86 protein-coding genes, 7 tRNA genes, 1 other RNA gene, 1 pseudogene and 2 CRISPR repeat arrays (1 of these 97 cut by a window edge) are annotated in these 115,343 nt (G+C 71.1%); of the genes and pseudogenes, 39 read left to right on the top strand and 56 right to left on the bottom strand.

Translation table 11 applies throughout. From position 1 onward, the window contains the following. A protein-coding gene (glxR, locus tag CFRA_RS01175) for a CRP-like cAMP-activated global transcriptional regulator GlxR (RefSeq protein ID WP_075663104.1) crosses the window boundary here: on the top strand, positions 1–328 show its 3' portion. 356 nt of this gene lie to the left of the window's left edge; the window shows 328 of its 684 coding nt (coding positions 357–684); its start codon lies beyond the left edge, outside the window; it ends in the stop codon at positions 326–328. 221 nt (positions 329–549) lie between these two features. Here glxR and CFRA_RS01170 read toward each other — a convergent pair whose 3' ends face one another. Genes CFRA_RS01170 through sp36 form a run of 3 tightly spaced genes read right to left on the bottom strand, consistent with a single transcriptional unit; the run spans position 550 to position 2,044 of the window. After that, a complete protein-coding gene (locus tag CFRA_RS01170; RefSeq protein ID WP_075663103.1) occupies positions 550–1,371 on the bottom strand; it encodes an MBL fold metallo-hydrolase in 822 nt (273 codons plus the stop codon). Between the two features lie 56 nt (positions 1,372–1,427). Next, complete coding sequence (locus CFRA_RS01165; RefSeq protein ID WP_075663102.1) at positions 1,428–1,886, bottom strand: RidA family protein; 459 nt, start codon at positions 1,884–1,886, stop codon at positions 1,428–1,430. Beyond that, positions 1,883–2,044: a Sp36 family protein gene (gene sp36, locus CFRA_RS11520; RefSeq protein WP_169842156.1), complete on the bottom strand. Its 162-nt coding sequence runs from the start codon at positions 2,042–2,044 to the stop codon at positions 1,883–1,885. The genes CFRA_RS01165 and sp36 overlap by 4 nt, the downstream gene beginning before the upstream one ends. A 173-nt stretch (positions 2,045–2,217) precedes the next feature. Here sp36 and CFRA_RS01160 point away from each other — a divergent pair, with 173 nt between their 5' ends. Continuing rightward, on the top strand, positions 2,218–3,390 hold the full coding sequence (locus CFRA_RS01160; protein WP_075663101.1) for a globin domain-containing protein: 1,173 nt from the start codon (positions 2,218–2,220) through the stop codon (positions 3,388–3,390). Positions 3,391–3,476: 86 nt separating this feature from the next. Here the strand turns inward: CFRA_RS01160 and CFRA_RS01155 are convergent, their stop codons facing one another. Then, positions 3,477–3,845 (bottom strand): WhiB family transcriptional regulator, encoded by a 369-nt coding sequence (locus tag CFRA_RS01155; protein WP_083666754.1) that lies wholly within the window; start codon positions 3,843–3,845, stop codon positions 3,477–3,479. Positions 3,846–3,981: 136 nt separating this feature from the next. Here CFRA_RS01155 and CFRA_RS01150 point away from each other — a divergent pair, with 136 nt between their 5' ends. After that, positions 3,982–6,237 (top strand): transglycosylase domain-containing protein, encoded by a 2,256-nt coding sequence (locus CFRA_RS01150; RefSeq protein ID WP_245797618.1) that lies wholly within the window; start codon positions 3,982–3,984, stop codon positions 6,235–6,237. A 166-nt stretch (positions 6,238–6,403) separates the two neighbouring features. On the opposite strand, the gene CFRA_RS01145 is transcribed toward CFRA_RS01150, so the two are convergent. Continuing rightward, the gene (locus tag CFRA_RS01145) at positions 6,404–6,871 is read right to left on the bottom strand and encodes a GatB/YqeY domain-containing protein (protein ID WP_075664781.1); all 468 of its coding nucleotides are present in this window, start codon (positions 6,869–6,871) and stop codon (positions 6,404–6,406) included. Positions 6,872–6,909: 38 nt separating this feature from the next. Here CFRA_RS01145 and CFRA_RS01140 point away from each other — a divergent pair, with 38 nt between their 5' ends. Continuing rightward, positions 6,910–7,830: a metallophosphoesterase gene (locus tag CFRA_RS01140; RefSeq protein ID WP_075663100.1), complete on the top strand. Its 921-nt coding sequence runs from the start codon at positions 6,910–6,912 to the stop codon at positions 7,828–7,830. A gap of 51 nt (positions 7,831–7,881) precedes the next feature. Beyond that, positions 7,882–7,958, top strand: a tRNA-Pro gene (locus CFRA_RS01135). Between the two features lie 76 nt (positions 7,959–8,034). Here CFRA_RS01135 and CFRA_RS01130 read toward each other — a convergent pair. Next, a complete protein-coding gene (locus tag CFRA_RS01130; protein WP_156887927.1) occupies positions 8,035–9,975 on the bottom strand; it encodes a hypothetical protein in 1,941 nt (646 codons plus the stop codon). A 166-nt stretch (positions 9,976–10,141) separates the two neighbouring features. On the opposite strand from CFRA_RS01130, the gene CFRA_RS01125 reads away from it, so the two are divergent. Genes CFRA_RS01125 through CFRA_RS01100 form a run of 6 tightly spaced genes read left to right on the top strand, consistent with a single transcriptional unit; the run spans position 10,142 to position 16,325 of the window. Next, positions 10,142–13,231 carry a DUF4040 family protein gene (locus tag CFRA_RS01125; RefSeq protein WP_075663098.1) on the top strand — a complete coding sequence of 1,030 codons (3,090 nt, stop codon included), beginning with the start codon at positions 10,142–10,144 and terminating at the stop codon, positions 13,229–13,231. A 3-nt stretch (positions 13,232–13,234) separates the two neighbouring features. After that, positions 13,235–13,705: a cation:proton antiporter subunit C gene (locus CFRA_RS01120; protein ID WP_075663097.1), complete on the top strand. Its 471-nt coding sequence runs from the start codon at positions 13,235–13,237 to the stop codon at positions 13,703–13,705. Then, the gene (locus tag CFRA_RS01115) at positions 13,702–15,234 is read left to right on the top strand and encodes a monovalent cation/H+ antiporter subunit D family protein (protein WP_075663096.1); all 1,533 of its coding nucleotides are present in this window, start codon (positions 13,702–13,704) and stop codon (positions 15,232–15,234) included. The genes CFRA_RS01120 and CFRA_RS01115 overlap by 4 nt, the downstream gene beginning before the upstream one ends. Positions 15,235–15,237: 3 nt before the next feature. After that, complete coding sequence (locus tag CFRA_RS01110; RefSeq protein WP_075663095.1) at positions 15,238–15,702, top strand: monovalent cation/H+ antiporter subunit E; 465 nt, start codon at positions 15,238–15,240, stop codon at positions 15,700–15,702. Continuing rightward, entirely contained in the window at positions 15,699–15,971 is a 273-nt protein-coding gene (locus CFRA_RS01105; protein ID WP_075663094.1) for a cation:proton antiporter, read from the top strand. Before CFRA_RS01110 ends, CFRA_RS01105 begins: the two co-directional genes overlap by 4 nt. Before the next feature lie 6 nt (positions 15,972–15,977). After that, complete coding sequence (locus CFRA_RS01100; protein ID WP_075663093.1) at positions 15,978–16,325, top strand: Na+/H+ antiporter subunit G; 348 nt, start codon at positions 15,978–15,980, stop codon at positions 16,323–16,325. Between the two features lie 184 nt (positions 16,326–16,509). Here the strand turns inward: CFRA_RS01100 and CFRA_RS01095 are convergent, their stop codons facing one another. Next, the gene (locus tag CFRA_RS01095) at positions 16,510–16,917 is read right to left on the bottom strand and encodes an Ohr family peroxiredoxin (RefSeq protein ID WP_075663092.1); all 408 of its coding nucleotides are present in this window, start codon (positions 16,915–16,917) and stop codon (positions 16,510–16,512) included. 230 nt (positions 16,918–17,147) lie between these two features. Continuing rightward, a complete protein-coding gene (locus CFRA_RS01090) occupies positions 17,148–18,653 on the bottom strand; it encodes a catalase (RefSeq protein ID WP_075664780.1) in 1,506 nt (501 codons plus the stop codon). 261 nt (positions 18,654–18,914) lie between these two features. Between CFRA_RS01090 and CFRA_RS01085 the strand changes: the two genes are divergently transcribed. Next, positions 18,915–19,469, top strand: a complete 555-nt coding sequence (locus CFRA_RS01085) for an RNA polymerase sigma factor (RefSeq protein WP_075663091.1) — start codon at positions 18,915–18,917, stop codon at positions 19,467–19,469. Positions 19,470–19,774: 305 nt separating this feature from the next. Then, positions 19,775–21,157, top strand: a complete 1,383-nt coding sequence (locus CFRA_RS01080) for a YkvI family membrane protein (RefSeq protein WP_211272332.1) — start codon at positions 19,775–19,777, stop codon at positions 21,155–21,157. 232 nt (positions 21,158–21,389) lie between these two features. Here the strand turns inward: CFRA_RS01080 and CFRA_RS01075 are convergent, their stop codons facing one another. Both CFRA_RS01075 and CFRA_RS01070 read right to left on the bottom strand, forming a co-directional pair. Beyond that, the gene (locus CFRA_RS01075) at positions 21,390–22,421 is read right to left on the bottom strand and encodes an aspartate-semialdehyde dehydrogenase (RefSeq protein WP_075663089.1); all 1,032 of its coding nucleotides are present in this window, start codon (positions 22,419–22,421) and stop codon (positions 21,390–21,392) included. A 58-nt stretch (positions 22,422–22,479) separates the two neighbouring features. Beyond that, positions 22,480–23,745 carry an aspartate kinase gene (locus tag CFRA_RS01070; RefSeq protein ID WP_075663088.1) on the bottom strand — a complete coding sequence of 422 codons (1,266 nt, stop codon included), beginning with the start codon at positions 23,743–23,745 and terminating at the stop codon, positions 22,480–22,482. A 219-nt stretch (positions 23,746–23,964) separates the two neighbouring features. Between CFRA_RS01070 and CFRA_RS01065 the strand changes: the two genes are divergently transcribed. Next, positions 23,965–24,831 (top strand): DMT family transporter, encoded by an 867-nt coding sequence (locus tag CFRA_RS01065; RefSeq protein ID WP_075663087.1) that lies wholly within the window; start codon positions 23,965–23,967, stop codon positions 24,829–24,831. Positions 24,832–24,966: 135 nt separating this feature from the next. Here the strand turns inward: CFRA_RS01065 and CFRA_RS01060 are convergent, their stop codons facing one another. From CFRA_RS01060 to CFRA_RS01050, 3 genes are read right to left on the bottom strand one after another with little or no spacing between them, the layout of a single operon-like run. Beyond that, on the bottom strand, positions 24,967–26,295 hold the full coding sequence (locus CFRA_RS01060) for a LamG-like jellyroll fold domain-containing protein (protein WP_075663086.1): 1,329 nt from the start codon (positions 26,293–26,295) through the stop codon (positions 24,967–24,969). Beyond that, a complete protein-coding gene (locus CFRA_RS01055; RefSeq protein WP_075663085.1) occupies positions 26,292–27,179 on the bottom strand; it encodes a S24/S26 family peptidase in 888 nt (295 codons plus the stop codon). The genes CFRA_RS01060 and CFRA_RS01055 overlap by 4 nt, the downstream gene beginning before the upstream one ends. Before the next feature lie 12 nt (positions 27,180–27,191). Continuing rightward, positions 27,192–27,812: a hypothetical protein gene (locus CFRA_RS01050; protein WP_075663084.1), complete on the bottom strand. Its 621-nt coding sequence runs from the start codon at positions 27,810–27,812 to the stop codon at positions 27,192–27,194. Between the two features lie 558 nt (positions 27,813–28,370). Between CFRA_RS01050 and leuA the strand changes: the two genes are divergently transcribed. The 5 genes from leuA (at position 28,371) to CFRA_RS01020 (ending at position 36,024) form a co-directional block, all read left to right on the top strand. Next, positions 28,371–30,191, top strand: a complete 1,821-nt coding sequence (gene leuA, locus CFRA_RS01045) for a 2-isopropylmalate synthase (RefSeq protein WP_075663083.1) — start codon at positions 28,371–28,373, stop codon at positions 30,189–30,191. 403 nt (positions 30,192–30,594) lie between these two features. Continuing rightward, a complete protein-coding gene (locus CFRA_RS01040; protein ID WP_075663082.1) occupies positions 30,595–31,350 on the top strand; it encodes a LamB/YcsF family protein in 756 nt (251 codons plus the stop codon). Further along, positions 31,347–33,446: a 5-oxoprolinase subunit B/C family protein gene (locus tag CFRA_RS01035; protein ID WP_075663081.1), complete on the top strand. Its 2,100-nt coding sequence runs from the start codon at positions 31,347–31,349 to the stop codon at positions 33,444–33,446. The genes CFRA_RS01040 and CFRA_RS01035 overlap by 4 nt, the downstream gene beginning before the upstream one ends. Next, the gene (locus tag CFRA_RS01030) at positions 33,443–35,257 is read left to right on the top strand and encodes an acetyl/propionyl/methylcrotonyl-CoA carboxylase subunit alpha (protein WP_075663080.1); all 1,815 of its coding nucleotides are present in this window, start codon (positions 33,443–33,445) and stop codon (positions 35,255–35,257) included. The genes CFRA_RS01035 and CFRA_RS01030 overlap by 4 nt, the downstream gene beginning before the upstream one ends. Beyond that, complete coding sequence (locus CFRA_RS01020; protein ID WP_245797616.1) at positions 35,254–36,024, top strand: GntR family transcriptional regulator; 771 nt, start codon at positions 35,254–35,256, stop codon at positions 36,022–36,024. The genes CFRA_RS01030 and CFRA_RS01020 overlap by 4 nt, the downstream gene beginning before the upstream one ends. Positions 36,025–36,672: 648 nt before the next feature. On the opposite strand, the gene CFRA_RS01015 is transcribed toward CFRA_RS01020, so the two are convergent. Beyond that, positions 36,673–37,491, bottom strand: a complete 819-nt coding sequence (locus CFRA_RS01015; protein WP_075663079.1) for a putative hydro-lyase — start codon at positions 37,489–37,491, stop codon at positions 36,673–36,675. Position 37,492: 1 nt separating this feature from the next. Then, positions 37,493–38,704 carry an NRAMP family divalent metal transporter gene (locus tag CFRA_RS01010; RefSeq protein ID WP_075664778.1) on the bottom strand — a complete coding sequence of 404 codons (1,212 nt, stop codon included), beginning with the start codon at positions 38,702–38,704 and terminating at the stop codon, positions 37,493–37,495. Positions 38,705–39,002: 298 nt separating this feature from the next. On the opposite strand from CFRA_RS01010, the gene CFRA_RS01005 reads away from it, so the two are divergent. The 4 genes and pseudogenes from CFRA_RS01005 to CFRA_RS00990 all read left to right on the top strand — a co-directional run bounded on the left by CFRA_RS01005 (position 39,003) and on the right by CFRA_RS00990 (position 44,855). Continuing rightward, a complete protein-coding gene (locus CFRA_RS01005) occupies positions 39,003–40,751 on the top strand; it encodes a hypothetical protein (protein ID WP_075663078.1) in 1,749 nt (582 codons plus the stop codon). 767 nt (positions 40,752–41,518) lie between these two features. Next, a pseudogene (locus CFRA_RS11790) lies at positions 41,519–42,493 on the top strand (exonuclease domain-containing protein); the annotation flags it as partial. Positions 42,494–42,618: 125 nt separating this feature from the next. Next, a complete protein-coding gene (locus CFRA_RS00995; RefSeq protein ID WP_083666749.1) occupies positions 42,619–44,079 on the top strand; it encodes a Mur ligase family protein in 1,461 nt (486 codons plus the stop codon). Beyond that, entirely contained in the window at positions 44,076–44,855 is a 780-nt protein-coding gene (locus tag CFRA_RS00990) for a type 1 glutamine amidotransferase (protein ID WP_075663076.1), read from the top strand. Before CFRA_RS00995 ends, CFRA_RS00990 begins: the two co-directional genes overlap by 4 nt. A 136-nt stretch (positions 44,856–44,991) precedes the next feature. On the opposite strand, the gene recR is transcribed toward CFRA_RS00990, so the two are convergent. From recR to ffs, 6 genes are all read right to left on the bottom strand, one after another. Beyond that, the gene (gene recR, locus CFRA_RS00985; RefSeq protein ID WP_075663075.1) at positions 44,992–45,648 is read right to left on the bottom strand and encodes a recombination mediator RecR; all 657 of its coding nucleotides are present in this window, start codon (positions 45,646–45,648) and stop codon (positions 44,992–44,994) included. A gap of 123 nt (positions 45,649–45,771) precedes the next feature. Next, on the bottom strand, positions 45,772–46,086 hold the full coding sequence (locus CFRA_RS00980; RefSeq protein WP_075664777.1) for a YbaB/EbfC family nucleoid-associated protein: 315 nt from the start codon (positions 46,084–46,086) through the stop codon (positions 45,772–45,774). Positions 46,087–46,241: 155 nt separating this feature from the next. Further along, complete coding sequence (locus CFRA_RS11785) at positions 46,242–49,721, bottom strand: DNA polymerase III subunit gamma and tau (RefSeq protein WP_075663074.1); 3,480 nt, start codon at positions 49,719–49,721, stop codon at positions 46,242–46,244. 9 nt (positions 49,722–49,730) lie between these two features. Beyond that, positions 49,731–50,351, bottom strand: a complete 621-nt coding sequence (locus CFRA_RS00970; protein ID WP_075663073.1) for a suppressor of fused domain protein — start codon at positions 50,349–50,351, stop codon at positions 49,731–49,733. 44 nt (positions 50,352–50,395) lie between these two features. Continuing rightward, positions 50,396–51,667, bottom strand: coding sequence for an aspartate aminotransferase type Ic (locus CFRA_RS00965; protein ID WP_075663072.1), 1,272 nt, complete (start codon positions 51,665–51,667; stop codon positions 50,396–50,398). A 347-nt stretch (positions 51,668–52,014) separates the two neighbouring features. Next, an RNA gene (gene ffs, locus CFRA_RS00960) (signal recognition particle sRNA small type) lies at positions 52,015–52,109 on the bottom strand. 124 nt (positions 52,110–52,233) lie between these two features. On the opposite strand from ffs, the gene CFRA_RS00955 reads away from it, so the two are divergent. Next, a tRNA-Ser gene (locus CFRA_RS00955) sits at positions 52,234–52,320 on the top strand. A gap of 401 nt (positions 52,321–52,721) precedes the next feature. On the opposite strand, the gene CFRA_RS00950 is transcribed toward CFRA_RS00955, so the two are convergent. Continuing rightward, the gene (locus CFRA_RS00950) at positions 52,722–53,402 is read right to left on the bottom strand and encodes a YczE/YyaS/YitT family protein (RefSeq protein ID WP_075663071.1); all 681 of its coding nucleotides are present in this window, start codon (positions 53,400–53,402) and stop codon (positions 52,722–52,724) included. A gap of 60 nt (positions 53,403–53,462) precedes the next feature. Beyond that, positions 53,463–54,149 carry a YczE/YyaS/YitT family protein gene (locus tag CFRA_RS00945; protein ID WP_075663070.1) on the bottom strand — a complete coding sequence of 229 codons (687 nt, stop codon included), beginning with the start codon at positions 54,147–54,149 and terminating at the stop codon, positions 53,463–53,465. Positions 54,150–54,287: 138 nt separating this feature from the next. Here CFRA_RS00945 and fmdA point away from each other — a divergent pair, with 138 nt between their 5' ends. Further along, positions 54,288–55,682: a formamidase gene (gene fmdA, locus CFRA_RS00940; RefSeq protein ID WP_075663069.1), complete on the top strand. Its 1,395-nt coding sequence runs from the start codon at positions 54,288–54,290 to the stop codon at positions 55,680–55,682. Here the strand turns inward: fmdA and gluQRS are convergent. Next, positions 55,679–56,626, bottom strand: coding sequence for a tRNA glutamyl-Q(34) synthetase GluQRS (gene gluQRS / locus CFRA_RS00935; RefSeq protein WP_075663068.1), 948 nt, complete (start codon positions 56,624–56,626; stop codon positions 55,679–55,681). The genes fmdA and gluQRS overlap by 4 nt on opposite strands. Positions 56,627–56,666: 40 nt before the next feature. Between gluQRS and CFRA_RS00930 the strand changes: the two genes are divergently transcribed. Further along, a complete protein-coding gene (locus CFRA_RS00930) occupies positions 56,667–57,437 on the top strand; it encodes a queuosine precursor transporter (RefSeq protein ID WP_083666747.1) in 771 nt (256 codons plus the stop codon). Between the two features lie 26 nt (positions 57,438–57,463). Continuing rightward, positions 57,464–59,138: direct repeats of the CRISPR family, unit length 28 nt; unit sequence GGCTCATCCCCGCTGGCGCGGGGAAGAC. Positions 59,139–59,230: 92 nt separating this feature from the next. Beyond that, positions 59,231–62,372: direct repeats of the CRISPR family, unit length 28 nt; unit sequence GGCTCATCCCCGCTGGCGCGGGGAAGAC. Positions 62,373–62,441: 69 nt separating this feature from the next. Here CFRA_RS00930 and cas2e read toward each other — a convergent pair. The 14 genes from cas2e to CFRA_RS00860 form a co-directional block, all read right to left on the bottom strand. Next, positions 62,442–62,795 (bottom strand): type I-E CRISPR-associated endoribonuclease Cas2e, encoded by a 354-nt coding sequence (gene cas2e, locus CFRA_RS00925; protein WP_075663066.1) that lies wholly within the window; start codon positions 62,793–62,795, stop codon positions 62,442–62,444. Then, complete coding sequence (gene cas1e, locus CFRA_RS00920) at positions 62,795–63,739, bottom strand: type I-E CRISPR-associated endonuclease Cas1e (protein ID WP_075663065.1); 945 nt, start codon at positions 63,737–63,739, stop codon at positions 62,795–62,797. The genes cas2e and cas1e overlap by 1 nt, the downstream gene beginning before the upstream one ends. 17 nt (positions 63,740–63,756) lie before the next feature. Next, on the bottom strand, positions 63,757–64,422 hold the full coding sequence (gene cas6e, locus CFRA_RS00915; protein WP_075663064.1) for a type I-E CRISPR-associated protein Cas6/Cse3/CasE: 666 nt from the start codon (positions 64,420–64,422) through the stop codon (positions 63,757–63,759). Beyond that, on the bottom strand, positions 64,419–65,117 hold the full coding sequence (cas5e, locus tag CFRA_RS00910) for a type I-E CRISPR-associated protein Cas5/CasD (RefSeq protein ID WP_075663063.1): 699 nt from the start codon (positions 65,115–65,117) through the stop codon (positions 64,419–64,421). The genes cas6e and cas5e overlap by 4 nt, the downstream gene beginning before the upstream one ends. Then, positions 65,114–66,277: a type I-E CRISPR-associated protein Cas7/Cse4/CasC gene (gene cas7e / locus CFRA_RS00905; RefSeq protein ID WP_075663062.1), complete on the bottom strand. Its 1,164-nt coding sequence runs from the start codon at positions 66,275–66,277 to the stop codon at positions 65,114–65,116. Before cas7e ends, cas5e begins: the two co-directional genes overlap by 4 nt. 87 nt (positions 66,278–66,364) lie before the next feature. Continuing rightward, entirely contained in the window at positions 66,365–67,009 is a 645-nt protein-coding gene (gene casB, locus CFRA_RS00900; RefSeq protein WP_342743161.1) for a type I-E CRISPR-associated protein Cse2/CasB, read from the bottom strand. Further along, a complete protein-coding gene (gene casA, locus CFRA_RS00895) occupies positions 67,006–68,673 on the bottom strand; it encodes a type I-E CRISPR-associated protein Cse1/CasA (protein WP_075663061.1) in 1,668 nt (555 codons plus the stop codon). Before casA ends, casB begins: the two co-directional genes overlap by 4 nt. Before the next feature lie 23 nt (positions 68,674–68,696). Beyond that, entirely contained in the window at positions 68,697–71,582 is a 2,886-nt protein-coding gene (locus CFRA_RS00890) for a CRISPR-associated helicase/endonuclease Cas3 (RefSeq protein WP_083666745.1), read from the bottom strand. A gap of 168 nt (positions 71,583–71,750) precedes the next feature. Then, positions 71,751–73,037 carry a tRNA guanosine(34) transglycosylase Tgt gene (gene tgt / locus CFRA_RS00885; RefSeq protein WP_075663060.1) on the bottom strand — a complete coding sequence of 429 codons (1,287 nt, stop codon included), beginning with the start codon at positions 73,035–73,037 and terminating at the stop codon, positions 71,751–71,753. A gap of 79 nt (positions 73,038–73,116) precedes the next feature. Next, positions 73,117–75,696 carry an MMPL family transporter gene (locus CFRA_RS00880; protein WP_075663059.1) on the bottom strand — a complete coding sequence of 860 codons (2,580 nt, stop codon included), beginning with the start codon at positions 75,694–75,696 and terminating at the stop codon, positions 73,117–73,119. Positions 75,697–76,054: 358 nt separating this feature from the next. Continuing rightward, positions 76,055–76,142 (bottom strand) — tRNA-Ser (locus tag CFRA_RS00875). 318 nt (positions 76,143–76,460) lie between these two features. Further along, on the bottom strand, positions 76,461–76,664 hold the full coding sequence (locus CFRA_RS00870) for a CsbD family protein (protein WP_075663058.1): 204 nt from the start codon (positions 76,662–76,664) through the stop codon (positions 76,461–76,463). Positions 76,665–76,868: 204 nt separating this feature from the next. Next, a complete protein-coding gene (locus tag CFRA_RS00865) occupies positions 76,869–77,297 on the bottom strand; it encodes a nucleoside deaminase (RefSeq protein WP_075663057.1) in 429 nt (142 codons plus the stop codon). Positions 77,298–77,512: 215 nt separating this feature from the next. Continuing rightward, entirely contained in the window at positions 77,513–78,046 is a 534-nt protein-coding gene (locus tag CFRA_RS00860; RefSeq protein ID WP_075663056.1) for a tRNA adenosine deaminase-associated protein, read from the bottom strand. A 37-nt stretch (positions 78,047–78,083) separates the two neighbouring features. Between CFRA_RS00860 and CFRA_RS00855 the strand changes: the two genes are divergently transcribed. Beyond that, entirely contained in the window at positions 78,084–79,205 is a 1,122-nt protein-coding gene (locus CFRA_RS00855; protein ID WP_075663055.1) for a prephenate dehydrogenase, read from the top strand. A 322-nt stretch (positions 79,206–79,527) separates the two neighbouring features. Here the strand turns inward: CFRA_RS00855 and CFRA_RS00850 are convergent. The 5 genes from CFRA_RS00850 to CFRA_RS00830 all read right to left on the bottom strand — a co-directional run bounded on the left by CFRA_RS00850 (position 79,528) and on the right by CFRA_RS00830 (position 83,628). Continuing rightward, positions 79,528–79,600: transfer RNA gene (locus CFRA_RS00850), tRNA-Arg, on the bottom strand. A gap of 345 nt (positions 79,601–79,945) precedes the next feature. Then, positions 79,946–81,529 carry an SLC13 family permease gene (locus CFRA_RS00845; protein WP_075663054.1) on the bottom strand — a complete coding sequence of 528 codons (1,584 nt, stop codon included), beginning with the start codon at positions 81,527–81,529 and terminating at the stop codon, positions 79,946–79,948. Positions 81,530–81,972: 443 nt separating this feature from the next. Beyond that, a complete protein-coding gene (gene mgtE / locus CFRA_RS00840) occupies positions 81,973–83,334 on the bottom strand; it encodes a magnesium transporter (protein ID WP_075663053.1) in 1,362 nt (453 codons plus the stop codon). A 126-nt stretch (positions 83,335–83,460) separates the two neighbouring features. Continuing rightward, positions 83,461–83,536, bottom strand: a tRNA-Arg gene (locus tag CFRA_RS00835). Position 83,537: 1 nt separating this feature from the next. Beyond that, positions 83,538–83,628, bottom strand: a tRNA-Ser gene (locus CFRA_RS00830). A 298-nt stretch (positions 83,629–83,926) separates the two neighbouring features. On the opposite strand from CFRA_RS00830, the gene CFRA_RS00825 reads away from it, so the two are divergent. Together CFRA_RS00825 and CFRA_RS00820 are read left to right on the top strand one after the other, a co-directional pair. Then, positions 83,927–84,964: a histidinol-phosphate transaminase gene (locus CFRA_RS00825; protein ID WP_075663052.1), complete on the top strand. Its 1,038-nt coding sequence runs from the start codon at positions 83,927–83,929 to the stop codon at positions 84,962–84,964. A 58-nt stretch (positions 84,965–85,022) separates the two neighbouring features. Next, positions 85,023–86,030, top strand: a complete 1,008-nt coding sequence (locus CFRA_RS00820; protein ID WP_075663051.1) for an MDR family oxidoreductase — start codon at positions 85,023–85,025, stop codon at positions 86,028–86,030. 223 nt (positions 86,031–86,253) lie between these two features. Here the strand turns inward: CFRA_RS00820 and CFRA_RS00815 are convergent. After that, positions 86,254–86,338, bottom strand: a tRNA-Ser gene (locus tag CFRA_RS00815). 248 nt (positions 86,339–86,586) lie between these two features. Here CFRA_RS00815 and CFRA_RS00810 point away from each other — a divergent pair. Continuing rightward, on the top strand, positions 86,587–87,564 hold the full coding sequence (locus CFRA_RS00810) for an NAD(P)H-quinone oxidoreductase (protein WP_075663050.1): 978 nt from the start codon (positions 86,587–86,589) through the stop codon (positions 87,562–87,564). Positions 87,565–87,929: 365 nt separating this feature from the next. Here CFRA_RS00810 and CFRA_RS00805 read toward each other — a convergent pair whose 3' ends face one another. The 4 genes from CFRA_RS00805 to CFRA_RS00790 form a co-directional block, all read right to left on the bottom strand. After that, positions 87,930–88,313: a hypothetical protein gene (locus tag CFRA_RS00805; protein WP_075663049.1), complete on the bottom strand. Its 384-nt coding sequence runs from the start codon at positions 88,311–88,313 to the stop codon at positions 87,930–87,932. 63 nt (positions 88,314–88,376) lie between these two features. Next, positions 88,377–88,976, bottom strand: coding sequence for a hypothetical protein (locus tag CFRA_RS00800; protein ID WP_075663048.1), 600 nt, complete (start codon positions 88,974–88,976; stop codon positions 88,377–88,379). A 386-nt stretch (positions 88,977–89,362) separates the two neighbouring features. Continuing rightward, entirely contained in the window at positions 89,363–89,698 is a 336-nt protein-coding gene (locus CFRA_RS00795) for a hypothetical protein (RefSeq protein WP_245797613.1), read from the bottom strand. 297 nt (positions 89,699–89,995) lie between these two features. Then, positions 89,996–91,285: an aminotransferase class V-fold PLP-dependent enzyme gene (locus tag CFRA_RS00790; protein WP_075663047.1), complete on the bottom strand. Its 1,290-nt coding sequence runs from the start codon at positions 91,283–91,285 to the stop codon at positions 89,996–89,998. A 323-nt stretch (positions 91,286–91,608) separates the two neighbouring features. On the opposite strand from CFRA_RS00790, the gene wzm reads away from it, so the two are divergent. The 3 genes from wzm to glfT1 all read left to right on the top strand — a co-directional run bounded on the left by wzm (position 91,609) and on the right by glfT1 (position 94,401). Then, positions 91,609–92,457 (top strand): galactan export ABC transporter permease subunit Wzm/RfbD, encoded by an 849-nt coding sequence (gene wzm, locus CFRA_RS00785; protein WP_083666743.1) that lies wholly within the window; start codon positions 91,609–91,611, stop codon positions 92,455–92,457. A gap of 18 nt (positions 92,458–92,475) precedes the next feature. After that, positions 92,476–93,387: a galactan export ABC transporter ATP-binding subunit Wzt/RfbE gene (wzt, locus tag CFRA_RS00780; protein WP_245797611.1), complete on the top strand. Its 912-nt coding sequence runs from the start codon at positions 92,476–92,478 to the stop codon at positions 93,385–93,387. 105 nt (positions 93,388–93,492) lie between these two features. After that, on the top strand, positions 93,493–94,401 hold the full coding sequence (gene glfT1 / locus CFRA_RS00775; RefSeq protein WP_075663045.1) for a galactofuranosyltransferase GlfT1: 909 nt from the start codon (positions 93,493–93,495) through the stop codon (positions 94,399–94,401). On the opposite strand, the gene CFRA_RS00770 is transcribed toward glfT1, so the two are convergent. The 4 genes from CFRA_RS00770 to CFRA_RS00755 form a co-directional block, all read right to left on the bottom strand. Continuing rightward, positions 94,398–94,943: a hypothetical protein gene (locus tag CFRA_RS00770; RefSeq protein ID WP_075663044.1), complete on the bottom strand. Its 546-nt coding sequence runs from the start codon at positions 94,941–94,943 to the stop codon at positions 94,398–94,400. The genes glfT1 and CFRA_RS00770 overlap by 4 nt on opposite strands. An 83-nt stretch (positions 94,944–95,026) precedes the next feature. Further along, positions 95,027–95,449 (bottom strand): GtrA family protein, encoded by a 423-nt coding sequence (locus CFRA_RS00765; protein ID WP_075664773.1) that lies wholly within the window; start codon positions 95,447–95,449, stop codon positions 95,027–95,029. 188 nt (positions 95,450–95,637) lie between these two features. Continuing rightward, positions 95,638–96,828, bottom strand: a complete 1,191-nt coding sequence (locus CFRA_RS00760; protein ID WP_075663043.1) for a hypothetical protein — start codon at positions 96,826–96,828, stop codon at positions 95,638–95,640. 228 nt (positions 96,829–97,056) lie between these two features. Continuing rightward, a complete protein-coding gene (locus tag CFRA_RS00755) occupies positions 97,057–97,671 on the bottom strand; it encodes a hypothetical protein (protein ID WP_075663042.1) in 615 nt (204 codons plus the stop codon). A 42-nt stretch (positions 97,672–97,713) separates the two neighbouring features. On the opposite strand from CFRA_RS00755, the gene CFRA_RS00750 reads away from it, so the two are divergent. The 5 genes from CFRA_RS00750 to CFRA_RS00730 all read left to right on the top strand — a co-directional run bounded on the left by CFRA_RS00750 (position 97,714) and on the right by CFRA_RS00730 (position 107,153). Further along, complete coding sequence (locus CFRA_RS00750) at positions 97,714–97,938, top strand: hypothetical protein (protein WP_075663041.1); 225 nt, start codon at positions 97,714–97,716, stop codon at positions 97,936–97,938. A gap of 440 nt (positions 97,939–98,378) precedes the next feature. Continuing rightward, on the top strand, positions 98,379–99,803 hold the full coding sequence (dprE1, locus tag CFRA_RS00745) for a decaprenylphosphoryl-beta-D-ribose oxidase (RefSeq protein ID WP_075663040.1): 1,425 nt from the start codon (positions 98,379–98,381) through the stop codon (positions 99,801–99,803). A gap of 67 nt (positions 99,804–99,870) precedes the next feature. Further along, the gene (dprE2, locus tag CFRA_RS00740) at positions 99,871–100,632 is read left to right on the top strand and encodes a decaprenylphospho-beta-D-erythro-pentofuranosid-2-ulose 2-reductase (protein WP_075663039.1); all 762 of its coding nucleotides are present in this window, start codon (positions 99,871–99,873) and stop codon (positions 100,630–100,632) included. Between the two features lie 665 nt (positions 100,633–101,297). Further along, a complete protein-coding gene (locus CFRA_RS00735; protein WP_083666741.1) occupies positions 101,298–103,457 on the top strand; it encodes a galactan 5-O-arabinofuranosyltransferase in 2,160 nt (719 codons plus the stop codon). A gap of 225 nt (positions 103,458–103,682) precedes the next feature. Then, the gene (locus CFRA_RS00730; RefSeq protein ID WP_245797609.1) at positions 103,683–107,153 is read left to right on the top strand and encodes an arabinosyltransferase domain-containing protein; all 3,471 of its coding nucleotides are present in this window, start codon (positions 103,683–103,685) and stop codon (positions 107,151–107,153) included. 59 nt (positions 107,154–107,212) lie between these two features. On the opposite strand, the gene CFRA_RS00725 is transcribed toward CFRA_RS00730, so the two are convergent. Both CFRA_RS00725 and CFRA_RS00720 read right to left on the bottom strand, forming a co-directional pair. Beyond that, positions 107,213–108,427, bottom strand: coding sequence for a PrsW family intramembrane metalloprotease (locus tag CFRA_RS00725; RefSeq protein ID WP_075663038.1), 1,215 nt, complete (start codon positions 108,425–108,427; stop codon positions 107,213–107,215). Beyond that, complete coding sequence (locus CFRA_RS00720; RefSeq protein ID WP_156887925.1) at positions 108,424–109,281, bottom strand: hypothetical protein; 858 nt, start codon at positions 109,279–109,281, stop codon at positions 108,424–108,426. Before CFRA_RS00720 ends, CFRA_RS00725 begins: the two co-directional genes overlap by 4 nt. A 49-nt stretch (positions 109,282–109,330) precedes the next feature. Here CFRA_RS00720 and CFRA_RS00715 point away from each other — a divergent pair, with 49 nt between their 5' ends. Next, positions 109,331–111,268, top strand: a complete 1,938-nt coding sequence (locus tag CFRA_RS00715) for a M13 family metallopeptidase (protein WP_075664770.1) — start codon at positions 109,331–109,333, stop codon at positions 111,266–111,268. A 222-nt stretch (positions 111,269–111,490) separates the two neighbouring features. Here CFRA_RS00715 and CFRA_RS00710 read toward each other — a convergent pair whose 3' ends face one another. Further along, complete coding sequence (locus CFRA_RS00710; RefSeq protein WP_075663036.1) at positions 111,491–113,629, bottom strand: acyl-CoA dehydrogenase family protein; 2,139 nt, start codon at positions 113,627–113,629, stop codon at positions 111,491–111,493. A gap of 234 nt (positions 113,630–113,863) precedes the next feature. Next, complete coding sequence (locus CFRA_RS00705; protein ID WP_075663035.1) at positions 113,864–115,162, bottom strand: acetyl-CoA C-acetyltransferase; 1,299 nt, start codon at positions 115,160–115,162, stop codon at positions 113,864–113,866. Positions 115,163–115,343: the final 181 nt, after the last annotated feature.

Here is a 115,343-nt window from a genome sequence, read left to right as displayed (position 1 = left end):
CCCGGAGATCGCCCAGCAGCTGCTGCGCGTGCTGGCTCGCCGCCTGCGCCGCACCAACGCCTCGCTCGCCGACCTCATCTTCACGGACGTCCCCGGCCGCGTGGCCAAGACGCTGCTGCAGCTCGCCAACCGCTTCGGCACCCAGGAGGGTGGCGCCCTGCGCGTCAACCACGACCTGACCCAGGAGGAGATCGCCCAGCTCGTCGGCGCCTCCCGCGAGACCGTGAACAAGGCGCTGGCCACCTTCGCCCACCGCGGCTGGATCCGCCTGGAGGGCAAGTCGGTGCTCATCGTCGACACCGAGCACCTCGCCCGCCGCGCGCGCTAGGCGCGGACAGTAAGAGAGCGGGCCCCGGATTCGTTCCGGGGCCCGCTCCTTTTACTTGCCGTTACTTGCCGACGTCGCGTCGGTCGCCGTCGGCGCCGCCGTGCCGCGCCGCCGGCGGCTACGCCATGCGGCGCGCCGGCCGCGGCTCGCGGTACTGGCGGCGGCCAGTCAGCGCCGTCACGCCGTGGGGGACGGCGCATCGGCGCCGCCGCGTGGCCGGACTAGACCTGCTCGGGATGGTCGTTCAGGTAGCGCAGGGCGACGCGGGTGGACTGCTCGGCGGCGCCGCGCAGCACGGGGTCGACGTCGTCGTACATGAGGTTGACCAGCTCGTCGATCTCGAGGTCGCGGCCGCGCTCCTTCCAGATCTCCCGGATCTGGTCGAGGCGGTAGTTGCGGCGGTCGATGTACTTGCGGGCGAACTGCGAGAGGTCCGGGTTGTCCGGGCCGTGGCCGGGCAGCAGCGCGACGTCCTTGCCGCGGCGCTCCAGCATCTCCAGCGTCTGCAGGTAGTCGCCGAGGTCGCCGTCGGTCTCGGAGATCATGGTGGTGTGGCGCCCGGCGATGGTGTCGCCGGTGATGATGCCCTCGAGCGTGGACTCGCCCGGCTCACCGGACCAGACGAAGAAGCAGGTGCAGTCCGCGGTGTGGCCGGGGGTGTGCACGACCTCGAGCCGCGGGGTGACACCGTCGACGGAGATGGTCTCACCGTCGGTCAGCGGGTCGGCGCCGTGGCAGTAGCGGGCGTCGAAGGCCCGCACGGGTGCCCCGGTCAGCTGCCGGAAGCGGTGCGCGCCGTCGGCGTGGTCCGGGTGGCGGTGGGTGAGAAGAATGAGGGCCACCTCGCCCGCCTTGGCGTGCAGGACATTGAGGTGGCCTTCATCCTCGGGGCCCGGATCGACGACGATCGCGCGCTCGTCACCTTCACGGCGCACGATCCACGAGTTGGTGCCCTCCAGCGCGGCGTAGCTGGGGTTGGTGCACAGGACGACGGCGGCGGAGTCGGTCACCGGCCGCAGCTGACTGTAGGCAGGATGCTGCATGTCCCCCAGCTTAGCGTGCCCGGACGGGCCTGGAAATTCGGGCGGACCTGGAATTATCAGTCGACCTCGACGATGAGCTCGATCTCGACCGGCGAGTCCAGCGGCAGCTCGGCGACGCCGACGGCGCTGCGAGCGTGCGCGCCCGCGTCACCGAAGATCTCGCCGATGACCTCGGAGGCGCCGTTGACCACGCCGGGCTGGCCGTGGAAGTCGGCGGCCGAGGAGACGAAGCCGACGATCTTGAGCACGCGGGTGACGTGGTCGACGCCGACGACGGAGTCGACGGCGGCCAGCGCGTTGAGCACCGCGGTGCGCGCGAGGTCGGCGGCCTGGTCGGCGTCGACCTCGGCGCCGACCTGGCCGGTGGCCGGCAGCTTGCCGTCGATGAAGGGCAGCTGGCCGGAGGTCCAGACCTGGTCCCCGACGCGCAGCGCGGGCACGTAGGCGGCCACGGGCGCGGCGACGGCCGGCAGCTCGATGCCGAGCTCCCTCAGACGCTCGGAGACGGTGCTCATGCGTCCTCCTTCGGACGCTTCAGGTAGGCGACGACGTTCTCCGGGTTCGGCCCGGGCATGACGGTGACGAGCTCCCAGCCGTCCTCGCCCCAGGTGTCGAGGATCTGCTTGGTCGCGTGGGTCAGAAGCGGCACGGTGGCGTATTCCCAAGTGGTCATGGCGACCACTGTACTTACCCCGGCCTCACCTTCGCCGCACCCGCCGCCGTGACCCCTCTGAACTGGGCGTACCGCGCGGACCCATCCCCCGATCTGCAATAACCACGGATACAGGCGTATCAATGGAGGCGGGTTTCCCGCCCACTTCACCGTCCCCGACCCGAGGAACAGTCATGCACGTCTCCGACCAACCGACCACCCGCGCCCACCTGACCCCGGAGCACGAGGAGATTGTCTCCGCCACGCTGCCGGCCGTCGGCGAGAACATCGGCACCATCGCCGAGACCTTCTACCACCGCATGTTCTCCGCGCACCCCGAGCTGCTGCGCGACACCTTCAACCGCGGCAACCAGCACTCCGGCGCGCAGCAGAAGGCGCTGGCGGCCTCCGTGGCCACCTTCGCGACGATGCTCGTCGACCCGGAGGCCCCGGACCCGGTCACGATGCTCTCGCGCATCGCGCACAAGCACGTCTCCGTGGGCATCGTCGAGGACCAGTACCCGATCGTGCGCAAGCACCTCTTCGACGCGATCCGCGAGGTCCTCGGCGCCGACACCTTCACCGCCGAGGTCGAGGAGGCCTGGGACGAGGTCTACTGGCTGATGGCCCGCGTGCTCATCGACCACGAGTCCGCCCTCTACTCCTCCGACGGCGTCACCCCCGGCGAGGTCTTCCGCGAGGTCACGGTCACCGGGGTCGAGAAGCTGAGCGAGACCGTCTCCGCCTTCGAGCTCTCCGGCGAGCTCAGCTCGCCGTTGCCGGGACAGTACACGTCGGTCGGTGTGGTGCTTGACGACGGCGCGCGCCAGTTGCGGCAGTACTCCATCATCGACGGCGACGCCGGGCACTACCGGATCGCCGTCGAGCGCGACGGCGAGGTCTCGCAGCACCTGCAGGACCACGTCGCCGTCGGCGACACCGTGCAGGCCACGCTGGCCGCCGGCGACCTGACCCTGGACGAGTCGACCGAGGCCCCGGTCGTGCTCATCTCCTCCGGCATCGGCTCCACCCCGATGGTCGGCATCCTCACCCACCTGGCGCGCACGGGTTCGGATCGGCAGGTGCTCGTCCTGCACGCGGACGACTCGCGCGAGACCCACGCGCAGTACGGCCAGACCCGCGCCGCTCTCGAGCAGCTCGGCCACGGCGAGCTGCGCACGTTCTACCGGGACGCCGGCGAGCGCATCGACGTCGCGGCGGAGGTGCCCGCCGGCGCGGACGTCTACCTGTGCGGCGGCACCGGTTTCCTGCAGTCGCTGCGGGCGGCCCTGGCGGAGCTCCAGGGCGAGGCGGCACCGGTGGCGGTGCACTTCGAGCTGTTCAGCCCGAACGACTGGCTGGCCTGAGTTTTCAGCCCTTCCAGGCGGCCCCGTTCCGGCCGGGGCCACCTGGCCAGGGGCTTCTCCGGCCGACCCCTTTCCGACCGGGCGGCTCAGATGCCGATGAGCTCCCCGCCGTTGGCGAGGTAGTCGGCCCAGTCGTCGATCTGCGGGTTCTTGCGCAGCAGGGCGCGGCGCTGACGCTCGGTCAGCCCGCCCCACACGCCGAACTCCACGCCGTTGTCCAGCGCGTCAGCCAGGCACATCTGCTGGACCGGGCAGCCGCGGCAGAAGGTCGCGGCCTTGCGCTGCTCGGCGCCCCGCACGAACAGGGTCTCGGGGTCGATGCCCCGGCACTTGGCACTGGTTACCCAGGTGCCACGGTCCTGCACGGCCTCGGCAGGCGTCTTCCCGCTCTCGGTGCCCAGGAACTCGTCCACGCCGAGTGCACGCTCACTCCGGGTCGGTGTTGCGGTGGTCATAGTCCCTCCTCTTTGAAGCGGAGTCGCTAACGTTTTTGTAAGTGTACTCACGCGAATGACCGTTTGTCGACTAGGTCACATAAATGGGGGCGACCACACCTACTTCTTTCCCGCCGCACCCCGTAATGTTGGGTCCGTGTCTACCTCACGTTCCCTGCTCACCCTCCTCGGCGGCGCCCTGCTCGCGGCCGTACTCGCGGCCGTGGCGCTCTCGCCGGCCGCGGGGGTCGCGGGCCTGGCCGCGGCCCGGACGAGCGAGACCATGGAATCCAACCTCGCCGACCTGACCGACGGCTCCGCGCCCGGGGTCACCACGGTCACCGACGTCGACGGCAACCCGATCGCCTGGATCTACGACCAGCGTCGTTACCAGGTGCCCGGCGACCGCATCGCACAGCCGATGAAGGACGCCATCGTCTCGATCGAGGACCGTCGCTTCTACGAGCACGAGGGTGTCGACCTGCAGGGCACCGTCCGCGCGATGGCCGCCAACTTCGTCTCCGGCGGGGTGGCGCAGGGCGCCTCGACGCTCAACCAGCAGTACGTGAAGAACCACCTGCTGCTCGTCGACGCCGACACCGACGAGGAACGCGCCGCGGCGACCGAGACCTCCATCCCCCGCAAGCTGCGTGAGATGCGCATGGCCTCGGACCTGGACAAGGTGCTCAGCAAGGACGAGGTGCTCACGCGCTACCTCAACCTGGTCTCCTTCGGCAACGGCGCCTACGGCGTCGAGGCCGCCGCCCGCACCTACTTCGACTCCACGGCCGCGGAGCTCACCGTCCCCCAGGCCGCGATGCTCGCCGGCATCGTGCAGTCCTCCTCCTGGCTGGACCCCTACACCAACCCCGACGCCGTGATCGAGCGCCGCAACACGGTGCTCGACTCGATGGTGGACTACGGCGCGCTCGACACTGATTCCGCCGAGTCCTTCAAGGCCGAGCCGCTCGGCGTGGTCGAGGAGCCGATCGGGCTGCCCAACGGCTGCATCAGCGCCGGGGACCGCGGCTTCATGTGCGACTACGCGCTGACCTACCTGGAGTCCAAGGGCATCTCGCACGAGATGCTCACCCACGGCAGCTACACGGTGCGCACCACGCTCGACCCGCAGGTCCAGGACGCCGCCCACGACGCGGTGACCTCGAACGTCGACCCGAAGCAGCCCGGTGTCGCCGAGGTGCTCAACGTCGTCGAGCCCGGGCGTGACTCCCGTCCGATCCGGGCGATGACCTCCTCGCGCGACTACGGCCTCGACCTCGACGCCGGCGAGACGATGCTGCCGCAGCCCTCGACGATGGTGGGCAACGGCGCCGGTTCCGTGTTCAAGATCTTCACCGCCGCCGTCGCCCTCGACAAGGGCATGGGCCTGGACACCGTGCTGCCGGTGCCGACCCGCTACGAGGCCACCGGCATGGGCTCCGGCGGCGCGGCCGGCTGCCCGCCGAACACCTACTGCGTGGAGAACGCGGGCAGCTACAAGTCCGCCCTGACGCTCAAGGACGCGCTGGCCCAGTCGCCGAACACCACCTTCGTGCAGCTCATCGACCGCGTCGGCGTGGAACCGGTGGTGGACCTGGCCGTCAAGCTGGGCCTGCGCAGCTACGCCACCCCGGGCAGCTGGGACGAGGAGAACTCGGTGGCCGACTACATGAAGAAGGCCAACCTGGGCTCCTTCACCCTGGGCCCGACCGCGGTCAACGCCCTGGAGCTGTCGAACACGGGCGCCTCGATCGCCTCGGGCGGGCGCTGGTGCGAGCCCAACCCGATCGACGCCCTGATCGACGAGGACGGCAACGAGGTCTACATCGAGCGCCCGGAGTGCGAGGACGTGCTCAACCAGGCCACGGCGAACGCCCTGATGGAGGGCATGTCCGAGGACCCGAAGTCCGGCACCGCCTCCGACGCCGCCTCGGCGGCCGGCTGGCGCGCGCCGGTGGCCTCGAAGACGGGCACCACCGAGTCGCACCAGTCCGCGGCCTTCATCGGCTTCAACTCCGGGCTGGCCGCCGCCCCCTACATCTACAACGACGGCACCTCGACGACCCCGCTGTGCTCGCACCCGGCCCAGCAGTGCGGCGGCGGCAACATGTACGGCGGCGACGAGCCGGCCGAGACGTGGTTCGCCATGGCCAACCGCGTGCCGGCGGCCGCCTCGGGCAACCTGGGCGGCGGCGCGAGCGACCGCTACCGCCGCGGCTCCGGACCGCTCGGCCAGTCACAGGCCCCGGCCCCGCAGCCCTCCGCCCCCTCGGGCGGGCAGAACGCGGCCCCGGCCTCCCCCGAGGCCCCGGACGGCGGCGCGCCCGCCGGCGGTGAGGAGGTCATCCCGGGCGTGCGCCAGGAGGACATCGACAACTTCACCAACGACCTGCGCGGCGCCTTCGGTCTCTGATCCGCCGCTCCCCCACGCCGAGGGCCCGGACACCCCACACGGGGTGCCCGGGCCCTGGTCGTTGTCCCCGGCGGCACACGGTGAGCTCAGCTCCGGCCACCGGCAGTGGGCTGTGTGCCCTGCACCGGCCGCCGGTCCCGCGAGCTCACGGCGGCGCGGGCGGCGCCTAGCCCTGCAGGCGGGCCTTGACGGCCTCGGAGAGGCGCTTGCCGTCGGCGCGGCCGGCGGCGTCGGCCTTGGCCTTCTTCATGACCTGGCCCATCTGCTTCATCGTGGGGGCCTCGCCGGTCTCCTCGGCGACGGCGGCCACCGCGGCGTCGACGAGCTCGCCCAGCTCGTCGTCGTCGAGCTGGGCGGGCTGGTAGGCCTCGAAGACCTCGGCCTCGGCCAGCTCGGAGTCGGCCAGCTCCTGGCGGCCGGCGTCGGCGTAGACCTCGGCGGACTCACGGCGCTTCTTGATCTCGCGGGCGACGACGGCGAGCACGTCGGCGTCAGTCAGCTCGTGCTTGCTGCCCTTGGTCTCCTCCTCCTGGAGGGCGGCGAGCAGCATACGCAGGGCCGCGGTGCGCGGCTTGTCCTTGGCCTTCATGGAGTCCTTGAGGTCGGACCGCATCTGGTTCTTCAGTTCACTCATGGCCATCACGCTACCCCGTGGTCGGTAGGGTGAGACCGGTGAAGGGAAATGTGAAGCACGTACTCAAGTCCGTCCTGCCGCTGGCCGGGGCCGCGGCGGCCGCCGGCGCCGGCACTCTGGCCTGGGGGTACAGCGAGCTCGAGCGCTTCGAGCTGCACACCCACGAACTGCCGATCCTCGAGCCCGGGGCGCTGCGCGGCACCGGCGAGTTCCGCCTGCTGCACGTCTCCGACCTGCACATGATCCCGGGTCAGGAGGCCAAGACGGCGTTCCTGAACGCCCTCGACGAGCTCGACCCGCACCTCGTGGTCAACACCGGCGACAACCTCTCAGACGAGCGCGCGGTGCCCGACGTGCTGCGCGCGCTCGGCCCGCTGCTGGCCCGGCCGGGCCTGTTCGTCTTCGGCACCAACGACTACTGGGCGCCGCGCCCGGTCAACCCCGCGAAGTACCTGACCGGCGCCAAGCGCGAGCCCAGCTACGTCGACCTGCCGTGGCGCGACATGCGCGCCGCCTTCCTCGAGCACGGCTGGCGCGACGCCAACCAGGCGCGCCACGAGTTCAAGGTCGGCCCCGTGCGCATCGCCGCCGCCGGCGTGGACGACCCGCACCACGACCTCGACGACTACGACGAGATCGCCGGTGCCCCGAACGCGGACTCGGATCTCGCGCTCGCGCTGCTGCACGCCCCGGAGCCCCGGGTGCTCTCCCGCTTCGCCGCGGACGGCTACCAGCTGGCGCTGGCCGGGCACACCCACGGCGGGCAGATCTGCCTGCCGGGCGGGCACGCGATCGTGACCAACTCGGGCATCGACCCGAAGCGGGCCGCCGGGCTCTCCGAGTTCGACGGGATGCCGCTGCACGTCTCCAACGGCCTGGGCACCTCGAAGTACGCGCCGGTGCGCCTGTTCTGCCGGCCCTCGGCCACGCTACTGAAGATCACGGAGCGACGCGGCTGAGCTGCCGTTTTTGAATTCCGGGCGGGGTGCACTACAGTAATCCGGGCACCACGGGATATGGCGCAGCTTGGTAGCGCGCCTCGTTCGGGACGAGGAGGTCGCAGGTTCAAATCCTGTTATCCCGACCATGCGAGAGGCCCCGGCCGCAGCGGAGATGATCCGCCGCGACCGGGGCCTCACTCATGCGCGGGGCGGCCGCCGGTCCTAGCGCCGGAACCAGCGACGGTAGGAACGCCGCCTGCGGTCGCGCTTGGCCTCGCTCCCCGGAGTCACGTCCTCGTCCGCGACCTCGCGGGACTCGGCCGTCCCGCCCTGGGCCGGGAAGCCCTCGGGGTCGGTCGACGGGTCCACGGGCGCGGTACCCCGGTCAGAGTCCCGATCAGAGCTCCGGTCGAGGTCCCGTCCGTCGTCGGCGTCGATGTAGCCGTCGCCGATGTAGGTGACCTCGTCGTCGGCGGGGTCGCCCTCGATCTCCTCGTACTCCTCGGCGAGCTCGTCCTCGTCGCGGTCGTCCGCGCCGGTGCCGGCAGCGCCCGTGCCAGCAGCACCCGCGGCACCCGCACCCGCGGCACCCGCGCCGACGGCACGGTCGGCGGCGACGTCGTCACGCGCGGCGTCGTCAATCTCTTCGTCGAACCCGTCCCCGGAGGCGTCGGCGGACTTGCGGTAGTAGCGCCCGCCCTCACGCGAAGCGTGCACGCCGGCGCCGCCGACGTAGGCCGGCTCGCGGCGCGCGGAACCGAGCGACAGCCAGGCCAGCACCAGCACGGCCGCCAGGATCGCCGCGCCCGTCCAGGCCACGGTGGCGTCCGCGCCGTTGCCCGCCGCGGTCAGCGCGCCGGTGCCCCAGTGCAGCGGGGTCATGCCGGAGACGGCCTGCCAGACGATCGTCGGGTCGGAGCTGGCGGCGGTCTTCCAGACCCAGCCGACCAGGCCGACCTGGACCACGGCCGCGACCACGAGCAGCGGGGCGGCCACCGTGCGGCCGAGCGCGACGACGCCGACCAGCGCCACCGCCGCCGAGGCGGCCGTGAGCAGCGCCAGGACGCCGGCCGCGGCGAGCACCGCGACGACGCCCGCGCCGGAGAGCACCCAGAACAGCGCCGCGGCCGAGAGCACCGCGCCGGCGCCGACCAGCCAGGCCTCGCGGCCGCGGGCCAGGTACATCAGCCCGGCGGCCAGGCCGCCGAGCGCGGCGAGCGCTCCGATGAGCAGCGCGTAGATCGGGGCGAGCGAGGAGCCTGTCGCGGCCTCCTCCCCGGTGGCCTCGGCACCCTGGGCGGTACCGGCGGCCTGCGTGGCCGGCAGCGCGCGGCGCACGTCGTTGACCCGGTCCTTGTTGGTGGCGGCCATACCGTCGACGCGCTTGGCGCCGTCGTCGAGCTGGTTCACACCGCCGACGGCCTCGTCGACGCCGCCGCCGAGCTGGCCGAGGCCCTGGTCGAGCTGCTTGGCACCCTCGGTGGCCTGGTAGATGCCGTCGTGGTAGCCGTAGCCGGGCACGGCCAGCTGGTTGGCCAGCTCGCGGGAACCGTCCTTGAGGCGGGTCAGCTGCGAGGTGATCTCGCCGCCGAAGTCGACGTTCTCCACCTGGCGGCGGAAGTCGCCGAGCTGACCGCGCAGGTCCCCGGCGCGCGGGTCGCTCGAGGCGGCCAGCTCGCGGTCGAGGTTGTCCACGGCCTCGAGCAGCTGGCCCTGCACCGCGCCCAGGCCCACGACCTGGTCGACCGCGCCGCCGACGCCGTCGGCGAGCTCCGTGGCGCCGCCGCCGAGCTGGCCGGTGGCGGCCTGCAGCTGCTGCATGCCCTCGGAGAGCTGCCGGGCGCCGTCCTGGGCGTCGCGCACCCCGCCGCCGAGTTCGCCGGCGCCCTCGCGTAGCTTGCCGGTGCCCTCGGCGAGCTGGCCGGTGCCGGTGGAGAGCATCCCGGCCTGGGCGGAGGCGTTGGCGGCGGCCTTCTGCGCCTGGGCGATCTGCGCGGCGTCGGCGCCACCCGGGGCGGCTGCGACGGGGGCGCCGGCGGGCGACTCCTCGCCGGCGGCGGACCAGGAACGGTCCACCGTCATGCCCAGGAGGACGATCACGGCGCCGATGAGGAGCGGCACGAGTGCCAGCAGTGCAAGTATCCGGCTGCGCAGAGTGGTCATGTCCTGACCCTATCCGTGCAGCTCGCGCCATAGCCGGAGCCACACCGTCAACTGGGACGAGGTAGTTGTGCCCTGATAACGTGAAGACGGTTCAAATGTCGATCATGCCTCCATGACGCCCGCCTGTGAAAGTGCTGGGCGGGAGGCTGGAAACTTGGGGTAACGCATGACGCTGGTCGTCGTAGTCGCCCTGGTCGCGGTGGCGGTGGCAGCCTCACCGCCGCTGGTGCGTGCCATGGACAGATATGCGGGCTGGCCGCTCGCGCTCCTGTTGCTGGCGGGGGCGTTCGTCCTCGGCCGGGAGCTGCCGGCCATCCTCGACGGTGAGGCCCTCACCGTCCACCACACCTGGGTGCCGGACTTCCTCGGCAGCGGACTCGACGCCGGGTTCGCGCTGCGCGCGGACGCCCTCGGCGCATTCTTCGCCCTGCTGGCGCTGATCATCGGCGCGGTGGTGTTCATGTACTCCGCCGCCTACCTGCCGCGCCACCAGGGCAACATCAGTTTCTACACGCTGATGACCGCGTTCACGCTGGCCGTGGTCCTGCTGGTGCTCGCCGACGACGTCACCGTGCTCTTCGTCGGCTGGGAGCTGGTCTCCATCGCCTCGTTCATGCTCATCGCCCGCTCGGGCTCGGGCGGCGAGGCCGGCTCCATGCGCACCCTGATCCTGACCTTCTTCGGCGGGCTGACCCTGCTGGCCGCCCTGGCCGTGTCCGCCACGGCCGCGGGCACCACCAGCCTGTCCGGCATCCTCGCCTCGGACGTGTGGGCGCAGCGCCCGGGCCTGACCGGCACGCTGGCCGTGCTCATCGCGGTCTCCGCGTTCACCAAGGCCGCCCAGCTGCCCTTCCACTTCTGGCTGCCGGAGGCCATGGCCGCCGCCACGCCGGTCTCCGCGTTCCTGCACGCGGCCGCCGTGGTCAAGGCCGGTGTCTACCTGCTGCTGCGCTTCTCCACGGTCTTCCACGACGTCGCCGTGTGGAACTGGCTGCTCATCGTCGTGGGCATGACCACGGCGCTGGTCTCGGCGTTCTTCGCCGTGCAGAAGACGGACCTGAAGCACCTGACGGCCTACTCCACGGTCAGCCACCTCGGCTGGATCGTGACCACCATCGGCGTGGGTACCGGCTTCGCGCTGGCCGCCGCCGTGGTGCACACCCTGGCCCACGCGCTGTTCAAGTCCTCGCTGTTCATGCTCATCGGCGTCGTCGACCACCAGGCCGGCACGCGTGACTCGCGCCGCCTGGGTGTGCTGTGGCGCCGGATGCCGTGGACCTTCGGCTGCATGGTCGTCGGCGCCGCCTCGATGGCCGCCGTGCCGCCGCTGTTCGGCTTCATCTCCAAGGAGGGCATGCTCACCGCCTTCGAGGAGGCCCCGATCGGCGCGGCCGGCCAGTGGATCCTGCTGATCGTCGCCGGCGTGGCCGCCCTGCTGACCTTCACCTACTCGGCCAAGCTCGTCTTCGGCGCGTTCATCGACCCCGCCGAGAACGACCGCGACTTCTCCGACGTCGAGGAGGCCCCGGTCGCCCTCTGGCTGCCGGCGGCCGTGCCCGGCCTGATGGCCGTCCCGCTCGGCTTCACCGCCGGCCTGCTCGACGGCCCGGTCGACGCCGTGACCGCCGCGATCGGCGTGGAGAGCTCCACCCACCTGGCGCTCTTCCACGGCGTCAACGCCCCGCTGGTCATCTCGCTGAGCGTCCTGGTCCTCGGCGTCATCGGTGTGGTCGTCCGCGGCCGCATCTGGCCGAGGATCGAGAACCGCGAGGTCCTCCCGGCCACCGGCAACGACCTGCTCGCCGCCCTGCAGAAGGGCCTGCAGGCCTGCGGCCGCGGAATGGGCGCCATGGCCAACTCGCTGTCGCCGGGCCGCCACCTGGTCTGGCCGATGGTCGCCCTGATCACGATCATGGCGGTCACCCTGCTGGGCACCGACGGCATCGACGGCGTGCCGATGGCCCCGCGCGCCGAGGGCGTCGACCACTGGATCGACCTCGCCCCGATGCTGATCATCGTGCTCTCGGTGGTCGGCCTGGTGACCAACCGCAACCGCATCGCCGGCGCGGTCTTCATCAGCACCGCCGGCGTCGGCATGACCCTGCAGATGCTGCTGCTGGGCGCCCCCGACGTCGCACTGACGCAGTTCCTGGTCGAGGCCCTGGTCGCCGTCATCATCATGATGGTCGTGCGCTACCAGCCGCGGCTGTTCCCGAAGGTGCCGCGCCGCCGCCAGATCCGCTCCGCGGTCATCGCGCTGCTCGCCGGCCTGACCGCCTTCCTCGGCGTGTTCACGCTGATGGGCCGCCACGGCAAGTCCGAGCTGGCCCAGTGGTACCTGGACAACGCCCCGGACATCACCGGCGGCAACAACATCGTCGCCGCGATCATCGTCGAGTTCCGTGCACTGGATACCCTCGGCGAGCTCTCGGTGCTGGGCATGGCCGCGATCGTCATCGCCGCGGTCTGCGCCTCGGTGCCGTCCTCGCCGTTCGACCGCGGCACCCGCCCGGCGCCCTTCGGCCAGTCGCAGCTGAACTCGCTGCCGCTGAAGAAGGGCTTCCAGCTGGTGGTCCCCGTCCTGGCGGTGCTGTCCGTGCTGGTCTTCATGCGCGGCCACAACGACCCGGGCGGCGGCTTCGTCGCCGCTCTGATCGCCGGTGCCGCGGTGATGATGGCCTACATGGCCAAGGGCCGCGACTCCATCGTCTTCCGTCCCTCGACCCCGTTCTGGCTGACCGGCATCGGCATCGTCACCGCGCTGACGGCCGGCTTCGTCGGCTACGCCGAGGGCGGCTTCCTCAAGCCGATCTACGGCGAGATCCTCGGCGAGCACCTGACGACCTCGCTGATCTTCGACGGCGGCATCTACCTGGCCGTGCTGGGCATGCTGACCTCCGCGATCAACTCGCTGGGCGGCTACCTGCGCCCGGGCGCGCTGGCCCAGGAGGAGCTCGACTACATGCGCTCCGACGGCCCGCTGCCGCACACCCCGACGGACGCGGAGACCCGCGCGTGGGAGCAGGCGTTGCTTGACGACGCCGCGACGCAGGCGGAGGCCGCCCCGGGCGGTGCCGTCACCGCGGTGCTCGCCCCCGAGGAGTTCTTCCCCGAGCCGATCGAGCCGAACCCCGACCCGGAGGACCCGGGACCGGACCGCGCGAAGCTGCGCGACTGGGTCACCGAACACGAGGGCTCGCCCGCCGAGACCGGGACCGGGACCGAGACCGTCAACGACAAGAACAAGGAGGACTGACCGATGCTCATGGCACTGTCCATCGCCGTCCTCGTCGCCGGCGGGGTCTACCTGGTCCAGCAGCGCGGCATGGTGCGCCTCGTGCTGGGCATGCAGCTGATCGGCCACGCGGGCAACCTGACGCTGCTCGCCGCCGGTGTGGGCGCCTGGCGCGGGGAGGCCTTCCCCGACCGCGCGGACCTCGCCGACGCCGCCGACCCGCTGCCGCAGGCCTTCGTCCTGACGGCCATCGTGATCTCGATGGCCACGGCGACGATCATGCTCACGCTGGCCTCCCTCGGCCGCAGCGACGACACCGCGGTCGGCGACAGCGTCGCCGCCGGTGACGACGAGCGCGGCCCCGACCCGTACCCCTCGCCGCTGTCGACGCTCGGCCGCGGCGTGCAGTCCGACGAGGACTTCGCCCGCGGCGAGCACGCCCGGCGCGCGGCGAACAAACGCAAGACCACGATCTGGAAGGAGGCCCGCCGGTGAACCAGCCCGACATCCTGCTGCCGCTGCTCGTCGCGGTGCCCCTCGTCTCCTCCGCCCTGGCGGTCATGGCGCCGTGGAAGTGGGTCCGCGACCTGCTGCACATCGTCGTCCCCGCCTGCGGGGTGCTCGCCGGTGTGGCGCTGTTCTCCCACACCGCGGCCAACGGCCCGCTGGCCCACAACGTGGGCCTGTTCACCGGAGGCATCGCCATCCCGTTCGCCGTCGACGCCTTCTCCGCGGTGATGATCATCGCCACGGGGCTGGTCGCCGTCAGCGCGAACTGGTTCGCCACCGTCGTCGGTGAGACCCGGTCGCGCTACTACCCGGCGCTGAGCCTGATGCTGGTCACCGGCGTCAACGGCGCGCTGATCACCGCGGACCTGTTCAACTTCTTCGTGTTCATCGAGGTGATGCTGCTGCCGTCCTACGGCCTGATCGCCATGACGGGCACGTGGTCGCGCATCGCCTCGGCGCGCACCTTCGTCCTGGTCAACCTGACCGCCTCGACGATGCTGGTCATCGGCGTCGGCTTCGTCTACGGCGTCGTCGGCTCCGTCAACCTCGCCGCGCTGCGCGGCGTGGCCGCGGGCAACGGCCCGGCGGTGGTGGCCATGGGCGTGGTGGTCCTCGCGATCGCCACCAAGGCCGGCGTCTTCCCCGTGCACACCTGGCTGCCGCGCACCTACCCGGGTGGCTCGGCGTCGGTGATGGGGCTGTTCTCCGGCCTGCACACCAAGGTCGCGGTCTACATGCTCTACCGCATCTTCGTGGTCGTCTTCGACCTCGAGGACCGCTGGAAGGGCCTGATCGTCGTCGTGATGATCGTCTCGATGCTCATCGGCGGCTTCGCCGGCCTGGCCGAGAACTCGATCCGGCGTGTGCTGGCCTACCAGATGGTCAACGGCATGCCGTTCATCCTGGTCATGCTGGCCTTCGCCACCGACGACCCGCAGCGCGCCCTGGCCGCCGGCCTGATCTACGCGCTGCACCACATGGTCACCATCGGCTCGCTGGTGCTGGCCACGGGCACGGTCGAGGAGACCTACGGCTCGGGCATGCTGCGCAAGGTCTCCGGCATCGCGCGGCGCGACCCGCTGCTCGCGGCGGTCTTCGCCGCGGGCGCCTACTCGGTGGTCGGCTTCCCGCCGTTCTCCGGCTTGTGGGGCAAGGTCTTCGTCGTCGTCGAGATCGCCCGCGACGGCAGCTGGTGGGCCTGGGCCGCGATCGCCGCGGTCATCCTCGCCTCCTTCGGTGCGCTGCTGAGCATGCTGCGCGTCTGGCGCCACGTCTTCTGGGGTCGCCCGATGCAGGACATGCCGGAGGACCTGCGCATCCGGGGCAGCCTGATCGCCCCGCCGGCGGTGCTCATGGTCATCTCCGTGGGCATGTTCATCTTCGCCGGCCCGCTCATCGACGCCACGCGCACCGCCACCGGCGCGCTGCTGGACGTCGACGCCTACCAGTCCGCGGTCCTCGGTGAGGACCCGGTGGGCGTTCCGGACATGACCGATCTGCAGGGAGGAAGGTAAACCATGCACGTCATCGGCTACACCCTCTGGCTGATCAAGGAGATCCTGGTCAGCGGCTTCACCCTGGCGCTCGCCGCGGTCAAGCCCCGCTCCGGGTTCGACCCGGTGGTGGTGCGCTACCCGCTGCGCGTGACCGGGCCGTGGGAGATCTTCTTCTTCACCTCCTCGATCACCGTCACCCCGGCGACCCTCTCGCTGGGTCTGCGCGAGCCCACCGCCCCCGGTGAGCCGCGCACCCTGCTGGTCCAGGCGGTCTTCGGCTCGGACCCGGCCGACGTGGTCGCCAGCCTGGCCGACATGGAGGCCCGCCTGGCCCCGCGCGTGAAGGACATCGACCACGGCGTGCCCGGCCAGGGCCCGACCGAGACCCTCGACGAATCCCGCTACGAGTACCCGGCCACGCGCGGCGCGAGCGCGTCGCGCGCCGAGGCCGGGGCCGACAACCGGAAAGGAGGCGGACGCCGATGAGCGCGTTTTCCGTCGTACTCCTCGTCTGCGGGGTCGTCTGCGCCCTCGCGCTGCTGTCCGCGCTGGTGCTCATCCTGGTCACCCGCGACGTGCTCAGCCGCGCCGTGCTCGCGGACATGGTCTTCTACAGCATGCTGGCGATCTTCCTGATCTGGACCTTCGCCAACCAGACCTCGATCGCCTACGAGATCGCGATCCTCGCCGCCCTCGCCGGCGGTGTCCTGCCCACCCTGTCGATGTCCCGCATGATCTCGCGGGGCAGGAGGTGATGTGCCGTGTCCGTCGTTGAGATCATCGTCAGCGTCCTCGTCGTCCTGGCCACCCTGCTGGTGGTGGCCACGGCCTTCGCCCTGTGGCGCGCGCCCGACGCCCTGACCCGGGTCAACGTGCTCGGGCCCACCACCTCGGTGGCCCTGCCGATCCTGCTGGTGGCCAAGGTCATCCACGACGCCTCCCTGGGCGAGCTCGACGCGAACAACATCGTCCGCGCGGTCATCGCGATCGCGGGGCTGTGGCTGATCGCGGCCGTGGGCAGCTACTACATCGGCCGCTCGATCTACGGCGTCACCGTCGTCGACGAGCGCGCCGGCGTGGACCACCGGGACGTCTCGACCAAGCGGTAGGTGGGTCCACTTCCCCATTGACGACGCCGCCCCGGTCCCCCATTGCGGGGACCGGGGCGGTTTCTGTGCTCTGCGCGCCCGCGGCGCGCAGTGGCCTGCGGCCGGTGTCTGCCGGCCGGCATGTCCGGTCGGCGCGTGCGACGGCGACCGGTCAGGGCCGCCGACGCACCGGCGCCGGTGTCACTTACTCGGCGACGGCCTCGATGTCGATGTCACCGCGCAGCGCCTTGGAGAACGGGCAGAAGGCGTCGGCCTTGTCGACGAGCTCCTGGGCGTTGTCCAGCTCGCCGGCGTTCGCGAAGCGGGCGGTGATCTTGCCGCTGAGGCGGAAGCCGCTCTCGACGGTGTTGAGGGTGACCTCGGCGTCGACGGTCGGGGTGTGCTTCTCGACGTCCACACCGGCCTCGCCCATGGTCTTCTGCAGGGCGCCGTTGAAGCAGGCGGCCCAGGCGGCGGCCAGGAGGGACTCGGGGTTGACGCCGTCGCCCTTGGGGGCGGTCACGTCAAAGTCGATGCCGCCGTCGCCCTTGACGTGGCCGTCGCGGCCGGCGCCGGTGGAGGTGACCGTCTGGGAGTAGACCTTCTCTGCCATGGTTTAGTGCTCCTTGTCTTTGGTTTGTGTGGTTCTGCGCTAACTTCCGCGGGGTCCTTCGACCCCGTGCGGCCCCGAGCGTAGTCACGGACGCTCGGGCTTTCAGGCCCGCCGGTCAGCGCCCCGGAGGCGTGAAAAAGCCCCGGCGGCGGTTCTCGCCGTCGGGGCCGGAGAGGTCTCACCTCGGTGGGACCGTGATCGACCGGGAAATGGTCAGGGTGGCGTGCAGGCTACTTCTTCTCGGCGAAGAGCTCCTTGACGCGCTTGCCCAGGTTCTCGTCGACGCTGCTCCAGTACCAGTAGCAGCGCTCCTCGGTCTCGGGGCGCACGCCGACCATCGCGTTGGTGATGTTGTCGGCCAGACGCTCCTTGGCGTCGTCGTCGAGCACCTCGCGGTAGAGGATGCCGGCCTGCAGGAAGTCGTCGTCGTCCTCGTGCTTGACGTAGGCGGCGCGGGTCAGGTCCGTGCCGTGCGGGTCCGGGTTGACGTAGACGTCCTCGGCCTGGCCGTAGCTGGTGTGGTTCGACGAGGAGGTCTCACCGTCGTCGAGGTAGCCGGCCTGGATCGGCGAGCTGTTCGGCGAGTAGGTCGGGTGAGAGGTCTCGTTGTAGTTGTAGGCCATCGGGCCCTCGTGCTGGTAGGTGTTACGCGGCACGCGGGACTGGTTGACCGGCAGCATGCGGTAGTTCGGCCCGATGCGGTAGCGCTGCGCGTCGGCGTAGGCGAAGATGCGGCCCATCAGCATCTTGTCCGGGGACAGGCCGATGCCGGGCACCAGGTTGGAGGGGTCCAGCGCCAGCTGCTCGATCTGGGCGAAGAAGTTCTCCGGGTTGCGGTTCAGCTCGAAGTAGCCGACCTTGATGCGCGGGTAGTCCTTCTTCGACCAGGTCTTGGTCAGGTCGAACGGGTTGAAGCGGTAGTTCTCCGCGTCCTCGAACGGCATGATCTGCACGTAGACGTCCCACTTCGGGAAGTCGCCGGCCTCGATGGCGTTGTAGAGGTCCTCGCGCAGGTGGTCGGCGTTCTTGCCGGCCATCTCCTCGGCCTCGGCGTCGGTGAAGTTGTGGACGCCCTGCTGGGAGATGAAGTGGTACTTGACCCACACCGGGGTGCCCTCGGCGTTGATCCACTGGAAGGTGTGGGAGCCGTAGCCGTTCATGGTGCGCTCGGAGGACGGGGTGCCGCGGTCGCCCATCAGGTAGGTGACCTGGTGCGCGGACTCCGGGGTACGGGTCCAGAAGTCCCACTGCATGTCGGCGTCGCGCAGGCCGGAGCCGCCGAGGCGCTTCTGCGAGTGGATGAAGTCCGGGAACTTCACGGCGTCGCGCAGGAAGAAGGTCGGGGTGTTGTTGCCGACGATGTCGTAGTTGCCCTCGCTGGTGTAGAAGCGCAGGGCGAAGCCGTGCACGTCACGCCAGGTGTCCGGGGAGCCCTGCTCGCCGGCGACGGTGGAGAAGCGGGCGGCCATCGGGGTGACGGTGCCCGGCTGGAAGATCGCGGCCTTGGTGTACTGCGAGACGTCCTCGGTGACGTGCAGCTCGCCGAAGGCGCCGTTGCCCTTGGCGTGCGGGTTGCGCTCCGGGACGCGCTCGCGGTTGAAGTGCGAGAGCTTCTCGATGAGGTGGATGTCGTTGAGGACGGTGGGGCCCTGCGGGCCGGCGGTCACCGAGAGATTCTCGGAGGGGACCGGGGCACCGTTCTCGCGGCGGGTCGCACCCTCGACGTTGGGCGACATGCCGTTGGTGACGATGTCTTCGGTCGAAGCGTTCTTGTCAAGAGCCATGACTGATAGCCTCCCTTTTAGTAATGGGCCGTGATTAATAGCTCATTGCCGATTCTATCCACGCCCGCGACCCCTCGCCAGTAAGGCAAGGAAGATCAAACTTTCGGATAGCCGCCGGGTGCACACCCCCTCGCGCACCCCGCGCGCCCCCTTCCCCGCACACCGTCTCACAGGCCGAAGTGGGCGGCAACGCCGCTGGTAACGTTGTCGTTTGTGAGGCACCACTCCGAGAGCGACGACGCGCACGTCACCGACCTGGCGCTGCGTGCCGGCCGGGGCGACCGCCGCGCGCTCACGGAGTTCATCCGCGCCACCCAGTCCGACGTCTGGCGCCTTCTGGCCCACCTCGGCGACACCGACACCGCCGACGACCTGACCCAGGAGACCTACCTGCGCGTCATGCGGGCGCTCCCCCGCTTCGCCGCGAACTCCTCGGCGCGCACCTGGCTGCTCGCCATCGCCCGCCGGGTGTGGGTGGACAACATCCGCCACGACATGGCCCGCCCGCGCAAGTCCGCCACCGAGTACGAGGACGCCGCACAGACCCGCCCCGCCCCCGGCGCCTCCGACACCAGCTGGTCGGAGTGGCTCGACGTGCGCGAGCGCATCAACGCCCTCCCCGCCGAGCGCCGCGAGGCCCTGGTGCTCACCCAGGTGCTCGGCTACTCCTACGAGGAGACCGCCCGCATCACCGGCGTGCGCATCGGCACCGTGCGCTCCCGCGTCGCCCGCGCGCGACGCGACCTGCTTGACGACGCCGCGCGCTAGAGCCCGCGCGGTCCCCGCACCCGCCTGCGCTGCGCGACGCGGCCCCACCCGGCTGCGCCGGCCGGAGTGTGGTCCCCGCACCCGCCTGCCTGGCCCCGGCGTGCGATTGCGCGGACCCGGCGCCCGGAGGGCGCCGGTCTTCGCCCACCTGTTCCCCGCCGCGCCTGCGTCGGGGCGCGCCCGGGAGGCGGCGTCGGCAATCGAAGTGGTCCATACCACGACGGAACTGACCGGGGTATGGCACCACAAAAGTGACGGATCATGCTTAACTAGAAGACATGTTTAAGAGAGTATTAGGCATTTCGATGGCGCTCGTCGGCCTCATCGTGGGTGCCGGTTTCGCGTCCGGCCAGGAGATGCTCCAGTACTTCGTGGCGTTCGGCTCGATGGGCCTGTGGGGGCTGACCATCGCCGCCGCGATCATGGTCATCGGTTCGGTGGCCATGATGCAGCTGGGCAGCTACCTGCTCGCCGACGAGCACACCGTGGTGTTCAGCAAGGTCACCCACCCGATCCTCGCGTGGATCCTGGACATCGCCACCGTGGCCACCCTCTTCGGCGTCGGCTTCGTCATGTTCGCCGGCGGCGGGTCCAACCTGAACCAGAAGTTCGACCTGCCGCTGTGGGTGGGCACGGCGATCATGCTCGTGCTCGTGCTCGGCGCCGGCATGCTCGACGTCAACAAGGTCTCCGCCGTCATCGGCACGATCACCCCGCTGAGCATCACGTTCATCGTGATCGCCACGGTCTACACCTTCGCCACCGCCGACTGGGACATGGCCGCCCACGACGCCTTCGCCCGGGCGAACCTGGAGCCCGCGATGGACTGGTGGTGGCTGTCGGCCCTCAACTACGTCGGATTCTGTCTGATCGTCGCGGTGTCGATGGCGATCGTCATCGCCGGCGCGAACGCGGACACCCGCGCCGCCGGCTGGGGCGGGCTCGTCGGAGGCAGCACCTACGCGATCCTGCTGGCCTGCTCGACGCTGACGCTGTTCCTGAGCGTCGAGAGCGTCTCCGGCGACGACATGCCGATGCTCACCGTCGTGGACAACATCCACCCGTGGCTGGGCAACATCATGGCCATCGTGATCTACCTGATGGTCTTCAACACGGCCATCGGCATGTTCTACGCCATGGCCAAGCGCATCACCCGCCACCATCCGCAGCGCTTCCGCCCGGTGTTCATCGTGGGCACGCTGATCGGCTTCGCGCTCGGCTTCCTGCCGTTCTCCGACCTGGTCGGCGTGGTCTACCCGACGCTGGGCTGGGCGGGCATCGTGCTCTCCTTCACCCTGGCGATCGCCTGGTACCGCTCGCGTGCGCGGATCTCCACGGAGGCCAAGCGCCGCGACCGCGTGCGCAACCTGCTGCGCCGCAAGCTGGACCCGAACAAGAAGTTCGGCCGCCGCGACGAGAAGCACCTGCGCCGCGCGATCCGCGCCGCCCACGCGGACAACGAGACCCTGGTCGAGGCCATCACCGAGGAGGTCGAGGCCGAGCTCGACGCCGAGGACGAGGAGGCCAAGGAGGCCACCCTCGAGGCCGCCGCGCACGAGAGCGAGGAGGCCGCGGGCCCGGACGCGGGCTCCGGCCCGGAAACCGCCGCGGCCGGTTCCGAGGCCGGTGCGGGGACCGGCCCGGGCTCCGGCTCGGGCGGCGCCACGGCCGTCAGGCACCCGGACTAGGCGCCCCCCCCAGGCGGCGCAGCCGCCGGCGGGCACGCGCCCCGCACACGACGAAGCCGCGGTCCCCACCGTCGAGGTGGGGCCGCGGCTTTTGTCGTTCCGGCCGGTTGCGGCCGATGAGGTCGCGGTCGATGAGGTCGCGGTCGATGAGGTCGCGTCTGGCCGGTTGCGGCCGATGAGGTCGCGGCCGGCCGGTCGGGCCGGGCCGGGCCGGGCGGGCCGCAGCGCGGGGCTAGACCAGCAGCTCCGCGATCTGGATCGTGTTCAGCGCGGCGCCCTTGCGCAGGTTGTCACCCGCGACGACGAGCACGAGGCCCTTGCCGTCGTCGACGGCCTGGTCCTGGCGGATGCGGCCGACCAGGCAGTCGTCGATGCCGGCGGCCTCCAACGGGGTCGGCACGTCCACGACGCGCACGCCCGGGGCACCCTCGAGCAGCTTCTTGGCCTCCTCCGGGTCGATGGCGCGGGAGAACTCCGCGTGCACCGTCATGGTGTGGCCGGTGAAGACCGGGACGCGCACGCAGGTGCCGGAGACCTTCAGCTCGGGGATGCCGAGGATCTTGCGCGACTCGTTGCGCAGCTTCTGCTCCTCGTCGGTCTCCAGCGAGCCGTCGTCGACGTAGTTGCCGGCCATCGGCAGCGCGTTGAAGGCGATCGGCGCGACGTAGGGGCCGAAGTCGTCGGTCTTGAGCACCGAGCCGTCGTGGGCGAGCTCGACGTTGCGGTCGCCGATCTCCGCGACCTGCTTGGCCAGGGTCTCCACGCCGGCCAGGCCGGAACCGGAGACCGCCTGGTAGGACGAGGCGCGCAGCGAGACCAGGCCCGCGGCGTCGTGCAGCACCTTCAGCACCGGCATGGCGGCCATCGTCGTGCAGTTCGGGTTGGCGATGATGCCCTTGACCGCGTTCTTGGCCTCCTGCGGGTTGACCTCGGAGACGATGAGCGGGACCTCGGGGTCCTTGCGCCAGCCGGAGGAGTTGTCCACGACGGTCGCGCCCGCGGCCGCGAAGACCGGGGCCCACTGCTTGGAGGTCGAGCCGCCGGCGGAGAAGAGGGCGATGTCGACGTCGCGGACGGAGTCCTCGGTGACCTCGGCGAGGTCCTCGACGGTGATCTCCTCACCACGGAACTCGAGGGTGGAGCCCGCCGAGCGCTTCGAGGCGAAGAAGCGGATCGTGTCCGCCGGGAAGTTGCGCTCCTCGAGGATGTCGCGCATCACGCGGCCGACCTGGCCGGTGGCGCCGACGACGGCGATGGTGGTCATGCTGGTTCAGTGCTCCTTAGTGTGTTTCGTGCAGTGGTCCCGTGCCCGGGGCCGGGTCCTAGCGGCCGGTGCCGGCGTAGACGGTGGCCTGCTTGTCGCCGCCGAGACCGAACTTCTCGTGCAGGGCGCGGGCGGCGGTGTCGAGCTGCTCCTCGCGGACGAGCACGGAAATGCGGATCTCCGAGGTGGAGATCAGCTCCATGTTGACCCCGGCGTCGCGCAGGGCCTCGGTGAACTCGGCGGTGACCCCGGGGTGGGACTTCATGCCGGCGCCGACCAGGGAGACCTTGCCGATCTGGTCGTCGTAGAGGACGTTCTTCCAGCCGCCCTTGTCGCGCAGCTTGCGCAGCAGCTCCATGGCGCGCGGGCCGTCGTGGCGCGGGCAGGTGAAGGTGATGTCGGTGGTGCCGGACTCCAGCGAGGAGACGTTCTGGAGCACCATGTCGATGTTGATCTCGGCGTCGGCGATGGCACGGAAGACGTCGGCCGCCTTGCCGGGGGTGTCGGGGATGCCGAGCACGGTGATCTTGGCCTCGGACTTGTCGGTTGCGACGCCGGTCAGGACTGCTTCTTCCACGGGGATATCCTCCATCGAACCGGCAACGAGGGTGCCGGGGTCGTTGCTGTATGACGATCGTACGCGCATGGGCACGTTGCAGGCGCGGGCGTACTCGACGCTGCGCAGCACGAGAATCTTCGAGCCCACCGCGGCCAGCTCGAGCATCTCCTCGAAGGAGATCTGCTCCAGCTTCTGCGCGTTGGGCACGATGCGCGGGTCGGCGGTGTAGACGCCGTCGACGTCGGAGTAGATCTCGCAGACGTCGGCGTCGAGCGCCGCGGCCAGGGCGACGGCGGTGGTGTCCGAGCCGCCGCGGCCGAGCGTGGTCACGTCGCGGGTGTCCTTGTTGACGCCCTGGAAGCCGGCGACCAGGCAGATCTTGCCCTCGTCGAGGGCCTCGCGCACGCGGTCCGGGGTGACGTCGACGATGCGGGCGTCGCCGTGACGCTCGGTGGTCAGGACCCCGGCCTGCGAGCCGGTGAAGGAGCGGGCCTCCGCGCCGAGGGAGTCGATGGCCATGGCCACCAGGGCGTTGGAGATGCGCTCGCCGGCGGTGAGCAGCATGTCGAGCTCACGTCCCGGCGGCACCGGCGAGACCGAGGCGGCCAGGTCGAGCAGCTCGTCGGTGGTGTCCCCCATCGCCGAGCAGACGACCACGACGTCGTAGCCCTTCTTCTTGGTCGCCACGATCCGTTCCGCCACGTTGCGGATGCGCTCGGCGCTCTCCAGTGAGGATCCGCCGTACTTCTGAACAACCAGCGCCATCGTGCGGCCGCCTTTCCGGTCTGGGTCGGGTCTCGTGTCCCGCGCCCGGGCGGGCCGGGCACGGGGTTTCTGGCAACAAGTCACCTTACCGCGCCCACGTGCGCTGATGCACCACCCGCCCCGCCCGGACCACCCGAAACACTCATCCCGTACCCGCCCCATGCCCGTGTGCGTCGCGGCGACCCGGTCCGGGCGGGGGTGACGATTAAGGTGTGTGGGGTGCACGAGACTTTATCGACGGCGCTGGCCATCTTCTTCGCGCTGTCCTCGGCGCTGACGCTGGCGTGGGGGACGGTGGTGCGCCACCGTATCGCGGAGGCCGCCCCGGACGACGGCTCGCTGAAGGGCTCGCCGCTGTGGGCGGCGGTGACCCGGCCGCTGTGGTGGGCCGGCACCGGCACCGCCCTGATCGGCTACGGCCTGCAGGTCGTCGCGCTCGGCTTCGGCACCCTGCTGGTGGTGCAGCCGATCCTCGTCCTCTCGCTGATGTTCACGCTGCCGCTGTCCGCCCGCTACGACAACCGGCGGATCTCCAAGTCCCAGATGGCGTGGGCCGGCCTGCTCACCGCCGCCGTCGCCGTGCTGGTCCTGCTGGGCAACCCGCAGTCCGGCAACCCCCACCCGCCGCTGAACCGGTGGCTGATCTCGATCGCGGTGGGCACCGTCGTGCTCTCGCTGGTCGCGCGCTCCGCGGTCAGCCTGATCCGCGGGGAGAAGGCCCTGCTGCTGGGCCTGGTCACCGGAGCGATCTTCGGCTACGTCGCCGTGCTCTCCAAGGCGGTGGTGGACATCGCCGTGCACGCGACCATCCCGGTGCTGCTGCTCAGCTGGGAGACCTACGCGCTGATCTTCGGCGCCGCGCTGGGCACGGCCGTGCAGCAGTACTCCTTCTCCGCCGGCGCGCTGAAGAACTCGCTGCCGGCGATGACGATCGGCGAGCCGATCGTGGCCTTCACCCTCGGCTACCTGGTGCTCGGCGAGAAGTTCCAGGTCGACTCGGTCTTCGGGTGGCTGGCCATGGGCGCCGCGCTGATCGCGATGATCTGCGCGACCGTGGCGCTCTCGCGCAGCAGCATCAAGAACTGAGACACGGGCTTCGGCGCCCGCTGAGGTCCACCGGCCGCAGGTGTACTACTCCGCTGGCGGCCGCGGGTGTACTACTCCACTGGCGGCCGCGGTCCTACTGCTCCGCCGGCGGCCGCGGGCCTACCGCTCCGCCGGTTACTCCGACGGGACCTCGTCCGCCGGCTCCTCCGGGGCCACCGGGGTGTCGGGCTGCCCCGGCGTCTCCGCCGGGTCCGCCGCCTCCGCCGGGTCCGGGTCCTCGAGGCTCTCCGGGGCCTCCAGCTCCTCCGACTCGTTGCGTCCCTCGGGCAGGTACAGCTCCGCCAGACCCTCGAGCGCGTTGAGCCCCTCCGAGATGTCGAGGCCCTCCGCGGCCCGGGACTCCCCCGGCCTGATGTCGCGACGGAACGAGCCCTTCAGGTCGTCTTCGGTGACCGCGAAGGGGTAGGCGGCGATCAGGCCCATCTTGCCGGTGAAGCACTGGGTACCACCGAGGTCGCCGCCGATGCCCTCCCACTGGGCCGCGTCACAGCCGAAGCGGAAGTTGGCGTTGCGCAGGGGGAAGTCGTAGGGCACGGTGATCTGGCCGTCGAGCCGGCCGTCGACGTAGATGCGCAGCTGGGATCCGCCGATGCCCATCCCGTTCGCGCCGACCGGGAACCGGTCGAGGACGAAGGCGATTTGGTGCCACTTGTTGTCGGAGACGTTCGTCTGGCCGCGGGCCACGGCACGCCGGGAGTGCCAGGGGCTGTTGTGCCGGTCGCCCCCGGGCAGGGCGGTGGCGCCGAAGGCCAGCGTGCCGTCCGGGAAGATGTGCGCCGAGGAGTAGAGCCTGGAGGTCGGCAGCGGGTCGTAGTTGACCGCACCGGCGCCCGGGACGGTGAACACCGAGACGGGCGCGCGGTCCGTCTTCATCCACATCAGCCCGGTGTAGGAACCGATGTTCTGGAAGTTCCGCATGGAGTGGAACTCCTTGTTCTGGTTGATCGCGGCGACGTTGCCCCAGTAGGAACCGGGGAGGTTCGGGTCGGCGGGACACGGCTCATCACCCGGGGGTGCGGTCTCCACGCGGTTCTGGTGGTTGATCACGCCCGTGGTCTGCGGCAGCATGTGCCCCTCGGTCAGATACGGGTTCTCCTCCCGGAACATGTCGTTGCCCTGCGGGTAGGAGAGGTCGTCGATCCAGGAGTCGCCGTTGGCCTTCTTGGTCGCGGCGATGTAGTACGCCTGCTTGCCGTGCCGGTAGCCGATGTCGGTGAAGTGCTCGAGACAGCTCTGCAGGTCGGGGTAGCCGGCCGCGTTCTCCGTGTTGTCCACCTCCGCGGTGAACGCACCCATCGTCGGCCGCCCGGCGATACCGAGCGCGGCCACGGCGACCAGCACGACCGCCACGACCAGGCCGACCGCCGCCCGCGGGTCGCCCCGCAGCGGTCCGGTCAGCGCCTTGCGCAGTGCGCCCCCACGCGTTTTGTCGGTGTTGCTCATGCCTTGCCGCCCTCCCCGGCAGCCGCCGCTTGCGTCACTTCCTCGGTGTCCCGGTCCTCCGCGTCCCGCTGCCCGGCACCTCGCTCGAACCAGCGGTGCTGCAGGTAGAACCACAGGAACGGCGACAGACCCAGGCCGATCAGGCCGAGCCACCAGGGCCAGGTCAGCGCCGGACGCGGCTGGAAGGAGAACTTCCCGTCGACCGCCTCATGCGCCGTGGTGGCCACGTCCGTGCCGACCGGGAACATCACCGGCCCGGCGGGGTCGTCGCCGGCCGGGTCGACCTCGACGGGCAGGATGCCGGTCGAGACCGTGCGCGCCTCCGCATCCTCGGGACCGTCGACCCGCAGACCCAGCAGCTCGACGCCGAGCAGCGGCCGCACCAGCACGATCGCCAGCGCGAACCCGCAGAACACCCCCAGCAGCCGGTAGCGGGACCGCTGCGTGGGCTCCTCGACGCGCCGGGTGATCAGCCAGAACAGCAGCCAGGCCAGCAGGATCACCGGCAGGCCCCGGACCACCCAGCCCAACCCGGTCGCGGTGAAGACCACGCGGCCGACCAGGGCCTGGTCGGTCAGGGGCAGCGGGTCCACGGCGGCGCTCAGGTCGCCACGGGTGCGCACGGCGTCGTCGGCGGACTCGATGACCCGGTGGGTGCGCGACCTGCCGTTGATCTCGGCGGTGACCACGTCACCCGGCTCCAGCTCGGCGACCCGCGCCGGCTCGGTGACCACCAGCGAACCGACCGGGATGGCCCGGCCCATCGAGGGGGTCTCCATCACGAAGGAGCGCATGCCGAAGGCCCACGCCACGCCGAGGGCGGCGAGCACCGTCACCGCCGCCAACGCCGCGAGCGCGGCCAACCACTTCTTACCCAGCGACACGCCCGAGATTCATCAGGCCTGGAAGGTCCAGGTCAGCGGCTGCGAGATGGTGCCGCCCTGCAGGTCGTTGCCCACCGACTCCGGCAGCCCGACCGTCACGGTGAACGGCCGTTCGGCGCCCGGGTCCACCGGCGCCGTCAGGTTGAAGGACTGGCCGGCCAGCCCGGCGGCGGTGCCCGAGTAGAGCTGGGTGGCGCCGTCGGAGATGGTCACGGTCATCACGTCACAGGCGCTGGCGGTCGTGGTGCCCTCCGGCCCCTCGGCTGCGGTGCAGGCGCCCGCGGCCAGCGTGAACTCGGCCGCCTGGACCGAGCCGGTGTTGGCGATCGTGACGGTGGTGGAGTTCTCGTCGCCGGGCACCATGGCCATGTTGCCGCCGTACTTGTTGATGGACGTACAGGTGGCCGCGTTGCCCTCGCCGTCGGTGGAGGTGCAGGTGACCTCCTGGCCGTCCGCGCCCGGACCGGTCTCCTGCATGACCAGGGAGCCGGCGCCGGCCTGGTTGCCGTCGTTGGTGATGCTCGCGGTGTACGCACCGAGGGTGCCGATCCCCAGCGAGGCGAAGATCGCCGCCGAAGCCGCCACGGCAGGCACGACCCACTTACGGTTGTTGTTGCTCCTGTGCTTGGACATGTCTGTCACGTTTCCTCTCACCCCCGGCGCGGTTCCAGATTCCCGGCCTGACCTCAAATTACGTATCCGAGCTTATCCAAGAACACGGCCCACGTGCAATATTCTTTAAGTTTTTCCCAAGGTTTTGTGTCCGCCCCCACGTTCCCACCTGAACGGGGGTATGCGCCTCAACAGGCACCGGGCTGTTGTATGCTGCCTCACATGCAGCGGACGAGCATTCTTCTCCTTCTTCGCCGCGGCGGGCTTTAACCCCAGGTCACACACGGCCGGCGCCCCGTCGCGGAGATCGGCGATGCCGGCCGTGGGCACTGGAGACACACCCGAGACTCCAGCCCTCCCCCTCCACAGGCGGGACGGGCGGAGGGACCGGACCCCGCCACCAGTCGCCGCCCCGCCACCCGCGGACCACCGCAACGTACTCGCACAGGGCGCCCCACACGGGCGTCGGAAAGCGACGAAACGGTCCGAGACCGCCGACACCGCACAGGAACCCGAGGCAGGCACCACGACCTGACTGAAGCGACGCACCCGAGCACGAAGAAGAAAAGGACGCACCCCATGGCCCCCTCCCAGAACACCATCTCCGCCCCCAACCAGATCCACACCCCGGACGGCGAGCCCTACGAGGGCCAGCCGAAGTGGAACAAGCAGCGCGGCTCGTCGATGCCGGTCAAGCGCTACCTGTCCTACGCACAGGAGGTCGAGGACTTCTCGCTGCCGGACCGCACCTGGCCGGACCGCAAGATCGAGCACGCGCCCGTATGGTGCGCCGTCGACCTGCGCGACGGCAACCAGGCGCTGATCGACCCGATGAGCCCCGAGCGCAAGCGCCGCATGTTCGAGCTGCTGGTCGAGATGGGCTACAAGGAGATCGAGGTCGGCTTCCCGTCCGCCTCCCAGACCGACTACGACTTCGTCCGCGAGATCATCGAGAACGACATGATCCCCGACGACGTCTCCATCCAGGTGCTGGTGCAGGCGCGCGAGCACCTGATCCGCCGCACCTTCGAGGCCTGCGAGGGCGCGAAGAACGTCATCGTGCACTTCTACAACTCGACGTCGATCCTGCAGCGCCGCGTCGTCTTCCGTAAGGACAAGGAGGCCATCAAGAAGATGGCCACCGACGCCGCCGAGCTGATCAAGTCCATCGCCGCCGACTACCCGGACACCAACTGGCGCTGGGAGTACTCGCCGGAGTCCTACACCGGCACCGAGGTCGCCTACGCCAAGGAGGTCTGCGACGCGGTCGTCGAGGTCATGGACCCCAGCCCCGAGCACCCGATCATCCTGAACCTGCCCTCGACCGTCGAGATGATCACCCCGAACGTCTACGCCGACTCCATCGAGTGGATGGACCGCAACCTGAACCGGCGCGACTCGATCATCATCTCGCTGCACCCGCACAACGACCGCGGCACCGGCGTGGCCACCGCCGAGCTGGGCTACCTGGCCGGCGCCGACCGCATCGAGGGCTGCCTGTTCGGCAACGGCGAGCGCACGGGCAACGTCGACCTGGTCACCCTGGGCCTGAACATGCTGACCCAGGGCGTGGACCCGCAGATCGACTTCTCCGACCTGCCGCGGGTGCGTGCCACCGTCGAGTACTGCAACCAGCTGCGCGTACCCGAGCGCCACCCCTACGGCGGCGACCTGGTCTTCACCGCCTTCTCCGGCTCGCACCAGGACGCGATCAACAAGGGCATGGACGCCCTGGCCGACTCCGTGGTCCCGGGCGCGACCAACGCCGAGGTCACCTGGGAGCAGCTGCACGACGCCGTCTGGGAGGTGCCCTACCTGCCGATCGACCCGAAGGACGTCGGCCGCGACTACGAGGCCGTCATCCGCGTGAACTCCCAGTCCGGCAAGGGCGGCGTGGCCTACATCATGAAGACCGACCACGGCATGCGCCTGCCGCGCGCGCTGCAGGTCGAGTTCTCGCAGGTGATCCAGGCGGTGACCGACTCCGAGGGCGGCGAGGTCAACTCCAAGAACATGTGGGACATCTTCGCCGGGGAGTACCTGGACCGCGACACCCCGCTGGCGCTGAACCAGATCCGCGTGGCCACCCCGGAGAACGACGGCGAGCCGACGCAGGTGACCGCCTCGGTGACCTACGAGGGCCAGGACCGCGAGGTCACCGGCTCCGGCAACGGCCCCTTCGCGGCCTACGCCAACGCGCTGGAGGAGCTGGGCGTGGACTTCGAGAACATCAAGTACGAGCAGCACGCGCGCACCGCCGGCGACGACGCCGAGGCCGCCTGCTACGTGTTCGCGGAGATCAACGGCTCCCAGGCCTGGGGCATCGGCATCGACCCCTCGACCATGGAGGCCACCATGAAGGCGATCACCTCGTCGATCAACCGCGCGCTGGCGGCGTAACGGCCGGCGCGGCCGGCTGACGGCGGGCCGCTGGCGCGGCCGGTGCGGCCGGCGCGGCCGTCCGGCGGCTGACGGCCGGCAAGGCCGGTCAACGGCTGGCGACGCGACAGCCGGCGCGGCCAACCACTGAAAAGGGGCACGGGACCTGCGGAGACGCAGACCCCGTGCCCCTTCGCACATCCTCTGCGGGGGTCAAGTTCGCGACACACTTCACACTCGAGGGTGTCGGGGGTTACACTCGGATTGTTCAACAATCCATGTCGACGCACGTGTCCCGGAGGCCCCGGAGCACCCGGCCCCGCCGGAACCCACCGTCCCCGGACACCCGGGGACGGACCCCGGCCCCGGAACCCCGGACCGTGCGCCGCACCCGAACACCCGATACCGGAGGAGCCGCACAGCGATGACGACCATCGACCTCAACGCAGACCTCGGAGAGTCCACGGCGGGCAACCCCGTCGCCGACGACGCCGCCATGATCGGCCTGATCTCCAGCGCCAACGTGGCCTGCGGCTTCCACGCCGGGGACCCGCACGGCATCGCCACGACCCTGGCGTCCGCCGCCGAGCGCGGTGCGGTCGTCGGCGCGCACGTCGGCTACAACGACAAGGCCGGCTTCGGCCGCCGCTTCATCGACTACGCGCCGGCGGAGCTCGCCGACGAGATCACCTACCAGATCGGCGCGCTCGACGCCCTGGCCCGCGCCAACGGCACGAAGGTCAGCTACGTCAAGCCGCACGGCGCGCTCTACAACACGATCGTGCGCAACGAGGAGCACGCCCAGGCCGTCATCGACGGCGTGCGCGCCTTTGCGGACCTGCCGCTGATGCTCCTGCCCGGCGGGGTGGCCGTGGACCTGGCCGAGAAGGCCGGCCTGCGCGTGGTCCGCGAGGCCTTCGCCGACCGCGCCTACAACCCGGACGGCACGCTGGTCTCCCGCCGCGAGGCCGGCGCCGTTCTCACCGACCCGGAGGCCGTGGCCGCCCGCGTGCTGCAGGTGGCCACCTCCGGTGCGGTCACCGCCCGCCACGGCAGCGTCCTCGAGGTCGACGCCGAGTCCGTGTGCGTGCACGGCGACTCCCCCGGCGCGGTCGAGCTGACCCGCGCCGTCGTCGAGCGCCTGGGCGCCGAGGGCGTCAAGATCGAGGGGTTCCTGTGAGCCAGTCCCCCGACACCGCCGCCGGCGCGCCCGGCCCGGCCGTCCACCGCGTCGGCTCGCGCGCCATCCTGATCGACCTGCCGGACCTGGAGACCGTCCTGGACTGGCACGCCGCCCTGACCGCCGAGCCGCTGCCCGGCCAGGTCGAGGCCATCGCCGCCGCCGAGACCCTGCTGGTGGTCACCGACTCGCACGCCGCCGCGCGCGACGCCGCCCGCCGGCTCGCCGAGTTCACCCCGCCGAAGCGCGACACCGCCGGCGCCCGCGAGATCGTCATCGACGTCGTCTACGACGGCGACGACCTCGAGGCCGCCGCGAAGGCCGTGGGCAAGACGCCCGACGAGCTCGTCGAGTGGCACACCTCGACCGCCTTCACCGGCGCCTTCGGCGGCTTCGCCCCCGGCTTCACCTACTGCACGGCCGCCGACGAGGCCGATGCCATGGACGTGCCCCGGCGCTCCTCGCCGCGCACCGCGGTGCCCGCCGGCGCGGTCGGCCTGGCCGGCTCCTTCACCGCCGTCTACCCGCGCACCTCGCCGGGCGGCTGGCAGCTGATCGGCACCACCCGCCACCGCATGTGGGACCCCGAGGCGGACTTCCCCGCCGCGGTGCGCCCCGGCGACACCGTGCGCTACCGCGCCGTCGACGAGCACCCGGCCGAGCCGCCGCGCGCCGAGCGCGAGCGCCACGCCCGCCCGCACCGGCCGGTGGCCCGCCTGGTCTCGACGGGCATGCAGACCCTGCTCGAGGACCGCGGCCGCGCCGGCCACGGCGACCTCGGTGTGACCGGCTCCGGCTCGGCCGACCGCGCCGCCGCCCGCGTGGCCAACTCCGCGGTGGGCAACCGGCCGGGCGCCGCCGTGCTGGAGAACATCGGCGGGCTCGAGCTGACCGCCCTGGTCGACACCGTCGTCGCCGTCACCGGCGCGCGTGCCGACGCCCGCGTGCGCACCACCCCGGTGCGCCTGGGCTCCCCGGTGCTGCTGCCCGCCGGCTCCACGCTGAAGGTCGGCCCGGCCACCCTCGGCGCGCGCACCTACGTCGCGCTGCGCGGCGGCATCGTCGCCGCCGCCGAGCTCAGCTCCGTGGCCACCGACCAGCTCTCCGGCCTGGGCGCGGCTCCCCTGGAGCCCGGCGCGCTGCTGTCGGTGCCCACCGACGCGCGCGGCACGGTCTCGCCCGCCCAGCACAACCCCGTGCGCGTCCACGACGCGGGCAAGGGGCGCACCGGCGCGGTGCTGCGCTGCGTGCCGGGCCCGCGTGACGACTGGTTCCGCGACGGCGTCGCCGCCCTGACCTCGCGCGCCTGGTCCGTGACCGCCCAGTCCAACCGCGTGGGCCTGCGCCTCGAGCCCGACGCCGTCGAGCTGCCCGTCCAGGCCGCCATCGACGCCTTCCGCTCCGCCGGCCCCGCCAGCGGCGGCCACCGCGCCGGGCGCGTGAAGCTCGCCGGCACCACCGCCGACGCCGAGCTGCCGGACAAGATTTCCGACGCCGCGCGCGCCGCCGACAGTGCGGCGCCTGACCACAGTGCGGCGCCTGACGACGGTGCGGCGCCTGGCGACGGTGCGGCGCCTGACGGCACCGCACCCGGGAGCTCCGCGCCCGGGGACGAGGACGACTCCGACCGGGCCGTCGCAGACGGCACGGGCGCTGACGCAGCCACGGCGAGGGCGGACGCGGCGGCGGCCGACGCGGCGTCGGCAAGCAGGCGGCGACGCAGGCGCGGCGGCCCGCCCATCGAGCGCGTGCGCGACGGCGAGCTGGCCAGCGAGGGCATGATCGCCGGCTGCGTGCAGGTCCCGCCCAACGGCGCGCCCGTGATCTTCCTGCGCGACCACGCCGTCACCGGCGGCTACCCCGTGATCGCCACCGTGGTCCACGAGGACCTCGACATCGCCGCGCAGCTGCCGCCCGGCGCGCGCGTGCAGCTCATCGCCGTCGACCCCGACACCCTCGAACCCCTCGGCCAGGTCACGGACCCGGCCACCATCACCGAATCCGCCGAATCCGCCGAACCCGCTGAACCCGCAGACACCGACGCTGCCGACAGCGCAGACGCCGCCGACACCGCTGACACCAAGGAGACGAAGTGACCGACTTCCCGCTCAAGAAAGTTCTGATCGCCAACCGCGGCGAGATCGCCGTGCGCATCGCGCGCGCAGCCCGCGACCTGGGCATGAAGTCCATCGCCGTCTACTCCGAGGCCGACGTCGACGCGCTGCACACCCGCGTCGCCGACGAGGCCTACGCCCTGCCCGGCTCCACCGCCCGCGAGACGTACATGAACGTCCCGGCGCTGCTGGACATCGCCGACCGCGCCGGCGCCGACTGCGTGCACCCCGGCTACGGATTCCTCTCGGAGAACTCCGACTTCGCCCGCGCCGTCGAGGACGCCGGGCTGACCTGGGTCGGCCCGTCCTCCCAGGCGATCGACCTGCTCGGCGACAAGCTCTCCGCCCGCGAGCTGGCCACCAAGGCCGGCGCCCCGCTGGCCCCGGGCACCCCGGACCCGCTGAGCAGCTGGGAGCAGGCGCGCGACTTCGCCGACGAGCACGGCCTGCCCATCGCCATCAAGGCGGCCTTCGGCGGCGGCGGCCGCGGCCTGAAGGTCGTCCACGAGCGCGGCGACATCGAGGAGGCGTTCCTGTCCGCGGGCCGCGAGGCCGGCGAGGCGTTCGGCCGCTCCGAGTGCTACGTGGAGAAGTTCCTCACCCACCCGCGCCACGTCGAGGCCCAGGTGCTCGCGGACACCCACGGCAACGTCGTCGTCCTGGGCACCCGCGACTGCTCGACGCAGCGCCGCTACCAGAAGCTCATCGAGGAGGCCCCGGCGCCGTTCCTGACCGACGAGCAGCGCGAGGGCATCACCGAGGGCGCCCGGTCGATCTGCCGCGAGGCCGGCTACACCTCGGCGGGCACGGTGGAGTACATCGTCGCCGAGGACGGCACGGTCAGCTTCCTCGAGGTCAACACGCGCCTGCAGGTCGAGCACCCGGTCACCGAGGAGACCACGGGTGTCGACATCGTCGCCGAGCAGTTCCGCGTCGCCGCGGGCCTGCCGCTGTCGATCACGGAGGACCCGACCCCGCGCGGGCACGCCTTCGAGTTCCGCATCAACGCCGAGGACATCGCCAACGGCTTCGCGCCCTGCCCGGGCACGGTCACGCTGCTGGACCCGCCGACGGGTCCCGGTGTGCGCGTCGACGCGGGCGTGCGCACCGGCGGCACGGTGCCCAGCTACTACGACTCGCTGCTGGGCAAGCTGATCGTCTGGGGCCCGGACCGCGAGGTCGCGCTGCGCCGCGCGCGCCAGGCGCTCGCCGAGTTCGAGGTCACCGGCGTGCGCACCGTGCTGCCCTTCCACCGCGACATGGTCGACCACGAGGTGCTCTCCGCCGAGGGCTTCGGCATCTACACCGACTGGGTCGACTCCGAGTACACCCCGCACTTCCGCACCGCGCACGACGACATCGCCGCGATCTACCAGGAGCGCACGGCCCTGACCGTGGAGATCGACGGGCGCGCCCACGAGCTGCGCCTGCCGGTCGAGCTGCTCTCGCTTGCCGACGCCGCGTCGACCGGCGCGGGCGGTTCCGCTGCGGGTGGCCCCGGCGCCGCGGGCGGCGCCGGCGGTGGTTCGGGTGCCGGCGCGGGGTCCGGTGCCGGGTCCGGGTCTGGCGCGGCTGATGACGGCTCGGTGCCGGTGACGGCCTCCTTCGCCGGTTCGCTGGTGGAGTGGAAGGTCCCCGACGGCGCCGCCGTGGACAAGGGCGAGGCCGTGGCCACCGTCGAGGCGATGAAGATGGAGTCCACCATCACCGCGCCGGCCGGCGGCACGCTGACCCAGGAGATCTCCGAGGGCACGCAGTTCGGCCAGGGTGACCGCCTGGGCTCGATCGCATGACGGTCAAGGTCGACAAGGCTGCCGCGGAGGCGGCCGGGGTCACCGGGGCCGGTGCGGCTGGGGCCGCCGGGTCCGCGGGTGCCGACGGGTCCACGGCCGCCACCGGGTCCACCGACGCCGGAACGGTCATCCGGGCGGATGCCGCGGCCACCCGGCTGCGCCGGGAGATCTCGGCGGGCGACTTCGCCCCCGGCGAGAAGCTCAACGAGGTCGCCGTCGCCGCCCGCCTGGGCGTCTCGCGCAACACGCTGCGGGAGGCCTACGCGATGCTGGCCGCCGAGGGCGTGGTCGAGCGGATCCCCTACCGCGGGGTCTTCCTGGTCACCCCGACGCCCGCGGACGTCGACGATCTCTACCGGGTCCGTGCGACCGTGGAGCCGGCCTGCCTGCTGTGGGGCGACGATCCGGACACCGCTGAGCTGCAGGGCATCGTCGCCGAGGCCCGCGAGAGCCTCGAGGCCGGGGACCTCGCCGCGGTCGCCGCGTGCAACCAGCGTTTCCACCGCCGCATCGTCGCGACCTCCGGGGCCCCGAGCCTGGCGGAGTTCAGCGACCGGATGCTCGCGCGCATGCGCCTGGTCTTCCTGCTGGTCACCCGATTCGAGCCGGACTTCCACGCCGACTACGTCGAGCAGAACGCCCGGGTGACCGAGCTGGTGGCCGCCGGGGACCGCGAGGGCGCGGCCGCGGCGCTGCGCGAGAGCCTGCTGGCCACAGCGCAGCGCATCATCGCGATCCTCGAGAGCGCGGAGAGCACAGAGAAGTAGGCCCCCGGTCCGGCCCTACCGGCCCCATCTCCGGGCCGGCCGGTCCCATCTCCGGGTCAGCTGGCCCCATCTCCGGGTCGACCGGCCCCATTTCCGGGTCGACCAGCTCCATTTCCGGGTCGGCCGGTCCCGTCTCCGGGCCGACCGGTCACATCTCCGGGCCGACCGGTCACATCTCCGGGTCGACCAGCTCCATTTCCGGGTCGGCTATCCGTGCACCCGCCCGTCACGCCCTCCGGAACCGACTTTTTGTGTCATCCCAGGAGTGAGGCCAAAAGCTGACCTGGGAAAACCGGTTCGTTGGACTCCCCCATGACACATTTTCTCGGTTCTCACCCCCTGAAGGACCGAAACGCGGAGGAATGACCGACGGCATGACCGAAACGAGAGCCAGCCAGCCTCACTATGGCTCGACCGATCCCATTTCCGGGTCGACCGGCCCCATCTCCGGGTCGACCGGTCCCATCTCCGGGCCGACCGACCTCATTCCTGGGTCGGCTACCCGCGCACCCGCCCGTCACGCCCTCCGGAACCGACTTTTTGTGTCATCCCAGCCCCGAGGTCAAAAGCTGACCTGGGAAAACCCGGTTCGTTGAACTCCCCCATGACACATTTTCCTGGTCACCGCCCGCGGGATAACAGCCGCCCTCACGGGACCTGGAAGTCAGAGTCCTTCAGGTCCGTGATCAGCATGTGGCCCGGGGCGTGGCTGACGGCGAACTCCGGCTTCGAGGCCATCACCGCCGCCTGCGGGGTGACACCGCAGCCCCAGAAGACGGGGATCTCGCCCTCGGCGATCTCGACGGCCTCGCCGAAGTCCGGCCGGGAGATGTCCTCGATCCCGATCGCGGCCGGGTCTCCCACGTGCACCGGCGCCCCGTGCACCGACGGGTAACGCGAGGTGATGCGCACGGCGTCGGCGACCTGCGCGGCCGGCATCGGGCGCATCGAGACCACCAGCGGACCGGAGAAGCGGCCCGCGGGGCGGGTCGGCACGTTCGTCCGGTACATCGGCACGTTGCGGCCCTGGTCGATGTGGGCCACCGGCACCCCGGCGTCCAGCAGCGCCGACTCGAAGGTGAACGAGCAGCCGATCAGGAAGCTGACCAGGTCGTCGCGCCAGACCTCGCTGACGTCCGCGACCTCGTCGACGAGCTCGCCGTCGCGGAAGACGCGGTAGGCGGGCACGTCGCGGCGGATGTCGCCGCCGGGCATGACCTCGCTCTCCAACTGCCCGGCCTCGAGGACCTCGATGATCGGGCAGGGCTTGGGGTTGCGCTGCGCGAAGAGCAGGAAGTCGAAGGCGTCGGCCGCCGGCAGCGAGAGCAGGTTGCACTGCACGTAACCTGCCGCGATCCCCGCGGTGGGCCGCACCGCGCCGCCGCGGAACGCGGCGCGCGCCTCGGCGGGGGTGGTCGCGGCGCCGAGCACCGGGGCGTCGGAAATCGAAGAAGCCGCCTCAGTCATCTCAGCCCCACAGCGCGACGATGTCGGAGAAGGTGAACACGCCCAGGTAGACGGTGAAGATCCAGGCCAGCGCGCCGAGGACCAGCAGCCACTTCGGGTAGGCCTGGCCGTGCAGCAGGTCGCGGCGGCGCCAGGCGACCCAGCCGACGATGGTGAAGCCGATCGGCAGGATCAGGCCGTTGAAGGCGCCGGCGAAGATGAGCAGCTGCTGCGGGCCCTTGCCCAGCAACAGGTAGCCCACGGCGCACACGGCGATGAAGGCGATGGTCAGCCAGCTGCGGTTGGCCTGCGAGGTCTCCTGGCCGGTCACGAAGCTGACCGAGGTGTAGGACGCGCCGATCACGCTGGTCAGGCCCGCGGAGAAGAGCACCACGCCGAAGAAGCGCAGGCCGATCTCACCGGCGGCGTGCTGGAAGGCGTCGGCGGCGGTGTTGTCTTCGGAGAGCGCCACGCCGGTGGCGACCACGCCGAGCACCGCCAGGAAGAGCAGGATGCGCATGACGCCGGTGACGATGATGCCGAGCACGGAGGTCCTGGTGATCTCGCCGACGTTCTCGGGGCCGGTGTAGCCGGAGTCGATCATGCGGTGCGCGCCGGCGAAGGTGATGTAGCCGCCGACGGTGCCGCCGATGAGGGTGGTGATGACCACGCCGTCGATCTCCTCGGGCATGACGGTGTTCTTCAGCGCCTCGCCGACCGGCGGGGCGGAGACGACCGCGACGTAGAGCATGACCAGGACCATGATCGCGCCGAGCACGACGACGATGCGGTCGAGCGCCACGCCCGCGCGCCGCGAGATGAACACGAGCACGGCGATGACGGCGGCCAGCCCGCCGCCGATGATCGGGTCGAGGCCCAGCATCGCGTTGAGGCCGAGGCCGGCGCCGGCGATGTTGCCCATGTTGAAGGCGAGTCCGCCGAGGAAGACGAGGCCGCCGAGGACCCAGCCCAGGTAGGGCAGCACGGCGTTGCCGAGCTCGTTGGCGCGCAGGCCGGAGACGCCGAGCACGCGCCAGACGTTCAGCTGGATGGCGATGTCGACGAGGATGGACACCATGATGGCGAAGGCCAACGAAGCGCCCATCTGGACGGTGAAGACGCTGGTGGTGGTGAGGAATCCGGGCCCGATGGCACTGGTGGCCATGAGCATCATGGCCCCGTACATCGCGCCGCGGCGCGGGGTGGCGGCCTTGCGCACCTCGGCCTGCGTCATGCGGTGGTGTCCGTCGGTGTGTCCGTCGGCCCGCGCGGCCCCGGCCTGCGCGCCCGCGGGGGACGCACCGGTCTCGTCGGGGGTGGTGGCTTCGGGGACCCGGTCGGCGTTGCTCACGTCGGCGCCGCCTTTCTGCGTCGGGATCTCGTGTGGTGCGGCTCATATTAAGGCCGGGAGTGACGTGTGACAAATCAATTGTTCAACAATTCCCCGCGCCACCCCCGCACCCCGCCGTGTGCGGTGCGACACCGGGCGCGTGCAGGCCCGGAAGCGCAGGCCGCCCGCTTAAACTGGGGCCATGAACCGCCCGCTCTACCCGCTCCCCCTCGTCACCGCCGGCGGCGGCGCCCGCGTCCCCGTCGACGCCGCCAGCCAGGGCGTGCTGCTCTCCCTGCTCGGCGGCACCGACCCCGCCGGCGAGCGCCTGCACCTCACGCGCGACGAGTACCGGGGCGGGCTGATCGTCCACCACGGCCCGGCGCGCATCGGCCGCCTGCCTCAGGCGGTGCTGGACACCTACCCCCAGCTGGGCCACCTGCTCAACGAGGGCCTCTCCCCCGCCCCCGGCGTGGCCGTGACCCCCGAGCCGGGCTCCGGGCGGCTGACCGCCGAGCTGCTGCTGCCGGCCCCGGGCCTGGTCATGCCCGCCAACTCCGCGCCCGATGAGCCGTGGGCGCTGCTCCCCGAGGGCTCCCGGCGTGCCGTGGACACCGCCGCCGGAGAGGGCACCGGCCCGCTCGAGCGCGTGGTGCCCGCGCAGTTCCTCGCGGTGCTGCGCGTGCTCGACGGCACCGTGGTGGCCGCCGTCGACGGCCACGTGGTCGGCCCGCTGACGGCAGCCGACTCCGCCGCGGTGCGCGACCTGGTCGGGCACTTCGCCGCGCTGGGGCTGGTGCCCGTCGCGCGCCTCTACATTTACGACGCCGCGCCCGACGACGTGGGCGGGGACGGTGACGGTTCGCTTGCCGACGTCGCGTCCGGCTCCCGCAGCGTGGTGGTCGACGTCCGCGACGCCGCCTCGGCGACGGAGGCCGACCTCGAGCCGCAGGTCAACCCGTTGCCCGCGGTGCCGGCCTACCGCCCGGCGACGGGCAGCTTCCCGGTCGTCGGCGCGGAGGCGAAGGAGTGGACGGTCACGGTCGCGGGTGCCACGGTCACCGACGAGCTGCCGGCGATGACCCCGGAGCGCATCTCGCGGCTGCGCGAGGTCGCTCCGCCGACGATGCCGATGCCGGCCAGGCCGACGGCCGGCGCCGCCGCGACTGACGGCGGTGCGGCGGACCACGCTGCGACTGACCACGCTGCGGCTGACCGCGCTGTGACTGACGGCGCTGCGGCGTCACGGCCCGGGCGGACCGCGCCCGCCTCCCCCACCCCGGCGCCCGAGCGCGCCGCGGCGATGGGCTTCCCGCTGGTCACCCCTGAGCAGGTCGCCGCCGACCGGCGCAGCAACCCGGCTGCGCCGGCTGACGCGCGGGCGCAGGTCGGTTCGGACGATCCCGCCGGCTACACCACCTCGGGGCCCGCCGAGCCGGGCACCTCCCCCGGGCCCGCCGGGGCCGCCGGGCGCGCCAATCCCGTTGTGTCCGCCGGATCCGCCGGGTCGGCCGGGTTCGCCGGGGCGGACGGACACGGTGAATACGACGAGCCCGACGAGTACGACGGGCCCGCCGACGAATACGACGAATACGTCGATTACGGCGACGACCCCGACTACGCCTACTCCGACTACGACGACTTCGACGATGACGCCCGCGGCGACCACGGTGATCACGGCGATCACGGCGACTACGACGACTACCGCGGGTCGGCGCACTCCCTGGAGGCCGGCGGACACGTACCCGCCCACGCGGCCGGGAAGAAGCGCCCCGCGCTGTGGCCGGGGCTGCTGGCGATCCTCATCGGCGTCGCGCTGGTGGCCGGCGGCGCGATCCTCGGCTTCGCGACCACGGAGGCCGTCGTGGTCGCCGTCGTCGGCGCGGTGCTGACCCTTCTCGGGGTCGCGGCCCTGGTGCGCCGCAGCCGGTTTAAGATGGACCGACGATGACCAGCACACAGACCGGAGACGCCGAGGGCGCGACCGACCGCTCCGCCGCACGGACGGGGAACGGCGGCAGCCAGAGCGGACAGGGCGGCCAGGGCTCCCAGAGCTCACAGGGCAGCCAGGGCAACCGCGGCGGCCAGAGCGCACAGGGCAACCACAGCGGCCAGGGCGACTCCGCCGACGCGAAGTCCGGCGGTAACGGACGCTCCCGCAACCGGCGCCGGCGCCGCAGGCGCGGCTCCCGCCGTCGCGGCGGCACCGGCCGCAACAACCAACAGGCCCGCCACGAGGGCGGCCAGGCCGGCGAGCAGCAGAACGGCGGCCGGAACGACTCCGCCCAGAACGGCACCGAGACGAACGGCCGGGGCCGGACCGACAGCGAGGCGCAGCGCGCTGACGGCCGGGGCGACAGCGGCAACGACGGCCAGGACGCCAACGGCAGCCACGGACAGAACGCTCAGAACGGCCGGAGCGGCGACCGCGACCGGAACGGCGAACACGGCCGGAGCCGTAAGTCCGGCCGCCGCCGGGGCGGCCGCTCCCGGCGCCGCTCGAACCGCAACAACCCGCACCGCGGCACCGCGAACCAGAACGACGCGGACAACGCGAACGGCGGCAACGACGCGGACAACAACAACGGCTCGCGCCACCGCGGCGACGACCGGCACGACGCCCGCGACCGGCGCGGCGGCAACCACAGCGGCAACCACGGCGGCAACCAGAACGACCGCGACCGCAGCCGCGAGCAGCGTCCCGCCCCGCAGCCGGACGAGGAGCGCCCCTGGGTCGTCGTCACGCTGCAGGGCACGGGCATCCACCCGGCCACCAGCCGCGTGGTGGCGGTCGACGCCGTCGTCTTCGACGCCGAGGGCGAGCCGGTGGAGAAGTTCCACGAGGTCATCGACCCCGGCGAGCGCACCGACCCGGGCCCCGTGCACCAGCACGGGCTGACCCACGAGGAGATCCGGGCGGGCCGGCGCTTCTCGCAGGTGCTCAAGAAGCTCGACCGGCTCATCGACAACCGCACGCTCATCGTGCACGATGCCCCGCTGGCCTGGGGCTGGCTCGTTTCCGAGTCGCGGCGCGCCATGAACGCCGCCGCGCGCGCCAACCGTTCGCGCCGCCGCGGCCGCTCCGGCTCGCGCGGCCGGCGCAAGAAGGTCGGCCACGTGCCGCGCCCGCTGGCGATCGTCGACACCCTGGCCGCCGCGCACCGCGCCGGCACCGACATCGTCGACGCCCGCCCCGGCGCCGTCGCCCGCGCGATGGGCCTGGACGCCCCGCGCGCCGACGCGACCGTCGCGCGCGCCCGGCGCACCGAGGCCGACACCTCGCGCGAGCAGACGATGATCGTCGCGCGCATGGCCCGCCACCTCGCCGGGAACGGCGGGGTGGGCCGGAAGTACACGCCCGAGGAGCTGCGCGCCGACAAGCTCGGCCTGCAGCGCTCCCACGAGCGTGTCGACGCCGCCGAGGCGCCGCGCCCGGTGCCCAACCCCGGCGTCTACACCCCGGAGCGCGGCCTCGAGCCGGGCATGGAGATCGTGGTCACCGACGAGATCACCCGCGAGCCCGACGAGATCATCGACGCCCTGATGCGCGCCGGCCTGGCCTACACCGAGAAGCTGACCCGCCAGTCCTCGGCGGTGGTGTGCAACCGCACCGAGGACCTGCGTGGCAAGGCCATGCACGCCCACCGCAAGAACATCCCGATCCTCACCGACGAGGAGTTCCTCGCCGCCGTCGCACGCGCCGAGGGCGCGCAGACGCAGCCCGTGGCGGCAGGCGCGGGCGTCGGCAAGCAGGGCGGGGAATCCGACGCCGCGGCGGACGATGAGGCGGGCGCGGGGGCCGACTAGGCTTGACGCCCATGAGCGACGAGAACGAACCGTCGCGGCGCCCCCTGTGGCGCCGCCTGCGCACCCGAGCCGCAACCACCTCGGCGCGCCTGGCCACCACCGCCTCGCGCATGACCGGCCGCGGCGCCGGCGGCATGATCGGCGGGCTGGTCGCCCAGGCCATCGACCCGACGATCATGGCCCAGCTCGGCGACGGGCGGCCCTGCGCGCTGGTGACCGGCACGAACGGCAAGTCGACGACGACGAGGATGCTGGCCGCGGCGACGCGCACCGTCCACGACGTGGCCACCAACGACGGCGGCGACAACATGGACGCCGGCATCATCTCCGCGCTGCTGGCAGGCAAGGACGCCTCGCACATCGTGCTCGAGGTCGACGAGCTGCACGTGCCGCGCGTGGCCGAGCGCCTGCACCCCGAGGTGCTGGTGCTGCTCAACCTCTCGCGCGACCAGCTCGACCGCGTCGGTGAGATCAACACCATCGAGCGCCGCCTGCGCGAGTGCGTCAACGCCCACCCCGACATGCTGGTGGTGGCCAACTGCGACGACGTGCTGATGACCTCGGTCGCCTACGACCACGAGAAGACCGTGTGGGTCGCCGCCGGCGGCGGCTGGCTCGGCGACTCGGTGTCCTGCCCGCGCACGGGCGGCCACATCGTGCGCGAGGGCGCCGACTGGTACGCGGTCAAGCCGCTTGCCGACGGTCGCGTCTTCCGGCGCCCGGAGCCCGACTGGACCGTGGACGATGCCGGCGTGCACGCCCCCGAGGGCGAGCGGGAGCTGGCGCTGAAGCTGCCCGGCCGGGCCAACCGCGGCAACGCCGCGCAGGCGGTCTGTGCGGCCGTGCGCGGCTTCGACGTGCCCTTCGGGCGCGCGGTGCGCGCCGCCGAGCAGGTCGACGACGTCGCGGGGCGCTACTCCACGGTGCAGCTCGGCGAGCGCTCCGTGCACCTGCTGCTGGCCAAGAACCCGGCCGGCTGGCAGGAGGCCCTGTCCATGGTGGACCGCACCGCCGACGGGCTGGTCATCGCGGTCAACGGGCAGGTCGCCGACGGCGAGGACCTCTCCTGGCTGTGGGACGTGAAGTTCGAGGACTTCGAGAACCTCTCGGTCAAGGCCGCCGGCGAGCGCGGCACGGACCTGGCGGTGCGCCTGATGTACGCCGGGATCGACCACGACCTGGTGCCGGACCCGCTGGACGCGATCCGCGCCTGCCCGCCCGGGCGGGTCGAGGTGCTGGCCAACTACACCGCGTTCCGCGACCTGAAGAAGGCGCTCAACCGCGCGGTGGCCGGGCACGACGACGAGGACGCGGCCGGAGCCGGCGAAGGTGCCGGCTCTGCCGGTGCCGCCGGTGCCAGCAGTGGCGCCGGTGCCGCCGGAGTCGGCGAGGGCGCCGGCTCCGCCGCGGAAGGTGCGGACGGCGCCGCCGACGAGGCCGCCGCAACGAAGGACGAGGAGGCCGGGAAGTGAACCGCGAACCGCTTGCGATCGGGCTGGTGCTGCCCGACGTTCTGGGCACCTACGGCGACGACGGCAACGCTCTGGTGCTGCGCCAGCGCGCCCGGATGCGCGACATCCCGGCGGAGATCCACCGGATCACCCTCGGCGAGCCCGTGCCGGAGTCGCTGGACGTCTACACCATCGGCGGCGGCGAGGACACCGCGCAGATCCTGGCCGCCGAACACCTGATCGCCGACGGCGGCCTGTCGCGCGCGGCGGCGGCCGGGCGGCCGATGATCGCCATCTGCGCCGGCCTGCAGGTCCTCGGCGAGAGCTTCCGGGTCGGCGACCGCGTGGTCGACGGCGTGGGGCTCATCGACGCCACCACGGCCGCGATGGCCGAGCGCGCCATCGGCGAGCTGGCCTCCACCCCGACCGGGGCGGGCGCCTCGGCCGGGCTGACCGAGCCGCTGACCGGCTTCGAGAACCACCTGGGGGCCACGATCCTGGGCCCGGACGCGCAGCCGCTGGGCAAGGTCACCCACGGCAACGGCAACGCGGACGAGACGGCCGCGCAGACCGCGGCGTCCGAGGGCCGCGGCGACGGCACCCAGACCGGTGTCGACGGCGCCGTGCAGGGCAGCGTGATCGCCACCTACATGCACGGCCCGGTGCTGGCGCGTAACCCGCAGCTGGCCGACCTGCTGCTGGCCCAGGCGATGGGCATCGCGCCCGCGGAGCTCGAGCCGCTGGAGATCCCGGTCATCGACCGGCTACGCATGGAGCGCCTGGCCCGCCGGCACTGAGACGGTCCCCGGTAAACCGAATCCCCGCACCCTCCCTCCCGGAGGTGCGGGGATTCGTCTGTGTCCGGCACGCAACGGCACGGTGCGCCACGGCATGGTGCGCCGCGGCGGCCGCCACGCGGCCCAGACGGGGCGGTCAGACCGTCAGGCGCCCCGACAGCGCGCGCGAGAGCGTCAGCTCGTCGACGAACTCGAGGTCGCCGCCCAGCGGCATGCCCGAGGCCAGCTTGGAGATCTTCAGCCCCGGGAAGTCGCGCAACAGGCGCACCAGGTAGGAGGCCGTGGCCTCGCCCTCGGTGTTCGGGTCGGTGGCCAGGATGACCTCGGAGACCTCCGGGGTGTCCTCGTAGGCGGGCGCCTCCGGGGTCGACTCCGCGGTCTCGCGGTCCGGCAGCACCCCGCCGATGCGCTGCAGCAGCTGCGAGATGTTCAGCTCGCGCGGGCCGACGTTGGCCAGCGGGTCGAGCGCCCCGCCGAGCACGTGGTAGCGCCCCTCGTACTCGCCGGTGCGCTCGATGACCTGGATGTCCTTGGGCTCCTCGACCACGCAGATCACGGAGGCGTCGCGGGTCGAGTCCGCGCAGATGCGGCAGACGTCGTCGGCGGAGATGTTGCAGCAGATCCGGCAGAAGCTGACGCCGTCGCGGACCGCCGTGAGCGCGGTGGTCAGCCGGCTGATGTCCTCCGGCTCGACGCGCAGCAGGTGGAAGGCGATGCGCTGCGCGGACTTCGGGCCCACCCCGGGCAGCCGCGACAGCTCGTCGATGAGGTCCTGCAAGGGTCCTTCAAACACGGGCGATCCTCTCCTTCCTCCGGAACCACACAAGTGTAATGCGCCGGGACGGCGCAGCAGGAAGCCCCCGCCCACGGCGCGGCACGCGCGCGGACGGGGGCCGACGGGACGTCGGCAATCTCTCTAGCCGAACAGGCCGCTGGCGCCCTCCGGGCCGGAGCTCGGGGTCAGCGGGCCGAGCTTCTCCTGGGCCAGCTTGCCGATCTTGTCGTGGCCGTCGGCGAAGGCGCCCTGGACGAGGTCCTGCAGGGTCTCGACGTCCTCGGGGTCGACGACCTTCGGGTCGATCTTGACGCCGCGGACCTCGCCGCCGCCGGTGAGCGTGATCTCCACGAGGCCGTTGCCCGCCGAGCCGACGAGCTCGGTGGCGAGAATCTCCTGCTGGGCGGCCTGGAGCTGCTGCTGCATCTCCTGGGCCTGCTGCAGGATCGCCTGCATGTCCGGGGTCCCCTGGTTGGACTGGTCCTGCGGGGTGGGCTGGTTCACGGTCGCGCCTTCCTGGCTCGGGTTCATCGTGTCTTTGACGGGCACAGTCTACCGTCCACCCGGCGCGCCCGCGCCACCCCCTGCGGGGGTGCACGGGCGCCCGGCGGTCACATCGGCTTGGCGCCGAGCTCCCTGCTGAGCAGCTCCTTCGCCAGCGTCATCGCGTCGCGACGGTCCAGGTTGCCCGGCTGCAGCGACGCCTCGCGCATCATGTCCTCTTCCTCGGCGCGCTGGTCGTAGGGCGCGGGCGGGGCGCCGCCGGGCCCGCCGGGTCCGCCGGGTCCGCCGGGGCCGCCGTAGTCCATGGGGTCCGGCGGCGGGGGCACGTCATCGTCCATCGGCTCGGGCGGCGGCGGGACGTCGCGGTACCCGCCGCCACCGCCGAAGCGCCGGCCCGGCGCGGGGCGGCCACGGCCGTTGCCGGCGTGCGGCACGCGCAGCTTGCGCCCGCCGCGCAGAGAGATCACGCGCGTCTCGGAGTCGTCGCCCCCGCTTGCCGACGTCCCGTTGCCCGCCGTCGGCGCCCCGTTCGACGTCGGCGCGGGGCCGGGCACGCTGCGCGTGCCCGGGGCGGCGTCGGCGCCCGGTGTTGTGGGGGCTCCGGGAGCGGTCTGGGCCCCCTGGGGGTTCTGCGGGTTCCGGGGGTTCTGACCGTTGTGCGGCGCGTCCGCGTTCGGGGTGGGCTGAGTGGACGCGGTGGGCTGGGCGGTCGGGCCCGGCCGGCCCGCCTGGTTCGGCCGGTCGGCCTGATCGGCAGGCTGCGCGGCGGCCTCCTGCCGGCCGGGCGCGGGCGTCGGCCGGGTGTCCTGCGCGGGTGCGTCCTGGCTCTGGGCGCCCGCCGACGCGGCGCCCGCGACGTGGCCGCCGGGGGTCTCGTCGCTGCCGCCGAGCGCCGCCGGCTCGCCCCACACCGGGGCGGCCGGGTGGTTCTGCTGCGGCTGCTGCGGGGCCCGCTGCTGCGGGGCCTGCTGCTGCGGCTGTCGGTGCTGCTGCTGATGCTCGGCGGACCGCTCGGCCTGGGGCGCGGGCTGCTGCTCGGCCTCGGGCTGCGCGGGGCCCTCCTCGGGCTCCGACTGCGGCTGCTCCTGGGGTTGCTCGGACGGCTCGGACTGCTCGTTCTGCTCAGACTGCCGTTCCCGGGCAGACTGCTCCTGCCCGGGCTGCGGTTCCTGTCGTTCAGCGGCCGGGGCCGCCCCAGGTTCGCCGCTCTCCGCGGAGTCGTCCTCGTGGGTGCCCTCGGACGAAGGGGCCTGGTGCTCGCGCGTCGTCGCCTGCGGCTGCCACGCGGGCTGCGGGGTCGCCGGCGCGGTGAACCCGGCGGCGACCGGGTCGGTGCCCACCTGGCACTGGACGGCCAGCGGACGGCCGAACTCCTCGGTGAAGGCCGCGGCGATGTCCTTGTTGTTGCTCTCGGCGTTCACACGCGAGGCCAGCGCCCCGGTGTTGTGGCCGAGGTAGACCGTGCCCTCACGCACGCCGAGGACGGTGGCCTCGGTGAGCATGATCTGGGCGATGTGGTTGCGCTTGCCCACGTCGTGGCGGACCTGGCCCCACCGGCGGCGGACCGCCTCGGTGAGCTCCTCGTCCGAGACATCCTCGCCCGGTGCTTCGCCGTCAGGCTGGGCGGCGGGCTCCGTCGCGGCCGGGGCAGCGGCAGACTCCGCCTGCTCATCCGAGCCAGCCGGTGCGGCGTCCTGAGATTCCGGGGCCTCTTCGACCGGCTCAGCGGCGGCCGGGGCCTCCGGTGCCTGCTCAGCGGCGGCCTGGCGCTCCGGCTCGGCCGCCGGCTGGGCCTCCGGCGCCGAATCGGAGCCCTGGGACTCCGGCGCCTGCTCAGCGTCAGGCTGGGCCTGCGGGGAGGACTCGGGCGCCTCGGCGGATTCCTGAGATTCCGCGGCCCGGGGCTCGCCGGCAGACGGGGCATCGGAGCGCGGCGTCTGCGACTGCACGGAAGCCTGCTGCGGCTGCGCTTGCACAGAGGCCTGCTGCGGCTGCGCTTGCACAGAGGCCTGCGGCTCCTGCGACTGGGCAGCCTGCTGCTCCTGCGGTGCGGCCGGAGTCTGCTGGTCCTGCGTGGAAGCCTGCTGAGGCTCCTCCTGCGCGGGAGCCTGCTGCCCCTGCGGCACCGGCTGAGACTGCCGCGGCGCAATCTGCTGCTCCTGCTGCCCAGCCGGGGCCTGCTGCTGCGGCTGCTGGGCCTGCGAGGGCACCCGGCGCTGCGGGACCTCCGGGCGCTCGGGACGCTCGGAGCGGTCCTGGGAGCGCGCGGCCTGGGCACGCGCGATGGCCTCGCGGGCCGCCTGGGATCCGCGGCTGCCGCGCACCGGCGCCTGGCTCGTGGACCCGCCCGCGGAGTCGTGCGGGGCGTAGCCCGGGTTGTGCCCGCCGGGCTGACCGACGCCGGCGCCCGCGCCCGCACCCGCACCGGACTGGCCGGCACCGGAACCCGCGGCGGAGCCCGGCGCGGCGATTCCGTGCCCCTGCCCCGCGGACTGCGCGGTGATCATCAGGTGCGCCAACAGGATCTCCAGGAGCAGGCGCGGCGAAGTCGCCCCGCGCATCTCCGGCATCCGCTCGTTGACCTGGTCCGCGAGCTGCGCGATCCCGGCCGGGCTGAACATCCCCGCCTGGGCACTGAGCACCTCCGCGCGCCCCGCGGGCGCCTCCACCAGACCCATGTCGAAGGCCTCGGGCACCGTCTGGATGACCATCAGGTCGCGCATCCGGTCCAGCAGGTCCACCACGAAGCGGCGCGGCTCGATGCCGCTCTCGATGACGTCGTCGACCGTCGAGAACAACCGCGCGCCGTCGGCGGAGGCCAGGGCCTCCACGGTGGCGTCGAGCAGCGAGAAGTCCGTCAGGCCCAGCAGCGGCTGCGCCTTCTCGTAGGTGACGTGGCCGTCGCCCGAGCCGCCGATGAGCTGGTCCATGATCGACAGCGAGTCACGCGGGCTGCCGCCGCCGGCCTGGATGACCAGCGGGTAGACCGCGTCCTCGACCGTCACGCCCTCGGCGGCGGTGACCTTCTGCAGCAGCCCGCGCATCGCCTGCGGGGTCAGCAGCCGGAACGGGTAGTTGTGCGTGCGCGAGCGGATGGTGCCGATGACCTTTTCCGGCTCCGTCGTCGCGAAGATGAAGATCAGGTGCTCCGGCGGCTCCTCGACCACCTTGAGCAGCGCGTTGGCGCCCGCCCCGGAGATCATGTGGCACTCGTCGATGATGTAGACGCGGTAGCGCGACTCCGCCGGGGCGAACATCGCGCGCTCGCGCAGTTCGCGCATGTCCTCGACGCTGCCCTGGCTGGCCGCGTCCAGCTCCGTGACATCGAGGTTGCCGGGCCCGCCCGGTGCCAGCGCGCGGCAGGACTCGCACTCCCCGCACGGCGTCGAGGTCGGCCCGTTGACGCAGTTCAGTGAGCGCGCCAGGATGCGCGCCGAGGACGTCTTTCCGCAGCCGCGCGGGCCGGAGAACAGGTACGCGTGGTTGATCCGGCCGCTGTCGAGCGCGGCGCTCAGCGGCTTGGTGACCTGGTCCTGGCCCACGACCTCTGCGAAGGTGGCGGGGCGGTACTTGCGGTAGAGCGACACGCGCCCAGCCTACCCAGCGGCCGGACCGCCGGCCGGGCGGGCCCAGTCCCCCGGATCCGCCCCGGTCAGGGCCAGCGCCTCGAGCAGGCGTTCCGGGCCGGCGGCCCGCGCCAGCTCCGCCTCGGCGTCGGTGACCATGACGACCTGCAGCACCGCGGTCAGCCGGCCCCGGGACGGGTCGGTGCCCTCGCCGTGGACGGTGCCGGGGGCCTCGTTGACCTGCGGGACCTGCCCGCCCCACACCGTCGGCGCGGCGAGCAGGCCGTGGCGCACGGTGGTCTCCCCCGCCAGCCCGGCGCGCGCGGCCAGGTCGTCGAGGACGGTGCCCGGCTGGGCGGGCAGGCCACCCTCGGCCAGCACCGCCGCAGCGGTGCCGACGACGCGCACGGCGGCCAGCGCGGCGTCGGAAATCGCGGCGGAACCCGCCACGGCCATCAGCTCGCAGCGCACGTCGACGCCCTGCTCGTCGGCGGCGGCCAGGCCGGTCTCGACGCGCGCGAAGTCGGTCGTGCACGCCACGGCGTGGCCCTCGGCCTCGACAAGGCCGACGCGGAAGTCGCCGCCGCGGGCGACCGTCAGGGGTGCCGGCAGGATGCCGTTGAGCCAGTCCAGGGTCTCGCGCGCGTCCATGCGCCTGCCTCTCCGCGCCGCGGGGCGCCGACGTTCTTCCGGGGTTACTTGTCCAGCTTCTCCAGGGCCGCGAGCAGCACGCAGGTGGCCACGCCGTTCATGGCCTCCTCGAGCTCGTCGACCGGCGGCAGCGAGGGCGCCAGGCGGATGTTGCGGTCGTTCGGGTCCTGGTGCAGCGGGAAGGAGGAGCCCGCGCCGGTCAGGGCGATGCCGGCGTTGCGGGCCAGCTCGACCACGCGGGCGGCCGTGCCGTCCATGACGTCCAGGGAGATGAAGTAGCCGCCGGTCGGCTCGGTCCAGGAGGCGACCTCGTACTCGCCGAGGCGGTCCTTGAGGATGTCGAGCACGGCCTTGAACTTCGGGGCCAGCGAGCCCGCGTGCTTGAGCATGATCTCGCGCACGCCCTCGGCGTCGCCGAAGTAGCGGGCGTGGGCCAGCTGGTTGACCTTGTTCGGGCCGATGCCGCGCACGGCGGCGTGCGAGGCGTACCAGGCGAGGTTCTCCGGGGAGGAGGCGAAGAAGGCCACGCCCGCGCCGGCGTGCGTGATCTTCGAGGTCGAGGCCATGAACCAGAAGCGGTTCGGGTTGCCGGCCTCCTCGGCGAAGCGGATGACGTTGTGGTTCTCGGGGAACTCGTCGGTCAGCGTGTGCACGGCGTAGGCGTTGTCCCACACGATGCGGAAGTCCGGCGCACCGGTCGGCATCTCGGCGAGCTGGCGGGCGACGTCCTCGGAGACGGTGACACCCGAGGGGTTGGCGAAGACCGGCACGAGCCACATGCCCTTGACCTCGGGGTCGCGGGCCAGCTCACGTACGGCGTCCATGTCCGGGCCGTCCTCGTTGAGCGGGACCGGGATCATCTCGATGCCGAAGTGCTCGGTGATGGTGAAGTGGCGGTCGTAGCCCGGCACCGGGCAGATCCACTTGACGTTCTCCTCGGCCGACCAGGGCCGCTCGGAGTCGTTGTTGCCGAAGGTCCACGACCAGCTGACCAGGTCGAACATGATGTTCAGGCTCGAGGAGTCCTCGGCGTAGATCAGCTCGACGGGCAGGCCCAGCAGGTCCGCCCAGATGGCGCGGATGTCCGGGATGCCCTTGAGGTTGCCGTAGTTGCGCACGTCCGAGCCGTCGGCGGCGGTGTACTCGCCGCGCCCCGGCAGGGCGAGCAGCTCGTCGGCGAAGTCCAGCTGCTCGGCCGACGGCTTGCCGCGGGTCAGATTCAGGTTGAGGTTCTTCGCCTTCAGGTCGTCGTACTCGGCGCGGACCTTCTCGGCGAGCTCCGTCAGCTTCTCGTCCGTCATGTCGGTGAGCGACATCGTCCCTCAGATTCCTTCCCCGCGCCGCGTGCGCACGCGGTTGTCGTGTCGGATCAGTTGTGTGGTTCTGCGTGTGGCACGCCACCTTGAGGCGGCGCGCGCTGCGCCCACACATCGTACAGCGGGTCCGACGGGGTGCACCCCTGCGCACCTGCGGGCCGGGTGTGCTTGACGACGTCGCGCGTGCCGGCCGTCTGCGGCCGCTCCCCGCGGCCGGTCGGGGCCGTCTCCTACGGCCCTGGTGGGCCGCTCCCTGCGGGCCGGGTGTGCTTGACGACGTCGCGCGTGCCGGCCGCCTGCGGCCGCTCCCGCACGTGGGTGGGCCGTTCCCCGGCGGCCCATAAAAAATAAGGGGACCCCGCGCACCCGGTAGAGCCCGTTGACCCTTGCTGCATTCCTGCCCTGGGGGAGTTCACGAGATACACGCCGCGCGAGATCCGGACCCCCACTCTAGCCGAGAACCGGAGAGAGGCCAAGACGCGGTGCGCGCCTGCTGATTTGGCCGTGGCGGTGGGCGCCGTGTACGATTTCTTCAGCACGACGGGGAACGCCCCGCCTGTGACGCTGGAGGATTCGACTAGCGGCCTATGTCACACGCTTGGAATGCGTGCGGGAGTGACCCTCCCACGTGGGTTCAAATCCCACATCCTCCGCAGCTGAAAGAGACCGCCGCCCGGGAGACCGGGTGGCGGTCTTTTTCTGTGCCCCGGCGATCCGTGGGCGGCCGCCCCCTCCCCCACGCCGGCACCCCCAACGCCGGACGCACGCGGCGGGGCACACGCGACAGCCGGAGACCCGAGACACCCGGCACACGCAATGGCCGAGGAAGAGCAGCGACGCCGCGCAGGCGCGCGGCGTCGTCAATTGAAGGGTTCTTGAAACGGCAATGGTGGGTTAACTCAACCCTGGAGAATCTCCTGGAGTGATTTCTTGGCCCTGTGCAGACGGACCTTCGTCGCCGAGACCGGCCGCTGCCCGACACGGTTGCACATGCCATGCGCTGAAACCCGCTGTTCCAGCGTCCGGCACATGCCTGCGCAGAATGGGCCGGCCGTCAGTAGCCGAAGTGCTTCTTCCGCAGACGCTCGGCGTCGAGGCGCTGGAATCCGCGCACCATCAGCCCGACGGTGAAGGCCGCGAAGACGGTGCCCTCGCGGGCGCCGACGACCTCACCGTTGAGGATCAGCGAGAGCACCACGGCCAGGCCCACCAGCGACCAGTCGAAGCACTGCTTGACGGTGCCGAAGTTCCAGTCGGTCGCACGCACGATCGCCGCGACGGCCCCCTCCCCCGGCACATAGAGGATGCCCGGGAGCACCTCGACGAAGACGCCGAAGGAAATGAGCACGTTGCCGACGATGATCAGGACCCACTTCTGCCAGTAGGCCTCCGGAGCGAGGAAGTCGGTCACCCCCAGCCAGACGTCACACATGGTGCCGAACACGAACGCGACCAGGAACTGCAGGTAGCCCAGCAGCGGAAAGCGACGGCGCAGCAGGATGATCTGGAAGACCACGAGCAGCGCGTTGAAGATGACCGTCCACTGGCCCACCGTCAGCTGCCACGCGGCCAGAGCGGCCGGCGTGGTCGAGATGGGCGTGGTTCCCAGGTCACCGTGCAGCGTCACCGCGATGCCCAGCGACATGATCGTCACGCCTACGAAGAAGATGATCCAGCGCGCAGGCAGGCTGAAGCGGTCCTCGGGCCGCGGGGGGAAGTGCTCGGGAGTGTCCATATGCGCAGGAACCCTACTCCCCCCCGGCCGGGACCGGGCAGTCGAATTCGCCGGGCGCGGTCAGTACCCGAAGTGCTTCCTGCGCAGGCGCTCCATGTCGAAGTGGTGGAAGACCCGCACGAGCGCGCCGACGGCGAAGGCGGCGAAGACGGTGCCCTCGCGCACGCCGACGATCTCCCCGTTGAGGATCAGGGAGAGCACGACGGCGATGATCACCAGGGACCAGTCGAAGCACTGCTTGACGATGCCGAAGTCCCAGCCGGTCACCGTCACGATCGCGGTGATGAGGCCCTCGCCGGGGACGTAGAGGAGCCCGGGGAGCACCTCGAGGAACACGCCGCAGGCGACGATGACCGTGCCGAGGATGACCAGCAACCACTTCTCCCAGTACGCCTCCGGGGCGACGAAGCCCGTCAGGTGCAACGCGAGGTCGCACAGCAGACCGAACACGATGGCGACACCGAACTGCAGGTAGCCCATGAGGGTGAACCGCCGGCGCAGCAGGACGACCTGGAGAACGACGAGGATGGCGTTGAAGATGATGGTCCACTGCCCCACCGTCATGCTCCACGCGGCCAACGCCGCGGGCGGGGTGGAGATCGGGGTCGTGCCCAGGTCAGCGTGCAGTGTCAGGGCGATACCGAGAGACATGACGGCCACGCCTGCGAGAAAGAGCAGCCACCGGACGGGCAGGGAGAAGCGGTCCTCTGGCCGCGGGACGAAATCAACAACATCTTCATTTTTCATACGACCATTGACCGTACTCCGAAGTTCACGTTATGACACAAGCTCCTGCGTACCCCGTGTCCTCCTGCCAGCCGGGCGCTCAAGAATCTCCGAGGGAAACGCAACCTGGAGTTAACCAGAACTCTTTATGGTTACACCATGGCTGACATCACATACACGCTCGACTCTTCACGTTCCTTCCCCGACCAGGACGTCGTGGGCCACAACCGGTGGCACCCCGAGATCCCCGCAATCGCGAACGTCCGCCCCGGCCAGACGGTCCGCGCGGACAGCCGCGAGTGGTTCGACGGCTTCGTCAAGAACAACGACTCCGCCGACGACATCCTGCACGTCCCGTTCACCAAGCCGCACCAGCTCTCCGGCCCGTTCCGCGTCGAAGGCGCCAAGCCGGGAGACCTGCTCGTCGTCGACATCCTCGACGTCGGTCCGCTCAGCGAGGCGGACAACCCCGGCGAGCTCGCCGGAGAGGGCTGGGGCTACACCGGCATCTTCGCCGGCAAACACGGCGGCAGCTTCCTCCACGAGTACTTCCCGGACGCCTACAAGGCGATCTGGGACTTCAAGGACAACAGGGCGACCTCCCGCCACATCCCGGGTGTCTCCTTCAACTCGGTTTGCCACCCGGGCCTGATGGGCACCGCCCCGAGCCCGGAGCTCCTTGCCCGCTGGAACAAGCGCGAGGCCACGCTGATCTCCAAGGACCCGTTCCGTACCCCGCCGCTGGCCGTCGCCCCGCAACCCATCGACGCCACCCTGGGCGCGGTACCTGAGGCCGACCGCGACCGCATCGCCCACGAGGCCGCCGTGACCGTCCCGCCGCGGGAGAACGGCAGCAACCTGGACATCAAGGACCTGACCAAGGGCTCACGGATCTTCTTCCCCGTGTTCGTCGACGGCGCCAACTTCAGCTTCGGCGACCTGCACTACTCCCAGGGCGACGGTGAGATCACCCTGTGCGGTGCGATCGAGATGAGCGGCTTCATGGAGTTCAGCGTCGACATCATCCCCGGCGGCATGGACACCTACAAGACCGGTCCGGCCCCGATCTTCGTGCCCGGCGAGCAGGCGCCGCGCTACACCGACTTCCTGACCTTCACGGGCATCTCGGTGACCAATGACGGCGAGCAGCGCTACTTCGACACGTTCCTGGCTTACCAGAACGCGGTGCTGCACTGCATCGACTACCTGACCACCTTCGGCTACTCCCGCGAGCAGGCGTTCCTGCTGCTCGGCGCGGCACCGATGGAGGCCCACTACTCGGCGGTGGTCGACTACCCCAACGCCTGTGCGACGCTGCACCTGCCAACGGACATCTTCGACTTCGACATCCGTCCCTCCACGGACGGGCCGACGCAGATCGACAACCCGACGCCCGCCCCGGTCGCCTCGGCGGCCGACCTGCCCGAGGAGGACATCGTGCGTTCAGTGCCGCAGGGCGACGACGAGCGCCTCGCGCTGATCAAGAAGCTCGCCGGCTCCGACGCCACGCTGCGCGCCACCACCCACGAGCCCTGGAAGCAGCACCACCACTAGGACTCGTCCGGCGTCCAGGTCCAGGGCTCGCGGGGCAGCTCTCCGAGGTCGAAGACCTCGGCCAGGCCCGCCAGCGAGTCCACGCCGGGGTGGCCCAGCGAGGCGCAGATCAGCCCGACGATCTCCGGGACCGTGCGCCCGGCGGCGCGCATCTCGCGCAGCGTGACCGCCCCGTCACGCTTGGCCAGCCGCTTGCCGTCCGGGCCCAGCACCAGCGGCACGTGCACGTACTCCACCTCCGGCAGGCCGAGCAGGTGCGCGAGATACGCCTGCCGCGGCGCCGAGGCCAGCAGATCGTCGCCGCGGACGACCTGGTCCACGCCCTGCCAGGCGTCGTCGACGACGACGGCCAGGTTGTAGGCCCAGTCCGGCTGCTGGCCGCCGCGGCGCAGCACCATGTCGTCGACCTCGCCGGTGTAGTCACCGGCCAGCGCATCGTGGACGCGCCAGGTCTCCGTGTCGGTGCGCAGCCGCAACGCGGGCGTGCGCCCCTCGGCGGCGAGTTCGGCGCGACGGGTGATGCGCGCGGCGTCGGAAATTGAACGGCACGTGCCCGGGTAGTGGCCGGGCACGACGTGCGGGGCGCGGGAGGCCTCGCGGATCTCGCGGCGGGAGCAGTAGCACTCGTAGACGCGGCCGGCGGCGCGCAGGCTCTCGAGGGCGGACCCGTAGGCGCCGAAGCGATCGTGCTGGTAGGCGACCTCGCCGTCCCAGTCGAGGCCGAGGGCGGCCAGATCCTCGAGCTGGCGCTCGGCGGACTCCAGCGAGGAGCGCTGCGTGTCGACGTCCTCGACGCGCATGAGGAAACGACGGCCCGTGGTGCGCGCGGCGGCCCAGGCGATCGCGGCGGTGCGCAGGTTGCCCAGGTGGAGGTCGCCGCTCGGCGAAGGGGCGTAGCGGCCGGCGGGCGCGGGGGCGTCGGCGGAGGTGCTCGGTTCAGCCATGATTGCCAGCCTAGGGCGCCCGCGTGGGAAGATGCGGGTCATGTCCAACACCGAATCCTCCCACGGGTCTGGGCGGCCCGTCGCCTCCGGTACCGCGGCCTCCGCGGACACCGGCGCGGCGGGCGCCCCCGACACCGTCCGCTTCATCCCCGTCCAACGCAGCTACTACCCCGTCATCGTCGCGGCGTTCGTTGCGATCTTCCTGATCTCCAACATCCTGGCGACCAAGGGCGTCGAGATCGGCCCGCTGGTCACCGACGGCGCGTTCTTCCTCTTTCCCGCCGCCTACGTGCTCGGCGACGTACTCAGCGAGGTCTACGGCTTCCGCGCGGCCCGGCGTGCGATCCTCACCGGCTTCGCCGTCGCCGCGCTGGCGGTCGTGTGCTTCTACGTGGCCATCTGGCTGCCGGCCGCGAGCTTCTACGAGAACCAGGACGAGTTCTCGCTGGTGCTCGGGTTGGTGCCGCAGATCGTGCTGGCCTCGCTGGCCGGTTACCTGGTCGGGCAGCTGCTGAACTCGTGGGTGCTGGTGCGCATGAAGCGCCGGCTGGGGCCCGCGAACATGTGGGCGCGGCTGATCGGCTCGACGGTGGTCGGCGAGTTCGCCGACACGCTGCTGTTCTGCCTGATCGCCGCACCGGTGATCGGGATCGCGACGGCCGGCGACGCGGTCAACTACGTGGTGGTCGGGTTCCTGTGGAAGACCCTGATCGAGGTCGTGGTGCTGCCGGTGACCTACGCGGTGATCCGGCACGTCAAGCGGCGCGAGGTCGAGTGGAACGGGGGCGGGGTCGCGGTCGACGCCGGGTAGGCCGGAGCGGTTTGGCGTCGCGGCCGAGCTCATCCCCGCTGGCGCGGCGAAAACTCCGGCTCCGGGTCCGGGTCTGCTTCCCACACAGGCTCATCCCCGCTGGCGCGGCGAAGACATCTGGTCCGCCCGCGAGTCGACGTGTAGCCCGGGCTCATCCCCGCTGGCGCGGGGAAGACCTTCGCGAGGTGCACCACGAGCTGACACACCGAGGCTCATCCCCGCTGGCGCGGGGAAAACTTTCAACCGGGCGTCATTCATTGGTTTGTCCCGGGCTCATCCCTGCTGGCGCGGGGAAGACCCGTGTGTCACTCCGAGTAGCGCCTCACTCGGGGGCTCATCCCCGCTGGCGCGGGGAAGACGAGGGATTGTCGGCGACCTTCTCGAAATGCTTCGGCTCATCCCCGCTGGCGCGGGGAAGACACCCCGTCGGGAGTGCACCAGCTGATCTGGACCGGCTCATCCCCGCTGGCGCGGGGAAGACGCGGGCCTCGAACTGCGCGGCCGCCACCCCGCGGGCTCATCCCCGCTGGCGCGGGGAAGACGTGTCCCTGCCCGAGGGTGGGTACGGGGGCCTGGGCTCATCCCCGCTGGCGCGGGGAAGACTTGAAAGGCACGCTGACGATGCCGCGGGCATCGGGCTCATCCCCGCTGGCGCGGGGAAGACAGGTGTGCCAGCCCGGCGCGCCAGTAGCGGGACGGCTCATCCCCGCTGACGCGGGGAAGACACCTTCTTCCTAGCCGCTAGGCGGCGGTGGTGGGGCTCATCCCCGCTGGCGCGGGGAAGACAAGTCCTCGACCTCACGGCCCTGGTCCCGCTGCGGCTCATCCCCGCTGGCGCGGGGAAGACGACCGGGGGTGGGGCGATCATGCGTGTATGAGCGGCTCATCCCCGCTGGCGCGGGGAAGACGTCGGGGCCTTTCTACCATCTGGGGCCGGTCGAGGCTCATCCCCGCTGGCGCGGGGAAGACCTTAAGCCGATCCCCGTCGACGCCGAGGTCGTGGGCTCATCCCCGCTGGCGCGGGGAAGACTATCAAGTCGCCGAGCCGCACGATCCTGTTGTGGGCTCATCCCCGCTGGCGCGGGGAAGACAGATCAAGGTCAACCCAGCCCGCGGTGTGAAGCGGCTCATCCCCGCTGGCGCGGGGAAGACGGTCGACGGCGTAGTGGGCGCTGGCTTGCCTGGAGCTCATCCCCGCTGGCGCGGGAAAGACAGCCCAGGCGATGCCCATGTGGGCGGCGAAGGCGGCTCATCCCCGCTGGCGCGGGGAAGACCGCATGGTCACCTTGTACGGCGATTCGACGGGGGGCTCATCCCCGCTGGCGCGGGGAAGACCTCCCGAGACAAGCGGGTGGGTGGGTAGGCCGGGGCTCATCCCCGCTGGCGCGGGGAAGACAAAAACGGCACCTCCGCGATGATCGCGCCCCACGGCTCATCCCCGCTGGCGCGGGGAAGACGCGGTGACGCCGCGGGCGGCGCGGGTGTTCATCGGCTCATCCCCGCTGGCGCGGGGAAGACTGATTCGGTACCGGTCGATGGCTGGGGTCGTGGGGCTCATCCCCGCTGGCGCGGGGAAGACGCCGAAGAATCCAGAACCGGTGTCGGCCAGTTCGGCTCATCCCCGCTGGCGCGGGGAAGACCTGTTGTCGGTGCATGCGCGTGAGCGGCAGGTGGGCTCATCCCCGCTGGCGCGGGGAAGACCCCGGTACGGCGCTGCCATGCCAGCCGGCGCCCGGCTCATCCCGCTGGCGCGGGGAAGACTCTTACCTGCACGGATTGACGCCTCTCCCCTACGGCTCATCCCCGCTGGCGCGGGGAAGACTGGTTTTGGTGGCTAAGGTTTCTGGTCGTTTGGGGCTCATCCCCGCTGGCGCGGGGAAGACTGGGGGTTTGAGCGTGATGAGTCGCGGTTTTGGGGCTCATCCCCGCTGGCGCGGGGAAGACCCCAGCCGGCCCGTTCTTCACCGTGAAGAAGGTGGCTCATCCCCGCTGGCGCGGGGAAGACGGGATCAGCCAGCCCGCCGGGGCGGAGTCCCAGGGCTCATCCCCGCTGGCGCGGGGAAGACATCCAGGCCGCCGCCCCGAAGAACTCGAAGAAGGGCTCATCCCCGCTGGCGCGGGGAAGACGAGTTCAAGTGGGGCCGGCTCACCGCCGTCACAGGCTCATCCCCGCTGGCGCGGGGAAGACTTCGCCCATTCCGGGTGTGTGTCTAGCCAATCCGGCTCATCCCCGCTGGCGCGGGGAAGACGGAAGGTTCGGGTGCGTATGGACCCGATGTGGTGGCTCATCCCCGCTGGCGCGGGGAAGACCGTAGACCTGCACCGCCACCGGGCACTCACGGGGGCTCATCCCCGCTGGCGCGGGGAAGACATCTCCTGGGCGAATTTCATGATGATGAAGATCGGCTCATCCCCGCTGGCGCGGGGAAGACTTCTCCGGCCTCGCCCTCGACGCCGGTGGCGCGGGCTCATCCCCGCTGGCGCGGGGAAGACGCCATCATCGGCGGGGCCTGGAAACTCGTCAACGGCTCATCCCCGCTGGCGCGGGGAAGACGGAGTGAAGATCACCGCGGCGGTGTGGCAGGACGGCTCATCCCCGCTGGCGCGGGGAAGACTGGACATTGTGGAGCGTGTGTTCCAGGCGCGGCGGCTCATCCCCGCTGGCGCGGGGAAGACCTGGCAGGAGGTGCGACCGTGACCGTCCTCGACGGCTCATCCCCGCTGGCGCGGGGAAGACATCAAGTCCGTCTGGAACTCGCTGCGCAGTGCGGGCTCATCCCCGCTGGCGCGGGGAAGACTTGACACGGTCTACAACAAGGGCATTAGGAAGGGGCTCATCCCCGCTGGCGCGGGGAAGACGTGTCGATCAGTGAGTCGACGAAGCAGGCGATGGGCTCATCCCCGCTGGCGCGGGGAAGACTACTCGCGGCCGGACGAAGAGCTGATCAACGTCGGCTCATCCCCGCTGGCGCGGGGAAGACAAGCCTGGTGCCGCACCGATCAGCGGTGGTGGGGGCTCATCCCCGCTGGCGCGGGGAAGACTTCTTCATCTCATCGGTCGTCACATCGAAGTGGGGCTCATCCCCGCTGGCGCGGGGAAGACCCCGGCACCATCACCGTGCGCCGCTCGTGGGTCGGCTCATCCCCGCTGGCGCGGGGAAGACTTCTTCATCTCATCGGTCGTCACATCGAAGTGGGGCTCATCCCCGCTGGCGCGGGGAAGACGATTTTGACGCCTCCGGCGAGAAGGTCGACGGGGGCTCATCCCCGCTGGCGCGGGGAAGACGTGTCGTTGGGTGCGTGTGTGGAGGCTGCTCGGGGCTCATCCCCGCTGGCGCGGGGAAGACTAACATCTTCGCCATGCGCGACCGCAACGCCGAGGGCTCATCCCCGCTGGCGCGGGGAAGACGCGCCTGCACCACTTATTAACCAGGTCTGCCAGGGCTCATCCCCGCTGGCGCGGGGAAGACGCGGCAGTTGGAGTTGAACCTGGGTGACATGGCGGCTCATCCCCGCTGGCGCGGGGAAGACATTTCCAGGCGACCGGTGAGGCTTGGCAGCTGCGGCTCATCCCCGCTGGCGCGGGGAAGACCTGTTGGACACCTCGATGCCGACGCTGCGGGCGGGCTCATCCCCGCTGGCGCGGGGAAGACAGGAACAGCGCGACCTCTACAACAACGATGATGGGCTCATCCCCGCTGGCGCGGGGAAGACAGGAACAGCGCGACCTCTACAACAACGATGATGGGCTCATCCCCGCTGGCGCGGGGAAGACGTCGTGCCGACATTTCGCGGCATGTCCAAGGAGGGCTCATCCCCGCTGGCGCGGGGAAGACCCGGCCAACTTCGTGAACAACTCGATGCCGGTCGGCTCATCCCCGCTGGCGCGGGGAAGACAGTCGTAGTGGGGGTCGTCGAGCGGGGCGAGGGGGCTCATCCCCGCTGGCGCGGGGAAGACCGCCGACCTCGAAGCCACCCGGTCCCGGCCCGCGGCTCATCCCCGCTGGCGCGGGGAAGACTCGGAGCCGTCAATGATGCCGTCCGTCAGCGCCGGCTCATCCCCGCTGGCGCGGGGAAGACGCTTGTACGCCACGATTTACCCGGACGGGGTCCGGCTCATCCCCGCTGGCGCGGGGAAGACCACTCCTCGTCGTACAGGCGGATACGACGCCGGGGCTCATCCCCGCTGGCGCGGGGAAGACCTGGTCGGTTGCCGGCTTGATGATGGGCATGTGGGCTCATCCCCGCTGGCGCGGGGAAGACTTCCGCTTCGAGGGCGGCGAGGCGGCGGTCGAGCGGCTCATCCCCGCTGGCGCGGGGAAGACCGCCGCCGCGACGAAGACAACCTGGTGCCCACGGGCTCATCCCCGCTGGCGCGGGGAAGACCAACACACTAGAAAAGCGCCAGTTGAGGGGCCGGGCTCATCCCCGCTGGCGCGGGGAAGACGGGCGCTTCGGCGCGGCGCTGCTGGATCCTGTGGGCTCATCCCCGCTGGCGCGGGGAAGACCTTGTCTTGCTCGGGGGTCATGTCGTCAGTTCCGGCTCATCCCCGCTGGCGCGGGGAAGACGAGTAGTCGGCACCATCAGCACCAGCGCCGTACGGCTCATCCCCGCTGGCGCGGGGAAGACACCTCACTGTTTTGCGCCATCATCGCGGCGCGGGGCTCATCCCCGCTGGCGCGGGGAAGACGTGACGATCGAGCCCGCGGCGCGGTTAGCGTCCGGCTCATCCCCGCTGGCGCGGGGAAGACACCCCCGGCAATGGTTGACGCGTCCCCGATCGGGGCTCATCCCCGCTGGCGCGGGGAAGACACGGCGAGCCTGTCGGTTGGCATGGGCCGGATCGGCTCATCCCCGCTGGCGCGGGGAAGACCACCACCAAACCAACCAGGCCCGCTACCGGTTCGGCTCATCCCCGCTGGCGCGGGGAAGACACTTGCAGAGCTGCAGCTTTGGGAGCCTGAACCCTATTCTAGGTACGACTCGTCTATGAAGGCCCGGCCCTAACCGTGCGAGCGACGGGCCCGGCGCGCATTTCTGGCGATACTCCAGCCGGTGTTTCTCCGCGCCGTCCCCGCGCCGGCTCTGGTGTCGCGCATCATCAGTGTCAGCCCATCGAAGTCAGTCGGTGTCCAATCGCTCAAATGCGTGCGGAATTCCATTCCCTGTTCGTTGTCAGTCGAATACACCAGGATCGCTCTCCCCTGTTGGAGAAGCTCCTCAGTTCGATCCCACAGCAGATCCCGGATCCGAGCGGAGGGTCTACCGACGAATACACCGGGAGCGACCTCCATCAGCCATTTCGTCAGATCTCCACGCAAGCCGGCCGGGCAGGCCGTCACCACAAGAACCATCATCAGTGCATCACCGGATCTTCCTCTGACCCCCAATTCACCCCGGATGCAATGACCTCGAGCTCGTTCCACAGCATGAGATCCACGTCAACCAGCTCCGCTCCCTCGACTTTCATCAGCGCATAGAGATCTCGGACCATCCGCTTCATCACGCGCAATTTCGTCACCTTGTGCCGAAGTGCCCGGCGTACTCTTCCACCGATTTCTCCGTCGGGTGCGCCAGCGCATTCAAACGCAGCGGGGATAGCAGTTTCCGCTTTGTAGAGATCTGCGATGTCATACACGAAAGCCCGGTCAGTGCCTGTGTGCACCACCCCGAGGGAGGGGATGAATCCAAGCCCGACGATCACAGCGTGCGTAATCCCGTACAAGGCCGCGTTTGCAGTGGTCAACGCGCGGTTAATCGGATCCCCGGCGTCAAAGTCGTCCGGATCATATCGGCGACGATTCCAGTTGACACCGGTGCGCTCCGACTCCGCGGCGTAAATGCGCTTGACCCTGGCGCCCTCTCTGCCCCGAAGCTGTGCCATCGTCAGCCTGGATACATCCTCACCGGGGAAGCGCATGCCGTACATCTCGCGGGCGCACTGGAGACGCCGACGTTGGTTCGTCACGATCCGGGCCTGTGCCTCAGCCATCCGGGAGGACTTCGCCGGCGGTCTCCCGTGCGCGTAGTACCGCACGCCGCCGGTGCCGACCCAGACGACCGTGCATCCGGCGTCGCCCAGCAACGCCATAGCCGCGTTGGTGATCTTGGTGCCCGGTCCCAGCATCAACACGGACAGCGTGGTCGCAGGTACGTGAGCGATGCCCCGACTGTCCAGGACAGTCAGTGCGTTGTCCTTCCTGTTGACGACCGCCCGCTCCACGTAGAGGAAAGTCAGGCGGTCCTCCATGCGCGCGAGTTCGCGGCGCACGATCGGAATTTCGCTGGGTGTCCTGGGCATCTTTCGGGGTACCTGCCTTAATGCGGCTGCGCCAGTGTCAGCAGACCACACCCGTAGGCTTTGGCCTTACCCAATCCGTGCACGAGAGTCGACCTCAATGCGTCAGCATCAGTCACTTCGAGAACACCGTCGAAACGTGCGGTCCGCACGGTGACAGTCCGATCCCTTCTCCGGAACCTGAGATTGGCCCTCTCCACCACTCGTGCGGTTGGCAAGCCTTCTCCGTCTTCGCCGGACCCGGCCACGGAGAATCCGGCGTTGACGGACTTCTTGATCAACCAGTCCAGCTGTTGCTCCGGGGTGACGTGCGGCACGACTTTGCCCCGGGTACCGCGCTCGCCGGCCTTGCTCATAACCGGATTGGCCACAAGCTCGAAGTGCCAGCGCTGGCCCTTCTTGAGTGCAGCGAGGAACCGTGTGTACTCCGCGGTTTGCGCCGGCCGTGTCGCCCAGCCCGCCTGTTCAACCAGGCCGGTGGCATCCGGCCGCTCCGGTCCCACGACATAGAGAACATGCTCGTGACCCCGGTGATCGACGCGCCACAACACCCGGGCATCCTCTTGTTCGATGTCCGGCGGAAAAGTGGCCCGCACCGCCGCGTGCATGGCCTGCGGATTGGTGAGCAGCTTCCGCGCCTGCCTACGCTGCGGGTTGATCAGAATCCTGGTGAGTGTCGTCGTCACGCCGAGATCACCGCCTCGAAGAACGGGTCGTCGGCGCGTCCCTCGGGGTTGTCGACAGCCACAGGTTCATCCTGGATGACTTCACGCCAGGAGTAGCGGCGGTGTTCCTGGGCGAAGGACACAGGGACGTCCTGGTGCGGAACGCCTTCCTCGCCGGGGTCCGCATCCCGGTAGATCGGAAGCGAGACACTCCGCGTGCGCTCACGCCGGTGTGATCGACTCGCCTGCCAAGCGGTGTCTCTGAGTGCGGTGACGGCGTCACCTTCATGCACCCCGATCACGAGTCCGGCCGGGACCGGGCAATTGCGCCGCCCGAGGAACAACGGGAAACGCGGTTTCCGCAGAGCCTCGGCCAGATTCTCGAGGAATTCACGGTCATCGGCCTCGATCGCCGCGACGAACACGGCATCCGCCAGGTAGTAACGGGTCACCAGACTCGTCCCGCCCCCGGACTGCCATTCTTGTGCCGTCTGATAGTCCCGGAGAAGGGAACCCGGCTGATCCACACGGACAGCGAACCGCAGCCCCGCCAGATCCGTGACCGGCTCAGAGCGCCGCCGGCCTTCGGCGGCGGCGAGCATCCCGATCACACCTGACTTGGTGGGGATCTGACCGGTGGCACGAATCTTGTATCGGCTGGAGTCTCCCCAGGCCTGCATCGGCCCCTTCAGCAGCAGTAGCAGCGTCGCGGTCACCGGGCCTCATCCTCCAGCGAGAGTTCGCGGACCAGCACCTCGTGGAGCTGGGCACCGAGCTCCGGCAGGGTCGTCTCCTTCACGTCGAGCTCCTCGAAGGGCTTGCGCAGGTCACCCAGCCCGATGAGGAAGGCTGCGACGGGGACGAACCCGTACTGCTGCTCGATCTCGCGCTCCTCCACGGCCAAGCGACGCGCGGCCACCACACGTCGCCCTTCGCCCTGTTCAGCGACGACGGGGTCCTCGAAGGCGTTGACCAGGGAGACCGGCCGCGTGTCCCGGACAGCGACGTAGACCAGCTCCGGGAGAGTCTGGTTGGCGAAGGTGTTCAGCTTGCCGGTGGGCATGCTCTTGATGAACGCGTCGACGAACGCCTCCGCCGAGGTGACAGCGGCGGAAGCGTCGCCGAGGTTCTCCGCCAGGGAGTCCAGAGAGACATTTGCATAGCGGTACAGGGTCGACGACATCATCTGGACCGTGCCGATCATTCCGGCACCGGTCTCGGCCTCGTCCTCGTCAAGGTCGTCCACCGCGGTGAAGTAGTCGAATTCCGGCTCGGAGGCGTGCACGCCGATGGCGTGGGCTACCTGGACGGACGCGTCGACGTTGTAGTCCGCGTCATCTGCGACCATGCGGCCGAACATCGCGATGTCGACAGAGTGGTCGGTGTTGAAGAGCTTCTTTGCGTCCGCCTTCTTGATCTTCTCCCCGTCTGCGTCGACGACTGCCTGGGCGATGTTGTGGATCTGCTGCTTGCTCAGGAAGAGCAGGTAGCCGGTCTTGGCGAGCTCCCGCCGGCGGTCGTCGTCCAGCTCGTCGCCCTCGGGGGCGTTCTTCGGGTCGACGAGTTTGATCTTCAGAGTCTTGAACACCGCGGAGGCCTCGGCGACCGCACGGTCCTCGGGCCATGCGTCCTCACCACCGATCTCCTGGATGTCGTCCACCACCAGGTCGAGAGCTCGCTTGGTGCGGAACCCAACCATCGCAGGGTCGAAGTCCTCCTCGAAGGTCCTGCGGATCGCGCGCTTCCACGACTGCGAGGAGACACGCTGACGGGGGACGCCACCGAATACGCCGGACTTGGGCGCGCCGGTGTCGTCCCGGTTGATCAGGCTCGGGGGCAGCGACTGGAGTGCGTGGATTTCGAGGTTGAGGGACATGTCATGTTTCCTTTCGGAGGTCGCCGGAGTGTTCGCCGGCGTGGGTTGATTCTGGTTTCGAGTTGTCGGTACCCGGCCCAACCGGGGCTAGGCCGTCGGGTGGTTTTCAGCCCGCCGGTTCTTCCGGTACGGAGCGAGCGCGAAGTCACGGCCCCACCGCAGCAGGACGCCGTCGCGGTGGCGGGGGTTCATCAGGGCCCGGAGATCCCGGGCGAAGGCCCCGTAGTCGAAGCCGATCTGCTGACCACGCAGCAGTGTGATCAGCGACCGGACGTGGGTGAGACGGGAATGCGGGTTCCGCGCCAGCAGCAGCGCGTCGAAACGGGGCTTCATGGACTTGGATTCGCTGCGCGCGGCGAGCAGGCCGCAGGCGGTGGCGAAGGAGGTCCCGCGGACATGCACCGGTGCCGTCGCGCTCTGCATGTGCAGGGCGAAAAACGCCAGCGCCTGGTAGGCCGCCTCCTCGGACGGGGACGGCCGGTCCTGGGTGCCTACCTCGTTCTCGGTGAGGACCGGATCCATCACGCCCAGGACCCGCTCCAGGGCGAGTGGGTCCGACAGCGCCGGCCGCCCTGCACCACGCCTCAGTTCAGCGAGCACGCCCCTGGCCGCTGGTGCCCGGCCGCCACCGGAGAGGTAGTCGTTCTGCAACCGGTTGACCGTCACACCGACGGCGACGGCGAGTGACGCGCGCTCCTCCGCGTGTGTCTGGGTTTCTGGCATCTTCGTCATTTCTCCTCACTGGTCTCTGGGTTCGTTTCCACGGCGGTCGTGGGCAGTGCCTTCCGTAGGGCCATCTGCAGACTCCGGTATGCGCTGCCTGCGGAGACGATGGAGTCCGGCCCGTCGCCACGCCCGGATACCGTCTTGCCGACGAGTGCTTTGGGGCCGGCGCCGCGCAGCAGTACCCGTGCCTGCGAGAGGGTGGTCTCCTGCGCCGTGGACTGCCAGGCGCGCACCGCCTGATCGAGGTCCTCCCGGTCGAGCTTCCCGATCCACTCGAGGAACTGAGGCTCGAGTTCCTTGAGCAACGCGTCAGTCGGGGAGCTCTGGAATTCGTAGTCACCGCCGGCGGCCTCAAGGAGGTTTCCGGCGAACCTCCCCAGCGCCACCGCCACGTCGCTGGTGGCCGCGGCCTGCTCGATCAGAGTCCGCCGGGCGGACACCGCCGAGGGGGCCAGGAGACTCCGCGGGAGCTCGATGTGGGTCGCCACGGTGGTGCCCATCGTCGAGGCCTGCGGCCCGTACTCCGTGGAGACCAGCTGCAGGTCCACCCAGTCGGGTGCGGCGTCATCGTTCTCGAATTCGGCGATCTGGTCCAGGGTGCGGGGGCGCTTGGGAGGGAGGTCCTTCTTCGACTTGGATCCGCTCTCCTCGCCGTAGCCCTCGTCCTTCTCCGCGATGATCAACGGCTCGAGCGAGCGCCACATCGTCCGCTCCAGGTCATACGGGCGCGGGTAATAGACGACGTGGTCGCGCTTCGACTTGTTCCTGCTGTACCGGTACGGCGTCATCGGGTCGTCGCTCACGTTCGCACCGGCGTCGGGGATCTTGTCGCCGTTGCTCACGAGGACGCCGGTGACCAGGTCCCCCTCTACGTGAAGACGCACGCGGCGCGACTGCCAGGTCGCCAGGTCCGCCGCCCCCTTGGGCGTCGGATCCTTCCGCTCGGCGGGGCCATCGGGTTGACGCTCCCAGGCGGGGTGGTCGTCCTCGCGGGCCAACGCCTCCTCCACCGTGTTGAACAGCAGAGTGTGCCGGAGGGTCTCGCCGACGATAACCGTGCCTCCGGTCATGCCGCTCCATCCGGTGCCGATGGGATAGCCCTTGCCTCCCTTCACGCGGGGGTCACCGAGGGCACCGGACTTGATCCCCGAGTAGTCGTAGGCCTGCAGGTGGACGAGCCAGCGGGCCGCCTCGGCCAGTCCCAGGCTCTGCCGACCGGCGCCGGCACGCATGGTGAAGCCGTCCGACTCAGCCTCGGGGATCATCCTGCTGACCCCGCTGATCTTCCCCGACCCGGTGGCCAGGTCGGCGACCTGCATGAACGGCTGTTCGGGGTGGAGCAGGTCGAAACGGTCACCCCACTTCTCCAGGTATTCCAGGACGGCCGCGTCAGCTTCCCCGGCGTCGACGCCGTCGAGCTGGGTCTCAAACCACACGCCGTGGTCGTAGGTCTCACCCGGCGCGGGCTGCGCGTCCGCGACGTGGGCACGCCAGTAGACTGCCAGCAGCAGTCGCAGCACGGCGTAGTCCTGCGTCGGCGAGTCACCTCGCACACCGCGGATCCCGGTGCTCCCGTCGAAGACCTGGCGGATACTCACCTCCGATTCCGTCCCGTCGGTGAGCTGGCAGCGGATCCACGGTCTGTCCACCAGCGAGAAGCTCTCTGTCATCGGTTCCTTCTCCTTTGCTTCTGTCATTCGTCTGTCACACTACGGCCACCCCGTGACGGAGCCGACAGATCTTCGAAACCAAGTTCGGACGAGTAGCGAACCGGCCTCCCCGCGATCTCGCCGCGACCACTCTCGTCCAGCACCAGGGCCAACTGTCCCTTCAGGAGGAAGTGGTTCGCCCACTCCGCGGGTGTGTGCGCTTCGAGATCGTCGAGGACCTTCACGATGACACCCTCCCGGGTGAAGGTCCCCGGCAAACGCACCGTGGTGCGGGTCAGCAGATCCATCACCTCGCCGTCGGGTTCCACGCCGAAGCTCGCTTCCGCAGGCGATCCCCACGGGTGGTAGCCGTATTCTCCGACCACGATCGGGATGACCTCGATCGAGTCGCCGGCATCGCGCACCTGGGCCACGGCGGCCTGCTCCGGATCAACCTTCCGGTCCGGTGCGTGGTACCTGGTGAACAACGGTTCCAGCTTCATGGCGTGCCCCGGCTCCGGGATCTGGAATACCCCGGCACGCCAGACGGCTTCAGCGCGCGCTGCGCGACTACGCTCCCGGGCCTCGACCCAGGCGTCCTCCCAGCCCGGGGGAGCTTCGCGGGAGGGGTCGTAGACGGCGTGCACCAACGGCTCGATGTCGTCGGGACGCCGGAACCCGCCGGGGATCACCGTCGCCTCGAGCTCGGCCATGGTCGCCAACAGCACCGCCGGGTCGTAGACGGCGGCGGTACCGGGGTCGAGCCTCGGAGCGGGGTCACGGCCGAGGACTCCCCGCACCAGCATCGCCGGGTCCGTGACGGGACCCGGCCGGTCTCCGGCCGGACGGTCGTGACGGTGCATGCGCCCGGCGCGCTGGATGAGCAGGTCCATGGGCGCGACGTCGGAAATCAACAGGTCCACGTCGATGTCGAGGCTCTGCTCGGCTACCTGGGTGGCCACCACAACCTTGCGGTGCGGACGCCCCTGGCCCCGGTGTGCGTCGGGGCCGAGCTCCGCGCGCAGACGGTCCTCCTTCGCCGCGCGTTCGTTGGCCAGGAACCGGGAGTGGTGTAGTTCGACCTCGCCGGGGAACGCCTCGGCGCAGGCCGAGTACATCTCCTGGGCCCGGGCGACGGTGTTGCACACGACCAGTGCGCACCCACCCTCTGCGAGCCTGTCGCTCAGCTGAGCGACGGCAGCCGGCACGGCGTCGTCGATGAATTCCACCACGGCGTGCATGTCCGTCGGCCGTGCGGGCACCTCGATCTCACGCACCCGTTCCCGCGCCACGGTCGTGACCAGAGGGTAGGCCCGGGAGGAGAGCGCGACCGGCGCCGCGGACCACTCGCCGCGGTAGGCGGCGATGAGCTGGTTTTTCTGCTCGGGTGGCAGGGTCGCGCTCATCAGGATCACCGGAACGCGGTAGCGGGCCAGCCACTGCAGGGTCTTCGCCAGATAGGAGTACATGTAGGCGTCGTAGGCGTGCACCTCGTCGATGAGCACCACCTTCCCTGCGAGACCGACGTGGCGGAGCATGGAGTAACGCATCTGCAGGACGAGCATGAGCACCTGGTCAACAGTGCCCACGACGAAGTTGGACAGTATCCCCTTGTGCCGTCCGCTCAGCCAGCGTGACGCGAAGACCTCACCGGCCTCACTCTCGGCGGCGCCCGCGTCCTCGTCGATCCCTTCGAGGAGCAGCCGCCGGTAGGAGTCGGAGAGCGCGGACTTCGAGTGTGCGAGGAACATGGAGGCGATCTCGGACTCGGGGGTCGCGGCGCGCGACCACTCGAGGACGCGGTCGAAGAGTCCGTTGGCCGTGGACATCGTGGGCGCGGCGAAGAAGATACCGTGGGCGCCGTCTTTGACGGCGAGATGATGCGCAGCCGCCAGACCCGCCTCGGTCTTGCCCTCACCGGTCGGGGCCTCGATGATCACCAGCCCGCCGTCACCGTCCGGCATCCCCTCCACCGCCTCGAGCACAGCCTGTTGGACCGGGCGTGCGGTGAAGTGCCCCGGCCAGGCGAAGATCGACCGGAAGTAATCGTCCGCGTCGAGGTGCGCTGGCCACACGGAGTGCCAGGATCCCGACAGGTCGACCGCCGCGGTACCTGCCGCGACCCGGTCGGCCTGGGCGCCGCGCGGGACCATCGGGAAGGCGAACTTGTTGGAGGCGATCCAGTCCGACATCACCACGATGCCGGTGAGCAACGAGAGCGCCGGCGCCGCGGGCCGGGTCCGAAGGTTCGGCAGCACCTCGTCGATCCCGGTCAGCTCGGCGATGTCCGCGAGGATCTCATCCTGGACCTCGTGCCACTCGGCGGGGTGCTCCGCGATGAGTATCCGGGCCTGCTTGACGTCCTGCCCGGCCGGCGCAATGCCGTGGTGGGCCCCTGCGACCGAGGCGATGGCACCGGCGACTCTCCCGCCGACGCCCCGTCCCTTGAGCCACGAAGCGAGAATCACCTGCGACGCGGTGCCGTGGGGCAGGAACGGCATGTCCGCGGCCCGCTGCCAGGCGCCGAGGGGCAGACCCGCTGCACCGACACCGGCGACGATGTCCGCCCCCGGGCCCGTCGCCTCGATCTGGCGGGTGAAGTTCTGGGTGGCTTTGCCGATGTCGTGGGTACCGGCCAGCCAGGTGACCAGGATGAGGGCCTGCTCCTCCGTCAGCCCCGTCATCCTCGCGATCTCCCGCTTCACCGCGTCGGGCACCCAACCGTCCCAGAGAGCCTCCGCGACGCAGGCTGCGTCGACGAGATGCTGCGGGAGCGTGAGCCACCCGGTCTCGTCGCCGGACTTCGCCCACAGGCTACGGGCACGCGCACTCAATCCCGAGACGGCGTCGCCACGTTCCCACAGCGGGCACCTACCAGCCGGGGCGTCCCCCTCCGACGCCGCCTTCGGTCGGTGTTCTCCATCAGCCATGACAGCCGCCCGTCACTTCCGATTCCCTGAATACTGGCCGAAAAGCGCCTGTATTACATCGTTTTTATGAACGCTTTCAGGTTACCGGAATCACTGCGCGGCGGCAGTGAGCATGACGCCACCCCGGTGGGCATCGCAGACAGGACTTCCGCGCGCCCCCTGGCTCCCTTACTTCCTGCCCGCGTAGTACCGCCCGAGGAACTCCTCGCGGTACTCGGCGAAACGCCCCTCAGCGATCGCGGCGCGCATGTTGTCCACCAGCCGGACCATGAACTCCAGGTTGTGCAGCGTGCACAGCGTGCCGGCCAGGTACTCGTGCGCCTTGAGCAGGTGGTGCAGGTAGGCCCGCGAGTAGTTCCGCGAGACGTAGCCGCCGAACTCCTCATCCACGCCGCGGAAGTCCCGCTTGAAGCGCGCGGCCGGCAGGTTGATCCGCCCATCAAGTGTGTAGACCCCGCCGCGCCGACCCAGGCGCGTCGGCGCCACGCAGTCGAAGGTGTCCGCGCCCGCCGCGACGGCGGTGAACAGGTCGTCTGGCTCGGAGATGCCCAGCAGGTGGCGCGGCTTGTCCTCGGGCAGCTCGTCGCAGACCCAGCCGACGATGGTGCCCAGGTTCTCCTTCTCCAGCGCCCCGCCGATGCCGAAGCCGCCGAAGCCACGCGCACCGCGCTGCTGCGCGGCGTCGGAAAGCTCAATCAACCCGCGCGCCGCACGTCGCCGCAGGTCCTCGTACTGCGCGCCCTGCACCACGCCCCACAGCGACTGGCGCGGCCGGTGCGTGCGCTCGCGGGTGAGCCGGTCGTGCTCGACGAGGCAGCGCTCGGCCCAGCGCCGCGTGCGCTCGACGGAGGACTCCTGGTAGGCGCGCGTGTCGACGAGCGTGGTCAGCTCGTCGAAGGCGAACATGATGTCCGCGCCGAGGGAGTGCTGGATCTGCATGGAGCGCTCCGGGGTGAAGCGGTGCAGCGAGCCGTCGATGAAGCTCTTGAAGTCCACGCCGTCCTCGTCGACGTGCGCCTTGCGTTCCTTGTCGACGGCGCGGATGTCCGCCTCCGTCAGGTCGGTCAGGTCCATGGCCAGCACCTTGCGGAAACCGACGCCCTGGCTCATGACCTGGAATCCGCCGGAGTCGGTGTAGGTCGGCCCGTGCCAGTTCTCGAAGGCCGCCACTCCCCCGGCCTCGTCGACGATGTCCTCGCCGGGCTGCAGGTAGAGGTGGTACGCGTTCGAGAGGATCGCCTGCGCGCCGGTGGAGCGCACCTGCTCCGGGGTCAGCGTCTTGACGGTCGCCTTCGTGGCCACGGGGATGAACGCCGGGGTGGCGATCTCACCGTGCGGCGTGCTGATCACGCCCGTGCGCCCGTGCACCGCGTGCCCACCGGAGGCCGCCTCGGCGGGGTCCAGGCGCGTGTCCACGCGGAAGCTGAGGTCGGTGTCCATGGCGGGTGTCTGCATGTTCTCCGATGCTAATGGTCCGATTGACGGCACCGCACCGACGCGCCCCGCCCCCGCGGCGCCCCGGCGCCGCGGCTCGTCAACGCCGACGGTGAGCGGCGGCGCGACGGGGGCGCTGCGCGGCGTCGTCAATCGAGGCGTCCTCGGACTCCCCGGTCTCCCCGGACTCCCCACGCAGGTCCCGGCCGATGAGGCCGGCCTCGAAGTCCTTCTCCAGCTTCGATCCCTCGACGTCGAGGCTCGGCAGGATGCGGTCGAGCCAGCGCGGGATCCACCAGGTCGCCCGCCCCATGAGGAACATGGTCGCCGGCACCAGCGTCATGCGGATGAAGAAGGCGTCGAAGAGGACGCCCGCGCCCAGCGCGAAGCCGAAGATCTGGATGAACGGCAGCGGCTGGTCGATGAACGCGACGAAGACGGCGATCATGATCAGCGCCGCGGCCGTGACCACGCGCGCACCGGCGGAGAAGCCCTCGATGACGGACTCCTCGACGCCGTTGTAGCGCGATCCCTCCCGCGCGCGGCCGCCGTTGTGCGTGTAGTGCTCACGCATTCGGCTGACCAGGAACATCTGGTAGTCCATCGCCAGGCCGAAGGTCACGCCGATCAGGAAGATCGGCATGAAGGAGATCAGCGGCCCCGGCGAGCTGACCAGGCCCCACAGGCCCTCCTGCCAGAACAGCACCGTCACGCCGAAGGCGGCGCCGACCGAGAGCAGGAAGCCCAACCCCGCGACCACCGGCACCATGATCGAGCGGAAGACCAGCAGGAGCAGCACGATCGCCAGCCCCACCACGATGGCCAGGTAGAGCGGCATCGCGTTGCCCAGCTCCTCGGTGATGTCCATCTGGACGGCCGTCAGGCCCGTCATGCCGACCGTCGCACCCGTGGCGGCCTCGATCTCCGCGGCGCGGTCGCGCAGGGCGTGGGAGACGTCGACGGTCTCCTGCTCCTCGGGACCCGTGTACGGGGTGATCATGACCTGGGCGGCGGTGGCGTCGTCGTTCATGCCGACCAGCTGGGCGTTCTTGATCTCCGCCATGCCGTCGATTTTGTCGACGGTGTAGATGTAGGCGGCCTGGGCGGCGGCCTTGTGCTCGTCGAAGGGTTCGGCGGCGGCGTTGTCGGCGCCCCCGGCACCCTCGGCGTTCGCGGGATCGGCCTCGGCTGCCTCAGCCTCCGCGCCCTGACGCTGCGCCTCGACGAATGGGCGCAGGGCCGGCGCGTCGGGGTCGACCGCGTGGGCGTCGACGACGAAGAGCAGCGGGGCGTTGACGCCGGCGCCGAAGCCCTCGGCCATCAGGTCCGCGGCCTTGCGCTGGGTGGTGTCGACGTTCGAGGTCGTGTCCGAGGGCAGCGCCATCTCCAGGCGCGTCACCGGCAGCGAGAGCACGCCGAGGCCCAGGATCACGGCGGCGAGCATGACCGCCGGGATCTTCTGCACCAGCGTGACCCAGCGCCGGCCCATGGTCATGCCCTTGCGGAAGCGCTTCGGCCAGGAGCCGTCGCGCTTCTTGTTGCCGGCCACGCCCGGGATGCGCGCGCCGAAGGCCCGCTCGCCGAAGATGCCCAGCAGCGCGGGCACCAGGGTCAGGGCCACCAGCATCGCCACGGCCACGGTCAGCGCGGCCAACAGGCCCATCCAGGACAGGAACTCGATGCCGGCGACGACGAGGGCCGCCAGCGCGATGATCACGGTCGCCGCGGCGAAGACCACGGCCGAGCCCGCGGTGCCCACGGCCATGCCGGCGGCGTCGGGCGCGGGCATGCGTTCCCGCTCCACGCGGTAGCGCGAGAGGATGAACAGCGCGTAGTCGATGCCCACGGCCAGGCCGATCATGATCGCCAGGGTCGGGGTGACGTCGTTGAGCTCGACGACGGCGGTGGTCAGGAGGATCGAGAGCACGCCGATGCCCACGCCGATCACGGCGGTGATCAGCGGCAGGCCCGCGGCGATCAGGGAGCCGAAGGTCAGCAGCAGCACCACGAAGGCGACGGCCAGGCCGACGACCTCACTGGTGGCCTTGATGGCGATCGGGTCGCCGAAGCCGGCGCCGCCGGCCTCCACCTGCAGGCCCTGGTCCCGGCCGAGCTCCATGGCGTCGTAGACGGCCTGGCGTTGCTCGTCGCTGACCTTCATCGCGGAGTCGACGTCGAAGTCGAAGGTCGTGTAGGCGATGCGCCCGTCGTCGGAGACCAGCGCGAGGTTCTCTGCGTCCTCGCGCGCCGTCGCCTCGGGCAGGCCCTGCTCGACGGACATGTCGTAGACGCCCTGCGTCAGCTGGGGCGAGAGCACGACCGGGTTGCCGAAGCGCTGGGTGTTGCGGATCTCGTCGCTCAGGCTGTCCTCGACGGCGTGGATGACGTCGTCGATGGCCTCCTTGTTGTGCTCCTCGTCGAGTCTGCTGCCGTCGGTGCTGGCGAAGACCAGGTTGACCGTCGCGGCGTCGGCGGGGTTGCCGGCGTCGGGGAAGTTCTCCATCATCAGCTTGGTCGCCTCGATGGACGGGGCGTTGCCGATGCTGAACTGGCTGGAAAACGGCTTGCTGAACCCCACCGCGGCGCCCGCCACGGCACCGAGGATGATCAGCCACGTCGCGAGGACGACCCACTTGCGGCGGAACGACCAGCGTCCCATTTTGAAGAGCAGCTCAGCCACGTCAGTCCAGACTCCAGAGTCGAGGGTGCAGGGCAACAGTCCAATTCTACCCGCGTCCCGGAACGGTACCGAGGCCCCGCGGGCACCACAAGAGCTTTCCGACGCGCGCGGCCCCGGCGTTACATCGCCCACGCGGTGCGCGCGCCGTCTGCGGGGCGGGTGGGTCCCCCGCCCACGCGGTGCGCGCGCCGTCTCCGGGGCGGGTGGGTTCCCCACCCGGGCGGCGGTGCACAGTGACGAAGAGCGCGGGTGTTCCCAGGCTCCGGTACCCGACGAACCGGCGACCCGACGAGCCGACGACAAAAAGGGACCGCGCCCCCTCCCGATCCAATCGGGGAGGGGACGCGGTCCCGCTGCGCGGTGGCGGAGGGATTTGAACCCTCGGTTGGGGGTTACCCAACAATCGCTTTCGAGGCGATCACCTTCGGCCGCTCGGACACGCCACCGCCGAATAGGCTAACCGACCGGTTCCGCCGCGACCAAATCACCCGTTCGCGACGCTTTCCCCCGCCCGCCCCGCGGCACCGCACAAGCCCCACCGGACACGCCCGGCCGCACCCCACCGCACACGACCGGCCGCCCCGCCGCACCCCACCAGACACGCCTCGCGGCACGGCACGCGCCCCGCCGCACCCCACCGGACACGCCCCGCCGCACCCCACCAGACACGCCCCGCCGCACCCCACCGGACACGCAAAACGGCCCGGGGAAAATCCCGGGCCGTGCGCAGGGCCGCTCGCGCGGACCCTTGAGGGAGACAAGTCTTACTTGTCGTCCTTGAACTTGCCGATGACCTCGTTGGCCTTGTCCTTGACGGCGTCGCCGGCGTCGGAGAGCTTCTCCTTGGCGTCGGAGACGACCTGGTCGGCCTTGCCCTCGTTCTGCAGGTCCTTGTTGTCGGTCACATCACCGGCGGCCTCCTTGGCCTTTCCGGCGAAGTCCTCAGCCTTGTTCTGGATGTCACCCATATGCATGCTCCTTTCGTCGGTGTTCTTGTGCCCTTCAGTCTAACGACGCCGCGCGCGCCGTGACGGGCGCGGAATCGTCGACGAACGCCGTTCACCGGCAAACGACCAGCTCACAGCACAGAATTTGTTTCATACATAGTGCACGGTCTGCGCGGTCCCCACCGCCGCGCGCGTTTCCACGGTCGCTTTCCGACGCCCCGCCACTCACCGCCGGGCGGCGAAGAACTCCGCGAGCAGACCGGCGCACTCGTCGGCGAGCACCCCGGCACGCACCTGCGGGCGGTGCATCGTGGCGGTGTCGCGCAGCAGGTCGAAGGCCGATCCGCACGCGCCGGTCTTCTCCTCCCACGCGCCGAAGACCAACGAGCCGACGCGCGCGCCCACCAGGGCGCCGGCGCACATCGAGCACGGCTCGAGGGTGACCACGAGCTCGCAGTCGGTCAGCCGCCAGTCCCCGCGCGCCTCGGCCGCGGCGCGCAGCGCGAGGACCTCCGCGTGCGCGGTGGGGTCGCCGTCGGCGTCGCGGCGGTTCGTCGCCGCGGCCAGCTCCTCCCCGTCCGGGGAGTAGACCACCGCACCGACGGGCACGTCGCCGGCCGGGGTCGTCCGCGCGACCTCGAGGGCGCGGCGCATCCGCTCGCGTGCGCGCCGCTCCCCCGCCGCCTCGGGCAGAACGTGGGCCCCGCGCTCGGCGGAACCGGCTCCCGGAGAATCTGCCGACGAAAAACCACCCAGGGCGGCGCCGACGCCGGAAGAAGAAGCCGGCGCAGGACCGGCACCGCCACTGCCCCCGCGCTCGGGCGCGCCAGGGCGCCGGGCGCCGGGGGACGGGACGTCGGAAATTGAACTCAGTGCTCCGGGATGTCGACCTCGTCGAAGAGCTCGTCGTCGAAGCCGAGCTCCTCGGCGATGCGCACGATCTGCTCGCTGGCCCAGTCGTCGAGGTCATCGGTGATCAGACCCATGACCTGCTCGGAGAGGCCGAGGTCGGCGAGGATGTCGAAGTCGCCCTCGGCCCAGGGGTCGACGTCCTCGACCTCGTCGGGGTTCAGGTCCGGCACCTCGGCGCCGATCTCCTCGAGCGCCGCGGCGGCGATGTCGTCCTCCACCCCGGCGGTCGCGTCCGAGAGCAGCACGCGCGTGCGGTTCGGCGAGGGGCGCACCACGATGAAGTAGTCGTCGTCCACGCACAGCAGCGCGAACGCGGGCCCCTCGGCGCGCAGCGCACGCACCGCGCGGACCGAGGTGTCCAGGTCATCGAAGTCGTCGTCGAACTCGCGCACGTGCCAGTGTGCGTCCGTCCTGGTCACGGTCACCGCGAAACTGGCGAAGTCCTCGCCCTCGCCGTCGAAGTCCACGCCGTCCGTGGTCTGGGGCTGCATACCGGCAACGGTAGTCGTCTTGTGTCATGCTTGTCAGGTGAGCTCACAACGCATCTCCCGCCCCGTATGCATCCTCGGCCTCGGCCTGATCGGCGGGTCCCTGCTGCGCGACCTCGTGGCCGCCGGCGAGACCGCCTACGGCTACAACCGCTCCCCCGACGCCGTCGAGGAGGCGAAGAAGGAGGGCTTCGACGTCACCTCCTCACTTTCCGACGTCCTGTCCCGCGCCCAGGGCGATGACGCCCTGGTGGTCGTCGCCACCCCCATGGGGGCCGTCGGCGCGATGCTGGACGCCATCGCCGAGTTCGCCCCCGACTGCGGCTTCACCGACGTCGTCTCCGTGAAGGGGGCCGTGCTCGAGGCCGTGCGCGAGCGGGGGATGGCCGAGCGCTACGTCGGCTCGCACCCGATGGCCGGCACCGCCGAGTCCGGCTGGGCGGCCTCGCACGAGGGGCTGTTCCGGGGTGCCGCGTGGGTGATCGGGTTTGACCTGGCGTGCGGGGACGCGGGCTCGGGTGCCGCCGGTGCCGGTACCGCCGCCGGTGCCGGGGCTTCCGGGGCGGGTGCCGGTGCCGCGGCTGGGGCCTCGGGTGCCGGAGCCGCGGAGGTCCCGGCCTCCTGGGTGGAGCTGTGGAAGGACGTCGCCACCCTGGCCGGCGTGGTCCACGCCGAGGTCGTGCCCGCCCGCGTCGGGGTCCACGACGCCGCGGTCGCCCGCATCAGCCACATGCCGCACGTGCTCGCCGAGGCCCTGGCCGTGGTCGGCGACCAGGGCGGCGCGCTGGCGCACTCACTGGCCGCCGGCAGCTTCCGCGACGCCACCCGCGTCGCCGGCAGCGAGCCGGCCCTGGTCCGCGCCATGTGCGAGACCAACGCCGCTGCCGTGGTCGACGTGCTCGACGAGGTCATCGAGCTGCTCAACGAGGCCCGCGAGTCGCTGTCGCGCCCCGAGCCCGACATCGCCGAGCTCGCCGACGCCGGTCACAGCGCGCGTATCCGGTTCAAGGCACGCGAGGCCTCCGGCGCGCGCGGCGGCGAGTCGGTCAGCCCGGTGCCGGTCTCCTCGCGCCCGGTGCTGCGCGTGCGCCCCGGCGAGGGCGAGTGGGTCCAGGTGCTCATCCAGGCCGAGTCGCTGGGCGCCCGCGTCGAGGTGTTCTAGGGGTCGGGCGGCTCGGGGGAGCCTGTTCGCACCTGCTTTTACCGGGTGTGGGCCGGTAAACCCGAAAACCGCCTGACAAACCCGCAGGTCACCGAGTTGAGCGAAATCGCTTACCGACCCCGGGTCGGTAAAACCGTGCGGATCCGGGCGGGAAACCATCCCTGTTCCCCCGATCAGCCCCCGATAACCGGCCGGCCGATCCGGTCAATAGGCCGACCAGCCCTACCAATCGGCCGACCGACCCGGCCAATCGACTGGCCGACCCGCTCAATCAGGCCATAGACACGAAAATGGGCCCCGCCTTTCGGCGGGGCCCTGATCGTGCGCCCGGAGGGATTCGAACCCCCAACCTTCTGATCCGTAGTCAGATGCTCTATCCGTTGAGCTACGGGCGCAGTCCGTCACCGGGGCTAGCCCCTGCAACGAGGAGATACATTACCCCCGGGCCCCGTGGCCACCAAATCCCCTGCTCACCAGGCAGAAACCCCTAGGGAGCGAGGGCTCGCCCGGAGGAACACCTGGCCGGGCACCCGCACGCCCCGCAGGAACACCCGCCGAGACCCCCCGCCCCGCAGACTCAGAACTGCGCTCCCCCGCCTCGAAGTCCACCAACAACACAACCACCCCACGCCCCGCAGACGCGGAACCGGCCCGGACCCACGAGGGGTCCGGGCCGGTTCCGGGGTCACGCGGCTCCGGCGATCGCCGCGGCTAACAACCGGGCGATCACCGCGCCGACGTCACAACACGATGCCGAAGACCGGGATCGCGATGAAGTAGACCGTGATGGTAATCAGCACGACGGCGATCAGGTTCAGCCAGATGCCGCCCTTGATCATGTTGCCGATACTGACGTAGCCGGAGCCGAAGGCGATCGCGTTCGGCGGGGTGGCCACCGGCAGCATGAACGCGCAGGTGGCGGCCAGGGCGACCGGGATGGTCAGCAGCAGCACGTTCTGCTCGTTGCCGCCCGAGGTCAGCCCGATGCCCACGGCCACGCCGGCGAGGATCGGCAGGAAGGTCGCGGCGGTCGCGGTGTTCGAGGTGAACTCGGTGAGGATCAGCACCAGCGCGGCCACGGCGGCGACCAGCAGGATCACCGGCAGGACCTTCAGGCCCTGGGCCAGGTCACCGATCCACAGCGAGAGGCCGGACTCGGAGAACATCTTGGACAGCGCCAGGCCGCCGCCGAAGAGCAGCAGCACGTCCCACGGCAGGTCGTTGGCGGTCTTCCAGTCCATCAGCTTCACGCCGGGCTTGTAACCGGAGGGCAGGATGAACAGCAGCAGCGAGGCGGCCAGGCCGATCGCGGCGTCGGCGATGGTGACGGACCAGCCGAAGTTGTCGATGAGGATCGGCACGAAGATCCAGCACAGCGCGGCACCGGCGAAGACGACAGCGGTGACAGCCTCGGGCTGGTGCATCTTGCCGAGCTTCTTGAGCTCCTCACGGATCAGCTCCTTGCCGCCGGGGATCTCCTTCATCTCGGGTTTGAACACGGTGACCAGCACCAGCCACGCGACGATCAGGAAGACCACGGCGATCGGCACGCCGACGAGCATCCACTGGCCGAAGCCGATCTCGATGCCGTGGTTGTTGGACATGTAGGCGACGAGCAGGGCGTTCGGCGGGGTGCCGATGATGGTGCCGACCGAGCCGATCGAGGCCGAGTAGGCGATCGCGAGCATCAGGGCCGTGGCGAAGTTGCGCTGCTTGCGCATGCCGCCGACGGTCTCGGCGGTCAGCTGCAGCACGGACATGCCGATCGGCAGCATGACCACGGCGGTCGCGGTGTTGGAGACCCACATCGACAGGAAGCCGGTGGCCAGCATGAAGCCGAGGACGAGGCGCTTGGGCTGGGTGCCCACGGCGAGCACGACGGTCAGCGCGAGCCGGCGGTGCAGGTTCCAGCGCTGCATGCCGAGCGCGAGGATGAAGCCGCCCATGAACAGGAAGATCGTGGGTTCGGCGTAGGAGGAGGAGATCTCGCCGAACTCGATGACCTGCAGCAGCGGGAACGCGACCAGCGGCACCAGGGCGGTGGCGGCCAGCGGGATCGCCTCGGTCATCCACCAGGCGCCCATGAGCACGGCGACGGCGGCGGTGATGCGCATCGCGCTGCCGGTGTACTCGACGCCGTCCTCGGCGTAGGCCTCGTTGATGCGCTCCGCCGCGCCGTCCGGGAAGATCAGGTAGATGACGACGGCCAGCAGCAGGCCGACGATCAGGCCGGTCACCCGCCGGCGGATGTCCTTGAAGTCTGGGGTGCGGGAGTCCTCGCCTACGGCGTGCGACGAACTCTCTTGGACCTTGGGTGTGGTCATGGGTACGGCGTCCTTCGTGCTGGGGGTCCCGAGTGTTTCCGGGGGTTTTCCCGTGGGTCACCGCGCCTCCCGCCCGGGGAGGCCAGCACCTCCCGCCCGGGGAGGTCAACGGGGTGGACGTCGATGTTCTCCACCACCGGCGGTTACAATAATGATCCTAACCACCGGAACACCGGACTCCCAGACGCCTCACACTCTGACCTCATCTGTCACACATATGCGCAGGTCCGGCCACTCAGGTCACCCTGAGTACGGGGGTGGACCCACCCCCGAAGCGGAAGAAGCGGACACGCCCCGATTTCCGACGTCCCGCCACGCACCGCAGGCGCGCACCTCACCCGCCGCGCGGCTCACCCGCCGCGCGCCGCAGGCGCGCGGCCGCCCCACACCGGACGGCGCGGGGTGCGCGCCCGGCGGTGGGGCGGGACGTCGGCAATCGAAGGTCAGAGGCCGAGCACGGAGATGGCGATGAGGAAGTAGATGATCAGGCCGGTGGCGTCGCAGAAGGTGGAGATGAACGGGTTGGAGAAGACCGCGGGGTCGGCGCCGACGGACTTGGCGACGATCGGCATCGCGCCGCCGACAGTCGCCGACATCGTGCACACGGCCAGCAGGGTGCAACCGATCACGGCGCCGATCGGCACGCCGTAGACGAGCGCGGCCAGGCAGAAGCCGATCGCGCCGAGCAGCGCGCCCATCATCAGGCCCACGCGCAGCTCGCGCCACATGACCTGCAGGATGTCGCGCTTGCGCACGTCGCCGAGCGCCAGCGCGCGGGTGACCGTCGTGGCCGCCTGGTTGCCCGTGTTGCCGCCGGTGCCCGTCAGCAGCGGGATGAACAGCGAGAGCGTGACCACCTTCGACAGCGTCTCCTCGAAGACGTCGAGGACCTGCACCGTCAGGATCGCCGAGACCGCCAGCACCAGCAGCCACACCACGCGCGAGCGCACCAGCTTGGCCACCGGGGTGGACAGGTAGGGCTGCTGCAGCGGCTCGGAACCACCGGAGCGCGCGGAGTCCTCGCTGTCCTCCTCCTCGACGATGTCCTGGGCGTCGTCCCAGGTCAGAAGCCCCACGAGGCGGTCGGTGTCGTCGACGACGGGCAGGGCGAGGTAGTCGAGCGGCAGGAACCAGCGGGCGGTGTCCTCGGCGTCGTCGTGCGCGCGGCAGTACACCGGCGGGTTCATGATCTCGGCCAGGCGCGTGTCGTCGTCGGCGGTGAAGATCTCGGTGAAGGAGCAGAAGCCCTCGAGCTTGCGGTCGTGGGCGACGACGGGCACCGCGTAGATCGTCTCGACGTCCTCGGCGGAGCGGCGCAGCTTCTCCAGCGCCTGCGCGGCCGTCATCGTCGAGTAGATCGTGGCGACCTCCGGGCTCATGCGGCGGCCGACCGAGCCCTTCGGGTAGCCCATGACGACCTCGGTGACGTGTGATTCGCCGGGGTCGAGCTGGCGCAGCAGGGCCTCGGCGATCTCGGCGGGCAGCTCGTCGAGCAGCGAGACGCGGTCGTCCGGGTCGAGCTCGTCGAAGAACTCGTAGATGTCGCGGTTCTGCAGCGCGCCGATCAGATCGGCCTGGTGGCGCGGGTCGAGCGCGTCGAAGACCTCGATGGAGCGGCGCCGGCTGAGCAGCCGCAGCACCAGGGCCGCGCGGGTGGGGTCGCTGCGCTCGACGAGCGCGACGACGTCCTGGATCGGGGGTTCGGCGAGCCGGGCGGCCAGCTCGTGGGCCTGCTCGGGGCGCAGGTTGTCGGCGCGCAGGATGCGCTTGAGTCCGTCGAGATCCCAGGTTTCGGTGGCGCCCACGGCGCACCTCCCGTCTGTCGTGGTGCTTGTCCCCCGCCGCGTCCACCGACGCCGCGGCACGAATGAGGCCCCGCGCCCGCCCGCTGCACGCTGCAGCCGGCGGGCCACGAGGCCGTCACTTCATGGTGGTGCGCCCGGAGGGATTCGAACCCCCAACCTTCTGATCCGTAGTCAGATGCTCTATCCGTTGAGCTACGGGCGCGTGGCGGAGACGAGAGGATTTGAACCTCCGGACCTCATCACAAGGTCAACTCCTTAGCAGGGAGCCCCATTCGGCCGCTCTGGCACGTCTCCTGACCGTCCGACTCGAGGCCGGACTGCGTAGAGCCTACCGGAGCGTCGCGTGCGAATTCAAACTTGCTTGACGACGTCCCGGGGCGCGCGCCCGGCGCGCACCTGCGCCGTGGGTGCGGCTTGGGCTCGGCGGGGGTGGCTTGGGTGCGGCGGGCGGGGTGGCCCGGGCCCGTGGGGCGGGGTGGCCGGCCGGTGGAGCGAGGCGGCCGAGGCCGGACCGGCGGGCCGGTCGGCCCGGCGCTCAGGTTTCCGCTGATTCGGTGTTTCGCCCGACACAACTGCGACTAGGGTGAACCCCATGATCCGCCCTGACCTGGACACGCTGCCCTCCTACGCCCCCGGCCGCAAGCTCGCCGACGCCCTGAAGCTCTCGTCCAACGAGGTGACCTTCCCGCCGCTGAAGGCCGCCGTCGACGCGATGGCCGAGGCCGCCGCCGGCGCCAACCGCTACCCCGCCATGCCCCCCGCCGAGCTGACCGCCGCGCTCGCCGACCACCTGGGTCTTTCCCCGGAGCAGGTCACCGTCGGCTGCGGCTCCTCCGCGCTGTGCCTGCAGCTGCTGCAGGCGACCACCCGCGAGGGCGACGAGGTGATCTACCCGTGGCGCAGCTTCGAGGCCTACCCGATCTTCGTGCAGGTCGTCGGCGCCAAGTGCGTGCCGGTCGAGCTGACCGGGACCGGGCACCTGGACCTCGACGCGATGGCCGCCGCCGTCACCGAGCGCACCAGCGCGATCTTCGTGTGCAACCCGAACAACCCGTCGGGCCAGACGATCACGCGCGCCGAGTTCGCCGAGTTCATGGACAAGATCCCGGAGCGGGTCACCGTGGCCCTCGACGAGGCGTACTTCGAGTTCAACCGCGCCGAGGACACCCCGGTGGCCACCGAGGAGATCGCGTCGCGGCCGAACGTGGTGGGCCTGCGCACCTTCTCCAAAGCCTACGGCCTGGCCGGCGCGCGCGTGGGCTACGCCTTCGGCGAGCCGGGCATCATCGACGCGATGACCAAGGTCGGCATCCCCTTCGCGGTCTCCGCCCCGGCGCAGGCCGGCGCGCTGGCCTCGCTGAACGCGGTGGACGCCCTGATGGAGCGCGTCGAAGAGATCGTCGCCGACCGCGACCGGGTCTCCGAGGCGCTGGGCACCGAGCCGACCCAGGCGAACTTCGTCTGGCTGCCCACCCCGGACGGCGACGCGGACTACCCGCAGCGGGTCTCCGAGGCGCTGGCCGAGGCCGGCGTGGTGGTCCGCGCCTTCCCCGAGGGCGTGCGCGTCACCGTGAGCACGCCCGAGGAGAACGACCGGCTGCTCGAGGCCTGGCGCACCGCGGGGCTGTAATTCAGCCGGGCCGCGAAACCCCTCGCCGCGGTCGGGGTCTTGCCTACACTCGCGAGGCATGAGCCACTCCCCCGCCTCCCCCGCCCATGCCGTCGTCGTCCGCGAGCTCAAGCAGCCCGCGGAGCTGACCGAGGTCGACCTGGACGCCGTCGAGGTCGCCGACGGTGACCTGCTCATCGACGTCGCCTACTCCTCCCTGAACTACAAGGACGCCATGGCGCTGGCCGGCGACCCCGGCATCGTGCGCACCACCCCGCTGATCCCCGGCATCGACGCCGTGGGCACGGTCGTCGAGGCCCCCGGCGGCGGGTTCCGCCCCGGCCAGACCGTCGTCGTCAACGGTGCGGGCCTCGGCGAGCGCCGCGACGGCGGCTATGTCGCACGCACGTCGGTGCCCGCGACGTCGGCAATCGTGGTGCCGGACCGCTTCGACGCGCGCCAGGCGGCCGCGGTCGGCACGGCCGGGTTCACCGCCGCGCTGTGCGTGCAGGCGCTCATCGATCACGGGGTGACCGCCGGCGACGCGCCGGTGCTGGTCACGGGCGCGACCGGCGGCGTGGGCAGCATCGCGCTGCACCTGCTGGACGCGCTCGGCCTCGACACGGTGGCGCTGACCGGGCGCGTCGACGAGCACGGCGACTACCTGCGCGGGCTCGGCGCCGGCGAGATCCTCGACCGCGCCGACTTCGCCGACCAGGGCAAGCCGCTGCAGAAGGCGCGCTTCGCCGGGGTGGTCGACACCGTCGGCTCGCACACGCTGGTCAACGCGCTCGCGCAGCTCAAATGGGGCGGCGTCGCGGCGGCCTGCGGCATGGCGCAGGGCCCGGACCTGCCCGGCTCGGTGCTGCCGTTCATCCTGCGCGGCGTCACACTGGTGGGCGCGAACTCGGTCGACGCCCCGGCCGAGCTGCGCGAGCGTGCCTGGGCGCTGCTGGCCCGGCACCTGGACACGGAGATCCTCGAGTCGCTGACCGAGGAGATCGGCCTGGACGAGGTCATCGACGCAGGCGGAGAGCTGCTGGCCGGCCGGCGCCACGGGCGCACGGTGGTGCGCGTCGCCGATTGACGACGCCGCGCGGGTCGGCGCCGTGCGGACGACGCGGGTCGGCGCGTGCCGGGGTGGCAAGACCGCCCCGCGGATCCCGGGCCTGGGACCTGGCGCCACGCGGGTCGCGGGCCTGGGACCGGGGTCTGCGGCCCGGGTCTGAAGACCTAGGTGCTGGGTCCTTGCCCCGAAGAGAGACGACCGCCCCGCGGATCCGGGTGGACCCGCGGGGCGGTCTCTCGCGCGGAGGCGGGGGGATTTGAACCCCCGGACGGTTGCCCGTCGCCGGTTTTCAAGACCGGTGCATTCGGCCGCTCTGCCACGCCTCCCTGCCCCCGGAACAATACCGAAGCGGGGCCGCGCGACCCGCATGGACCCCGCCGGCACACCAGGGCTGCACCGGTGCCGCTCGAGAGGCCCACGTACCACGAGCGAGCCCGCACCGGGGCTGCGCGACTGCCGCGGGTGGAGCCTGCACCAGCGCGAGGTGCGGTCCTGCACCGGTATCAGGACCGGGATGATCCCGGGGCCGGAAACGGTGGCCGCGGCCCCGCGGTCACCCTTAGGGTGGGGCGATATGAAGGCCATCACACAAAAGGACCTGAACGACCCGACCTCCCTCGTCCTCGAGGACGTCGCCGACCCGGTGCCCGGCGAGGGCGAGATCCTGGTCAAGGTGCACACCGCCGGGGTCAACCGCGGTGACCTGCTCCAGGCCCGCGGCCACTATCCGCCGCCGCCCGGGGCCTCCGAGATCATCGGCATGGAGTGCTCGGGCACCGTCGTCGCCAACGACACCGGCGAGGGCCCGGCGGTCGGCTCCGAGGTCGGCTGCCTGCTCGCCGGCGGCGGCTACGCGGAGCTGGTGGCCGTCCCGGTCGGTCAGACCGCGCCGCTTCCGGAGGGGCTGAGCCTGGCGGAGACGGGCTCGATCATAGAGGTCGCCTGCACCGCGTGGTCGAACCTCGGCATGGCCGCCGGACTGCGGCCCGGTACGGCCGAGGGCAAGAAGGTGCTGGTCCACGGCGGATCCGGCGGCGTCGGCTCCTTCGCGGTGCAGATGCTCCACGCGCTCGGCTGCGAGGTGGCCGTGACGGCCGGGTCGGCGGAGAAGCTCGAGTACTGCCGCGAGCTGGGCGCCTCGAAGCTGATCAACTACCGCGAGCAGGACTTCGCCGAGGAGCTCAAGGGCTGGGCGGACGTCATCCTCGACATCATGGGGGCGAAGTACCTCAAGGGCAACATCCGGGCGCTCGCGCCGGACGGGCAGCTGGTGATCATCGGCATGCAGGGCGGCACGAAGGCGGAGATCAACCTGGCGCCGCTGCTGCCGAAGCGCCTCTCGATCCACGGCACGACGCTGCGCGCCCGCCCGGTGGAGGGCAAGGCGGAGATCGTGGCCGACGCGGTGGAGAACGTGTGGCCGCTGATCGCGGACGGGTCGATCACCCACCGCGTGCACGAGACCTTCCCGCTGGCCGAGGCCGCCCAGGCCCACGCCGCCCTCGACTCCGGCGAGGTGACGGGCAAGCTCGCGCTGCGCGTCACGGACTGAGGTCGGGGTTCGGGGCTGGCCCGGGTTTGACGGTCAGCCCGGGGCCCGCCCGACTTTTTGTGTCATCCCAGGACTCCGCGTGACGGACCCGGGGTTTTCGGGCAGCCCGATCCCGCGGATTTCGGGGAACCCGGGGTCCCGCCCGACTTTTTGTGTCATCCCAGAACTCCGCTTGGTTGCCGACCTGGGAAAACGGGGTTCGTTGAACGCCCCCATGACACATTTTCTCGGTCACCCCTGCCCGTCCCCGGCCGTCGCCGGCCATCCCCGACCCCACTCACGCGCACTCCCAGAGATCCCCCCCCCCTGTTCCCTCGCAGCCGCGGAGATCCCCCTGTTCCCTCGCAGCCGCGGAGATCCCCCACTCACGCGCAGTCACGCAGATCCGGCGGCGGATACCGACCGTTGTTCCCGGTCCGGTATCGGGCTCCCCGGTCCCACTGTTCCGGGGAAGGCGGCGGGGCCCAGAATCGCCTGTCGACCGGCGCGTCCCTCTGCTGGAGCGTCCGGTGGAGGTCCTTCACCTCGAGGAACGAGCTAGGGTCCCGCAGTGCATCGGCGTCGAGGTGGCGCAGCACCATCCCCATGTTGTGGAAGCCACGGCTCCGGTAAAGCTCTCGCAGAGCGGTGTTCCGCCCTTGGGCACCCGCCGTCTTCGCGGCTCCCTCGTACTCCAGGATCAGCCCGACGTCCGGGAAGAAGAAGTCCACTCTCCCGATGAACGCCCCGTCCCCGCCGAAGATCGACACCTGCCGTAGGGGCCTCGGCAGTCCGACGGCGGCGATGTGCAGGGCCGAGATGCTCTCGGCCGGTTATTCGCCGTAGGGCGTGCCGATCTCCCGGGCCTTCCTCGCACGCGGCATCCCGGGCGCCCCGGCCAAGAGATCCAGGTGGGCGTCCAGTTCACTTCCGGTCAGTCTTCCCTCGTGCCAGGCGTTTTCGAGAGGCACCAGCCCCGCCGCCTCGCCGTCGAACCGGGCTGCGTCGATGGCGGCCCGGGCCGGAGAGACCACGCGGACCGGCATCCCCGCCACCGTCGTGGCGCCCGCCGGAAGAGCGCCCCGGGTCTTCGGCCTGTGCAGGCGGACTCCCGGTAGCCGTCTCGGCCGACGCCCCTCGGGAAGGTAGAGGTCAATGCGCATGCTCCCCGGCCTGGTCCAGGTAGAGAGGCCCATCGCGAGTGCCGCGGCCTGCCCCGTCAGTACACCGCCCGGCACTGCGTGCTGAAGGGCCGCGACCCTCAGGAGGAATCTCTGCTTCGCCGTCAGCCGGCGCCAGTCCCGCGGAAGCACATAGGCACCCTTCGCCAGCTTGATCATCTTCGATTCCCCGTGAGTGTCCCGCCTCCGCAACTTTTCCCGCTCCCAGGAGGAGAGCCTGTCGGTCAGGATCAGCGCCGCCCCGAAGTCCATGACTCAACCCCAGCAGATGACGGGCCGGGAAGGCGCTCCCCGAGCTCAGGTCTGTGGATGCCGCTCCCCGGTCACGGCGGTTCTCCACAGCCGATCGACGCCGTCCGCCACGGGGCGCCGGCGGGTGCTATCGGCTGTCCTGCCGCCGTGGAGCGACTCTCGAGCCATCGAGGACCGACTTTTTGTGTCATCGCGGACCGGAGCTTTTCCTCCGACCTGGGAAAACCCGATTCCTTGAAAGCCCCCACGACACATTTTTCCGGTCGGAGGGTGCTAGAGCACGGGGACGCTAGGCCTCAGAAGCACCAGGCACAGGGGCCCTACACCGGCCGAGGTCCTGAGCTGCCGCAGCCCTACGCCGGTCGGGGCACTGGGCCGCTGCCGCGCTACGCCGGCGGGCCCGAGAAGCAGCAGCCGAACGCGACCGCGATGACGACGAAGGGCGCGGCCGCGGCCAGCAGCGCCGCCAGGAACAGGTCGTACTTCTTCCTCGTGACCGCCAGATAGCAGTTCGCGGCGAAGACACCGACGAGAATCACGCAGGTCACGATGACCGTCGGCCACCACCACTCCCGGCCGATGATCCAGAAGAGATAGCCGACGACGTAGGCGAGGACCGTGAGTCCCCAGCCGATCAGACGGGGCGAGCGGCCCTGCGGAGGACCACCACCCGGGTTCTCACCACCGCCCGGATTCTCGTTGACCGTGTTGTCCTCGACCACGTTGTGCCTCCTGGAATCTGCGTACCGCACTTCTAGGAAAATCTGCGTGCTGCGCTTCTAGGAATAGGTACACGTTAAGTGACCCGCGTATCGCGCACAAGGGTCGGGAACGCGGCTGCGGCCTACGCCAGCGGGGCCACCCCTCGGCCTTCGACGGCGAGCGTCGCCCACGAACCTCACCCGCGACATCCGCCCACGAACCTCACCCGCGACATCCGTCCTCGAACCTCACCCGCGGCCTTGACCGGCCGGCAGCCCACGCTCCCCACGCCGGCGGCCCGCTAACGCACCCGCGGCCTAAGCCAGCGAGGCGACCACGCGGGTCAGGTGCTCGATGTCGTGGCTCTGGTTGAACGGGGCCAGGGAGACCGTGACGGCCCCGCCGACCTCGTCGGCACCCATGTCGGAGAGCAACCCGCCCGTCGGCGCGACGGTGGTGACCAGGCCGTTGTCCAGCAGCCGGCGGTGCACCGTCTCGGCCGGCACGCCGCGCACCGCGAAGGAGATCCGCGGCACCCGGTCGACCCGCGCCCCCTGCGCGACCTCGCCGGTCACGCCCAGGATGTGCACCGCGGGCAGCGAACCGATGAAGGTCACCAGGTCGCGCCCCAGCGAACGCAGGTAGGCCGCCATCTCGGTGGCCGAGCGCACCAGCCGGTCGCGCCGCGGCCCGCCGGCGCCACCGCGCGCCCCGGAACCGCCGCGCGCCCCGGAAGCACCCGAGCCCGCCGGGTGCGCCAGCGAGGCCAGGTGGTCCACCAGCGGCGCGACGCCGCCGGCCAGCCCCTCGGAGACGGGGAACTCGAGGCTGCGGTTCGTGCCGCGCTCGGCGGCCGGGTCCACCGGGTCGAGGCGGCGCAGCATCAGCTCGTCGCGGAAGACCAGGGCCGCCAGCTGCGGCCCGCCCAGCCGCGCGAGGTCCACACCGACGATGTCGGCGCCCCACTCGCCCATGTCCACCGGGCGGTAGGCCGCGTAGGTGGTCGCGTCGACGAGCACCCACAGCCGGGCCGCACGGTGCGCGGCGTCGACGATCTCGGTGACCGGGGTGACGGTGCCCAGAAGCTCGTGGGCCGCGGGCAGGGAGACCAGCCGGGTGCCCGGCTCGACCAGGCGCTCGTACTGGTAGGCCGGCAGCTCCCCGGTGCCCAGGTCGGGCTGCGCCCACCGCACGTGGTCGGTGGCCGCGGCGAGCTGGTGGCTCAGCTCGGGCCGGTCGAGGTTGGTCAGCAGCACGCTCGAGCCGCGCCGCCACATCGGCCGCATCGCGCGCGCGAGGGTGGCGTAGAGCTGCTCGAGGCTGGAGCCGAGCACGACCTTCTCCGGCGAGGAGCCGACCAGATCGGCCACGGCCAGACGCGCGGCCGTCAGGTGCAGCTCGCCCTCGAAACCGCCGCCGCTGGTTCGCGTGTGCGAGCCGACGCGCCCGGTGGTCGGCGGCAGGGGCGCGGCGGACGTGCGGAAGGCACGCGCGACCCCGGCGGCGACCCGCTCGGGGATCTGGGGCCGGTCGTGCGCGTTCAGGTACGTCCAGCCGTCACCCAGCGACACGTACTGACCGCGCACCTCCGCGACGTCGTAGACCATGGTTCTCCTGACGAGAGTGTGCGCTGTAGTCCCCACCAGTATGCCCGTCCGCGCCCGCCGTGCCACATCGCCAGGTCAGGGCGGGCATGCGTGACGACCAGCACAAAATGTGATCCGTCACCGACGCCCCTCCGCCTCCCCTCCGCGCGCCGACGTCCCACCGCGCACCGCCCCACGCACCCGCGGCGCCGGCGCGCGCGACGCCGGGCCGCACGACGTCGTCAAGCACGCCACGGCTCACGATCCGCGCACCCCGACCGCTAGGCTTGGGTGCCGTGCAGGAACAAACACGTACCCAGCAACTGCGCGCGGACCTGGCGCGGATGACGTCGGAGCCCGAGGGTGAGGCCCCCGCCTCGCAGTCGCGCACGATGAAGGCCGCCTGGGCCGACCTGGTCCGGGGGCTCGGCCAGCATGAGCTGTGGCTCCTGCTGGGCTGGCAGGACATCAAGCAGCGCTACCGGCGCAGCGTGCTCGGCCCGCTGTGGATCACCATCGCCACCGGCGTCATGGCGCTCGCCCTCGGCCTGCTGTACTCGGTGCTGTTCAAGGTGCCGATCGCGGAGTTCCTGCCGCACGTGACCGTCGGCCTGATCATGTGGGGGTTCATCTCCGGGTGCATCAAGGAGGGCGCGGACATCTTCATCGACAACGAGGGGCTGATCAAGCAGCTGCCCTCGGCGCTGTCGGTGCACGTCTACCGCCTGGTGTGGAAGCAGACGCTCTTCCTGGCGCACAACATGGTCATCTGGCTGATCCTGGTGCTAATCTTCCCGCGCAACCTGGGCTGGGACCTGCTGCTGGCGATCCCGGCGTTCGCCCTGCTGATCATCAACGGGGTGTGGGTGGCGATGTTCTTCGGCATCGTGGCCACCCGCTACCGCGACATCTCCCCGCTGCTGGAGGCGGGCACGCAGCTGCTCTTCTACGTCACCCCGATCGTGTGGATGACCTCGACGCTGCAGGAGAACATGGCGGAGATGGGCTCGCGGGCCAAGCTCGCCCAGCTCAACCCGCTCTACCACTACCTGGAGATCGTCCGCGCGCCCCTGATCGGCGCCCCGCTGCCCGCCTACCACTGGTGGATCGTCATCGGGTTCACGGTCTGCGGCGTGATCCTGGCGCTGATCGCGATGCGGCAGTGGCGCTTCCGGGTCTCGTACTGGGTCTAGGCGGATAAGGAGCACATCATGGTTTCCATCGACACCCACCACGCGTGCGTGGACTTCCCGATCTTCGACGCGAAGACCCGCTCGCTGAAGAAGGCGTTCCTCGGCGCGGCCGGCGGCGCGATCGGCCGCAACACGGACAACGTGGTCGTCGTCGAGGCGCTCAAGGACGTCAACCTCCACCTGCGCGAGGGCGACCGCGTCGGGCTCGTCGGCCACAACGGCGCGGGCAAGTCGACGCTTCTGCGCCTGCTCTCGGGCATCTACGAGCCGACCCGCGGCTCGGCGACGGTGCGCGGCCGCGTCGCGCCGGTCTTCGACCTGGGCGTGGGCATGGACCCGGAGATCTCGGGTTACGAGAACATCATCATCCGCGGGCTCTTCCTGGGGCAGACGCGGCGGTCGATGAAGAGGAAGATGGACGAGATCGCGGAGTTCTCCGAGCTCGGCGAGTACCTCAACATGCCGCTGCGCACCTACTCGACCGGTATGCGCGTGCGCCTGGCGCTGGGCGTGGTGACCTCGATCGAGCCGGAGATCCTGCTTCTCGACGAGGGCATCGGCGCCGTCGACGCCGCCTTCATGGCCAAGGCGCGCGTGCGGCTGCAGGAGATGGTCAAGCGCTCGGGCATCCTGGTCTTCGCCTCGCACTCGAACGACTTCCTGGCGCAGCTGTGCAACACGGCGGTGTGGATCAACCACGGCGAGGTGCACCGCACGGGCCTGGTCGACGAGGTCGTCGAGGCCTACGAGGGCCCCGAGGCCGGCGCGCACATGCGCCGGATGGTCCGCCAGTTCCAGGGCGAGGACGCCCCCGTCTCCGTGGCGCCCGAGGACGAGGAGGCGCACGCCCGTGCGTTGGGCCTCGCGATTGACGACGCCGCGTCCCCCGCCCCGGGTGCGGACACACCCGCCCCCGGCGACGAGGCGTAGCAGGCCGATCCCGGCGGGATGCCGGGGCACGGCGTGGCCGGCCTGCCCCGCCCGGCTCGCGCGGCGCGGGCGGCGCGCCGGCGACCGTGTGCCAGAATTAAGCCCATGGAGATCCCGCCGCTCAACCGCGAAAACCCGACGATGGCCGTCATCGTCACCCACCACCGCGCCGAACTGCTGCGCAACTCGCTGAAGGTCGTCGCGGACCAGACGCACCGCGTCGAGCGGATCATCGTCGTCGACAACGGCAATGAGGAAGCCGTGCGCGACGTCGTCAATCAGATCGCCGGGGACCGCGGGGTCTACCTGCCCAGCCGCACCAACCTCGGCGGCGGGGGCGGATTCGCCTACGGGTTCCTCACCGCGCTCGCGCTCGGCGCCGGCGCCGTGTGGTGCGCCGACGACGACGGCCGGCCCGCCAACGAGCACGTGCTGGAGAAGCTCTTCGACGCCGCCGAGGCCCACGGCCTGCACGAGGTCTCGCCCGTGGTGTGCAACATCGACGAGCCCGACCGCCTGGCCTTCCCGCTGCGCCAGGGGTTGACGTGGAAGCGGCGGCGCTCGGAGCTCGAGGGCGACCTGGTCGAGGGCATCGCCAGCCTCTTCAACGGCGCGCTGATCTCCGCGCGCGCCATGGAGGTCATCGGCGTCCCGGACTACCGGCTGTTCATCCGCGGCGACGAGGTCGAGTACCACCGCCGCCTGGTGCGCTCGGGGCTGTCCTTCGGCACCGCGCTGACCACGGCGTACCTGCACCCGGACGGCTCGGATGAGTTCCGGCCGATCCTCGGTGGGAGGATGCACACGCAGTACCCGGACAACGAGAACAAGCGCTTCTTCACCTACCGCAACCGCGGCTACCTGATGAACCAGCCGGGCATGCGCCGGCTGCTGCCGCAGGAGTACGCGCGCTTCGGCTGGTTCTTCCTGGTGCAGCGTCGCGACCCGAAGGGCTTCCGCGAGTGGCTGCGGCTGCACCGGCTGGGCCGGCGCGAGCACTTCGAGCGGCCCTAGCGGGGGTCTGTGGGGTCGCCGGGGTCGAGGCGGTCACCCGGCTGTTCACCCGGACCGGGCCCGTCCCCCGGACCGGCCGCCGGGGCACCCTCCAGCTCCTCGCCGGGATCGTCACCGCGGCGGCGCCGCAGGAACAGCGCGGCCGAGGCACCGAGCAGCACCGCGATCGGGCTGAGCGCCACCAGTTCCGCCACGCGCAGGAACGTCGCCAGTCCCCCGGTGCCGATGGCCGCCGAGTAGACCAGCGACCACGCCGCGCGCACCGCCAGGTAGGCCAGCGCGCCGCTGAGCGCGATGCGCGCGTGGGCCCGCCGTTTTCCGGTGGTGCGCCGGAGGATGAACCCGGACACCGTGGCCAGGCCGAGGGCCGCGGCCACGCCGATGAACTCGACGCTGGCCATCACCCAGCTGATCGAGCTGCGCACGCCGCTGCCCAGTTCCGCGAACGAGTCGCCCATGAGCACGACGACGACCACGGCCAGGACGGCGGAGAGCACCCCGGCGCAGATCAGCTCGGCCCGGCGCGCGTGCACGGAGGTCATCGGCGGCTCCTCTCCTCGTCGTCCTGGTCCGGTGATTCCCCCACGAGAGTACCGGGACGGGGACAGGAGATCAGATCATCGGATCAGCGGGCGCCGCGGAAGATGATGGTGCGCTGGATGACGAAGTTGGCCACCGTCGCCGTGCCCTGCGAGACGACGAAGGCGATCACCGTGGACAGCCAGTCGGGCAGCCCCCAGCCGGACAGCAGGATGAAGCCGTACTTGTAGCCGCCGACGTTGATCAGGTACGTCACGCTGTAGAGCAGGCAGACCGCCAGGAAGCGGCGCACCGACGGCTCGGCGCGGAACGTCCAGCGCCGGTTGATCATGTAGGCGCTCAGCGTGCCGAAGATGAAGCCGACCGTGCGCGAGACCGCCAGGCTCTGCCCGAACAGGTACTGCATCACGGCGGTGAAGCTCAGGTCCACCACCGCCGAGACGACGCCGGAGATGATGAAGCGGGTCGCCTGGGTGCGCAGGCTGGATTCGTCGGTGCCTTTGATCACGGTCGTCTGCCTGCCTGAGTGGTGCGCTGAGTCGTCGTGCTTGCCGACGGCGCGCGCCTCGCCGGCGCGCGGTTCCCCTGCGGGTCCGGCGTCGGTGCCCCGCGGGTCGCCGAGGGCACCGACCGCCTCGTGGCCGGTCGGTTCGGTGCGGGAGTCGTCCTCGCGTGCGTCGCGCATGGTGGGAAAGCCTAGTCCACCGGGGCCGTACCGCCCGCGAGCAGCGCGCGGTAGAGGTCCAGGCGGCCGACCGGCGGGAGGCGGTCGGGCCCGTAGCCGCCGTGCGCGGCGAGCTGCTCGAGCGAGGCCCGGCACAGGTCGCGGACCTCGTCGGCCCCGAGGTTGCCGCCGTCCGCGGCGGTCCAGCCGAGGGCCGCCATCGTGGTGGTGATCACCTCGTCGGTCAGTTCCTCGTCAGACAGGCACGTCAGGGCGAGCACGGTCGCCCAGAAGGCGTCGGCGCCGCGCTGGTCGTCCTCGAGGGGCAGCTCGGCGAGCGGCACGAGTTCGGCCGCGCCGGGATGCGCGCCCTGGTCGGCCCCCGCACCCACGCCGGGGGCCGCGCCTGTGCGCGCACGGGCTCCGGGCGGGACGTCGTCAATTCCGTCGGCGTCGATTCCGTCGGCGTCGATCCGCTCCGGCCGGGAGGAGACCGCCGCGGTGAGGTCGAGGGCCTGCAGCAGCGGGACGAAGTCGAAGAGCCCGCTGCGCGAGATCAGCCCGCGCACCTGCGGGTGCACCGCCGCGAGGACGTCGGTGATCGTCTCCGCGCCGGTCAGGCGGGCGTTGATGCCCGGCAGGTCGAAGGGCGCGCCGGTGAAGCTGCCGTAGCCGCCGACGCACAGCGCGTCCGGGGTCGCCGCGTCGCGCGGGAAGCCGCCGACCACGGTCACGGGCACGGCCCACAGGCCCCAGTGGTAGGTGACCTCGTCGCCCTCCTCGGCGAGGTGGAGGTGCAGCTCGTCGTCCCCGTGCAGCTCCTCGTCGGCGCCGGGACCTGCGCCGCCGCCTGTGCCCCGGTCGCCGCGGCCAACGCCGCCGCCCCGGCCCGGGCCGTCGTACCTTCCGCCGGGCGCGTCGATCCCCGCGCCGGCGGCGGGGCCGAACCACCAGGCCACGGTGCCGTCGCCGGTGGCCTCGGGGGTGTCGAAGCCGAGGCAGACGTCCAGGATCTGGTGCAGGTCGAACAGGTGCAGGTGGTCGTTGACGCCGATGTGGCGGTAGACCTCCCCCTGGCGCTCCGCCCCCGCGACGCGCAGCACCACGGTGCGCGCGGCCGGGTCGTCGCGGGGCCCGCGGCTGCGCTCTCGGCGCGCGGCTGCCAGATCGACGACGGTGTCGTCGTCGATCCTGTGGCGGACGCCGGCCGGAGACGGTGACATGGGCCCCAGCGTAGCTGCGTCCGCCCGCCTCCCGCCGCGGCGAAACCCGGGGGCCGGTCGGGTTGCGGTCGGGTGGGTGAGTTCTGGGGCAGGGCCCGTGGGCATTTTGGGTCGGTTTGTCGGGTGGGCGCGGCATTTCCCCAGGTCAGATTCCGGGCCTCCGCGCAAACTGCAACAAAATGCCCAGGGTGGCCCCGGGCCACCCCCAACCCAACCCGGCCTCGACCCCTACCCCAGCTCGGGCAGCGGCAGCGGGCGCACCGACCTGCCGAAGGCGTCCTTCAGGAACGCCCGCGTGCGCCGCCGGTTCTCCACCGCGTGCCACCCGTCGACCACGTCGGCCACCGCGCGCGCCAGCGACCAGCAGGCCTCAGCCTCCGGCTCCCCGTGGTAGGCCTCGGCGAGGTGCCCCGGGTCCGGGACCTCGACCTTCGGCATGCGCAGCCCCTGGGCCTTCGGGTTCTGCTCCTTGTTCTCTGCGACGGCCTCGTCGATCCGGCCGACCGCGGCGCGGATCGGCTCGACCAGCGCCGTCAGGGTCCCGGCGCCGGAGCCGGGCAGCACGCCGGCGGCCGTCGGGAAGCTCAGGCCCCGCTCCACCGCGGCCTCCGTGCGCGCCACGACGGTGCCCTCGAGCAGGTCGTCCAGGCGGCCCGGGTCCACGTCGCCGTCCTCGTCCGAGAGCACCCACGCCCCCGAGAGGATCGCCGCCGGCGAGGAGAAGTCCGGGTTGGTCTGCACGTGCCAGACCACCGTGCGCGCCTCCCCGGCGTCGACGACGGCGATGACGGGGTGCTCGGCGGGGGCGGCGGTTTCTGCGGCGGTGGTCTCAGGCGGCGTCATGGCTCCCGACGTTACCGCCCCGACCCCGCTAGCCTGGGTGCCATGTCCGAGATCAGCCACGACGAACGCCACGGCGTCCACGAGGCCGCGCAACGCACCAACCTGCCGCTCGACGACTTCATGGTGCGCCTGGTCGCCCAGGAGCTGCCCATGGTGGACACCACCAGCCAGTCCCTGGTGCTCAAGGAGCTGCGCGAGTACTCCGGCCCCACGATCACCAGCCAGGAGGGGCTGCCGGAACCCGTGCGCCGTCTGCTGGACCTCTGAGGCCCCGATTGCCGACGTCGCGCCCCGCCCCGCGGGCGGTTCCCGCCCCGTGGGCGGGCGCCCCGGGACGAGTCCCGCCGCGGGCGGGCACCACACCGTAGGCGGGCACCAACTCAGGGGCGGACACCGCCCCGTGACGGGATCCACCGCACACCGGAAGGGTGGCGCAGAGCGCATGTGACGGGACGTCGGCAAGCACAACCGGGCAGAACCGGAAACACGGACACCCAGATGTACGCAGACTCACCCCCTGGACACAGCTGTTACATTGTGGATTCCCACGCCCACCCGGGTATCCTTGACCGCGTATGAGACCGAAAAGGTCAACATATCCACCCTGCGCGTCGCGTAGGGCCTCTCGTCTGCCCCGAGGCCACAGCCACGGAACCGGGCACAATCCCACATCCATCGGCACCGAGCACAAGGAAAGATAGCTTCCCATGGCACAAGAGACCATCCCCACGACGGAACAGTCGCTGCACGGCTGGGGCCGCACCGCCCCGTCGACGGCCCACGTCCTGTCGACCCCGGACGTCGAGACCATCATCGACGCCGTCAAGATGACCGCCGAGCGCAACTCGTCGCTGCCCGAGCGCGAGCGCCGCGGCATCATCGCCCGCGGCATGGGCCGCTCCTACGGTGACCCGGCCCAGAACGGCGGCGGCATCGTCGTCGACATGCAGCCGCTGAACAAGATCCACTCGATCGACCCGGACACCGCCATCGTCGACGTCGACGGCGGCGTGACCCTCGACCAGCTGATGAAGGCCGCCCTGCCCTACGGCCTGTGGGTCCCCGTCCTGCCCGGCACCCGCCAGGTCACCATCGGCGGCGCCATCGGCCCGGACATCCACGGCAAGAACCACCACTCCGACGGCTCCTTCGGCGACCACGTCACTTCCATGGAGCTGCTCGTCGCCGACGGGCGTGTGCTCCACCTCGAGCCCGAGGGCAGCGAGGACGACCCGGAGGGCACCCTGTTCTGGGCGACCGTCGGCGGCATGGGCCTGACCGGCATCATCCTGCGCGCGCAGATCCGCATGACCAAGACCGAGACGGCCTACTTCATCGCGGACACCGACCGCACCGCCAACCTCGACGAGACCATCGCCGCCCACTCGGACGGCTCGGAGAAGAACTACTCCTACTCCTCCGCCTGGTTCGACGTCATCTCCCCGGAGCCCAAGCTGGGCCGTGCCACCATCTCGCGCGGCTCGCTGGCCACCCTCGACCAGCTCAAGGAGTTCGCCCCGAAGCTGGCCAAGGACCCGCTGAAGTTCAACGCCCCGCAGCTGATGACCGTGCCGGACATCTTCCCGTCCTGGACGATGAACAAGCTGACCCTGTCCGCCATCGGCGAGGCCTATTACATGATGGGCGCGCCGGCGCGGAACCAGGTCAAGAACCTCACGCAGTTCTACCAGCCGCTCGACCTGATCGGCGAGTGGAACCGCGGCTACGGCAAGGCCGGCTTCCTGCAGTACCAGTTCGTCGTGCCGACCGAGGCCGTCGAGCCGTTCAAGGACATCATCAAGCAGATGCAGGCCAGCGGCCACTACTCGGCGCTCAACGTGTTCAAGCTCTTCGGCGAGGGCAACCGCGCCCCACTGAGCTACCCGATGCCGGGCTGGAACGTCTGCGTCGACTTCCCGATCCGTCCGGGCCTGAACAAGCTGCTCGACGACCTGGACCGCCAGGTCCTCGAGTTCGGCGGCCGCCTCTACCTGGCCAAGGAGTCGCGCACCACCCCGGAGATGTTCCACAAGATGTACCCGGGCATGGAGGGCTGGCTGAAGACCCGCAACGAGATCGACCCGACCGGCGTGTTCGCCTCGGACATGTCGCGCCGCCTCGAGCTGCGCTGATCCGCCCACCTACACTCACCGCAAAGCCAAGCGAAGCTACAAGGTAAGCAACAAGGAGAGTCACCAAATGCTCAACGCTGTGGGACAGGCCCAGAACATCCTGCTGCTCGGGGGTACCTCGGAGATCGGCCTGGCCGCCGTCACCGAGTTCCTCGACCGCGGCCCCGCCCGCGTCATCCTCGCCGCCCGTGAGGACTCGCCACGCATCGAGGCCGCCGCCAAGCAGGTCCGCGAGGCCGGCGCCTCCGAGGTCGAGGTCATCGACTTCGACGCCACCGCCTTCGACACCCACGAGGAGGTCATCGACAAGGCCTTCGGTCACGGCGACGTCGACGTGGCCATCGTGGCCTTCGGCACCCTGGGCGACCAGGAGGAGCTGTGGCAGAACCACGACAAGGCCGTCGCCTCCGCGCAGGTCAACTACACCGGCCCCGTCTCCGTGGGCGTGCTGCTCGGCCAGCGCATGCGCGAGCAGGGCCACGGCACCATCGTGGCGATGTCCTCGGTCGCCGGCGTGCGCGTGCGCCGCTCGAACTTCGTCTACGGCGCCTCCAAGGCCGGCCTGGACGGCTTCTACACCCAGCTCGGCGTCGCCCTGAAGGACTCCGGCGTCAACGTGCTGGTCGTCCGCCCGGGCCAGGTGCGCACCAAGATGTCGGCCGGGGTCAAGGAGGCCCCGCTGACCGTGGACGCCAAGGAGGTCGGCGAGCGCATCGTCGACGCCGTGCTCAAGGGCAAGGACATCATCTTCGTCCACCCGGCCTTCGAGGCCGTCGCCGGCGTGTTCAACTTCATCCCGCGCCAGATCTTCAACCGCCTGCCGCTGTAAGGCGGTGGTCAGAGGCTGACGCGGCGGTGCCGTTGTGAGACGGCCTGCCGCTGTAGGCGGTGGTGCTTGAGGCGGCGGCGCCGTAGCGCGCCGCACGCCCTTGCGCATCCCCCGCACCCCGCGGGGTGAGACCCGGGTTCCGGTCCTTTCATGGGCCGGGGCCCGGGTTTTTGTTGTTTGAGGGGTGGGTGGGGTTGGTGGGCTTGGTTTTGGCTGGGGCCCGTAGGGTTCGGCGCGGGATCGGTGGGGTTCGGCGCGGGATCGGTGGGCATTTTGTGTCGTTTTGTGCCGGAGCCACGAAATCGACCTGGGGAAACGCCGACGCGGCCGGACAAACCTACACAAAATGCCCACGTTCGAACCGCCACAGCCCTCGGGCGGCCTGCCACAGCCCTCGGGCGGCCTGCCACAGCCCACGGCCGGCCCGCCACAGCCCACGGCCGGCCCGCCACAGCCCACGGTCGAACCGCCACAGCCCACGGCCGACCCACCACAGTCCACGCCCGGCCCGCCGGAGCCACCCAGGAAACCCCACCAACCCCATCCACCCCAGGTTCCCCGCGTCGCAACAGCCCGCGTTCCCCAACCGACCCCGCCGAACCCCACACACGACCCGGGCTGCGGGGTTTCGGGCCGCGGCGCACCGGTGTGCAAGACTTAGGCCCATGGCAACCAGCAGCACCGCCTCCCCCACCGGCGACTCCGAGACCCCGGTGGGCGCCTCCGCGACCCCGGTGGTCGGGGGATCCACCACCGACACCGAGGCTCTCCGCCTCACCCCGCCGCCGGCGCCGGTCCGCCCGGACCGCTGGGGCCGGGGCGCCTCCGTCGCCGCAATCCTGCTGGCCGCGCTGGCCGGCGCGGTGGCCACGCTGGCCGGCTGGCTGGTGCTGCGCGCGGTCTCGCTGCCCGCCTTCAACACCTCGATGGTCACCCGTGCGCTGGCCACCGCGGGCACGGTCGTCGTCGTGGCGGCCGTGGTGGTGCTCTGCGCGCTGTGGATCCGCGACCGCGATGCAGACGCAGACGCGGACACAGGCGCAGACAAGACCGGCACCGACCGCGACACAGACGCAGACAAGGCCGGCACCGACGCCGGCGCAGACGCTGACAAGACCGGCACCGACGCCGACAGGCCTCGCCCCCGCTGGCGCACCTGGCTGACCGTCGTCGTGACCTACCTGGCCCCCGCGGGCCTGGTGCTCACCTCCACGGGTGTCCCGCTCTCGGCGAGCCGCCTCTACCTGGACGGCCTGCAGGCCGACCAGTCCTTCCGCACCCAGTTCCTCTCCCGGATGACGCAGACCGCGCACCTTGCGGACATGAACTACTGGGACCTGCCCAGCTACTACCCCTCCGCCTGGTTCTGGGGCGGCGGCCGCCTGGCCAACCTGCTGGGCGTGCCGGGCTGGGAGGTCTACCAGCCGTGGGCGCTGGTCTCCATCGCCGCGGCCGCCTGCGCGCTGGTGCCGGTCTGGCAGCGGCTGACCGGCTCGCTGCCGCAGGGCGCGGCGATCGCGCTGGTGACCACCTCGATCATGCTGGTGATGAACCCCGAGGAGCCCTACGCGACGATCATCGCCATGGGCGCCGCCGCCGCGGTCCTCATCGCCCGCCGCGCCGTGGACGGCTCCTGGTTCGCCACCCTCGGCATCGCCGTCTACCTGGGCGTCTCGGCCTCGATGTACACGCTCTACACGGGTCTGCTCGCCGGCACCGTGGTGGTCCTGGCCTTCTGGGCCGCCGCCGCGCGCCGCTCGATCCGCCCGCTGTTCCACCTGCTCGCCGCGGGCCTGGGCTCGATGGCGATCGCCGCGGTCGTCTGGGCGCCGTACCTGATCGAGGAGCTGACCGGCGGCTACGCCTCCGGCGCGACGGCCATGCACTACCTGCCCGGCGACGGCACCCGCCTGCCGATGCCCTTCCTGGCGTTCTCCCTGGCCGGCTTCCTCTGCCTGGTCGGCCTGGTCTACCTGATCGCCGGGTGGCGCGACCTCGACGCGCGCGCCCTGGCCATCGCCACCGCGTGCTTCTACGGCTGGATCCTGCTGAGCATGCTGGTCACGGCCCTGGGCACCACGCTGCTGGGCTTCCGCGCGGACGTGCTGGTCACCGGGGCGCTGGCGACCGCGGGCATGCTCGCCCTGGCCCGCCTGCGCGCGATCGGCCCGGACAAGCTCTACCCGGACCGCGTCACCCCGTCCGCGCGCCGCTCGATCAGCCTCGTGCTCGTCTGCCTGCTCGGCCTGGCCGGTCTGGCCTACGCGCAGCAGATCCCGGGCCGCAACGAGGAGCACATCGACCACGCCTACGTGGACACCGACGGCTACGGCGAGCGCGCCGACCGCTTCGCCCCGGACGCCGCCCAGTACTACGCGGAGGTCGACCGGAAGATCCGCGAGGCCGGCCGCGTGCCGGAGGACACCGTCGTCTTCACCGACGAGGTCCGCTTCATGGCCTACTACCCCTACTTCGGCTTCCAGGCCTTCACCAGCCACTACGCCAACCCGCTCGGCGAGTTCGACCACCGCAACGAGACCATCGAGCAGTGGGCGGACGGCTCCTGGGAGGAGGACCCGCAAGGCTTCGTCGACAAGCTCGAGGACACCCCGTGGCGTGCCCCGGACGTCTTCGTCATGCGCGGCGACGTCGAGGACGGGCTCGCCGGCGAGGACGCCTACAAGGTCCACCTCGCCGAGGACATCTACCCCAACCAGCCCAACGTGCGCTACCGCGCGGTCTTCTTCAACCCGGAGGTCTTCGACGACGCGGACCTGTGGACCGTCGAGCAGGTCGGCCCCTTCGTCGTCGCGGTGCGCCGCTAGAGGAGAGATTGCCGACGCCCCGGCCTCGCCGCCCAGCGCCGTCGGCGGTGGCGCGTGCGGCGGGCGCCGCGGGTTCCGGCCGGGAGCCCGGCCGGGCGCACTCCCGCCGACACGGCACAGCGCACTCCCGCCGGCCCGGCGCGCCCGTCGGCCGGGCGGGCACCCACCGGCCGCCCCGGGCGCGGCTTGGGGCCGCGCCCCGGGGCTGCCGTAGACTCACGATGTGTGACTGACCCGTCGAGATCCCCCAAGAACCCGCACCCCGACGCGCCCGCGGCGGAATCGCCCGCGGCGGCCACCGCGGCGTCGGCAAGCGTGCGCGGTGACCACGACGCACGGCGCACGCACACCGCGGAGCTGCCGCAGCCGGAGCGCCCGCTCGCGCCGAGGTGGCTGAAGACCCTGGCCGCCGTCACCGGCGTGCTGGCGTTCCTGTGCTTCCTGGCCGTGCCGTTCCTGCCGGTCAAGCAGACGCAGTCGACGCTGAACTGGCCGCAGGACGGCGACCTGGCCAGCGTGAACGCGCCGCTGATGTCGTATGCGCCCGAGGAGCTCGAGGCCACGGTGCCCGTCAGCGCCGTCGACCGGCTCAACGAGGACGAGACGCTGCTTCTGGGCACCGTGCCCCCGGACTCGGAGAAGTCCGGGCAGCGCGGGCTGTTCGTGCGCTCCGTCGACGGCGACCTGAGCGTCGCCAGCGCCGGCACCGTCTTCTTCCGGCTCTCGCCCGAGGAGGTCGACGCCCTCGACGACGACGCGGCGCTGGACGTCAAGGTCACCGAGGACTCGGCGACCGTCGACGTGACCGGCCAGAAGGCCGGCGTGGGCGCCCTCGACGAGGACACCCTGACCGGCGAGGAGCCCGACGAGGACCTGCGCCCGATGGTCACGGGCGTCTACTCGGAGATCGCCGACACCCCCGAGAACGCCGCCGCGCTGACCGACGCCGGCCTGGACGTGCACGTGGAGATCAACTCCCGGTTCACCTCCTCGCCGACGGTGTGGAAGTCGCTGGCGATGTGGCTGGGCGTGGCGCTCACCGCCGTCTCCCTGTGGTGCCTGTGGCGCCTGGACCGCCTCGACGGGCGCGGCCGGCTGCCCGTGGTGCGGCCCGGGTCCTGGCGCCCGCGGGTGCTCGACTGGATCGTCGGCGGCGTGCTGGTCTTCTGGCACTTCTTCGGCGCCAACACCGCCGACGACGGCTACCTGCTGACCATGGCCCGCGAGGCCGGGCCCAGCGGCTACATGGCCAACTACTACCGCTGGTTCGGCGTGCCCGAGTCGCCCTTCGGCACCCCCTACTACGACCTGCTGGCCCTGATGACGCACGTGTCCACCGCATCGGCGTGGATGCGGCTGCACGCGCTGGCCAGCGCGCTGATCATCTGGTTCGTGCTCTCCCGTGAGGTGCTGCCGCGCCTCGGTGAGGCCGTCGGCGCGCGCAAGGTGGCGCTGTGGACCGTCGCCGCGGTCTTCCTGGCCTTCTGGCTGCCCTACGACAACGGCACCCGCCCCGAGCCCGTCATCGCGATGGGCGCGCTGGTGACCTGGGTCAGCTTCGAGCGGGCCATCGCCACCCGGCGCCTGCTGCCCGCGGCGGTCGGCCTGATCATCGCGACGCTCTCCCTGGGCGCCGGCCCGACCGGCCTGATGGCCGTGGCCGCCTTCCTGGTCAGCCTGCCGGCGCTGTTCCGCGTGCTCTTCGCCCGCCGCGCCATGGTCGGCTCGGTGCTGCCGATGCTCGCGCCCTTCCTCGGCGCCGGCACCGCGATCCTCATCGCCGTCTTCGCCGACCAGACGCTGGCCGGCGTGCTCGAGTCGACGCGCGTGCGCGGCGAGATCGGCCCCTCGCTGCCCTGGTACCAGGAGTTCGCCCGCTACGAGTCGCTCTTCGAGGTCGGCACCGTCGACGGCGCGTTCACCCGCCGCTTCCCGATGCTCATCCTCTTCGTCGCCCTGGCCGTCGTGGTCCTGGCCGTGGTGCGCTGGCGGCGCATCCCGGGCACGGACCTCGGCCCGGTGCTGCGCCTGGTGGGCATCGTCGTCGGCGCGATGTTCTTCATGATGTTCACCCCGACGAAGTGGACGCACCACTTCGGCGTCTACGCGGGCATCGGCGCCGCGCTCGCGGCGGTGGCCGCGCTGGCGGTCTCGCAGCTCGCGCTGCGCTCGCGGCGCGCGCACACGCTGATCGTCGGCGGCTTCCTGCTGCTCTACGCGCTCGCCCTGGCCGGTGACAACGGCTGGTGGTACGTCTCCAGCTTCGCGGTGCCGTGGTGGGACCGCCCGGTGCAGTACCACGCGGTCTTCGCGACCACGATCGTGCTGCTCATCGCCATCCTGGTGCTGGCCGCCGGCGTGGTGCAGGCCCTGATCGCGGAGGTGCGCGGCACCAGCCCGGCGCCGAAGCAGAACGCCTGGACCCGCCTGGTCGCCGCCCCGATCGCGGTGCTCGGCGTGGTCACGGTCGCCTTCTCGGTGGCCAGCTTCGCCAAGGGCTTCGTCGACCAGTACCCGGCCTACTCCGTGGGCAAGGGCAACCTGAACGACCTGCGCGGCAACACCTGCGGGCTCGGCGGCGACGTGCTGGTCGAGTCCGACACGAACGACGCCTTCCTCACCCCGGTCGACGGTGTCGCGCTGGGCGACTCCCTCGAGTCGGGCGAGGTCCGCGGCTTCGACCCGAACGCCGTGCCCAGCGACATCGCCCCGGACGACGTGGCCACCGGCGACGCCGGCTCCTTCGCCCAGCAGGCCTCCCAGCAGCAGAACAACGCGGGCGGCGACGACGCCACCTCCGGCACCACCGGCGGCGAGCGCGGCGGCGAGGCCGTCGGCGTCAACGGCTCGACCCAGGACCTGCCGTTCAACCTGGACTTCCGCCGGGTGCCCGTCATCGGCTCCTACACCCCGGAGGGTGAGCTCGGCGGGTCCGCCATGGCCAAGACGTCCTGGTACGAGCTGCCCGCCCAGCGCAGCGAGGACAAGCCGGTGCTGGTCGTCTCGGCGGCCGGCTCCATCGAGCACCACGACATCAACGGCGAGCTCCAGGAGGGCCAGCGCCTGGTCCTCGAGTACGGCACCCGCGGCGCCGACGGCAAGGTGACCGACACCGGCACCGTCGAGCTCTACGACGTCGGGCTCTCCCCGACGTGGCGCAACCTGCGCCTGCCGCTCGACGAGCTGCCCGAGTCGGCCGACGTGGTGCGCATCAACGCCCGCGACACCTCGCTCGACGAGGACGAGTGGCTGGCCTTCACCCCGCCGCGCGTGCCGACGCTGGAGCACCTGAGCGACCGCCTCGACGCCGACGCCCCCGGCATGATCGACTGGTCGGTCGGCCTGCAGTTCCCCTGCCAGCGGCCCTTCGGCCACTACGCGGGCGTGGCGGAGATCCCCGAGTTCCGCGTCTCGCCGGACGGCCCGGGCAAGCGCACGCTCTCGCCGGTGCAGGACTACGCGGGCGGCGGTGCGCTGGGCCTGGCCGAGACGGTCAACTGGTCCTACGAGCTGCCGGCCTACCTCGACGGCGACTGGCAGCGTGACTGGGGCTCCCTGGAGATCTACAGCCCGCGCTCGAACTCGCAGGGCGACGAGCCGCGGGTGGCGCAGATCGACCACGAGGAGATCACGCGCTCGGGGCTGTGGAAGCCCTCCGAGATGAACATCGACACCCAGGACGAGGAGAAGAACTAGGGCGCGGGCTCCGGCCCGCGGCCTGAGCCGACAGGCCCCGCCTGTCCACGGGGGATCAGCTAGATCCGGCCCTCGGACTCCGCGGCCCAGCCGCCCTGCTCAGGCGGCTGCGGGTAATAGGGCCCGTAGGCGCCCTGGGGGTCATACGGGGAGGCCGGGTAGTGCCCCGGCGTATCCCAACGGGAGCCGTGCCGGCCGCCGATTTCCGACGGGCCCGGCGTCGGCTGCGTCCCCCAGCCCGGCGCGCCCTGCGCGCCCGGCGCGCCCTGCGCGCCCGGCGCGCCCTGCGCGCCCGGCGCGCGAACGCCCTGGCCGCCCCACCCGTTCCCGGGCGCGGGGAACCCGGCCGCCGGAGCCCCGGGAACACCGTGGCCACTCCACCCGGCCCCGGCCCCGGGCACCCCACCCGGCACCTGCGCCCGTTGCCGCGCACGCCGGCGCATGCTGCCGTCGTAGTGCCACGGGCGCGCCCGGCGGTCCGCCCGACCGAGCAGGTACCCACGCCACATCAGCCAGATGAACAGCGGGTAGCCCACCAGCGCGACGGCGATGTAGACGACGATCTGCACCGGAATCGAGCCGGTCATGAGGTTCCAGCAGAAGTGCAGGCCGAATCCGGCGCCCACCCACGCGCACGCCGCGCCCCAGCGCCGGGCGGTGCTCAGGCGGGCGTCGAAAAGCGCCACGCCGATGCCCCAGCCGGCCAGGCCGGTGAACATCACGTGCAGGCCGGGGCCGAAGACGATGCGCAGCAGCCACATCTGCAGGGTGCCCTCGACGTCGGTGTTCGGGTCGAGCATCGCACCGAAGCCGGCGTAGAGGGTGTTCTCGTAGGTCTCGAAGCCGAGGCCCACCAGCGCGCCGGTGACCAGCCCGTGCCAGGGGCGGTCCACCCCGCGGAAGCTGAGCAGGATCACGGCCACGGCCGCGGACTTGAGGATCTCCTCCGGGTAGGCGCCGCCGAAGGACATGTTCACCACGTCCCAGCCCAGCTTGGTGACCACCGAGGAGATCGGCCCGGCCCACGGCAGCACGGCCGTGGCCACGCCGATGCCGCCGGCCACGCAGGCGAACGCCCAGCCGAAGCCGGCCGCGGGCCACTGCGCGAGCAGGCGCAGCAGCAGGATCCACGCGGCCGCGTAGACCACGGCGAGCGGCAGGCTCAGCCCGATCCCGACCGGCGCCATGAAGGCGCTGGGCACCAGCAGCAGCCCGGAGATCGGCACCGTGACGACCACGAGGATCCACAGGGTGACCTGGAAGAGCCTGCTCATGCGCGCACCTCCCCGGCGACGGCGGCCGTGCCCGCGCGGTTCACGCCCGCGCGGTTCACCCCCGCGTGGCGCACGCCGGCGCCCGCCGCGTCATAGAAACTGCCCCAGTGGTCGGAGAGATCGGGGATGTCCGGCACTTCGGAGCGGTCCGGGCGTCCCGGCTGCCCCGCGTCCTCCCCGCCGCGGCCGACCTCGGGCCTCCCGGCCGTGCTGAGCAGCGCCCGCGCCTCGGCCGGGATCTCCCCGCCGCCGAGCGCGCGCCAGACCGGCGCCACGAGCCGCGCGGCGTCGTCACCCTCGACGACGGCGACGAGCATCGGGTCCGGATCGTCGGCGCCGGCGCCCCCGCCGCGCGCGTCCGGGTCGATCATGGCCACGCCGATCACGGGCTCCTCGGGCGAGACCGCCACGCCCACGCGCCCGTCCCAGTGCACCTCGACGTCCGCGAAGTCGGACACGGCGGCCTGCGACAGCGCCCGCATGGCGCGGCGCACCGACCGGTCGGCGTCGCGGTAGCCCTCGGCGGCCAGCGCGTCGATGCGCGCCCCGCCGCAGTTGTAGGCGGCGCCCGACAGCGACTCCATGTCCGCCGCACAGATCATCGTCTCGCCGGTGGCCGGGTCCTCGACGGGCAGCTCCCAGTCGAAGCCCTCGGCGCTCAGGACCACCTCGTCGTCGGCGTCGGCCTCGGGGAGGACGAGGTCGAGGACGAAGGGGACGATCAGGGTCAGCGCCAGCAGCCCGGCCAGCAGCCACCATGCCCGGTACGGAGGTACGGGGCCGGGCCGCCAGGCGCGCGGATCGGCTATGGCCGCCCGCTCCCCCGGGCTCACGCGCGGTGCCGTCAGTTGCATGGCGCCCAGGCTACGCGAGGCCCCCAACACCCGCTCTATGGTGGACGCCATGAACGATCTCTACCACTACGTCAACGGGCCGTGGATCGCGCGGCACACCATCCCCGCCGACCGCGGCGTCGACGGCACCTTCCACGCGCTCCGCGACGCCGCCGAGTCCGACGTCCGCGACATCCTCACCGCCGACGAGGGCCTGCCGGGGCGCCTGTTCGCCTCCTTCATGGACACCGAGGGCGTCAACGCCGCAGGTGTCGCGCCGCTGGCGCCGGAGCTGAAGAAGATTGACGACGCCGCGTCGGCCCCGGCGTTGGCGCGCGTGCTCGGCGAGCTGGACCGGGTGGGCGGCAGCGCCCCGGTCGGCTTCTGGGTGGAGAAGGACTCCGGCGGCGAGGAGGCCCTGGCCTACCTGGTGCAGGCCGGACTCGGCCTGCCGGACGAGGCCTACTACCGCGAGGAGGCGCACGCCGAGACGCTGCGCCGCTACCGCGAGCACGTCGAGCGCATGCTCGGCTTCCTCGACGACGTGGACGACGCCGCGGCCGCCGAAGCCGCGAAGCGCGTCGTGGACCTCGAGACCGAGATCGCGGCCGGCCACTGGGACGTCGTCGCCTCGCGCGACGCGGTCAAGACCTACAACCCGACCGAGTTCGCCGAGCTGCCCGAGGTCGTGCGCGAGATGCTCGCCGGCGGCGGGCTGCCCGAGCACCGCATCGTGGTGATGATGCCGAGCTACCTCGAGCACCTCGCCGGGCTGTTCACCGACGAGCGCCTGGAAGACTGGAAGCTGTGGGCCCGCTGGGCGCTGCTGCGCGCGAGCGCCGGGGTGCTCTCCGAGGAGATCTCGGCGGCCAACTTCGACTTCTACGGCCGCGTGCTCTCCGGCGCGGAGGAGCAGCGCGCGCGCTGGAAGCGCGGCGCGGGCCTGGCCGAGCAGATGGTCGGCCAGGAGATCGGCAAGAAGTTCGTCGAGGAGCACTTCCCGGCCTCCTCGAAGGAGCGCATGCTGGGCCTGGTCGACGAGCTGGTCGCCGCCTACCGCGGGCGCATCAGCAAGCTGGAATGGATGACCCCGGCGACCCGCGAGCGCGCCCTGGAGAAGCTGGGGCTGTTCCGCGCGAAGATCGGCTACCCGGACAACTGGCGCAGCTACGAGGGCCTGGAGTTCTCGGACAAGGGCGCTGACCTGGTGGCCAACACCCGCAAGGCCGCGGCGTTCAACCACGACTTCGAGGTCGCCAAGATCGGCAAGCCGGCGGACCGCGACGAGTGGGTGACCACCCCGCAGACGGTCAACGCCTTCTACAACCCGGTGGTCAACGACATCACCTTCCCGGCGGCGATCCTGCGCCCGCCGTTCTTCGACCCGGAGGCCGACGCCGCCGAGAACTTCGGCGCGATCGGTGCCGTGATCGGCCACGAGATCGGCCACGGCTTCGACGACCAGGGCTCGCGCTACGACGGCCACGGCAACCTGAACTCCTGGTGGACCGACGAGGACCGCGAGGCGTTCACGAAGCTGACCGACCGGCTGGTCGAGCAGTTCGACGGGCTGGTGCCCACCGAGCTCACGGAGGCCGGCATCGAGTCCGGCGGGGTCAACGGCTCGTTCACGCTGGGCGAGAACATCGGCGACCTCGGCGGCCTGGGCATTGCGGTGGTGGCCTACCTGCGCCATCTCAAGGCCGAGGGTGTCTCCCCGGAGGAGACCGAGAAGAAGGCCTTCGAGGTCTCGGACGCGGACCCGGAGATCACCGGGCGCAGCTTCGACGGCCTGCAGCGGCTCTTCCTGGCGTGGGCGCGCGTGTGGCGCACGGCGATCCGCCCGGAGATGGCCACGCAGTACCTGGCCATCGACCCGCACTCGCCGGCGGAGTTCCGCTGCAACGTCATCGCGGCCAACATCGACGAGTTCTACGAGGCCTTCCCCGAGGTCGGCGAGGACAACCCTATGTACGTCGCCCCCGAGCGGCGCGTCACAATTTGGTGACCCCCGCTTGACGACGTCGCGCCGCACCCTCGGTGCGCACCGCGCGGCGTCGCGCGCGTGACGGCGCTCCGCACGTGACGGCGCTCCGCACCATCACCAATAGATAAGGAGGCCGCCGATCCCGAACCGGGACCGGCGGCCTCCTTGTCTGTTCTCCGGCGGCGGCGCGTCAGCGTCGCCGCGCGTCAGCACCGCCGCGCGTCAGCACCGCTGCGCGGGTGTTTACTCGGCCGCGTGGCGCCCCGCGGCGTCGTCACCCGACACCTCGCCGTTGGGCACGCGGTCGGCGACGCCGGTGCTGCCGGCCAGGTCCGCGGCGATCTCCTCGCGGTTCCGCTCCGGCACGCCGTCGACGCCGGCGCGGGTGGTCAGCATCGGCACGTCGAGGACCACGTCCGGCACCCCGAAGCCGTCGACGAGCTGCTCGGCCCACGGGCCCAGCGAGTCGACCAGGTCGTTGACCGCAGCGCGCGCGGCGGAGATCCGGCCGCCGGCGAGCACGTTCTTCTCCTGGTACCAGCCCGAGTTCTTCAGGATGGTGTCCAGCGCGAAGAGCTGGCGGATCTGCTCGAAGACCTTGCGCAGCAGGGAGTCCTCCGGCAGGTCGTCCATGTCGGCCTCGGCCTCGAGGAGCGCCTCGAGCAGCAGGGTGTCCACGCGCGCCCAGGCGCAGTCGATGAGGTGGTCCTGGGCCTTGTCCACGACCTCGGCGGCCTCGGCCAGCGGCAGGTCCTTGGCCGTGCGCAGGCGGCGCCCCAGCGCGCGCAGCATGTTCTGCTCGCGCTCCTGGAAGAGCTTGAGCTGGTAGGACGCGTTGAACAGCGAGTTCTCGTCGTTGCGGCTGATGCTCTCGACCCAGTTCTGCACGGTCAGCGGGATCGGGGTGCGCTTGCGCAGGATCTCACTGACGCTGTCTACGCCGAACTTGACGATGTCGATGCCCGACAGCCCGGACATCTCGCGCGAGTAGGCGGTGATGATCTCCTTGCCCACCAGCTGCGCGAGCACCGTGTTGTCGCCCTCGAAGGTGACGAAGACGTCGGCGTCCGCGCGGAAGGTGGTCAGCAGGTTCTCCGCCATGTAGCCGGCGCCGCCGCAGGCCTCGCGGGCCTCCTGGATGGCGTCCATGGCGTGGGCGGTGTTGGCGATCTTGACGGCCGCGGCGCGCGACTCAAACTCGCGCTGCTTCCACAGGTCCTCGCCGGTGCGGTTGACCGTCTCGGTGTCGCGCAGGCGCTCATCGGCGGTCTTGATCAGCTGGTTCTGCAGCAGCGCCAGCGCGTAGGAGCGCGCGATGCGCGGGATGAGGCGGCGGCGGTGCTGGCGGTGGCCGATCAGGAGCCGCTCCTTGCCGGGCACCGTCTCAAATTGACGACGTCGCGTCGCGTACTTCGTGGCGATGGCCAGCGCCGAGCGCGTGGCGGCGCCGGCGGCGGCGCCGACCGCGATGCGGCCGCGGATCAGTGTGCCGAGCATGGTGAAGAAGCGGCGGTCGTCCGACTCGATCGAGGAGGTGTAGTGGCCCTTCTCGTCGACGTCGCCGAAGCGGTTGAGCAGATTCTCGCGCGGCACGCGCACGTGGTCGAACTTCAGGGTGCCGTTGTCGACGCCGTTGAGGCCGCCCTTGTGGCCGTTGTCCTCGATGGTCACGCCGGGCAGGGGGTTTCCGGAGTCGTCGCGGATCGGCACGATGAAGCAGTGCACGCCGCGGGACTCCTCGCTCTCCGGGGTGTAGAGCTGGGCGAAGACGGCGGCGATGGAGCCGTGCTTGGCGGCGTTGCCCAGGTAGGTCTTCTCCGAGGAGGGCGTCGGCGAGTGGATGTCGAACTCGCCGGTGGCCGGGTCGAAGTGGGCGGTGGTCTCCAGGTCGCGGACGTTGGAGCCGTGGCCGCGCTCGGTCATGGCGAAGGCGCCGAGCAGCTTCAGGTCGATGGTGTCCTGCACGTACTGGCGGTGGCGCTCGGTGCCGAGGGCGTCGACGGCACCGCCCCACAGGCCCCACTGCACGCCGGCCTTGACCATGAGCTGCAGGTTGACCCCGCCGATCATCTCGAGGCTGGTGAGCATGTTGCCGTTCTCGCCCTGGCCGCCGTTGGCCACGGAGAAGGCGCCGGACTGGATGCCGGTGGCCCCCATGGCCTTGACCTGGCCGAGCAGGCGCTCGCGCTGCTCGTCGAGGCTGAGATGCGGGGCCGGCAGGAGGTCCGGGTTGTTGATGGTCTCGCGCACCTCGCGGCGCAGGCGGGCCCAGGGGCCGTCGAGGATGGCGCGCAGACCGCGGCCGATCTTGTCGTCGGTCTCGGTGGGCAGGACGGCCGGGCTACCGGACTCGGGCTTGGCCGTGGTTGTTTTGTTACTCATAACATAGTCCTTTCCTCGTGTGCTGTGGCTCACTTTAAAGGAGCCGACACTCCCCTGTCATGGAAAAACGAATAACGATTCGGTTGAGGGCACCCGGTCCGACCCCGCCCCGGCGCGGCCCGGCATGGCCCGGCGCGGAGGCGCACCGCCGCGCGAGGCGGCCGGCGCGGCCCGGCGCGGCCCGGCGCGGCCCGGCACTCGAGGCCAGCGCGAAGGCCGGGGCGGTGGCGCGGGTCAGCGCTCCAGGATGGCGACGATGCCCTGGCCGCCGGCGGCGCAGATGCTGACCAGAGTGCGGCCGCCGCCGTTCTCCTCGAGCGTCTTCGCGGCGGTGGCCAGGATGCGCCCGCCGGTGGCGGCGAAGGGGTGGCCGGCGGCCAGCGAGGAGCCCTTGACGTTGAGCTTCGCGCGGTCGATGGAGCCCAGCGCGCCCTCGAGACCCAGGCGCCCGCGGCAGTACTCGTCGGACTCCCAGGCGGCCAGGGTGGCCAGGACCTGGGAGGCGAAGGCCTCGTGGATCTCGTAGAAGTCGAAGTCCTGCAGGCTCAGGCCGTTGCGCTCGAGCATGCGCGGCACGGCGTAGGTCGGGGCCATCAGCAGGCCGTCCGGGCCGTGGACGAAGTCGACCGCGGCGATCTCGGTGTCGACCAGATAGGCGCGCACCGGGATGTTGTGCTGCTCCGCCCACTCCTCGCTGGCCAGCAGGGCCACCGAGGCGCCGTCGGTCAGCGGGGTGGAGTTGCCGGCGGTCATGGTCGCCTGCGCGCCGTGGCGCTCGGCGTCCTTCTTGCCGAAGACCGGCTTGAGCTTGGCCAGCTTCTCCGTGTCGGAGTCCGGGCGCAGGTTGGTGTCGCGCTGCACGCCGAGGAACGGGGTGAGCAGGTCGGAGAAGAACCCGGCCTCGTAGGCGGCGGCGAGGTTGCGGTGCGAGGCGACGGCCAGCTCGTCCTGGGTCTGGCGGGTGATGCCGAACTCACGGGCGGTGATCGCGGCGTGCTCGCCCATCGACAGCCCGGTGCGCGGCTCGCCGTTCTGCGGCTGCTCGGGCGCCAGCTGCTTCGGGCGGATCGAGCCGACGAGCTTGAGCTTGTCCGCGGTGGACTTGGCGGTGGTCAGCTTGATCAGGGTGCGGCGCAGTTCGTCGCCGACGGCCAGCGGGGCGTCCGAGGTGGTGTCCACACCGCCGGCCAGGCCGGCCTCGATGCGGCCGCGGGCGATCGCGTCCGCCACGGAGACCGCGGCGGCCAGGCCGGTGCCGCAGGCCTGCTGGACGTCCATGGCCGGGGTCTGCGAGCTCAGCGCGGAGCCGAGCACGCACTCGCGGGTGAGGTTGAAGTCGCGGGAGTGCTTGAGCACGGCGCCCGCGACGACCATGCCGAGGCGCTCGTCCTGCAGGCCGTAGCGGGCGACGAGCCCGTCGATGGCGGCCGTGAGCATGTCCTGGTTGGAGGCGTCGGCGTACTCGCGGTTGGAGCGCGCGAAGGGGATGCGGTTGCCGCCGAGGACGGCGACGCGGCGGGTGGAGGTGGTCATGGTGTACTCCTCGGTTGTCGTGGCCGCGGTTTTCCCGCGGGCGTTCCCGGGGAATGATCGCACACTCCGACGTGGCATGTGCAACTTTTCTTTTTTGATTTGGCTTGCGCCACACATACCGCTGCTACGGTGTAGCCGAACCGTGCAGCGCCACCGGTGCCCCGGGCCCGCCCGGGCGCCG

Source organism: Corynebacterium frankenforstense DSM 45800 (assembly GCF_001941485.1).
GTDB lineage: Bacteria > Actinomycetota > Actinomycetes > Mycobacteriales > Mycobacteriaceae > Corynebacterium > Corynebacterium frankenforstense.
The sequence above is the reverse complement of the archived record's forward strand: the minus strand, read 5'-3'. Positions and strand labels throughout refer to the sequence as shown.

What these genes read in the sequence shown, in the direction of transcription:
- CFRA_RS01095 (WP_075663092.1), bottom strand. Translation starts at nt 16,917, where the DNA reads ATGGCAGAGAAGGTCTACTCCCAGACGGTCACCTCCACCGGCGCCGGC.
- CFRA_RS00735 (WP_083666741.1), top strand. Translation starts at nt 101,298, where the DNA reads ATGGCAACCAGCAGCACCGCCTCCCCCACCGGCGACTCCGAGACCCCG.
- CFRA_RS01145 (WP_075664781.1), bottom strand. Translation starts at nt 6,871, where the DNA reads ATGAGTGAACTGAAGAACCAGATGCGGTCCGACCTCAAGGACTCCATG.
- CFRA_RS00890 (WP_083666745.1), bottom strand. Translation starts at nt 71,582, where the DNA reads ATGGCTGATGGAGAACACCGACCGAAGGCGGCGTCGGAGGGGGACGCC.
- CFRA_RS00980 (WP_075664777.1), bottom strand. Translation starts at nt 46,086, where the DNA reads ATGCAGGCGATCCTGCAGCAGGCCCAGGAGATGCAGCAGCAGCTCCAG.
- CFRA_RS01120 (WP_075663097.1), top strand. Translation starts at nt 13,235, where the DNA reads ATGCTCATGGCACTGTCCATCGCCGTCCTCGTCGCCGGCGGGGTCTAC.
- CFRA_RS01070 (WP_075663088.1), bottom strand. Translation starts at nt 23,745, where the DNA reads ATGGCGCTGGTTGTTCAGAAGTACGGCGGATCCTCACTGGAGAGCGCC.
- CFRA_RS00750 (WP_075663041.1), top strand. Translation starts at nt 97,714, where the DNA reads ATGTCCGAGATCAGCCACGACGAACGCCACGGCGTCCACGAGGCCGCG.
- CFRA_RS00710 (WP_075663036.1), bottom strand. Translation starts at nt 113,629, where the DNA reads ATGAGTAACAAAACAACCACGGCCAAGCCCGAGTCCGGTAGCCCGGCC.
- CFRA_RS00820 (WP_075663051.1), top strand. Translation starts at nt 85,023, where the DNA reads ATGAGCCACTCCCCCGCCTCCCCCGCCCATGCCGTCGTCGTCCGCGAG.
- CFRA_RS01015 (WP_075663079.1), bottom strand. Translation starts at nt 37,491, where the DNA reads ATGACTGAGGCGGCTTCTTCGATTTCCGACGCCCCGGTGCTCGGCGCC.
- CFRA_RS00845 (WP_075663054.1), bottom strand. Translation starts at nt 81,529, where the DNA reads ATGACCACACCCAAGGTCCAAGAGAGTTCGTCGCACGCCGTAGGCGAG.
- dprE2 (WP_075663039.1), top strand. Translation starts at nt 99,871, where the DNA reads ATGCTCAACGCTGTGGGACAGGCCCAGAACATCCTGCTGCTCGGGGGT.
- casB (WP_342743161.1), bottom strand. Translation starts at nt 67,009, where the DNA reads ATGACGAAGATGCCAGAAACCCAGACACACGCGGAGGAGCGCGCGTCA.
- CFRA_RS01130 (WP_156887927.1), bottom strand. Translation starts at nt 9,975, where the DNA reads ATGACCACTCTGCGCAGCCGGATACTTGCACTGCTGGCACTCGTGCCG.
- CFRA_RS00945 (WP_075663070.1), bottom strand. Translation starts at nt 54,149, where the DNA reads ATGAAAAATGAAGATGTTGTTGATTTCGTCCCGCGGCCAGAGGACCGC.
- CFRA_RS00825 (WP_075663052.1), top strand. Translation starts at nt 83,927, where the DNA reads ATGATCCGCCCTGACCTGGACACGCTGCCCTCCTACGCCCCCGGCCGC.
- CFRA_RS00970 (WP_075663073.1), bottom strand. Translation starts at nt 50,351, where the DNA reads ATGGACGCGCGCGAGACCCTGGACTGGCTCAACGGCATCCTGCCGGCA.
- CFRA_RS00860 (WP_075663056.1), bottom strand. Translation starts at nt 78,046, where the DNA reads ATGCAGCCCCAGACCACGGACGGCGTGGACTTCGACGGCGAGGGCGAG.
- cas7e (WP_075663062.1), bottom strand. Translation starts at nt 66,277, where the DNA reads ATGTCCCTCAACCTCGAAATCCACGCACTCCAGTCGCTGCCCCCGAGC.
- CFRA_RS01020 (WP_245797616.1), top strand. Translation starts at nt 35,254, where the DNA reads ATGACGGTCAAGGTCGACAAGGCTGCCGCGGAGGCGGCCGGGGTCACC.
- CFRA_RS00810 (WP_075663050.1), top strand. Translation starts at nt 86,587, where the DNA reads ATGAAGGCCATCACACAAAAGGACCTGAACGACCCGACCTCCCTCGTC.
- tgt (WP_075663060.1), bottom strand. Translation starts at nt 73,037, where the DNA reads ATGCAGACACCCGCCATGGACACCGACCTCAGCTTCCGCGTGGACACG.
- sp36 (WP_169842156.1), bottom strand. Translation starts at nt 2,044, where the DNA reads ATGACCACTTGGGAATACGCCACCGTGCCGCTTCTGACCCACGCGACC.
- CFRA_RS01040 (WP_075663082.1), top strand. Translation starts at nt 30,595, where the DNA reads ATGACGACCATCGACCTCAACGCAGACCTCGGAGAGTCCACGGCGGGC.
- CFRA_RS00725 (WP_075663038.1), bottom strand. Translation starts at nt 108,427, where the DNA reads ATGAGCAGGCTCTTCCAGGTCACCCTGTGGATCCTCGTGGTCGTCACG.
- CFRA_RS00790 (WP_075663047.1), bottom strand. Translation starts at nt 91,285, where the DNA reads ATGGTCTACGACGTCGCGGAGGTGCGCGGTCAGTACGTGTCGCTGGGT.
- CFRA_RS00770 (WP_075663044.1), bottom strand. Translation starts at nt 94,943, where the DNA reads ATGACCTCCGTGCACGCGCGCCGGGCCGAGCTGATCTGCGCCGGGGTG.
- CFRA_RS00800 (WP_075663048.1), bottom strand. Translation starts at nt 88,976, where the DNA reads ATGGACTTCGGGGCGGCGCTGATCCTGACCGACAGGCTCTCCTCCTGG.
- CFRA_RS01005 (WP_075663078.1), top strand. Translation starts at nt 39,003, where the DNA reads ATGAACCGCCCGCTCTACCCGCTCCCCCTCGTCACCGCCGGCGGCGGC.
- wzm (WP_083666743.1), top strand. Translation starts at nt 91,609, where the DNA reads ATGACGTCGGAGCCCGAGGGTGAGGCCCCCGCCTCGCAGTCGCGCACG.
- CFRA_RS01110 (WP_075663095.1), top strand. Translation starts at nt 15,238, where the DNA reads ATGCACGTCATCGGCTACACCCTCTGGCTGATCAAGGAGATCCTGGTC.
- casA (WP_075663061.1), bottom strand. Translation starts at nt 68,673, where the DNA reads ATGACAGAGAGCTTCTCGCTGGTGGACAGACCGTGGATCCGCTGCCAG.
- gluQRS (WP_075663068.1), bottom strand. Translation starts at nt 56,626, where the DNA reads ATGGCTGAACCGAGCACCTCCGCCGACGCCCCCGCGCCCGCCGGCCGC.
- CFRA_RS01090 (WP_075664780.1), bottom strand. Translation starts at nt 18,653, where the DNA reads ATGTCGCCCAACGTCGAGGGTGCGACCCGCCGCGAGAACGGTGCCCCG.
- CFRA_RS01050 (WP_075663084.1), bottom strand. Translation starts at nt 27,812, where the DNA reads ATGTCCAAGCACAGGAGCAACAACAACCGTAAGTGGGTCGTGCCTGCC.
- CFRA_RS00705 (WP_075663035.1), bottom strand. Translation starts at nt 115,162, where the DNA reads ATGACCACCTCCACCCGCCGCGTCGCCGTCCTCGGCGGCAACCGCATC.
- CFRA_RS00965 (WP_075663072.1), bottom strand. Translation starts at nt 51,667, where the DNA reads ATGTCGCTCACCGACATGACGGACGAGAAGCTGACGGAGCTCGCCGAG.
- dprE1 (WP_075663040.1), top strand. Translation starts at nt 98,379, where the DNA reads ATGGCACAAGAGACCATCCCCACGACGGAACAGTCGCTGCACGGCTGG.
- CFRA_RS00755 (WP_075663042.1), bottom strand. Translation starts at nt 97,671, where the DNA reads ATGACGCCGCCTGAGACCACCGCCGCAGAAACCGCCGCCCCCGCCGAG.
- CFRA_RS01080 (WP_211272332.1), top strand. Translation starts at nt 19,775, where the DNA reads ATGGCGCTCGTCGGCCTCATCGTGGGTGCCGGTTTCGCGTCCGGCCAG.
- CFRA_RS01155 (WP_083666754.1), bottom strand. Translation starts at nt 3,845, where the DNA reads ATGACCACCGCAACACCGACCCGGAGTGAGCGTGCACTCGGCGTGGAC.
- wzt (WP_245797611.1), top strand. Translation starts at nt 92,476, where the DNA reads ATGGTTTCCATCGACACCCACCACGCGTGCGTGGACTTCCCGATCTTC.
- cas1e (WP_075663065.1), bottom strand. Translation starts at nt 63,739, where the DNA reads ATGCCCAGGACACCCAGCGAAATTCCGATCGTGCGCCGCGAACTCGCG.
- CFRA_RS01170 (WP_075663103.1), bottom strand. Translation starts at nt 1,371, where the DNA reads ATGCAGCATCCTGCCTACAGTCAGCTGCGGCCGGTGACCGACTCCGCC.
- CFRA_RS01060 (WP_075663086.1), bottom strand. Translation starts at nt 26,295, where the DNA reads ATGAGCAACACCGACAAAACGCGTGGGGGCGCACTGCGCAAGGCGCTG.
- CFRA_RS00720 (WP_156887925.1), bottom strand. Translation starts at nt 109,281, where the DNA reads ATGCAACTGACGGCACCGCGCGTGAGCCCGGGGGAGCGGGCGGCCATA.
- CFRA_RS00870 (WP_075663058.1), bottom strand. Translation starts at nt 76,664, where the DNA reads ATGGGTGACATCCAGAACAAGGCTGAGGACTTCGCCGGAAAGGCCAAG.
- CFRA_RS01165 (WP_075663102.1), bottom strand. Translation starts at nt 1,886, where the DNA reads ATGAGCACCGTCTCCGAGCGTCTGAGGGAGCTCGGCATCGAGCTGCCG.
- CFRA_RS01160 (WP_075663101.1), top strand. Translation starts at nt 2,218, where the DNA reads ATGCACGTCTCCGACCAACCGACCACCCGCGCCCACCTGACCCCGGAG.
- glfT1 (WP_075663045.1), top strand. Translation starts at nt 93,493, where the DNA reads ATGGAGATCCCGCCGCTCAACCGCGAAAACCCGACGATGGCCGTCATC.
- CFRA_RS01010 (WP_075664778.1), bottom strand. Translation starts at nt 38,704, where the DNA reads ATGACGCAGGCCGAGGTGCGCAAGGCCGCCACCCCGCGCCGCGGCGCG.
- CFRA_RS01105 (WP_075663094.1), top strand. Translation starts at nt 15,699, where the DNA reads ATGAGCGCGTTTTCCGTCGTACTCCTCGTCTGCGGGGTCGTCTGCGCC.
- cas2e (WP_075663066.1), bottom strand. Translation starts at nt 62,795, where the DNA reads ATGATGGTTCTTGTGGTGACGGCCTGCCCGGCCGGCTTGCGTGGAGAT.
- CFRA_RS00760 (WP_075663043.1), bottom strand. Translation starts at nt 96,828, where the DNA reads ATGTCACCGTCTCCGGCCGGCGTCCGCCACAGGATCGACGACGACACC.
- CFRA_RS01075 (WP_075663089.1), bottom strand. Translation starts at nt 22,421, where the DNA reads ATGACCACCATCGCCGTCGTCGGCGCCACCGGCCAGGTCGGCCGCGTG.
- CFRA_RS00995 (WP_083666749.1), top strand. Translation starts at nt 42,619, where the DNA reads ATGAGCGACGAGAACGAACCGTCGCGGCGCCCCCTGTGGCGCCGCCTG.
- fmdA (WP_075663069.1), top strand. Translation starts at nt 54,288, where the DNA reads ATGGCTGACATCACATACACGCTCGACTCTTCACGTTCCTTCCCCGAC.
- CFRA_RS00715 (WP_075664770.1), top strand. Translation starts at nt 109,331, where the DNA reads ATGAACGATCTCTACCACTACGTCAACGGGCCGTGGATCGCGCGGCAC.
- CFRA_RS00930 (WP_083666747.1), top strand. Translation starts at nt 56,667, where the DNA reads ATGTCCAACACCGAATCCTCCCACGGGTCTGGGCGGCCCGTCGCCTCC.
- leuA (WP_075663083.1), top strand. Translation starts at nt 28,371, where the DNA reads ATGGCCCCCTCCCAGAACACCATCTCCGCCCCCAACCAGATCCACACC.
- CFRA_RS00950 (WP_075663071.1), bottom strand. Translation starts at nt 53,402, where the DNA reads ATGGACACTCCCGAGCACTTCCCCCCGCGGCCCGAGGACCGCTTCAGC.
- CFRA_RS00865 (WP_075663057.1), bottom strand. Translation starts at nt 77,297, where the DNA reads ATGCGCCGCGCCCTCGAGGTCGCGCGGACGACCCCGGCCGGCGACGTG.
- CFRA_RS01125 (WP_075663098.1), top strand. Translation starts at nt 10,142, where the DNA reads ATGACGCTGGTCGTCGTAGTCGCCCTGGTCGCGGTGGCGGTGGCAGCC.